The 110,322-nt window shown below is 64.6% G+C and carries 117 protein-coding genes, 1 tRNA gene and 1 pseudogene (2 of these 119 only partly in view); 71 read left to right on the forward strand and 48 right to left on the reverse strand.

The window, feature by feature from the left end; genetic code table 11:
• The 6 genes from ACP146_RS24955 to ACP146_RS24980 form a co-directional block, all read left to right on the forward strand.
• Positions 1–352 carry the final stretch of an MlaD family protein gene (locus ACP146_RS24955; RefSeq protein ID WP_422369466.1) on the forward strand. 668 nt of this gene lie to the left of the window's left edge, so the window shows 352 of its 1,020 coding nt (coding positions 669–1,020); its start codon lies off the left edge, out of view; its stop codon occupies positions 350–352.
• A complete protein-coding gene (locus tag ACP146_RS24960; RefSeq protein ID WP_422369467.1) occupies positions 352–1,008 on the forward strand; it encodes an ABC-type transport auxiliary lipoprotein family protein in 657 nt (218 codons plus the stop codon). Before ACP146_RS24955 ends, ACP146_RS24960 begins: the two co-directional genes overlap by 1 nt.
• A 91-nt stretch (positions 1,009–1,099) precedes the next feature.
• Positions 1,100–2,029, forward strand: coding sequence for an AraC family transcriptional regulator (locus ACP146_RS24965; protein ID WP_422369468.1), 930 nt, complete (start codon positions 1,100–1,102; stop codon positions 2,027–2,029).
• Positions 2,030–2,174: 145 nt separating this feature from the next.
• Positions 2,175–2,663, forward strand: a complete 489-nt coding sequence (locus ACP146_RS24970; protein ID WP_422369469.1) for a YHS domain-containing (seleno)protein — start codon at positions 2,175–2,177, stop codon at positions 2,661–2,663.
• Between the two features lie 145 nt (positions 2,664–2,808).
• On the forward strand, positions 2,809–3,414 hold the full coding sequence (locus ACP146_RS24975; RefSeq protein WP_422369470.1) for a histidine phosphatase family protein: 606 nt from the start codon (positions 2,809–2,811) through the stop codon (positions 3,412–3,414).
• A 59-nt stretch (positions 3,415–3,473) separates the two neighbouring features.
• The gene (locus ACP146_RS24980) at positions 3,474–3,869 is read left to right on the forward strand and encodes a RidA family protein (protein ID WP_422369471.1); all 396 of its coding nucleotides are present in this window, start codon (positions 3,474–3,476) and stop codon (positions 3,867–3,869) included.
• Between the two features lie 83 nt (positions 3,870–3,952).
• On the opposite strand, the gene ACP146_RS24985 is transcribed toward ACP146_RS24980, so the two are convergent.
• Complete coding sequence (locus ACP146_RS24985) at positions 3,953–4,387, reverse strand: GFA family protein (RefSeq protein ID WP_422369472.1); 435 nt, start codon at positions 4,385–4,387, stop codon at positions 3,953–3,955.
• 119 nt (positions 4,388–4,506) lie between these two features.
• Positions 4,507–5,796, reverse strand: coding sequence for an ankyrin repeat domain-containing protein (locus ACP146_RS24990; protein WP_422369473.1), 1,290 nt, complete (start codon positions 5,794–5,796; stop codon positions 4,507–4,509).
• Between the two features lie 254 nt (positions 5,797–6,050).
• On the opposite strand from ACP146_RS24990, the gene ACP146_RS24995 reads away from it, so the two are divergent.
• From ACP146_RS24995 to ACP146_RS25015, 5 genes are all read left to right on the forward strand, one after another.
• A complete protein-coding gene (locus tag ACP146_RS24995) occupies positions 6,051–6,473 on the forward strand; it encodes a hypothetical protein (RefSeq protein ID WP_422369474.1) in 423 nt (140 codons plus the stop codon).
• Positions 6,474–6,497: 24 nt separating this feature from the next.
• The gene (locus ACP146_RS25000; RefSeq protein ID WP_422369475.1) at positions 6,498–7,196 is read left to right on the forward strand and encodes an HTTM domain-containing protein; all 699 of its coding nucleotides are present in this window, start codon (positions 6,498–6,500) and stop codon (positions 7,194–7,196) included.
• A 254-nt stretch (positions 7,197–7,450) separates the two neighbouring features.
• Positions 7,451–7,816 (forward strand): HU family DNA-binding protein, encoded by a 366-nt coding sequence (locus ACP146_RS25005; RefSeq protein ID WP_422369476.1) that lies wholly within the window; start codon positions 7,451–7,453, stop codon positions 7,814–7,816.
• Positions 7,817–7,994: 178 nt separating this feature from the next.
• Positions 7,995–8,516, forward strand: a complete 522-nt coding sequence (locus ACP146_RS25010) for a hypothetical protein (RefSeq protein WP_422369477.1) — start codon at positions 7,995–7,997, stop codon at positions 8,514–8,516.
• A 202-nt stretch (positions 8,517–8,718) separates the two neighbouring features.
• Positions 8,719–9,972 (forward strand): cytochrome P450, encoded by a 1,254-nt coding sequence (locus tag ACP146_RS25015; protein WP_422369478.1) that lies wholly within the window; start codon positions 8,719–8,721, stop codon positions 9,970–9,972.
• A 121-nt stretch (positions 9,973–10,093) separates the two neighbouring features.
• Here the strand turns inward: ACP146_RS25015 and acnA are convergent, their stop codons facing one another.
• The 4 genes from acnA to ACP146_RS25035 all read right to left on the reverse strand — a co-directional run bounded on the left by acnA (position 10,094) and on the right by ACP146_RS25035 (position 15,817).
• On the reverse strand, positions 10,094–12,766 hold the full coding sequence (gene acnA, locus ACP146_RS25020) for an aconitate hydratase AcnA (RefSeq protein WP_422369479.1): 2,673 nt from the start codon (positions 12,764–12,766) through the stop codon (positions 10,094–10,096).
• 346 nt (positions 12,767–13,112) lie between these two features.
• Positions 13,113–13,838, reverse strand: coding sequence for an alpha/beta fold hydrolase (locus tag ACP146_RS25025; RefSeq protein ID WP_422369480.1), 726 nt, complete (start codon positions 13,836–13,838; stop codon positions 13,113–13,115).
• 62 nt (positions 13,839–13,900) lie between these two features.
• Positions 13,901–14,821 (reverse strand): polyphosphate kinase 2, encoded by a 921-nt coding sequence (gene ppk2 / locus ACP146_RS25030; protein ID WP_422369481.1) that lies wholly within the window; start codon positions 14,819–14,821, stop codon positions 13,901–13,903.
• Between the two features lie 114 nt (positions 14,822–14,935).
• Positions 14,936–15,817, reverse strand: a complete 882-nt coding sequence (locus ACP146_RS25035; protein ID WP_422369482.1) for a LysR family transcriptional regulator — start codon at positions 15,815–15,817, stop codon at positions 14,936–14,938.
• A 311-nt stretch (positions 15,818–16,128) separates the two neighbouring features.
• On the opposite strand from ACP146_RS25035, the gene ACP146_RS25040 reads away from it, so the two are divergent.
• From ACP146_RS25040 to ACP146_RS25090, 11 genes and pseudogenes are all read left to right on the forward strand, one after another.
• Entirely contained in the window at positions 16,129–17,628 is a 1,500-nt protein-coding gene (locus tag ACP146_RS25040) for a CoA-acylating methylmalonate-semialdehyde dehydrogenase (RefSeq protein WP_422369483.1), read from the forward strand.
• Between the two features lie 269 nt (positions 17,629–17,897).
• Entirely contained in the window at positions 17,898–19,871 is a 1,974-nt protein-coding gene (locus ACP146_RS25045) for an AMP-binding protein (protein ID WP_422369484.1), read from the forward strand.
• Complete coding sequence (locus ACP146_RS25050; protein ID WP_422369485.1) at positions 19,871–20,725, forward strand: ABC transporter ATP-binding protein; 855 nt, start codon at positions 19,871–19,873, stop codon at positions 20,723–20,725. Before ACP146_RS25045 ends, ACP146_RS25050 begins: the two co-directional genes overlap by 1 nt.
• A gap of 12 nt (positions 20,726–20,737) precedes the next feature.
• On the forward strand, positions 20,738–21,754 hold the full coding sequence (locus ACP146_RS25055) for a branched-chain amino acid ABC transporter permease (protein ID WP_422369486.1): 1,017 nt from the start codon (positions 20,738–20,740) through the stop codon (positions 21,752–21,754).
• A gap of 3 nt (positions 21,755–21,757) precedes the next feature.
• Complete coding sequence (locus ACP146_RS25060; protein WP_422369487.1) at positions 21,758–22,837, forward strand: branched-chain amino acid ABC transporter permease; 1,080 nt, start codon at positions 21,758–21,760, stop codon at positions 22,835–22,837.
• A 227-nt stretch (positions 22,838–23,064) separates the two neighbouring features.
• Positions 23,065–24,269: pseudogene (locus tag ACP146_RS25065) on the forward strand (ABC transporter substrate-binding protein).
• A 128-nt stretch (positions 24,270–24,397) separates the two neighbouring features.
• The gene (locus tag ACP146_RS25070; RefSeq protein ID WP_422369489.1) at positions 24,398–25,252 is read left to right on the forward strand and encodes an ABC transporter ATP-binding protein; all 855 of its coding nucleotides are present in this window, start codon (positions 24,398–24,400) and stop codon (positions 25,250–25,252) included.
• Between the two features lie 174 nt (positions 25,253–25,426).
• Positions 25,427–26,662 (forward strand): phenylacetate--CoA ligase family protein, encoded by a 1,236-nt coding sequence (locus ACP146_RS25075; protein WP_422369490.1) that lies wholly within the window; start codon positions 25,427–25,429, stop codon positions 26,660–26,662.
• Positions 26,663–26,821: 159 nt separating this feature from the next.
• Positions 26,822–28,177 (forward strand): IS4 family transposase, encoded by a 1,356-nt coding sequence (locus ACP146_RS25080; protein ID WP_422364713.1) that lies wholly within the window; start codon positions 26,822–26,824, stop codon positions 28,175–28,177.
• Positions 28,178–28,694: 517 nt separating this feature from the next.
• Positions 28,695–29,318 (forward strand): hypothetical protein, encoded by a 624-nt coding sequence (locus tag ACP146_RS25085; RefSeq protein WP_422369491.1) that lies wholly within the window; start codon positions 28,695–28,697, stop codon positions 29,316–29,318.
• The gene (locus tag ACP146_RS25090; RefSeq protein ID WP_422369492.1) at positions 29,315–30,775 is read left to right on the forward strand and encodes a S1 family peptidase; all 1,461 of its coding nucleotides are present in this window, start codon (positions 29,315–29,317) and stop codon (positions 30,773–30,775) included. The genes ACP146_RS25085 and ACP146_RS25090 overlap by 4 nt, the downstream gene beginning before the upstream one ends.
• Positions 30,776–30,812: 37 nt before the next feature.
• On the opposite strand, the gene ACP146_RS25095 is transcribed toward ACP146_RS25090, so the two are convergent.
• Complete coding sequence (locus tag ACP146_RS25095) at positions 30,813–31,808, reverse strand: sensor histidine kinase (protein WP_422369493.1); 996 nt, start codon at positions 31,806–31,808, stop codon at positions 30,813–30,815.
• Positions 31,805–32,644 (reverse strand): response regulator, encoded by an 840-nt coding sequence (locus tag ACP146_RS25100; protein WP_422369494.1) that lies wholly within the window; start codon positions 32,642–32,644, stop codon positions 31,805–31,807. Before ACP146_RS25100 ends, ACP146_RS25095 begins: the two co-directional genes overlap by 4 nt.
• A 194-nt stretch (positions 32,645–32,838) precedes the next feature.
• Here ACP146_RS25100 and ccmA point away from each other — a divergent pair, with 194 nt between their 5' ends.
• The 14 genes from ccmA (at position 32,839) to ACP146_RS25170 (ending at position 43,406) form a co-directional block, all read left to right on the forward strand.
• On the forward strand, positions 32,839–33,480 hold the full coding sequence (gene ccmA / locus ACP146_RS25105) for a heme ABC exporter ATP-binding protein CcmA (RefSeq protein ID WP_422369495.1): 642 nt from the start codon (positions 32,839–32,841) through the stop codon (positions 33,478–33,480).
• Positions 33,477–34,142 carry a heme exporter protein CcmB gene (gene ccmB / locus ACP146_RS25110; protein ID WP_422369496.1) on the forward strand — a complete coding sequence of 222 codons (666 nt, stop codon included), beginning with the start codon at positions 33,477–33,479 and terminating at the stop codon, positions 34,140–34,142. The genes ccmA and ccmB overlap by 4 nt, the downstream gene beginning before the upstream one ends.
• 78 nt (positions 34,143–34,220) lie before the next feature.
• Positions 34,221–34,943 (forward strand): heme ABC transporter permease, encoded by a 723-nt coding sequence (locus ACP146_RS25115; protein ID WP_422369497.1) that lies wholly within the window; start codon positions 34,221–34,223, stop codon positions 34,941–34,943.
• A gap of 188 nt (positions 34,944–35,131) precedes the next feature.
• On the forward strand, positions 35,132–35,341 hold the full coding sequence (gene ccmD, locus ACP146_RS25120; protein WP_422369498.1) for a heme exporter protein CcmD: 210 nt from the start codon (positions 35,132–35,134) through the stop codon (positions 35,339–35,341).
• Entirely contained in the window at positions 35,338–35,805 is a 468-nt protein-coding gene (gene ccmE, locus ACP146_RS25125) for a cytochrome c maturation protein CcmE (RefSeq protein ID WP_422369499.1), read from the forward strand. Before ccmD ends, ccmE begins: the two co-directional genes overlap by 4 nt.
• Positions 35,802–37,817: a heme lyase CcmF/NrfE family subunit gene (locus tag ACP146_RS25130; RefSeq protein WP_422369500.1), complete on the forward strand. Its 2,016-nt coding sequence runs from the start codon at positions 35,802–35,804 to the stop codon at positions 37,815–37,817. The genes ccmE and ACP146_RS25130 overlap by 4 nt, the downstream gene beginning before the upstream one ends.
• Before the next feature lie 10 nt (positions 37,818–37,827).
• Positions 37,828–38,370, forward strand: coding sequence for a DsbE family thiol:disulfide interchange protein (locus ACP146_RS25135; protein WP_422369501.1), 543 nt, complete (start codon positions 37,828–37,830; stop codon positions 38,368–38,370).
• Positions 38,367–38,894 carry a cytochrome c-type biogenesis protein gene (locus tag ACP146_RS25140; protein ID WP_422369502.1) on the forward strand — a complete coding sequence of 176 codons (528 nt, stop codon included), beginning with the start codon at positions 38,367–38,369 and terminating at the stop codon, positions 38,892–38,894. Before ACP146_RS25135 ends, ACP146_RS25140 begins: the two co-directional genes overlap by 4 nt.
• A complete protein-coding gene (gene ccmI, locus ACP146_RS25145; protein ID WP_422369503.1) occupies positions 38,891–40,063 on the forward strand; it encodes a c-type cytochrome biogenesis protein CcmI in 1,173 nt (390 codons plus the stop codon). The genes ACP146_RS25140 and ccmI overlap by 4 nt, the downstream gene beginning before the upstream one ends.
• 182 nt (positions 40,064–40,245) lie before the next feature.
• On the forward strand, positions 40,246–41,028 hold the full coding sequence (locus ACP146_RS25150) for an ABC transporter ATP-binding protein (protein ID WP_422369699.1): 783 nt from the start codon (positions 40,246–40,248) through the stop codon (positions 41,026–41,028).
• A 58-nt stretch (positions 41,029–41,086) separates the two neighbouring features.
• Complete coding sequence (locus ACP146_RS25155) at positions 41,087–41,866, forward strand: ABC transporter substrate-binding protein (protein WP_422369504.1); 780 nt, start codon at positions 41,087–41,089, stop codon at positions 41,864–41,866.
• Positions 41,867–41,985: 119 nt separating this feature from the next.
• A complete protein-coding gene (locus ACP146_RS25160; protein WP_422369505.1) occupies positions 41,986–42,678 on the forward strand; it encodes an ABC transporter permease in 693 nt (230 codons plus the stop codon).
• Positions 42,679–42,681: 3 nt separating this feature from the next.
• Positions 42,682–43,113: an ABC transporter permease subunit gene (locus tag ACP146_RS25165; RefSeq protein WP_425032976.1), complete on the forward strand. Its 432-nt coding sequence runs from the start codon at positions 42,682–42,684 to the stop codon at positions 43,111–43,113.
• Positions 43,110–43,406 (forward strand): hypothetical protein, encoded by a 297-nt coding sequence (locus tag ACP146_RS25170; protein ID WP_425032977.1) that lies wholly within the window; start codon positions 43,110–43,112, stop codon positions 43,404–43,406. Before ACP146_RS25165 ends, ACP146_RS25170 begins: the two co-directional genes overlap by 4 nt.
• 30 nt (positions 43,407–43,436) lie before the next feature.
• On the opposite strand, the gene ACP146_RS25175 is transcribed toward ACP146_RS25170, so the two are convergent.
• Positions 43,437–43,512 (reverse strand) — tRNA-Ala (locus ACP146_RS25175).
• A 250-nt stretch (positions 43,513–43,762) separates the two neighbouring features.
• Between ACP146_RS25175 and ACP146_RS25180 the strand changes: the two genes are divergently transcribed.
• From ACP146_RS25180 to folD, 3 genes are all read left to right on the forward strand, one after another.
• Positions 43,763–44,071 carry a YggT family protein gene (locus tag ACP146_RS25180; protein ID WP_422369507.1) on the forward strand — a complete coding sequence of 103 codons (309 nt, stop codon included), beginning with the start codon at positions 43,763–43,765 and terminating at the stop codon, positions 44,069–44,071.
• A complete protein-coding gene (locus ACP146_RS25185) occupies positions 44,061–44,396 on the forward strand; it encodes a DUF167 domain-containing protein (protein ID WP_422369508.1) in 336 nt (111 codons plus the stop codon). Before ACP146_RS25180 ends, ACP146_RS25185 begins: the two co-directional genes overlap by 11 nt.
• A 129-nt stretch (positions 44,397–44,525) precedes the next feature.
• The gene (gene folD / locus ACP146_RS25190; RefSeq protein ID WP_422369509.1) at positions 44,526–45,446 is read left to right on the forward strand and encodes a bifunctional methylenetetrahydrofolate dehydrogenase/methenyltetrahydrofolate cyclohydrolase FolD; all 921 of its coding nucleotides are present in this window, start codon (positions 44,526–44,528) and stop codon (positions 45,444–45,446) included.
• Positions 45,447–45,606: 160 nt separating this feature from the next.
• On the opposite strand, the gene ACP146_RS25195 is transcribed toward folD, so the two are convergent.
• The gene (locus ACP146_RS25195) at positions 45,607–45,972 is read right to left on the reverse strand and encodes a DUF3253 domain-containing protein (RefSeq protein WP_422369510.1); all 366 of its coding nucleotides are present in this window, start codon (positions 45,970–45,972) and stop codon (positions 45,607–45,609) included.
• Positions 45,973–46,096: 124 nt separating this feature from the next.
• Here ACP146_RS25195 and ACP146_RS25200 point away from each other — a divergent pair, with 124 nt between their 5' ends.
• From ACP146_RS25200 to ACP146_RS25210, 3 genes are all read left to right on the forward strand, one after another.
• The gene (locus tag ACP146_RS25200) at positions 46,097–46,783 is read left to right on the forward strand and encodes an NnrU family protein (protein ID WP_422369511.1); all 687 of its coding nucleotides are present in this window, start codon (positions 46,097–46,099) and stop codon (positions 46,781–46,783) included.
• 137 nt (positions 46,784–46,920) lie between these two features.
• Positions 46,921–47,580 carry an alternative oxidase gene (locus tag ACP146_RS25205; protein WP_422369512.1) on the forward strand — a complete coding sequence of 220 codons (660 nt, stop codon included), beginning with the start codon at positions 46,921–46,923 and terminating at the stop codon, positions 47,578–47,580.
• A gap of 101 nt (positions 47,581–47,681) precedes the next feature.
• Positions 47,682–48,590, forward strand: coding sequence for an AraC family transcriptional regulator (locus ACP146_RS25210; RefSeq protein ID WP_422369513.1), 909 nt, complete (start codon positions 47,682–47,684; stop codon positions 48,588–48,590).
• Here the strand turns inward: ACP146_RS25210 and ACP146_RS25215 are convergent.
• Positions 48,587–49,165 (reverse strand): PAS domain-containing protein, encoded by a 579-nt coding sequence (locus ACP146_RS25215; RefSeq protein ID WP_422369514.1) that lies wholly within the window; start codon positions 49,163–49,165, stop codon positions 48,587–48,589. The two genes, ACP146_RS25210 and ACP146_RS25215, sit on opposite strands and share 4 nt — an antisense overlap.
• 249 nt (positions 49,166–49,414) lie before the next feature.
• On the opposite strand from ACP146_RS25215, the gene ACP146_RS25220 reads away from it, so the two are divergent.
• From ACP146_RS25220 to ACP146_RS25230, 3 genes are all read left to right on the forward strand, one after another.
• Positions 49,415–50,137 carry an AzlC family ABC transporter permease gene (locus ACP146_RS25220; RefSeq protein WP_422369515.1) on the forward strand — a complete coding sequence of 241 codons (723 nt, stop codon included), beginning with the start codon at positions 49,415–49,417 and terminating at the stop codon, positions 50,135–50,137.
• On the forward strand, positions 50,127–50,444 hold the full coding sequence (locus ACP146_RS25225; RefSeq protein ID WP_422369516.1) for an AzlD family protein: 318 nt from the start codon (positions 50,127–50,129) through the stop codon (positions 50,442–50,444). The genes ACP146_RS25220 and ACP146_RS25225 overlap by 11 nt, the downstream gene beginning before the upstream one ends.
• 174 nt (positions 50,445–50,618) lie before the next feature.
• On the forward strand, positions 50,619–50,828 hold the full coding sequence (locus ACP146_RS25230) for a hypothetical protein (RefSeq protein ID WP_422369517.1): 210 nt from the start codon (positions 50,619–50,621) through the stop codon (positions 50,826–50,828).
• 116 nt (positions 50,829–50,944) lie between these two features.
• On the opposite strand, the gene ACP146_RS25235 is transcribed toward ACP146_RS25230, so the two are convergent.
• The 5 genes from ACP146_RS25235 to ACP146_RS25255 form a co-directional block, all read right to left on the reverse strand.
• Positions 50,945–52,156, reverse strand: coding sequence for an argininosuccinate synthase (locus ACP146_RS25235; RefSeq protein WP_422369518.1), 1,212 nt, complete (start codon positions 52,154–52,156; stop codon positions 50,945–50,947).
• A 210-nt stretch (positions 52,157–52,366) separates the two neighbouring features.
• Positions 52,367–52,585: a hypothetical protein gene (locus ACP146_RS25240; RefSeq protein WP_422369519.1), complete on the reverse strand. Its 219-nt coding sequence runs from the start codon at positions 52,583–52,585 to the stop codon at positions 52,367–52,369.
• Positions 52,586–52,601: 16 nt separating this feature from the next.
• The gene (locus ACP146_RS25245) at positions 52,602–52,802 is read right to left on the reverse strand and encodes a hypothetical protein (RefSeq protein WP_422369520.1); all 201 of its coding nucleotides are present in this window, start codon (positions 52,800–52,802) and stop codon (positions 52,602–52,604) included.
• Between the two features lie 99 nt (positions 52,803–52,901).
• A complete protein-coding gene (gene rlmN / locus ACP146_RS25250; RefSeq protein WP_422369521.1) occupies positions 52,902–54,053 on the reverse strand; it encodes a 23S rRNA (adenine(2503)-C(2))-methyltransferase RlmN in 1,152 nt (383 codons plus the stop codon).
• Between the two features lie 75 nt (positions 54,054–54,128).
• Positions 54,129–54,659 carry an invasion associated locus B family protein gene (locus ACP146_RS25255; protein ID WP_422369522.1) on the reverse strand — a complete coding sequence of 177 codons (531 nt, stop codon included), beginning with the start codon at positions 54,657–54,659 and terminating at the stop codon, positions 54,129–54,131.
• Positions 54,660–55,067: 408 nt separating this feature from the next.
• On the opposite strand from ACP146_RS25255, the gene ACP146_RS25260 reads away from it, so the two are divergent.
• The 4 genes from ACP146_RS25260 (at position 55,068) to ACP146_RS25275 (ending at position 57,766) form a co-directional block, all read left to right on the forward strand.
• Entirely contained in the window at positions 55,068–55,649 is a 582-nt protein-coding gene (locus ACP146_RS25260; protein WP_422369523.1) for a sigma-70 family RNA polymerase sigma factor, read from the forward strand.
• The gene (locus ACP146_RS25265; RefSeq protein WP_422369524.1) at positions 55,649–56,326 is read left to right on the forward strand and encodes a ChrR family anti-sigma-E factor; all 678 of its coding nucleotides are present in this window, start codon (positions 55,649–55,651) and stop codon (positions 56,324–56,326) included. Before ACP146_RS25260 ends, ACP146_RS25265 begins: the two co-directional genes overlap by 1 nt.
• A gap of 164 nt (positions 56,327–56,490) precedes the next feature.
• Positions 56,491–56,814 (forward strand): ArsR/SmtB family transcription factor, encoded by a 324-nt coding sequence (locus ACP146_RS25270; protein WP_422369525.1) that lies wholly within the window; start codon positions 56,491–56,493, stop codon positions 56,812–56,814.
• Complete coding sequence (locus ACP146_RS25275; protein ID WP_422369526.1) at positions 56,801–57,766, forward strand: alpha/beta fold hydrolase; 966 nt, start codon at positions 56,801–56,803, stop codon at positions 57,764–57,766. Before ACP146_RS25270 ends, ACP146_RS25275 begins: the two co-directional genes overlap by 14 nt.
• A gap of 10 nt (positions 57,767–57,776) precedes the next feature.
• On the opposite strand, the gene ACP146_RS25280 is transcribed toward ACP146_RS25275, so the two are convergent.
• Positions 57,777–58,283, reverse strand: a complete 507-nt coding sequence (locus tag ACP146_RS25280) for an RNA methyltransferase (protein ID WP_422369527.1) — start codon at positions 58,281–58,283, stop codon at positions 57,777–57,779.
• A gap of 134 nt (positions 58,284–58,417) precedes the next feature.
• Here ACP146_RS25280 and ACP146_RS25285 point away from each other — a divergent pair, with 134 nt between their 5' ends.
• From ACP146_RS25285 to ACP146_RS25295, 3 genes are all read left to right on the forward strand, one after another.
• Positions 58,418–59,494, forward strand: a complete 1,077-nt coding sequence (locus ACP146_RS25285) for an asparaginase (protein ID WP_422369528.1) — start codon at positions 58,418–58,420, stop codon at positions 59,492–59,494.
• 27 nt (positions 59,495–59,521) lie between these two features.
• Positions 59,522–60,505 carry an NADPH:quinone oxidoreductase family protein gene (locus ACP146_RS25290; protein ID WP_422369529.1) on the forward strand — a complete coding sequence of 328 codons (984 nt, stop codon included), beginning with the start codon at positions 59,522–59,524 and terminating at the stop codon, positions 60,503–60,505.
• A gap of 71 nt (positions 60,506–60,576) precedes the next feature.
• Entirely contained in the window at positions 60,577–61,809 is a 1,233-nt protein-coding gene (locus ACP146_RS25295) for a class I SAM-dependent methyltransferase (RefSeq protein WP_422369530.1), read from the forward strand.
• 238 nt (positions 61,810–62,047) lie between these two features.
• Here ACP146_RS25295 and ACP146_RS25300 read toward each other — a convergent pair whose 3' ends face one another.
• The gene (locus ACP146_RS25300) at positions 62,048–62,251 is read right to left on the reverse strand and encodes a hypothetical protein (protein WP_422369531.1); all 204 of its coding nucleotides are present in this window, start codon (positions 62,249–62,251) and stop codon (positions 62,048–62,050) included.
• A 434-nt stretch (positions 62,252–62,685) separates the two neighbouring features.
• On the opposite strand from ACP146_RS25300, the gene ACP146_RS25305 reads away from it, so the two are divergent.
• Complete coding sequence (locus tag ACP146_RS25305) at positions 62,686–63,333, forward strand: FecR family protein (RefSeq protein WP_422369532.1); 648 nt, start codon at positions 62,686–62,688, stop codon at positions 63,331–63,333.
• A gap of 26 nt (positions 63,334–63,359) precedes the next feature.
• Here the strand turns inward: ACP146_RS25305 and ACP146_RS25310 are convergent, their stop codons facing one another.
• On the reverse strand, positions 63,360–63,797 hold the full coding sequence (locus ACP146_RS25310; protein WP_422369533.1) for a YqaA family protein: 438 nt from the start codon (positions 63,795–63,797) through the stop codon (positions 63,360–63,362).
• Between the two features lie 108 nt (positions 63,798–63,905).
• Positions 63,906–64,502, reverse strand: a complete 597-nt coding sequence (locus tag ACP146_RS25315; RefSeq protein WP_422369534.1) for a TetR/AcrR family transcriptional regulator — start codon at positions 64,500–64,502, stop codon at positions 63,906–63,908.
• 191 nt (positions 64,503–64,693) lie between these two features.
• On the opposite strand from ACP146_RS25315, the gene ACP146_RS25320 reads away from it, so the two are divergent.
• Positions 64,694–65,092: a RidA family protein gene (locus ACP146_RS25320; RefSeq protein WP_422369535.1), complete on the forward strand. Its 399-nt coding sequence runs from the start codon at positions 64,694–64,696 to the stop codon at positions 65,090–65,092.
• Positions 65,093–65,105: 13 nt separating this feature from the next.
• Here ACP146_RS25320 and ACP146_RS25325 read toward each other — a convergent pair whose 3' ends face one another.
• A complete protein-coding gene (locus ACP146_RS25325) occupies positions 65,106–67,073 on the reverse strand; it encodes an acetoacetate--CoA ligase (protein ID WP_422369536.1) in 1,968 nt (655 codons plus the stop codon).
• A gap of 181 nt (positions 67,074–67,254) precedes the next feature.
• On the opposite strand from ACP146_RS25325, the gene ACP146_RS25330 reads away from it, so the two are divergent.
• On the forward strand, positions 67,255–68,199 hold the full coding sequence (locus tag ACP146_RS25330) for a DMT family transporter (protein WP_422369537.1): 945 nt from the start codon (positions 67,255–67,257) through the stop codon (positions 68,197–68,199).
• Positions 68,199–69,128, forward strand: coding sequence for a DMT family transporter (locus ACP146_RS25335; protein ID WP_422369538.1), 930 nt, complete (start codon positions 68,199–68,201; stop codon positions 69,126–69,128). The genes ACP146_RS25330 and ACP146_RS25335 overlap by 1 nt, the downstream gene beginning before the upstream one ends.
• 15 nt (positions 69,129–69,143) lie before the next feature.
• On the opposite strand, the gene ACP146_RS25340 is transcribed toward ACP146_RS25335, so the two are convergent.
• Both ACP146_RS25340 and ACP146_RS25345 read right to left on the reverse strand, forming a co-directional pair.
• Positions 69,144–69,602 (reverse strand): DUF3429 domain-containing protein, encoded by a 459-nt coding sequence (locus ACP146_RS25340; RefSeq protein ID WP_422369539.1) that lies wholly within the window; start codon positions 69,600–69,602, stop codon positions 69,144–69,146.
• 18 nt (positions 69,603–69,620) lie between these two features.
• The gene (locus ACP146_RS25345; protein ID WP_425032978.1) at positions 69,621–70,022 is read right to left on the reverse strand and encodes a YkvA family protein; all 402 of its coding nucleotides are present in this window, start codon (positions 70,020–70,022) and stop codon (positions 69,621–69,623) included.
• A gap of 116 nt (positions 70,023–70,138) precedes the next feature.
• Between ACP146_RS25345 and ACP146_RS25350 the strand changes: the two genes are divergently transcribed.
• Positions 70,139–70,468, forward strand: a complete 330-nt coding sequence (locus tag ACP146_RS25350) for a cupin domain-containing protein (RefSeq protein ID WP_422369541.1) — start codon at positions 70,139–70,141, stop codon at positions 70,466–70,468.
• Positions 70,469–70,522: 54 nt separating this feature from the next.
• Positions 70,523–71,206: a CatB-related O-acetyltransferase gene (locus ACP146_RS25355; RefSeq protein WP_422369542.1), complete on the forward strand. Its 684-nt coding sequence runs from the start codon at positions 70,523–70,525 to the stop codon at positions 71,204–71,206.
• Positions 71,207–71,215: 9 nt separating this feature from the next.
• Here the strand turns inward: ACP146_RS25355 and ACP146_RS25360 are convergent, their stop codons facing one another.
• The 10 genes from ACP146_RS25360 to ACP146_RS25405 all read right to left on the reverse strand — a co-directional run bounded on the left by ACP146_RS25360 (position 71,216) and on the right by ACP146_RS25405 (position 82,696).
• Complete coding sequence (locus ACP146_RS25360) at positions 71,216–71,920, reverse strand: 2-phosphosulfolactate phosphatase (protein ID WP_422369543.1); 705 nt, start codon at positions 71,918–71,920, stop codon at positions 71,216–71,218.
• A 63-nt stretch (positions 71,921–71,983) separates the two neighbouring features.
• A complete protein-coding gene (locus ACP146_RS25365; protein ID WP_422369544.1) occupies positions 71,984–73,906 on the reverse strand; it encodes an ATP-binding protein in 1,923 nt (640 codons plus the stop codon).
• Between the two features lie 260 nt (positions 73,907–74,166).
• Entirely contained in the window at positions 74,167–75,648 is a 1,482-nt protein-coding gene (locus ACP146_RS25370) for a hypothetical protein (protein ID WP_422369545.1), read from the reverse strand.
• A gap of 171 nt (positions 75,649–75,819) precedes the next feature.
• Positions 75,820–76,554 carry an ABC-type transport auxiliary lipoprotein family protein gene (locus ACP146_RS25375; RefSeq protein ID WP_422369546.1) on the reverse strand — a complete coding sequence of 245 codons (735 nt, stop codon included), beginning with the start codon at positions 76,552–76,554 and terminating at the stop codon, positions 75,820–75,822.
• Positions 76,541–77,569: an MlaD family protein gene (locus ACP146_RS25380; protein WP_422369547.1), complete on the reverse strand. Its 1,029-nt coding sequence runs from the start codon at positions 77,567–77,569 to the stop codon at positions 76,541–76,543. The genes ACP146_RS25375 and ACP146_RS25380 overlap by 14 nt, the downstream gene beginning before the upstream one ends.
• Before the next feature lie 28 nt (positions 77,570–77,597).
• Positions 77,598–78,467, reverse strand: coding sequence for an ABC transporter ATP-binding protein (locus ACP146_RS25385; protein WP_422369548.1), 870 nt, complete (start codon positions 78,465–78,467; stop codon positions 77,598–77,600).
• A gap of 3 nt (positions 78,468–78,470) precedes the next feature.
• The gene (locus ACP146_RS25390) at positions 78,471–79,619 is read right to left on the reverse strand and encodes an MlaE family lipid ABC transporter permease subunit (RefSeq protein WP_422369549.1); all 1,149 of its coding nucleotides are present in this window, start codon (positions 79,617–79,619) and stop codon (positions 78,471–78,473) included.
• A 211-nt stretch (positions 79,620–79,830) separates the two neighbouring features.
• Positions 79,831–80,310, reverse strand: coding sequence for an OsmC family protein (locus tag ACP146_RS25395; protein WP_422369550.1), 480 nt, complete (start codon positions 80,308–80,310; stop codon positions 79,831–79,833).
• Between the two features lie 61 nt (positions 80,311–80,371).
• Positions 80,372–81,721, reverse strand: coding sequence for a tetratricopeptide repeat protein (locus ACP146_RS25400; RefSeq protein WP_422369551.1), 1,350 nt, complete (start codon positions 81,719–81,721; stop codon positions 80,372–80,374).
• Positions 81,722–81,844: 123 nt separating this feature from the next.
• Positions 81,845–82,696: a phosphodiesterase gene (locus tag ACP146_RS25405; RefSeq protein WP_422369552.1), complete on the reverse strand. Its 852-nt coding sequence runs from the start codon at positions 82,694–82,696 to the stop codon at positions 81,845–81,847.
• A gap of 198 nt (positions 82,697–82,894) precedes the next feature.
• Between ACP146_RS25405 and ACP146_RS25410 the strand changes: the two genes are divergently transcribed.
• Entirely contained in the window at positions 82,895–83,485 is a 591-nt protein-coding gene (locus ACP146_RS25410) for a YceI family protein (RefSeq protein WP_422369553.1), read from the forward strand.
• Positions 83,486–83,522: 37 nt separating this feature from the next.
• Here ACP146_RS25410 and ACP146_RS25415 read toward each other — a convergent pair whose 3' ends face one another.
• Entirely contained in the window at positions 83,523–83,912 is a 390-nt protein-coding gene (locus tag ACP146_RS25415) for a hypothetical protein (RefSeq protein ID WP_422369554.1), read from the reverse strand.
• Positions 83,913–83,998: 86 nt separating this feature from the next.
• Between ACP146_RS25415 and ACP146_RS25420 the strand changes: the two genes are divergently transcribed.
• From ACP146_RS25420 to ACP146_RS25445, 6 genes are all read left to right on the forward strand, one after another.
• Entirely contained in the window at positions 83,999–85,177 is a 1,179-nt protein-coding gene (locus ACP146_RS25420) for an NAD(P)/FAD-dependent oxidoreductase (protein ID WP_422369555.1), read from the forward strand.
• A 178-nt stretch (positions 85,178–85,355) separates the two neighbouring features.
• Positions 85,356–85,832: a DUF427 domain-containing protein gene (locus ACP146_RS25425; protein WP_422369556.1), complete on the forward strand. Its 477-nt coding sequence runs from the start codon at positions 85,356–85,358 to the stop codon at positions 85,830–85,832.
• 163 nt (positions 85,833–85,995) lie between these two features.
• Positions 85,996–86,775, forward strand: coding sequence for a tellurite resistance TerB family protein (locus ACP146_RS25430; RefSeq protein WP_422369557.1), 780 nt, complete (start codon positions 85,996–85,998; stop codon positions 86,773–86,775).
• A gap of 108 nt (positions 86,776–86,883) precedes the next feature.
• Positions 86,884–87,642, forward strand: coding sequence for a DUF1499 domain-containing protein (locus ACP146_RS25435; RefSeq protein ID WP_422369558.1), 759 nt, complete (start codon positions 86,884–86,886; stop codon positions 87,640–87,642).
• A gap of 59 nt (positions 87,643–87,701) precedes the next feature.
• Positions 87,702–88,199 (forward strand): antibiotic biosynthesis monooxygenase family protein, encoded by a 498-nt coding sequence (locus ACP146_RS25440; protein WP_422369559.1) that lies wholly within the window; start codon positions 87,702–87,704, stop codon positions 88,197–88,199.
• A gap of 70 nt (positions 88,200–88,269) precedes the next feature.
• On the forward strand, positions 88,270–88,893 hold the full coding sequence (locus tag ACP146_RS25445) for a TetR/AcrR family transcriptional regulator (protein WP_422369560.1): 624 nt from the start codon (positions 88,270–88,272) through the stop codon (positions 88,891–88,893).
• Between the two features lie 22 nt (positions 88,894–88,915).
• Here the strand turns inward: ACP146_RS25445 and ACP146_RS25450 are convergent, their stop codons facing one another.
• The gene (locus tag ACP146_RS25450) at positions 88,916–89,500 is read right to left on the reverse strand and encodes a TetR/AcrR family transcriptional regulator (protein ID WP_422369561.1); all 585 of its coding nucleotides are present in this window, start codon (positions 89,498–89,500) and stop codon (positions 88,916–88,918) included.
• A gap of 144 nt (positions 89,501–89,644) precedes the next feature.
• Here ACP146_RS25450 and ACP146_RS25455 point away from each other — a divergent pair, with 144 nt between their 5' ends.
• Complete coding sequence (locus tag ACP146_RS25455; protein ID WP_422369700.1) at positions 89,645–90,481, forward strand: sterol desaturase family protein; 837 nt, start codon at positions 89,645–89,647, stop codon at positions 90,479–90,481.
• Positions 90,482–90,927: 446 nt separating this feature from the next.
• Positions 90,928–94,362, forward strand: coding sequence for an Ig-like domain-containing protein (locus ACP146_RS25460; RefSeq protein WP_422369562.1), 3,435 nt, complete (start codon positions 90,928–90,930; stop codon positions 94,360–94,362).
• Here the strand turns inward: ACP146_RS25460 and ACP146_RS25465 are convergent.
• The 3 genes from ACP146_RS25465 to ACP146_RS25475 are packed head-to-tail and all read right to left on the reverse strand — an operon-like array spanning position 94,359 to position 97,357.
• Complete coding sequence (locus ACP146_RS25465; RefSeq protein ID WP_422369563.1) at positions 94,359–95,102, reverse strand: ABC transporter ATP-binding protein; 744 nt, start codon at positions 95,100–95,102, stop codon at positions 94,359–94,361. The two genes, ACP146_RS25460 and ACP146_RS25465, sit on opposite strands and share 4 nt — an antisense overlap.
• Positions 95,102–96,346: an ABC transporter permease gene (locus ACP146_RS25470; protein ID WP_422369564.1), complete on the reverse strand. Its 1,245-nt coding sequence runs from the start codon at positions 96,344–96,346 to the stop codon at positions 95,102–95,104. Before ACP146_RS25470 ends, ACP146_RS25465 begins: the two co-directional genes overlap by 1 nt.
• A 3-nt stretch (positions 96,347–96,349) precedes the next feature.
• Positions 96,350–97,357, reverse strand: coding sequence for an efflux RND transporter periplasmic adaptor subunit (locus tag ACP146_RS25475; RefSeq protein WP_422369565.1), 1,008 nt, complete (start codon positions 97,355–97,357; stop codon positions 96,350–96,352).
• Positions 97,358–97,504: 147 nt separating this feature from the next.
• Here ACP146_RS25475 and ACP146_RS25480 point away from each other — a divergent pair, with 147 nt between their 5' ends.
• Positions 97,505–98,704, forward strand: a complete 1,200-nt coding sequence (locus ACP146_RS25480; protein ID WP_422369566.1) for a phosphoglycerate kinase — start codon at positions 97,505–97,507, stop codon at positions 98,702–98,704.
• 19 nt (positions 98,705–98,723) lie between these two features.
• Here the strand turns inward: ACP146_RS25480 and ACP146_RS25485 are convergent, their stop codons facing one another.
• The 6 genes from ACP146_RS25485 to ACP146_RS25510 are packed head-to-tail and all read right to left on the reverse strand — an operon-like array spanning position 98,724 to position 104,179.
• Positions 98,724–99,242 (reverse strand): DUF523 domain-containing protein, encoded by a 519-nt coding sequence (locus tag ACP146_RS25485; RefSeq protein WP_422369567.1) that lies wholly within the window; start codon positions 99,240–99,242, stop codon positions 98,724–98,726.
• A gap of 8 nt (positions 99,243–99,250) precedes the next feature.
• Positions 99,251–100,294 (reverse strand): histone deacetylase family protein, encoded by a 1,044-nt coding sequence (locus tag ACP146_RS25490; RefSeq protein WP_422369568.1) that lies wholly within the window; start codon positions 100,292–100,294, stop codon positions 99,251–99,253.
• Positions 100,295–100,353: 59 nt separating this feature from the next.
• On the reverse strand, positions 100,354–101,391 hold the full coding sequence (locus ACP146_RS25495) for an extracellular solute-binding protein (protein WP_422369569.1): 1,038 nt from the start codon (positions 101,389–101,391) through the stop codon (positions 100,354–100,356).
• A gap of 27 nt (positions 101,392–101,418) precedes the next feature.
• Positions 101,419–102,210, reverse strand: a complete 792-nt coding sequence (locus ACP146_RS25500; protein WP_422369570.1) for an ABC transporter permease — start codon at positions 102,208–102,210, stop codon at positions 101,419–101,421.
• A complete protein-coding gene (locus ACP146_RS25505; RefSeq protein ID WP_422369571.1) occupies positions 102,207–103,091 on the reverse strand; it encodes an ABC transporter permease in 885 nt (294 codons plus the stop codon). The genes ACP146_RS25500 and ACP146_RS25505 overlap by 4 nt, the downstream gene beginning before the upstream one ends.
• 5 nt (positions 103,092–103,096) lie before the next feature.
• Entirely contained in the window at positions 103,097–104,179 is a 1,083-nt protein-coding gene (locus ACP146_RS25510; RefSeq protein ID WP_422369572.1) for an ABC transporter ATP-binding protein, read from the reverse strand.
• Positions 104,180–104,334: 155 nt separating this feature from the next.
• Between ACP146_RS25510 and ACP146_RS25515 the strand changes: the two genes are divergently transcribed.
• The 3 genes from ACP146_RS25515 (at position 104,335) to ACP146_RS25525 (ending at position 107,510) form a co-directional block, all read left to right on the forward strand.
• The gene (locus tag ACP146_RS25515; protein WP_422369573.1) at positions 104,335–105,156 is read left to right on the forward strand and encodes a helix-turn-helix transcriptional regulator; all 822 of its coding nucleotides are present in this window, start codon (positions 104,335–104,337) and stop codon (positions 105,154–105,156) included.
• Between the two features lie 418 nt (positions 105,157–105,574).
• Positions 105,575–106,138 (forward strand): TetR/AcrR family transcriptional regulator, encoded by a 564-nt coding sequence (locus ACP146_RS25520; RefSeq protein ID WP_422369574.1) that lies wholly within the window; start codon positions 105,575–105,577, stop codon positions 106,136–106,138.
• A gap of 142 nt (positions 106,139–106,280) precedes the next feature.
• The gene (locus ACP146_RS25525) at positions 106,281–107,510 is read left to right on the forward strand and encodes an MFS transporter (RefSeq protein ID WP_422369575.1); all 1,230 of its coding nucleotides are present in this window, start codon (positions 106,281–106,283) and stop codon (positions 107,508–107,510) included.
• On the opposite strand, the gene ACP146_RS25530 is transcribed toward ACP146_RS25525, so the two are convergent.
• The 4 genes from ACP146_RS25530 to ACP146_RS25545 form a co-directional block, all read right to left on the reverse strand.
• Complete coding sequence (locus ACP146_RS25530) at positions 107,507–108,253, reverse strand: class I SAM-dependent methyltransferase (RefSeq protein WP_422369576.1); 747 nt, start codon at positions 108,251–108,253, stop codon at positions 107,507–107,509. The two genes, ACP146_RS25525 and ACP146_RS25530, sit on opposite strands and share 4 nt — an antisense overlap.
• Before the next feature lie 65 nt (positions 108,254–108,318).
• The gene (locus ACP146_RS25535; RefSeq protein ID WP_422369577.1) at positions 108,319–109,515 is read right to left on the reverse strand and encodes a JmjC domain-containing protein; all 1,197 of its coding nucleotides are present in this window, start codon (positions 109,513–109,515) and stop codon (positions 108,319–108,321) included.
• Between the two features lie 90 nt (positions 109,516–109,605).
• Positions 109,606–109,989: an AzlD domain-containing protein gene (locus ACP146_RS25540; protein ID WP_422369578.1), complete on the reverse strand. Its 384-nt coding sequence runs from the start codon at positions 109,987–109,989 to the stop codon at positions 109,606–109,608.
• Positions 109,982–110,322, reverse strand: the 3' end of a protein-coding gene (locus ACP146_RS25545; RefSeq protein WP_422369579.1) for an AzlC family ABC transporter permease. Its footprint extends 469 nt past the window's final position; only the last 341 of its 810 coding nucleotides appear in the window; the start codon falls outside the window, past its right edge — the gene reads right to left on this strand; it ends in the stop codon at positions 109,982–109,984. The genes ACP146_RS25540 and ACP146_RS25545 overlap by 8 nt, the downstream gene beginning before the upstream one ends.

Raw genomic sequence — 110,322 nt, forward strand, 5'->3', positions numbered from 1 at the left:
TCAGCAGACGCTGCGCAACGTCAATGCGGTGTCCGAGGATTTTGTCGCAATGAGCCAGGCGGCTCAGGGCACCCTGGGTCAGCTCGACGCCATCGTCGCCGACCTGCAGGGCATCGTCGAGGCGAACGAGGGCAACGTGAACAGCACTCTGGAAGATACCCGCTATGTTCTGCGCTCCATTGCCGAGAACATCGACAGCATCAATCACAATCTCGCCGGGACCACCCGCAACATGAACGAGTTCAGCCGCCTTATCCGGCAGAACCCGGGGCTGCTGCTGGGCGGCTCCGCTCCCGAAGAAGTCAGGGCCGAAGGCCGGTCATCGTCTGCCCCGAGTCGGGAGGACTACTGATGAAACGGAGCCCCTCTGTTTTCCTGCGCGCCTTCCTGCCCGTCCTCTTGACCGCACCGCTGCTGGCCGCCTGTCTCGGCTCGGCACCGCCGGTGCCGCGCGATCATTACTATCGCCTGCTGGTGCCGCCCCCGCCGCCGGGTCCTGAAGGGGCCGGCGCCGAAATCCTGCTGCCCGGGGTGGTGATGGTGGAGTTGCCGCAGGCCGACGGCCTTCTGCGCGAACGCCCGCTGCTCTACAGCCAGAGCGGCGAGTCCCACGAACTGCAGCAGCACAACTATCACTATTGGAACGACGTGCCGCCGCGCATGCTGCAGGACCAGATGGTCGGCTATCTGCGCCGCAGCGGGGTGACCGGCCAGGTGGTGACCCCGGACACGCGGGTGCGCTCCGACTTTCGTGTGACCGGCAAGGCAAGACGTCTGGAGCGTCTGCTCGGCGGCGGACCGCCGCGGGTCTTCGTGGAGATCGAACTGGCGTTGCTGCGCCTTTCCGACGACACCCTGCTGGTGGTCGAAAACTACACGGCGGAGGAGCCGGCCGGGGGCGACAGCGTCGAGGCCGCGGTCGTGGCGCTCAACCGCGCGACGGCCCGGATCTTCGATGCTTTTCTGACGCAGGTTCGCGCGGCAGCGGATCAGGTCGCGGTTCAATAGCTACCGTTCCACAGGCCGGTATCGGCGTAAACTGGACAAAACAGCCGCCGCTTCTTATCTAAACGTCCTGTGAAGCGGGAAAAACTGCACGATGGACGTTCTCAGCGATATTCTCGATCTGCTGCAATTGCGCGGCAGCCTCTACTTCCGCACCGCCTTTTCTCCCCCCTGGTCGGTGGCGGTGCCGCCGCTGGGCCGGGCGGCCCGTTTTCATCTCGCCGTCCAGGGCCGCTGCCTGGTGCGGGTCGGCGAGGATGATACCGTCCAGCTCAATCCCGGCGACCTCATCCTCATTCCAGGCGGCGCCGGCCATGTCCTCAGCGACGGCAGTGATGCGAAACCGGCGGCCTTGGAAGAGGTCCTGCAGCGGAGCGGTTTCAGCGGAGAGGGCACATTGGTCTTTGGCGGCGAAGCCCGCGCGGATGCCGACACCAAGCTGATCTGCGGTCACTTCACCTTTGCCGAAGGGGTCGATCATCCGCTGCTGCGCGCCTTGCCGCCCTACCTGCTGGTGACGGCGGAGTTGCGCGCCAAGGCACCCTGGCTCGATGAACTGCTGCGTCTCATTGCTCGCCAGATGTTCGCCGAGACGCCGGGCATGACCGCCTCGGTCATCCGCTTGTCGGAAGCCCTCTTCATCGAGGTGATTCGCAGCTGCGCCGACCAGGATGAAGCCCTCGGCAAAGTGCTCGCCGCAGTCGGCGACCGCCGCATCGGTCATGCCCTCGGCCTGATGCACCGGCGTCTCGACCAGGACTGGACGCTGGAGGGTATCGCGCGGGAGGTCGGGATGTCCCGCAGCCGCTTTGCCGAGCAGTTCCAGGACCTGATGAACTGCGCGCCGATGGGTTATCTGGCCGACCTGCGCCTGCAGCAGGCCAAAACCCTGCTGGCCGGTACCAGCGAGCCGATCCAGACCATCGCCCAGCGGGTCGGTTATCAGTCGCCGGCGGCCTTTTCCCGCGCCTTCACCAACCGCTACGGTCACAGCCCCAAGGCCAGCCGTCAGGCCGCTGGATAGCGTTGAATTTGCAGATCGTCCGGAAGGCGATGCAGTGAATTCGGCTTTATTGGCTATCTGTTGTCTTAAATGCCGGTTCTCCCAAGATGCGGTTTGTCCGGCGCTTCCGCCGGGTCATCGCAATTCCTGCTAGGGAGAACCAGATATGACTTTGTCCAAACTTGCCCTCGCCAGCCTGCTCGCCGCTTCGATGCTGGGTTTTACGGCGACGGCCCAGGCCGCCGATGAACTGAACGTGGTACCTGGCTATTCCATCGCCGGGGCACCGCTGGCGCTGCACGGCTACGATCCGGTGGCCTATTTCACCAAGGGAGCGCCGATGCGGGGCTCCGACAGCTTGGTTCATATCCATGAGGGCGCCGCCTATCGCTTCGCCAGCCAGGCCCATCTCGACAGCTTCAAGCAGGATCCGGATCGCTACGTGCCGCAGTACGGCGGTTTCTGCGCCTATGGCGTTTCGGTGGGCAAGAAGTTCGACGGCGACCCCAGGCTCTGGAAGATCGAGGACGGCAAGCTCTACCTGAACCTCAACGAGGAGATCTACGCCACCTTCCTGGAAGATCTCGACGACAACATCGAAAAGGCGGAGGACAATTGGCAGGACATCGAGCATGTCGCCGCGCGCGATCTGTAAGACTGTTCGAGAGGGTGGTGGGGAGGGCGCGGCTCTCCCCAAGCCGCCCTATGGCTTGGCGGCGGCCGTCTGCCCGTGAAATCGAGCGTTACGGCTGTCGCGGGCTGATCCGCAACGCTTTCCCCGGTTTTGCGGAGACCCCTTGATGCTCTATCTGCTTCGTCACGGCCAGACCCTTTGGAATTCCATCGGCCGCATGCAGGGCCAGAAAGATTCGCCGCTGACGGCAAGGGGCGTCGCCCAGGCCCAGGCGGTCGGCAGCCTGCTGGCCGAGACCCTGGCGGGCGAAACCGCGGCCAACCCGCGGATGATCTCAAGTCCTTTGGGCCGGGCCTGGCAGACGGCGGCCATTGTGGCCGACCGTCTGGGGATCGATCCCCTGGCCATGGCGTTGGAGCCGCGGATTGCGGAAATGACCTTCGGCGACTGGGAGGGTCATGGTGAGGCCGACCTGGAAACCCTGTTCCCGGAATCCTGGGCCGCGCGGCGGGCGGACAAGTGGAACTACGTCGTGCCCGGCGGCGAAAGCTACGCCATGGTTGCCGCCCGCCTGCGGAGCTGGCTGGCGGAATTGGAGGACGACGTTCCCCTGGTGGTGGTCAGCCACGGCCTTGCCGGGCGTATCCTGCGGGGGATCTATTTAAATGCCGAGCCGGAAGCGGTTTTCGCCATGGACGAACCGCAATACGGCTTCTTCCGTCTGGCGCAAGGCACCGTAACGCGCTTTGATGTGGAGACGGTGGATACCTGAGCCGGCGTAAGCGCTTTCCGGCAAGAAGACGATACCAGAAGACGATTAAGGAGCACCCGATGCCGCTGCCCACCTTTCACATGATCGACGCGGCGCCGCAGCCGGTGGCCACCTTTTCCCATGCTTCGGAAATCGACGGCTGGGTTTTCCTGACCGGCCAGATGCCGACTTGGCCGGGCGAACCCGAGCGCGCGCTGCCGGAGGGCATCCAGGCGCAGACGCGCCGCGTGATGGACAATCTGGCCATCGTGCTTGAGGGCGTCGGCCTCGGCCTGGAAAACGTCATCCAGGCCCGGGTCTACATCACCCATTTTGAGCGCGACTACGCCGCCATGAACCAGACCTATCAAAGCTATTTCGAAGAGGGCAGGCTGCCGGCGCGCACCTGTGTCGGTGTTACAGCCCTGGCGGTCGGCGCCCTGGTCGAGATCGACGTCATCGCCCGGCGGCCCTGACTCGGCGGCCCTGACTCGGCGGCCCTGACCCGGCGGCCCTGACCCGGCGGCCCTGAACAGATTGCCCGGCAGCGCGCCGCTGCCTATTTCTCTTCCGCCGGCGGCGCGAAGAGGGCGAAGACTTCGGGCCCGGTCATGTTCTGGGTTTGGTTGGCGAAGTCGTAGTAGGGCGGCTTCTCGTCGATGAAGATCTGGGTCTTCAGGGCCAGGCTGTCCTGGCCGTCCAGAATCCCGGCACAGAGGTGATGGCTGTCCGCCTCGACGATGCGGTAATAGAGATTGCTGCCGCAGATCTTGCAGAAGGCCCGCTCGGCCCAATCCGAGGAACGATAGCTGGTCACGTTCTCCTTGCCCTCGATCTCGATATCCGGGCCGACGTCGAGAGCCATGGTCGGTGCGCTTCCCCAGCGCCGGCACATGCGGCAGTGGCAGATTCCAACATCCCGATGATCCCCGGTCGCTGTGATTTTGACGGCGCCGCAAAGGCAGTGACCGGTCATCTTGCTGTCGTCGGGCATGACTTGGTTCCTCGGTGTTGTAACGCTGGGTAACGACTACCAGCTTACCGCCCCGGGCCTGTTGATCCGAATCAAAAGCCCGGGGCGAACGGCTCAGAGCCTGGCTCCAAACCGCTGTCTTAGGGTTCTTCGTTCAGGGCGGCGCCATCGCTCGGGCCGGTGGTCTCGCTGCCCAGGCGCAGGCGGTGGCCGTCCAGGTCTTCGACGTTCATCTCGCGCACGCCCCAGGGAAAGTTGGTCGGGGCCTGGCGGATGATCGCGCCGCTTTGTTTGTAGTCCGCGTAAAGCGCATCGACGTCGTGCACGAAGACGGAGAGCCACATGCCGCGGGCGCCCTGAGCATCCTGGCAGAGGAAGATCCGCACCTCGTCGCGGTGGACGCAGGCGAAGGTGGCCGGCGTCTCCCATTCCCATTCCACTTGAAAGCCCAGCTTCTCGACGTAGTAGGCGATGGCGGCCGGGACGTTCTTCACATTGAAGATCGGTATGGCCGAGGCAAAGCGGTTGGGGCTGTGCTCGACCGGGTCGGCCCCGGCGCCGATCAGATGCCTGATGATGGCCGGATCGGTTTTGGGGGAAGCGTAGTTGAGCGCGGTATAGCCGCGGTTGTCCTTCACGATCGGATCGGCGCCCAGTTCCAGAAGCAGCGCCACCGCTTCGGCCTCGTTGCGCAGCACCGCGAAGTGCAGCGGCGTGCGCTGGTGGTCGAGGCGGCTCATCTGTCGGTCGATCTGTTGCGGATCGTCTTCGACGATTTCGCGAATCAAATCGAGTTTGCCCAGGGCGATGGCTGTGAAGATGTCGGGCAGCGCGCCGCGGGAAAGCAGGAACTCGGCGACCTCTTGGTGGACATGCTGGAAGCCGGTGGCCCAGCCGATGACGCCCAGCTCGTGGGCATCGCCCGCGCCTTTTACATCGGCCCCGGCTTCGACCAGGCGTTTCACGACGTCGAGATGACCTCCCTGCGCCGCCCAGTGCAGGGCCGAGGCGCGGTCCGCGCGGTCGCGCAGATCGGCATCGATGCCGAGACGCAGCAGCAGGTTCACGCAGTCCAGATGTCCGCGGTCCGCCGCGAGATGCAGCAGCGGCCGCTGCCACTGGCCGCCGGTGACGGCGATCTTGGCCGGATGTTCGCTGAGCAGGTTTTCCAGGTCGTCCACCCTGCCTTTCAGGGTGGCGGCGATGATCTGGCCGTCGAGGCTCAAGGTGTCGACATGCGCCTTCAGCGCACGCCAACTCGTGAAGCCGTGACGTCTGGCGATGTCGAGCTGAGCCTGGTGCAGCCGGGTTGCAGGGTCGCTCTGTTGCAGTTCGCCCAGCCGCTGCTTGGCGGTTTTTCGCAGCCAGTCGATATCGGGGCGCGGCGGCAGTGCTTCGGGATGTGAATCGGTGGAATGTGTATCGGTCATGGCAACACCTTCTCTCTCGTCGCCCGGCGTCCGCAGCTCACGGGCAGAAAGAAGATGTGGAACACATCACGATGAGAGGTGGGTTCAACCCTTTACGCGGACCGTCGGCCACCTGTCCGGCCGGAATGAAATAATGGAACGTGCTCCGCCGAAGTCAAGTGGAAGGTCGGTTCGCCGGCTCTTCAACAGTGCGCGAAACGCGCCGGCGAAAACATCGTTAACAGAAACTAAACGGAACCGGCGGATGCTGCGCCATGCTGAAAAGTCTTGCTCTGATCGCCCCGGCGCTCGTTCCCTCCTGGCGCTTCTTCGACCGGATTACGGCCTCCCCGCGCATCGAAGTCGCCCGGATGGTTGAAGCGGATGACCCGGCCACCGGGTGGCGGGAGTTTCGGCCGCGTCCGCAAAGCCTTTCCTTTGCGGCCTTGCTGTGCCGCCTTTTCTGGAACCCGGCGTGGAACGAAACGCTTTTCCTGACCAGTTGCGCCGAACGCCTGCTTGAGAAGCCCACCGCCCACAGCGTCACCGAAATCGCCAGCCGTATTTGCGCCGGCCTCGATCCGCGTGCCGCCGAGCCCTTCTTCCGCTTTCGGCTGGTCCTCATCAGCCGGGAGGGCGATGCCCTGCAAAAAGAAATCGTCTATGTCTCCTCCCCTTACAGCGTGACTGCGGGGTGACCCGGGCCGGTGGCTGATGTGATCGTGAGCCTCCCTGTCCTGAGCTTCGACACCGCCCAGCGCGTGACCGAGATTCTGCTCGCCCTCGCCTTCCTGCAGCAGAGCGTCGAACACCTGAGGGCGGCGGCGAAAGAGCGAAACCTTTTCGTGTTCCGTATCGCCCTCTGCATGCTCCTGCTCACGGGCATGGCAAGCCTCTGGGCGACGGCAGGTCTGGCGCTGCTGAGCCTTCTGATCCTGTATCGCTTCCAGGGCCCCTATAACGGCGGCAGCGACCGCATGGGTCTGCTGATTCTCTTCTGCCTTTGTCTGAGTCATGCGGCACCCAGTCAGATATGGCGGGAAGTCGCTCTCGGCTATCTCGCGCTGCAACTGATGCTGTCCTATTTCATTTCCGGCTGGGTGAAGATCGTCAATCCCGACTGGCGCAGCGGCCGGGCGCTGAGAGATGTTTTCGAATTCTCCGCCTATCCGGCCTGCGAGAACTTCCGATCAATCGCGACGCATGCGAGGATCGTTTTTGCAGGGTCCTGGGCGGTGATGCTGTTTGAACTCGTTTTCCCTGCCACGCTGCTGCACCCTGTCGCGCTCATCGCGGGCCTTTCCATTGCGGCATTGTTCCATCTTGCCAATGCAATTCTCTTCGGCCTCAACCGTTTCTTTTGGATCTGGCTGGCGGCCTATCCATCGATCTTTTGGTTCCAGCAGCGGGTGTTCTTGTGACGCGGGTAGGCCGGGCCGGATGGACTCTTCTAACGCGATCCGACTCCCCGGCGGGACGGTTTGTCGGCGCAAAGATGATTCCTTTGTGCAAAAAAATGCTGGACTGACGCTTTATTCGCTTTAAAAGCAGGTCTGATGCATCACGTTAACGTTTCATTAACCACCCCTTGCGTAAGGAGGCGGTACCCGCCGCCCCCGGTTACAATTCATATCGATCCCGCAGAACTTTCGGGGCTTCACATAAGGAAAAAACGATGACAGTGACGAAGACGCAGCTTGCTGATGCCTATGCCACCGCCCTGACCAAGGCACTCGGCGACGACTGGGGAACCACCTTCAGCCGCCGCGACGCGAGCAAGCTGCTCGATGCGCTCTGGCCGGTGATGTCCGACCTTGCGCTCAAGGACACCTCCAAGACGACACCGGGCTCCGTGCCGATGGGCAACCTCGGCCGCCTCAAGATGCGCTACAAAGCGGCCACCAAGGCGCGCAAGGGCACCAACCCCTTCACCGGTGAGCCCGCCACTTTCAAGGCCAAGCCCGCGACCCTGACGCCGCGTTTCACCGCCGGCAAGGCGCTGAAGGAGCAGGCCAGCAAGTACTCCAAGAAGCTGAAGTAAGCTTCTGACGGCCCATGACGGCTTTACGGAAATGGCCCCTGCCGTCGGCGGGGGCCTTTTTCGTTGGGGCGGATGGCTTGGACGGTCCCGGCCGATAGCGCCCTCCCCATGCTCAAGGTGCTCGCCGCTGAGACGGGCATGCCCTTTTAATCAGAGGCTCGGGCAGATAGATCGAAGTATGCAGAGGCTGATCGTCACGGGGATAAACGGCGTCGGGAAAAGCCATGTCGCAGCCCGTTTGGGCCGGGCGCGGGCCGAGGTTCCCGTTACCTCCTTTGATGCGATCAAGTTGACGAACGGCTGGCAGCAAAGGCCGCGATCCGAGATCGATGCGGATCTGGCGCGTGCCATCGACGCCGACGCCTGGATACTGGAGGGTGGCCCGAGCCTTCTTCCTCTGGCGCTTGCGAAAGCGGATTCCGTTCTCTGGCTCGATCCCCCGGAACTGGTGCGGGCCTGGCGTCTTGTCGCCCGGCCCTGGCGAAATCTCGGCAGGACACGGCCGGAACTGCCGCCCGGCAATACGGACTGGCCCCTTGAGCAGTATCGCTTTGCGATGCGCAGTCTCAGAAACCGCTCAAAGCTTCGGAACCGTATCGCCGCCGCGCTTGCCGATGCCGAAATCCCGCACGTCTGGCATTGCCGCCATCAAAGGGATATCGACGCCGCAGTCGGCGCATGGTCCCGGGCCGTGGGGTAAGGCCAGAACGGAGTCTCAGGGTCGATCAGATACCAGTGCGAATCGGGCTGGTTCTCCGCGGCGTGTTTTCAAGGCCCATTTGGAGCACCGCGGGTCCCTTAATTGCGCGCCACTTTTTTGCCGCTTGTGCTATCCGTGCCCCAGGGATGGGTTCGCACAAAAATCAGACCAGCCGCCGCCACCATCGACGTTGGAGTGGGAATTGACCTTCCTTTCTGAATACGACGCGATTGCGGCGGACCAGCCGCAGTTGCGCATTGCCCATATCGTCAAACATCTGCGCGGCGATTGGCGCGGCATGTACGAGGATCTGCGGGCCAAGCGCGCCGTTTTCGAAACGCCGGTTTTCACCATGGTGACGCGCGCGACGGACGTTTTGGATGTCCTGTCTCAGCCGCGGCTGTTCTCCGTACGTGCAAACAGCGTGAGCATGGACCCCTCGGTCGGCCCGTTCATGCTGGCGCGGGATGAAACGGCGATCAACTGGCACGAAAAGGGCCTGATGCAGGCGGTCCTGCGCTGGGACGACATCCCGAAAGTGCGCGCCCTCGCGGGCGATGTGACGGCGGCGGCACTGCGGGGCGAAGCGGGCGAGGCCGATCTCGTTCCTGCGGTCGGCCGCCGCGTACCGCTGAAGATCGTACAGGATTACTTCGGATTTGCCGCGCCGGATGAAAAAGTTCTCGCTTGGTCCTTTGCCACCCAGCACGCCATGTTCCGCAACCTGACGAACGATCCGGAGGTCATAAAGCGCTGTGTCGAGGCGGGCCGGGAGATGCGCGCCTGGCTCTGGCCGTTTCTGGCCGAGAAGTGGGCGGCCGCGCCGCTCGACGACTCCGACGTGGTGAGCCGCATCATCAACCTGAGCCGCACGCCTGCCGCCGCCTTCGACCCGGAGCGGGTGGTGAGCAATGTCTGTGGACTGCTGGTCGGCACCATCGAGACCATGAGCCAGGCCATCGTTCAGGTCGTCGATCAGTTTCTCGCCGACCCCACACGCCTGGCGCAGGCGCGTGAGGCTGCCCAGGCTGAAAACAGCACGCATTTCGACGCCATCGTTTTCGAGGCGCTGCGCTTCAACCCAATCACCACGATTCAGTTTCGCGTCGCCGAAGCAGACCGCGAGATCGGTACGGGTACGCCCTATGCGCACAGCGTGAAGGCCGGTACGCTGATCGCCGCCTGCACCGGCTCAGCGATGTTCGATCCCGACCTCATGCCCAGCCCTGGGGATTTCAGGACGGACCGGCCCGCGTCATCCTATCTGCACCTTGGTTTCGGCCACCACGTCTGTCTCGGCAAACATCTCGGCCTCGTCGCCATTCCCGAAGCGGTCCGCCAGGCCGTTTTGAAGCCGGATCTGCGGCGCAAGGCGGGCGCCGGTGGCCATATAGACTTCGCTGGCGGCCCTTTCCCGGAACACTTCCAGGTCGAATGGGGCGGCGCCTCCTGTTAGAGGTCCGATGAGGGCAACGGCTTTCGCCTCACGTCTGCTTGCACGACGCCGATGGTCAAAGAAAAAGCCCCGAACCCTGGCCGGGTCCGGGGCTTCATCCCATTCGATGCTCTGATAAGGACTACGCCGCCTTCATCAGGTTGCGCAGCACGTAGTGGAGGATGCCGCCGTTGCGGTAGTACTCCACCTCGTCGGCGGTATCGATGCGGCAGAGCAGGGGGACCTGCTCGCTGCTGCCGTCCGGGCGGTGGATGGTCAGTTGCAGGTCCATGCGCGGGGTGATGCCGCCGGCGACGCCGGAAAGGTCGAAGGTTTCCTCGCCCGTCAGCTTCAGGGTCTGGCGCGTGGTGCCGTCCTTGAACTGCAGCGGCAGGACGCCCATGCCGACGAGGTTGGAGCGGTGGATGCGCTCGAAGCTCTCGACGATCACGGCCTTCACGCCCAGCAGGCGGGTGCCCTTGGCGGCCCAGTCGCGCGACGAGCCGGTGCCGTACTCCTTGCCGCCGAAGACCAGCAGCGGCACGCCGTCATCGGCGTACTTCATGGCGGCATCGTAGATCGGCATCACGGTGCCCTCGGGCATGTACTTGGTGAAGCCGCCCTCGGTGCCCGCCGCCATCTCGTTCTTGATGCGGATGTTGGCGAAGGTGCCGCGCATCATGACCTGGTGGTTGCCGCGGCGCGAGCCGTAGGAGTTGAACTCGATGGGCCGCACCTGGTGTTCGATCAGGTACTCGCCGGCCGGACTGTCCTTCTTGATGGCGCCGGCGGGGGAGATGTGGTCGGTGGTCACCGAGTCGCCGAGGATCGCCAGGGCGCGGGCCCCGGTGACGTCGCCGATGGCTTCCGGCTCGGCCTTCATCTCCTCGAAGAAGGGCGGGTACTGTACGTAGGTGCTGCCGTCGCTCCACATGTAGGTCATGCCGGAGCCGGCATCGATCTCGCGCCATTCCTCCGGGCCCTCGAAGACGTTGGCGTAACGCGCCTTGAACATCTCCGGGGTCAGGCTGTCGCCGATCACCGCCTCGATTTCCTTGTTGGTCGGCCAGATGTCCTTCAGGAAGACCGGCTCCCCGTCGCTGCCGGTGCCCAAGGGATCGTTCAGCAAATCCACTTTAAGCGAACCGGCCAGCGCATAGGCCACCACCAGCGGCGGCGAGGCGAGGTAGTTCAGCTTCACCTGGGGATGGACGCGGCCCTCGAAATTGCGGTTGCCCGAAAGCACGGCGGCGACCGAGACGTTGCCTTTGTCGATGGCGTTGGCGATCGGCTCCTGCAGCGGGCCGGAGTTGCCGATGCAGGTGGTGCAGCCGTAGCCGACGAGATCGAAGCCGAGGGCGTCGAGTTCCTTCTGCAGGCCGGCGGCCTCCAGATAGTCGGTCACCACCTGGCTGCCGGGGGCCAGCGAGGTCTTCACCCAGGGCTTGGTCATCAGGCCCTTTTCCCGCGCCTTCTTGGCCAGCAGGCCGGCGCCGATCAGCACCGAGGGGTTGGAGGTATTGGTGCAGGACGTGATGGCGGCGATCACCACGTGGGCCGGGTCGATGCTGTAGTCGGCACCCTCAACCGGCGTGGAGTCGCCGGTCCCCATGTCGGCCAGGGCCTTTTCCGCCGAGGCGGAGACGCCGGAAAGGGCGACGCGATCCTGCGGACGCTTCGGGCCGGCGAGGCTCGGTTCGACGTCGCCGAGATCGAGTTCCAGGCTGTCGGTGAAGATCGGATCCGGGGTCGAGGCGTCGCGCCACATGCCCTGGGCCTTGGCGTAGGCCTCGACCAGGGCGACCCGCTCGGGATCGCGGCTGGTGAAGGTCAAGTAGCGGATGGTTTCCTCATCCACCGGGAAGATGCCGCAGGTGGCGCCGTATTCCGGGGCCATGTTGGCGATGGTCGCCTGATCGGCCAGGGTCAGGTGGTCCAGGCCGGGGCCGTAGAACTCCACGAACTTGCCGACCACGCCCTTGGCGCGCAGCATCTGCACCACCATCAGCACCAGGTCGGTGGCGGTGGTGCCTTCCTTCATCGCGCCGGTCAGCTTGAAGCCGATGACCTCGGGGATCAGCATGGAGACCGGCTGGCCGAGCATGGCCGCCTCGGCCTCGATGCCGCCGACGCCCCAGCCCAGAACCGAGAGGCCGTTGACCATGGTGGTGTGGCTGTCGGTGCCGACCAGGGTGTCGGGATAGGCCACCGTCTTGCCGTCCTCGTCCTTGGTCCAGACCACCTGGGCCAGGTTTTCCAGGTTCACCTGATGGCAGATGCCGGTGCCCGGCGGGACGACGCGGAAGTTGTCGAAGGCGGACTGGCCCCAGCGCAGAAAGGCATAGCGCTCGCCGTTGCGGTCGAACTCCATCTCGACGTTCTTCTTGAAGGAGTCGGCATTGCCGAAGTCATCCACCATGACCGAGTGGTCGATCACCAGATCGACCGGCGACAGCGGATTGATCTTCTTGGGGTCGCCGCCCAGCTTGTCCATGGCCTCGCGCATGGCGGCCAGGTCGACCACCGCGGGCACGCCGGTGAAGTCCTGCATCAGCACCCGTGCCGGGCGATAGGCGATCTCCCGGTCGGAGCGGCGGTCCTTAATCCAGGCGCCGACCGCCTTGATGTCGTCGACGGTGACGGTGTTGCCGTCCTCGAAGCGCAGCAGGTTTTCCAGCAGCACCTTCATGGAATAGGGCAGGCGCGAAACGTCACCCAGCTCGGCGGCCACGGCCTCCAGGCTGTAGTAGCTGTAGGTCTTGCCGCCGACGATGAGGTCGCGGCGGGTTTTCAGGGTATCGTTGCTGGCTGGCATGAGACTCTCTCCTTTGCCGGTCTGTCGCGCCTGTTTCTGGGCGCTTGTTCTTGGGCCATACCCGTCGATTGCCTGGCGGTGCTGCGCGGGCCAAAAACAAATGGCCTGCGGAGGGCAGGAGCTTCGAGGGCATGCCCCGCGACCGGTTGCGACCGCTCCGCGGGAGCTCACGTAATGGGATACAGCGCTAAAATAGTCATCAGAGCCCGGTTTTCCAAGCAAATCCGGGGCTTTCCCGGTGAGATTCCGCAAGCGGGCTCTGCACTGCCGTACAGCCTAAAGCAGACCGATTGCGATCCGGTTACCGGGGCGCAGGGCTTGATGGATGAAAAGCCGAGCCCCTAAATCAACCCTGTCTGCGCAGGAAGGCTGCAGCAAGGCTCAGCGCTTCATCCGCCTGTTCCAGATGCGGGGCATGGCCGCAGTCGGGCAGTAGGTGGGTTTCCACCGGGCCGCGGACGCGCCGGGCGATTTCTTCGACCTGGGCGGGGGAGCCGTAGGCGTCTTCGGCGCCCTGGATCACCAGGGTCGGGGCGGTGATCTTCTCCAGGTCTGCGCGCATCTCGCAGCCGTCGAAGCCGGGCCGCAACCAGGTCTCGGCCCAGCCGCGCCAGAGGGCGTCGGTGTTGTCGCCATGGTACCGGGCGAGGCGCCCGCGGATGTCGGACGCGCCGGGCTCCCTGTCGGCGGCACGGATGCCCGCCAGGGTGATGTCCTCGATCATTACATGGGGCGCCAGGGCGATGACCGCGGCCGGCACATCGGGAAAGGCGGCGGCGAACATCAGGGCGATGGTGGCGCCGTCGGAATGGCCGACCAGGACCGGCCGTTCGATCCCGGCAGCGGCGATGACGGCGGGCAGGACCACCGCCGCCTCCTGGCGCAGGTAGCCGTTGTCGCGCGGCAGGGTGAGCGGCGTGGAGCCGCCGTGGCCCTGGCGTTCGTAGATCAGTCCGGGCAGGGCGCAGGCGGCGGCAAGGTCTTCGGGAAAGGCTTTCCACTGGCCGATGGAACCCAGCGCCTCGTGCAGAAAGACCAGGGTCGGCCCCCCGGCACAGCCCGCCGGGCGCAACCGCCGCGCGGCGAGGCTGAGGCCGGCGGCGTCGAGCGGGCGGTCCCGGGTGTCGCCGAAGATCAGTAGACCTCCGGCACATAGAGTTCCTTGGGCAGGACCTGGCGTTCATAGTCCGGGTTGAAGACCCGCTGCGGCAGGGTGACCGGCTCGTGGGGCACCTCATCGTAGGGAAGCTGGGTCAGCAGGTGGTTGATACAGTTCAACCGGGCCCGCTTCTTGTCGTTGCCTTCGACGATCGACCAGGGCGCTTCGGGGATGTTGGTGCGCTCCAGCATCTCCTCCTTCACCTTGGTGTAGTCCTCCCAGCGGATGCGGGACTGCAGATCCATGGGGCTCAGCTTCCACTGCTTGATGGGGTCATGGACGCGCATCATGAAGCGCAGTTGCTGTTCCTGATCGGTGATGGAGAACCAGTATTTCACCAGCTTGATGCCGGAGCGCACCAGCATGCGCTCGAACTCCGTCACGTCGTTGAAGAACTCCTCGACCTGCTCGGGCGTGGCGAAACCCATGACCCGCTCGACCCCGGCGCGGTTGTACCAGGAGCGGTCGAAGAGCACGATTTCCCCGCCGCTCGGCAGGTGCGGCACATAGCGCTGAAAGTACCACTGATTCTTTTCGCGTTCGCTGGGCGCGGGCAGGGCGACGGTGCGGCAGACCCGGGGGTTCAGGCGCTGGGTGACGCGCTTGATGACGCCGCCCTTGCCGGCGGCATCGCGGCCTTCGAAGATCACCAGCAGCTTCACGTTCTCGTGGACCACCCAGTCCTGCAGCTTCACCAGCTCGGCCTGCAGCTTCAAAAGCTCGCGGAAATAGGTGCGCCGGTTGAGGGCCGACTTCTGCTTCCAGTCGGCGATCTGGCGCAGTTCGGTGCTGATCCGCTCGTCGTCGATCTCCATCTCCAGCTCTTCGTCGAAGCTGTCCTGCAGCTCCGCTTCGACCCAGCTCTGCTCTTTGGATTCGCGCTCTTCGATGCTCATGGTGCCGTTCTGCCCTCTTGTTTTTGGCCGCTTCAGAACCGGCCGTTGTGATGAAGTCTGCAGGCTACAGGGGGAATCTGACAACTCTGCCGGCTGCGATTGCCTTATGCGGGATCAAAAGATGTCGCGGTTTTCGCGCACCTCGGCGCGGATGAAATCGATGGTCTCGCGGATGCGGCGCAGCGAGGCGGTGTTCTCGTGGCTGACGATCCAGAAGGTGCGGGTCAGGGAAAAGCTCTTGCGCAGCACCTGTTGCAGGCCGCTCTGCTCCCCCGCCAGAAAGTCCGGCAGGATGCAGACGCCGGCCCCGGCCAGGGTGGCGTTCAATTGGGCAATCAGGTTGGTGGAGGAAATCTGCGGCACCACCTTGCGGCCCAGGATGGGCATGTAGTCCAGCTTCGGATCGAAGATCAGGTCGGAGATATAGCCGATCATGGTCTGCTGCTTCAGATCCTCCAGCTGTTTGATCGGCGGATTCTCGCTCAGATAATCGCTGGAGGCATAGAGGTGCAGCTGATAGTCGGTCAGCTTGGCGATCATCAGACGACCCGACTTGGGCCGGGTGATGGCGATGGTGACGTCGGCCTCGCGCTTCGACAGGCTGAAGACCCGCGGCATGGCCACCAACTGCAGCTCCAGCTTGGGATGACGGCGCGCCAGCTTATGGATGCGCGGCGCCAGGAAGAAGCTGCCGAAGCCGTCAGGCGCGCCGAGGCGCACCACCCCGTCCAGGGACTCGTCGCGGCCCTGCACCTGGGCCTGGGCCTCCAGGGTGGAGGTCTCCATCGCCTCGGCCGAAGGCAGCAGGCGCTGGCCCACCTCGGTCAGGCTGTAGCCCTTGGGATTGCGGTCGAAGAGCCGGGCATCCAGTGCCGTCTCCAGGGCGTGGATGCGCCGGGCTACGGTGGCGTTGTCGACCTTCAGGCCCTTGGCCGCCGTGGTCAGCTGCCCGGACCGGGCCACCGCCAGAAAGAACTTCAGGTCGTCCCAACGCATGACGATTTCCCAGCGTTGTTTTCCCGGGCGTGATTCTCTTGCCGCCCAGCCTTGCCGGGCTGCTATGCTGCCGCCGCCGCGCCGTCTCGGCGGGGCCGGGAAGCATGATAAGATGCTTTCTTGCAATCAATCTTCGCCCGTCATTGCAGAAATGCAAAATGAAAATGACAATTTGGCGGTTTTGGGCGGCCGCCGTTTGTAATAACCAATACGATCAAGAATGCTGAGGGGAAACCACCCGGGTGGCGCCTGGCGCCTCGGGGAAAGAATGTTTCTCTCAAAGCACGGCTTTTTTGGGAAGGGCGTACAAGATGCAGGAGCTCACGCACTTTATCGGTGGCCAGCATGTCAAGGGCACCAGCGGGCGCACGGCTGAGGTTTTCAATCCGGCGATCGGCGAGGCCGAAAAACTGGTGCCGCTGGCAAGCGTCGAGGAACTGGGCGCTGCCGTCGCCAACGCCAAGGAGGCGCAGCCGGCCTGGGCGGCGGTGAACCCGCAGCGCCGCGCCCGCGTGCTGATGAAGTTCGTCGAGCTGTTGCACCGCGACATGGACAAGCTGGCCGAGGCGTTGTCGCGCGAGCACGGCAAGACCCTGCCCGATGCCAAGGGCGACATCATCCGCGGCCTGGAAGTGGCCGAATTCTGCTTTGCCGCGCCCCATCTGCTGAAGGGCGAATACACCGGCAGTGCCGGGCCGAGCATTGATATGTATTCGATCCACCAGCCCCTGGGTGTGGTCGCCGGCATCACACCGTTCAATTTCCCGGCGATGATTCCGATGTGGAAGTTCTGTCCGGCCATTGCGGCGGGCAACGCCTTTATCCTGAAACCTTCGGAGCGCGATCCCTCGGTGCCGCTGATGCTGGCGGAACTGATGATGGAGGCCGGGCTGCCGGCCGGTATCCTGAACGTCGTCAACGGCGACAAGGAGGCCGTTGACGCGATCCTCGATCACCCGGACATCATGGCCGTCGGCTTCGTCGGCTCCACCCCGATTGCCGAGCACGTCTATACGCGCGGCTGCGCGGCGGGTAAGCGGGTGCAGTGCTTCGGCGGTGCCAAGAACCACATGATCATCATGCCCGATGCGGATATGGACCAGGCCGTCGATGCCCTGATCGGCGCCGGCTACGGCGCGGCGGGCGAGCGCTGCATGGCGATCTCCGTTGCCGTGCCGGTGGGCGAGAAGACCGCCGATGCCCTGGTGGAACGCCTGGTGCCGCGGGTCGAGGCGCTGAAAATTGCGCCCTTTACCGCCGGTGACGACGTCGACATGGGCCCCCTGGTGACCGCGGCGGCGCGCGACCGGGTGAGGGGCCTGGTCGACAGCGGTGTCGCCCAGGGTGCCGATCTGGCGGTGGACGGCCGCGGCTTTTCCATGCAGGGCTATGAGAACGGCTTTTTCGTCGGCGGCTGTCTCTTCGACCGGGTGACCACCGATATGGACATCTACAAGGAAGAGATTTTCGGCCCGGTGCTCTCCGTTGTGCGCTCGCCGGACTACGGCGACGCGCTCGACCTGACGATGAAGAACCCCTACGGCAACGGCACGGCGATCTTCACCCGTGACGGCGATGCGGCGCGCGACTTCTGCGACCGGGTGAATGTCGGCATGGTGGGGGTGAACGTGCCGATCCCGGTGCCGCTGGCCTATTACACCTTCGGCGGCTGGAAGGCCTCCGGCTTCGGCGATCTGAACCAGCACGGGCCGGACGGGTTCCGCTTCTACACGCGGACCAAGACGGTGACCTCGCGCTGGCCCTCCGGGGTGAAGGAAGGGGCGAATTTCTCGATCCCGACAATGGGCTGACAGGGCCCGTCAAGAGGACGTGAATGGACGTTTGGGAAACTGTTAGAGTATTGATTTTTCGTTCAAAGAAAGCTTAGGTAGTGGAGTTTTCCCGGGTGGCCGAGAGCCGCATGAAGACGAACAATAAGAGCCGGGAAACATGAACGGGAGGCCCAGCGGGATGATGGCAGGTCCATCGGCGCTGTGCGCGGGAAAGACGGCCAAGGGGTTTGGCTTGTGGACTGCTGCGCGCGGCAATACCGCTCCGTCACGGAAGCGGGGTTCAGACTATGACTGAGGTTTCTCTGCCGCCGGCGGAGCTCGACACCTTTCCGAAACTTCTGGAAAGACATCGCGCCGAAAGGCCGGGCCGCCCGGCGATCCGCGAAAAGGACTTCGGCATCTGGCAGACCCATACCTGGGGCCAGGTCGCCGAAGAGGTGCGCAACCTTGCCGCCGGACTGTTTTCCCTGGGCGTAAAGCGCGGCGACAAAGTCGCCATCGTCGGCGACAACCGTCCGCGCCTTTACTGGACCATGACCGCGGCCCAGGCGATCGGCGCCGTGCCGGTGCCGCTCTATCAGGATTCCGTGGCCGAGGAGATGGCCTTTGTCGTCGAGCATGCGGAAGCGCGCTTTGCCGTGGTCGAGGACCAGGAACAGGTCGACAAGCTGCTGGAAATCCGCGAGCGCTGCCCCGGCCTGACCCAGATCGTCTACGACGAATCCCGCGGCATGCGCCACTACACCCAGCCTTTCCTGCATCACTTCGACGCCGTGCAGGCCGAAGGAAAGGATTACAACAAGGTCCATCCGGACTTCTATGAAGACGAGATCGCCAAGGGCAAGGGCAGCGACACGGCGATCATTCTCTATACCTCCGGCACCACCGGTACGCCCAAGGGCGTGATCCTCAGCTTCGACAACGTCATGAAGACGGCGGCCAACGGCGTGAAGCTGGAAGGCCTGACCGATACCGACGAGTCCCTCGCCTATCTGCCCATGGCCTGGGTCGGTGATCACATCTTCTCCTTCGCCCAGAGCTACGTCGCCGGTTTCTGCGTCGCCTGTCCGGAATCCAGCGAGACGGTGATGCATGACATGCGCGAACTGGGGCCGACCTATTTCTTCGCGCCGCCGCGCATCTTCGAGAACATCCTGACCACGGTGATGATCCGCATGGAAGATGCCGGCCGCATCAAGCGCGGCCTGTTCCGTTACTTCATGGAGGTCGCGCGCCGTTCCGGCATCAGGATCCTCGACGGCAAGCCGGTCGGTATGGGGGATCGCCTGCTCTACGCCCTCGGCCAGGTCCTGGTCTACGGGCCGCTGAAGAACACCCTCGGCTTCACCCGCATCCGTCTGGCCTATACCGCCGGCGAGGCGATCGGCCCGGATATTTTCGACTTCTACCGCTCCCTCGGTATCAACCTGAAACAGCTTTACGGCTCCACCGAGGCCAGCGTCTTCATCACCATCCAGCCCGACGGCGAGATTGAAGCGGATACGGTCGGCAAGCCGGCCCTGGATGTGGAAATCAAGATCGCCGACAACGGCGAGGTGATGTTCCGCGGCCCCGGCGTTTTCGTCGAATACTTCAAGAACCCGGAAGCGACGATTGAGACCAAGACGCCCGACGGCTGGGTGCACACCGGCGATGCCGGTTTCTTTGCCGAGAACGGGCATCTGAAGATCATCGACCGCGCCAAGGATGTCGGCCGGGTGAACGATGGCGGGCTCTTTGCGCCCAAGTACGTCGAGAACAAACTGAAATTCTTCCCCGACATTAAAGAGGCGGTGGCTTACGGCCACGAGCGCGACTTCTGCACCGCCTTCATCAACATCGATCTGGTGGCGGTGGGTAGCTGGGCGGAGCGCAACAACGTCGCCTACGGCAGCTACCAGGAACTGGCCGCCAATCCGCAGGTGATCGAGATCATCAAGGGCCACATCGAAAAGGTGAACCGCGATCTTGCCGCCGATCCGCAGCTGGCGAGCTGTCAGATCCGGCGTTTCCTCATCCTGCACAAGGAACTGGATGCCGATGACGGCGAGCTGACCCGCACCCGCAAGGTGCGGCGGCGCTTCGTCGCCGATCGCTACGACTCTCTGATCGAAGCGCTCTACAGCGGCGCCGAGACGGCCTACATCGAAACCGAAGTCACCTTTGAAGACGGCCGCAAGGGCACCATCAAGGCGGATCTGCAGGTGGTCGATGTGGCGGTCGGGACGGCCGGCGAAACGATGATGAAAAAGGCGAGCTGATGGCGGCGGAAACTCTGGCCACCCCGGACACTGACCCGGCCTCCCCGGCGCCCTCTGAAGGCACGGCCGCGCCGCAGAAGAAGATCGGCGAGACGCTGTTGCGGGCCGACAACATCACCCTGTCGTTCGGCGGGGTGAAGGCGCTGACCGACATCTCTTTCGAGATTCGCGAACACGAGATCCTGGCGATCATCGGCCCCAACGGCGCCGGCAAGACCTCCATGCTGAACGTCATCAACGGCTTCTATCATCCGCAGCAGGGCCGCATCATGTACCTCGGTGCCGAGCGCCGGGCCATGCGCCCGCATCTGGCGGCGCGCCAGGGCATTGCGCGGACCTTTCAGAACGTGGCGCTGTTCAAGGGCATGTCGACCCTGGACAACATCATGACCGGGCGTGTGCTGAAGATGAAAAGCAACATCTTCCAGCAGGCCATCTTCTGGGGCGCCAATCAGCGCGAGGAGATCGCCCACCGCGAGGTGGTGGAGCGGATCATCGACTTCCTGGAGATCGAGGCGATCCGCAAGACCCCGGTGGGGCGCCTGCCCTACGGCCTGCAAAAGCGTGTCGAGCTGGCGCGGGCGTTGGCCATGGAACCGAAACTCCTCCTCCTCGACGAGCCCATGGCCGGCATGAACGTGGAGGAGAAGGAGGATATGTGCCGCTTCATCCTCGACGTGAACGACGAGTTCGGCACCACCATCGCCCTCATCGAACACGACATGGGGGTTGTGATGGACATCTCAGACCGCGTCGTGGTGCTGGACTACGGCCGCAAGCTGGCCGACGGCACACCCGATGAAGTGCGGGCAAACCAGGATGTCATCGATGCCTATCTCGGCGTCAGTCATTAGGAGGCGGCAGCGATGAACCCGACAGCCATAAGGTTCGGCATCTGGATTCTTGTCACGCCGGTTTTGATCGCCGCCCTCGGCTTCGGCTTCAAGGGCCTGGCCGCCGTCGATTCATCGCTGTTCTTCGCCTGGGGCTATTTCATCGAGGTGCTGATCGCCGGGCTGCTGCAGGGGGTCATGTATTCCCTGGTGGCGCTGGGCTTCGTGCTGATCTTCAAAGCCTCGGGCATCTTCAATTTCGCCCAGGGGTCCATGGTGCTCTTTGCGGCGCTGACCATGGTCGGCTTCATCGAGATGGGCCTGCACTGGACGCTGTCCTTCGTCGTTACCGCCGGGGTCATGGTGCTGGTCGCTTTGGCGATCGAGCGGGTCGTGCTGCGGCCCCTGGTGAACCAACCGCACATCATCCTCTTCATGGCCACCATCGGGATCTTCTATTTCCTCGACGGCTTCGGCCAGACCCTCTGGGGCTCCGACGTGAAGGTGCTGGACATCGGCATTTCGAAAGCGCCGATCATCGTCGCCGAGGGGGTTTTCGAAAACGGCCTGCTGATCAATTCCTTCGATCTGGTGGCCGCCCTGGTCGGGGCCGTGCTGGTGGCGGTGCTGGCGATCTTTTTCCAATACACCCGGGTCGGCCGCGCCCTGCGTGCGGTGGCGGACGACCATCAGGCGGCGCTCTCCGTGGGCATTCCGCTGAAGACCATCTGGGCCATCGTCTGGTCGGTGGCCGGTATCGTCGCCCTGGTCGCCGGCATCATGTGGGGCTCCAAGGCCGGGGTGCAGTTCTCCCTGGCGCTGATCGCGCTGAAGGCCCTGCCGGTGCTGATCCTCGGCGGTTTCACGTCGATCCCCGGGGCGATCATCGGCGGCCTCATCATCGGTGCCGGCGAGCAGCTTGCCGAGGTCTTCCTGGGTCCGCTCTTCGGCGGCGCCATTCAGGACTGGTTCGCCTACATGCTGGCCCTGGTGTTCCTGCTGTTCCGGCCCCAGGGGCTGTTCGGCGAAAAAATCATCGAGCGGATATAGATCATGCTTTACCGCGAAGCCGGACAGTTCAAGACCAGCTACGGCGCCGATCAGGCGATCTTTCCGATCCGCCAGGACCAGATCGCCATCGCCCTGATGGCCGCCATTGCGGTGCTGGCGGTGCCGGCGCTGGCCAGCGAGTACTTCCTGGAAACCATCTTCGTGCCCTTCCTGGTCTTCGCCATGGCGGCGCTCGGGCTCAACATCCTGACCGGCTACTGCGGCCAGCTTTCGCTGGGTACCGGCGGCTTCATGGCCTGCGGCGCTTTCTTCTCCTACAAGCTGACCGTCGCCTTCCCGGAACTGCACATCATCATCGTCTTCCTGCTGGCCGGTCTCGGCACCGCCGGGGTGGGCGTGCTCTTCGGCCTGCCGTCCCTGCGCATCAAGGGCTTCTACCTGGCGGTGGCGACCCTGGCGGCGCAGTTCTTCCTGGTCTGGATGTTCAACAAGTTCGACTGGTGGACCAACTACTCTTCCTCCGGCGTGATCTCGGCGCCGCCGCGTGAACTCATCCCCGGTATCTTCATCACCGGCAATCAGGCCGACCCGGTCACCAAGTATCTCTTCCTGCTCGGCTTCGTCGCGATCCTGGCGCTGGTCGCCAAGAACCTGGTACGCAGCCGCATCGGCCGTACCTGGATGGCGATCCGCGACATGGACATCGCTGCGGAGATCATCGGCATCCGCCCACTCTGGGCGAAACTCTCGGCCTTTGCCGTCAGCTCGTTTTACATCGGCATTTCCGGCGCGCTCTGGGCCTTCGTCTATACCGGCTCGGTGGAGGCTCTGGCCTTTGAGATCAACCGCTCCTTCCAGGTGCTCTTCATGATCATCATCGGCGGGCTGGGGTCGATCCTCGGCTCCTTCCTCGGCGCGGCCTTCATCGTGCTGCTGCCGATCCTTTTGAACAACGGCATGCTGGCGATCGATCCGACGATCTCGACGGCGCTGGTCTCGCACATTGAGTTCATGATTTTCGGGGCGCTGATCATTTTCTTCCTGATCGTCGAGCCGCACGGCCTTGCCCGGCTCTGGCAGATCGCCAAGGAGAAACTGCGTCTCTGGCCCTTCCCTTATTAGGAACGGGCAACAGGTTTTCGGTAAGGCCGGGGCCTCGGCGGTTCCCCGGACCATTGGAAAACAATCCGCCAAGGGCGCAAAGGATGTCGCCCTTCGAACGTAACCAAGGGAGGTTTAGACGGATGAAATTCAAGGCTCTCGGACTGGCTGCGCTGGGCGCGGCCGCCATGACGACGGCGGCGGCGCTGCCCGCCGCGGCCGTCGACAAGCAGTTTGTGCCCGGACTGATGTATCGCTCGGGCCCCTATGCGCCGAACGGCATTCCTTTCGCCAACGGCTTCAGCGACTATTTCCGGATGATCAACGCCAAGGGCGGGATCAACGGCGTGGAGATCGAGTACGAGGAATGCGACACCGCCATAACAACGACCGCGGCGTCGAGTGCTACGAGCGTCTGAAGCGCCCCGGCGCGGCGGCCATCACCCCGCTGTCGACCGGCATCACCTATGCGCTGATCGACCGCGCGACGGCCGACAAGATCCCGGTGCTCTCCATGGGCTACGGCCGCACCGCCGGCTCCGACGGTACGGTCTTCCCCTACGTCTTCACCCTGCCGGCGACCTATTGGTCCGGCGCCGACGTGATCGTCAACTACATCGCCCAGAAAGAGGGCGGCTACGAAAACCTGAAGGGCAAGAAGATCGCCCTGGTCTATCACGACTCCGCCTATGGCAAGGAGCCGATCGGCACGCTTGAGGCCCTGGCCGAGAAGCACGGCTTCAGCTTCCATCCCTTCCCGGTCGCCCATCCCGGCCTGGAACAGAAGGCCACCTGGCTGCAGATCGGCCGTCAGGTGCGTCCGGACTGGACCGCCATGTGGGGCTGGGGCGTGATGAACTCCACGGCGATCAAGGAGGCCGCGGCCGTCGGCTATCCGATGGACAAGTTCATCGGTATCTGGTGGTCCGGCTCCGAGCAGGACGTTACCCCGGCGGGCGCCCAGGCGGTCGGCTACAAGTCGCTGAACTTCCACGGCACCGGCACGGACTTTCCGGCAATCCAGGACATCCTGACGCTGGTCCATGATGCCGGCAACGGCACCGGTCCGCGCGAAGAGGTCGGCACCGTGCTCTATAACCGCGGCGTGATGAACGCGGCGGTGATCACCGAGGCGATCCGCACCGCCCAGGGCATCCATGGCGAGAAGCCGCTGACCGGCGAGCAGATCCGCGACGGCTTCGAGGCCCTCAACATTACCGAGGCGCGTTTGGCGGACAAGGGCATGGCCGGCTTCATGGAGCCGATCCAGATCACCTGCGCCGATCACGAAGGCACCGGCCGTGCCTACGTCCAGCAGTGGGACGGGTCGACCTGGGAGCCGGTCTCCGAGTGGGTCGAGCCGAACCGCGAAGGTCTGCTGCGGCCGATGATCGAGGAAGCCGCCGCCGCCTATGCGGCGGAGAAGGGCATCACCCCCCGGACCTGCAACTAGGGGCGATGTCTGGAGCGTTGCGCGGGGGCAGCCGCAAATGGCTGCCCCCCAGCGCCTTTTCACGGCGCGGGGCCGGCAAGTCCGCCGCAGGGTCCGCCGCCCATTCTGAAACGAGAGTCGACGAGATCATGAGCGAAGCCCTCGACCTACAAGCTCAGACGAATCAGACCCAGCCGGATAGTGCTGCGCCGATCCTGGCGGTGAACAACATCGAGGTGATCTACGATCACGTCATCCTGGTGCTGAAGGGTGTTTCGCTGGAGGTGCCGCGCGGCGGCATCGTCGCCCTGCTGGGCGCCAACGGTGCCGGCAAGACGACGACCCTGAAGGCGATTTCGAACCTGCTGCGCGCCGAGCGCGGCGAGGTCACCAAGGGCTCCATCGAGTTCGAAGGCGCGCGGGTCGACGCCCTGACACCCAACGATCTGGTTCGGTCCGGCGTGGTGCAGGTGATGGAGGGGCGCCACTGCTTCGAGCATCTGACCATCGAAGAGAACCTGATGACCGGCGCCTATACCCGGCGCGACGGGCGCGGCGCGGTCGCCGAGGACCTGGAGATGGTCTACGACTATTTCCCGCGGCTGCGCGAGCGGCGCGGCTCCATGGCCGGTTACACCTCCGGCGGCGAACAGCAGATGTGCGCCATCGGCCGCGCGCTGATGTGCCGGCCCAAGATGATCCTGCTGGACGAACCCTCCATGGGTCTCGCCCCGCAGTTGGTCGAGGTGATCTTCGAGACGGTGAAGCGGCTGAACGAGCAGGAAGGTGTCTCCTTCCTGCTGGCCGAGCAGAACACCAACGTGGCGCTGAAGTACGCCCGCTACGGCTACATTCTGGAGAGCGGCCGGGTGGTGCTGGACGGCGATGCCCAGAAGCTGCGCGAGAACGAGGACGTGAAGGAGTTCTACCTCGGCCTCTCCTCCAGCGGGCGCAAGTCCTACCGCGACGTGAAGCACTACAAGCGCCGCAAGCGCTGGCTGTAGCGAGTGTGGCCAGAGGCAATCCACCACCCTTCGAGACGCGTTCCTGCGGACCGCTCCTCAGGGTGAGGTACGATGTTGCAGTGATTGACCTCATGCTGAGGAGCCGGCAAAGCCGGCGTCTCGAAGCGTGCGGTCAATCAAGGCGTTGATGTAAAGGCAGCCTTTTGAGGCCTTATGATGGACAACTACGACGATCTTGAAACGCGGTCTGCCGAGGCGCGCGAGGCGGCCCTGATGTCGGCGCTGCCGGGGGTGGTCGCCAGGGCCAAGCAGACCGCCGGCTTCGGTGAAATCCTGACCGAGGCCGATGCCGCCGTGGTGACCGACCGCGAGGCGCTGGCAGCATTGCCGGTAACCCGCAAGTCGGACCTGATCGAGCGGCAGTCGGCCCAGCCCCCCTTCGGCGGCCTGGCGGCGCTGGCGCCGGGCGAGACGGCGCATATCTTCGCTTCTCCCGGGCCAATCTATGAATTCGAGACCGCGCGCAAGGGCTTCTGGCGTCTGGAACGGGCGCTCTTCGCCGCCGGCTTCCGCGCCGGCGACATCGTGCACAACTGCTTCGCCTATCACCTGACCCCCGGCGGCTGGATGCTCGACGGCGCGGCGCGTGGGCTTGGCTGCGCGGTTATTCCCGGCGGGGTCGGCAACAGCGAACACCAGGTCCAGGCCATCGCCCACCTGCGTCCCTCCGCCTACACCGGCACGCCGGACTTCCTGAAGGCGCTGCTCGACAAGGGGCTGGAACTGGGCCTCGACTGCAGCTCCATCACCCGGGCGCTGGTCTCCGGCGGCGCTTTATTTCCCGAGATGCGTCAGGCCTATGCAGATCGCGGCGTGGCGGTGCTGCAGTGCTACGCCACGGCGGACCTCGGCCTCATCGCTTATGAGTCGGAAGCCCGCGAGGGCATGATCCTGGATGAGGAGATCATCGTCGAGATTCTGCGCCCCGGGACCGGCGACCCGGTGCCGGAGGGCGAAGTGGGTGAGGTGGTGGTGACCACGCTCAATCCCGACTATCCGCTGATCCGTTTCGCCACCGGCGATCTCTCGGCGATCCTGCCCGGTGCCAGCCCCTGCGGGCGTACGGCGCCGCGCATCAAGGGCTGGATGGGCCGCGCCGACCAGGCGACCAAGGTGAAGGGCATGTTCATCCAGCCGGGCCAGGTCGCTGCCGTCGTGAAACGCCACGGCGAGATCGGCCGCGCGCGCCTTGTGGTCTCCCGCGACGGCGATGCCGATGCCATGACCCTGCAGTGCGAGGTTGCGAATGCCGGCGACGCCGGCCTGATCGCCGCCATCACCGAAAGCCTGCAGGCCTGCTGCAAGGTGCGGGGCGCGGTCGAGGCCGTCACCCCCGGCAGCCTGCCCAACGACGGCAAGGTCATCGACGACCAGCGCAGTTACGGGTGACGGCGGGGAGCTGTCATTTAGTCGGCGGACTGCGGGAAGCGGGGACGCTGTTCCCCCTCACCCCTCCCTCTCCCACCAGGGGCTACGGCATTCACGGAATTGCTTCTCTTTGAGGCGATGATGTGATTCAAGCAATCCAGGTTTTTTTGGGGGATCTGGATGGCTGGGTTTGGAGACGTGCGTGTTGCGGGTCGGTCGGAATGGATGATGGACCAGTTGGTGTCGAGCGGCAGTTGCGTATTGCGCAAGGTTGGTGGTGACCGGGCTGGTGAGATGGCGTGCCACCGGTTTTTGTCTTCGCCGCATTCCAGCGTTGCGGCGATCCTGTCCGGCCTTGCGGCCCGGACGGCGGCGGTGTGCGCGGGTCGGCATGTGATCTGCATCCAGGATACGAGCGAGATCAACTTCAAGAACCGCGCGGCCAACCGCCGGGGTTTTGGATGCGGGGCGGATGGCACGAGCCCGGCCTTTTTCCTGCACCCGCTGCTTGCGGTGGACGCCGAGGACGAGGCGGTGCTTGGCCTTGTGGGGGCCGAGATCTGGACCCGGCCGCCGGTCAAGGCGGGCGATCGTCGGCGGCGTGCGCCTTCGGACAAGGAGAGCGGTCGCTGGCTGTCCGGGGCGCGCTGCGCCGGCGAGGGTTTGGCCGGCGCCGCCAGCGTAACCGTGGTGGCCGACCGGGAAAGCGACGTCTACACGCTGTTTGCCGGCAAGCCCGAGGGCGTGGAGCTTGTGGTGCGGGCGCGCCACGACCGTGGCTTGGCGGACGGGGAGAACGAAGCAGACGGGGCGGATGGCCGCCGCCTGTTCGAGGCACTGGCGGCGGAACCTGCGCAAGGCCGGTCTGTCGTGAAGGTCGGCCCGCGTGGGCCGGGCGACAAGGGCCGCGAGGCCACGGTGGAACTGCGGGCACGCCGTGTGCGGATCGTCCGCCCCTCGAGGCTGAAGAAGGCGCATGCCGCAGAGATGGTCGAGATGACCGTCGTCGAAGCGCGCGAGCCCGATCCGCCGGCGGGCAAGGCGGCGCTGCACTGGCGTCTGCTGTCGTCGGCGGACATCGCGCCGCAGCGTGCGGTTCAGCTCTACCGCCTGCGCTGGCGCATCGAGCAGCTGTTCCGAACCTGCAAGAGCGACGGCCTGCGCTTCGACGAAACCCAGATGCACGATGCCGGGCGGCTGATGAAGTTCGCCGCCATGGCGCTCGGCGCGGCGGCCCGCATCATGCAACTGGTCGATGCCCGCGACGGCTCGCGCCGACCGGCGACGGACGCCCTCGACGCCGGCTTTCTGCCCGCACTCCAGGCGATCTCCAAGACGCTCGAAGGCAACACCGAGCGCCAGAAAAATCCGCATCCAGCCGACAGCCTCGCGTTCCTCGCCTGGGTCTGCGCCCGCCTCGGCGGATGGAACTGCTACTACAAACCGCCCGGACCAAAGACCATGAAAACCGGTTGGCAAACCCTCGCAGCACAACTCACCGGATTCGCACTCGCAACAAACATCGAAAATGTGTGAATCCCATAGCCCACCAGGGGAGAGGGAGGGGCCCGCGTTAGCGGGAGGGTGAGGGGGGATGGCCTCGCCGGTTGAATGCCTGCCGCAGCCCCTCAAGACAGAAATCATAATCTCGCCCCATTTGCGGCCAGATCCAACCGCAATCGCCGCCTAGCTTTCTAGCCACGGAGACTTCCCCTCTCTGTCGAGGAGGCCAGCGATCCTCGAGATTATTGCCCCTTAAACGCTGGCAACTATGGGGGCGGCCATGTGCCCCGACCAAGCATGGCCGCCCCACACTTTTCGAAAGCTCCACTTACGGGCGGTCGCGTACCTCACGTCTGTTGAGGCCCCAAGCCAGCGGGACCGCCCGCTTCTTTCCTGCCAATCGATTGAACTTCCGCCCGCCGCTGCCTCTTCGGGGCGTATGGCTACCCCTTTTGTTCAAAATCGCGCCGAAAGCTCCATTGACGCTTTCACTAGATGGCGGCGAGAATTGGGCGAGAGCGAAGCCGCCTGTGCGGCTTTGGGGGGTAACATGGCAATGTTCGCAGCGGCCTGTGCTTTAGGCCTTCTGACCGGATTGCTGATCGGGCTGTCGACGTCGGGGGTTACCGGCTCGGTGGTCTCCGCGGTTCTCGCGATGGCCGCCGGTGTGGTCGCCCTCACCGGTGTGAAAAATCCCTTCCTGCCCAAGGGGGAGAGCGCGGCGCCGCGCAGTGCCGGCCACAACTGGGCGGTCACCGCCTTTGCGGTGATGACCATTGCCGGCCTCGGCAGCGGCCTCTGGGCGCGCACCCACGATTTGCTGTCGCCGACACCCCAGGAAATCGCCGAGCGTTGGCAGGCCATCGGTCTCGCGCCCGAGATTGCCCGGCGCGTTGCGGTTTGGCAGTTGAGCGGCCTCACCCTTTCCACCGAAGGGGAGGTGAGTGCCGAGGCGGCGGAAGGTCCCCTGAAAACCGCGAGCGTGCTGTTTTCCGGAGAGGCGGGCGCGGCCTGCCAGCGCACCGATCCATCGCGTGCGCCCGATGCGGCGGAGGCGCGCAACGCCTGGTCCCTGGCCCCGGCGCCCTGGCCGGCGCTGGCGGCCAGTCTCTCGGAGGTGCCCAAGGAAACCCTGCAGGCCGCCTGGTCCGGCCTTTGTGAGGAATCGCGATGACGAAAGCGACCGCCGCCTGCCTGCTGGGTTCGGTTCTTGTCGGGGGCCTGATGTCGGCCTGGGCGTCTTCCGCAACGGCCAAGCCGTCGGCGGATATCGTGCGGGCCGCCGCGACCTCTGTCGTGCGGGTGACGGCGGAGGGTTGCCCCGGCGGCCAGGGCTCGCGGGTCGGCTCCGGCTTTATCTGGCCCGACCCCTCGACGGTGGTGACGGCGCTGCATGTGGTGGCCGACTGCCGCAGCGTGACGGTGGATTATGTCGAGGCCGGGGTGCAGCGCCGTGCGCAGGCCTCCAAATCCCTGCGCCGTGCCGATCTGGCGTTGCTCGCCGTGGAAAACCCGCCGGCTGTGCCGGCACTGTCGGAAACGGCCGAAGCGGCCGAGCAGGAGGAACTGGCCGCCATCGGCCTGCCGCTCAACGTGCGCAATTGGCAGGAAACCTATGGGTCCCGGGCGCTCAACGTGAAGAAACTGAGCGATATTCTGAATGATGCGTCGCGCCGCCAGATCGAAAACCTCGGCGCGCCGGCCATCAATCTGGAGATCTTTCGCCTGACTGCCGTGGTGAAGCCCGGCTCCTCCGGCGGGCCGGTCATCAACGCCCGCGGCGCTGTCGTCGGCGTGGTCGACGGCGGCCTGGACGGCGGGGCTTCCTCGTTGAACTGGGCGGTTCCCGCGCACCTGTTGCAGGAGCTGGTGGCGAGCGGTGCCAGTGGTGCCGACGTCGGTCTCGGCCCGGCCGCCGAGACGGTCTTCGCCTTCTCGGTCCCGGAAACTGCGCAAGCAGCGGCGCAGGTGAATCGGGACATGACCTGCGGCGGTCGCAACTATTTCCATCTGGCGACCCGCAGCCTGAACGAGATCGTCGATTCCCTGCAGACGCCGGGCACGCTCGACGATCCCCAGGGGTTCGTCCAGGTCGTCGCCGCCCTGGCCGCGGTGGTGCCGGAGAATGATCTCGCGGCGCTCGGCTTTGATCTCTTTGTGGATTCAGAGACCGGTGCGACCGTGGCAGTGCCGGAGACCATGCCGCTCAGCGACGGCGACGGGTTTTGTGTCGCTGAATCGCAGCAAGGCGATATCGCCCTGATCTTTCAGGGGCTGGTCTTCAATCCGGCGGTCACGAATGTTGATTTCGTCTCGAACCAGTTCGTCTTCAACGTCAGCCAGGGGCTCGGCTTTGCCAACTGCCAGGCCGATCCGAGCTTTTCGCAGGTGATGCCGCATGCGCGTGTCGACGGTCTGCTGGCGCGGCGTTTCGCGGCCCTCTGCTATCACCTTCCCAGCGGCGAACAGGCCTACAATTTCGTCGCCCATCTCGGACGCTTGAACTCCTATCTCGGGATCGTGGCCGTCAACGGCGAGTTCTACGACACCGGCGTAGGCGGCGACCCGGATATTACCCGCGATTGGGCCGCGGCGGCTCTGGCGGTGATCATCTCTACCTATCAGATTTGAGCGAGCTTGGGCCGAAAGGCCGGAAGGTTTTGAAACCCTAACCGGCAGCCTGCTGCAGCGAGGCTTCCTCTGCCGCCGGTTCTGCGACGATCCGATAGGCGGGCAGGCGCAGGGTGACCGTGGTGCCTTCGCCCAGCTCGCTCTGCAGGTCCAGGGTGCCGCCGTGCAGTTCCGCCAGCGCCTTGGCCAGCGGCAGACCCAGGCCGGTGCCTTGATGCTGGGAATCGTTGTCGACCTGGCCGAAGACCGAGAGGGCGAGCGGAATGTTCTCGCGCGCGATACCGACTCCGTTGTCGATGGCCTGGAACACGATGCCGCTGCCTTCGGTGGCCCAGGACTTGAGGCAGACACGGCCGCCCTCCGGCGTGAACTTCACGGCATTGGACAGCAGGTTGACCAGAATCTGCGTCAGCCGCCGCTGGTCGGCGCGGATCGCCGGCAGGTCTTCACTATGCTCGAAGCTGAGGGTGACCCCGGCCTCGGTCGCGCGGCCTTCGACCAGAATGCGGACGCCGTCGAACAGCATGGCCGGTGCTATGTCATCTTCCTGAAGGCTCTCGCGGCCCGATTCGACTTTTGAAAGATCCAGGATGTCGTTGATGATGCCGAGCAGGTGCTGGCCCGACTGCCGGATATCGGTTGCGTAGTCGCTGTACCTGCCGATGCCGATCGGCCCCAGTGCCTGTTGTTCGATCATTTCGGCAAAGCCGATGATGGCGCTGAGCGGCGTGCGCAGCTCATGGCTCATCATCGTCAGGAAGGCCGACTTTGCCTGATTGGCGCGGTCGGCGCGGCTGGCCCTTTCGCGGGCCTGCCGCAGACTTTCTTCGAGCTGCTTGTTCTGTGTTTGCGTGAAGGCATCCACGGGGGCCTTTGCACCCAACTGCGCCTGCCGAAGCGCCAGTTCGCCGATCTGCCGGGCCTGGCGCAGGGACAGAAAGACCAGCAGCCCGACGAGAAGGATGAGCAGAACCAGCCCGCCGCCGGTTAGCACCGGCCAGAAGGATGAAACCGCAGCGCCGCCTTCGGTCATGACGGCGATGCTCCCGCGGTTGCGCTGTTTGCCTTGCGCGTCTTCTGCGGAACGCCGATGTCGGCGGCCACGTTCTGGCCGTGCTGCCAGCCTTCCTGGAACTGGTTCTGGTTTACGATGCGCTCGTAGTTTTCCAGCAGCGCATCGATCTCCTTGCGGTCGATGAAATCGGTCCGGTAGACGAGGTTGCGCACCATGCGGTGAAAGCGCCGCTCCTGGCGGCCCATCTGCTTCATGTAGGCGCCGACGAGTCCAACCAGATAGCCGAAGCGATAAAAGGTCTCTTCTTTCTCGGTGAAAGCTTCGTTGGTCTCGTTGATGAACGTGGCGATCAGATCGATGATGGCGTTTTCGCCGGAGATCCCGTCGGAAGTCTCGCCGCCGCGGTTGGGATCGTCGTCTGAAAGAGACTCCAGCTCCCTGATCGCTTTCTTGCGGCGCTCCGCGCCGTCGTCCGAGGACCCTTTTCGCGACCAGTACTGGACCCTTTCGACCACCTCGGCCATGGGCGCCGACTTTACCAGATAGTCGTCGCCCCCGGCGTTCAGGCACTCCAGGATCGTTTCCGGGCTGTCCAGGGCGGTCAGAAACAAAATGGGGCAGGGGTTCATGCCCTGCATTTTGCGAATTCGGGCGCAGGTCTGGATGCCGTCGAGCCGCGGCATCATGACATCCAGGATGATCAGTTGCGGATTGACGATCTTGTGCAGCAGGCTGATGGCCTTTTCGCCGTCGCTGGCATGCATGACCTTGAAGCCGGCGGCTTCGAGCATTTCAGAATAGAGACGGCGCAACTTGTCGTTGTCTTCAGCCAGAATAATCGGTCTTACAGGCACTTAAGGCAGTCCCGGCGATGATGACCCTTACGGCGGGTCTCAGATCGTATAAATCTGCGCAAACAGCCTTAATTTTCCGTTTCGCGTAGCGAATTTAGCTATGTTTTCCGCAACCTTCGCCCGGTGCTCTGTTGTGCGGCGGCGGCGATCTGCTATACCGGCCTCAACTCTCCTCAAGGGCCTGATTCCGAGACATGGCGCTTTTTGAAGCCCGCGACCTGGATTGCCGCCGCGGCGGCCGCGATGTCTTTGCCGGGCTGTCGTTTTCCCTGGCCGCCGGTGGCGCGCTGCTGCTGACCGGGGCCAACGGGACCGGCAAGTCCAGCCTGCTGCGGCTCATGGCCGGCCTGCTGCAGCCTGTCGGCGGCGCTATCCTCTGGGACGATGAGAGCATCGCCGAGGAACCCTCGGCCCATGCCGGGCGGCTTCACTATCTCGGTCACCTGGAGGCGGTGAAGCCGGTGCTGAGCGCCGCTGAAAACCTGCGTTTCTGGGCGGCGCTCAGGGGGCACAGCGCTGATATCGGCGCCGCTCTGGAGCACTTTTCCCTCGCGGCCCTGGCCGAGGTTCCCGGGCGGCTGCTCTCCGCCGGGCAGCGCCGCCGCCTCGCCCTGGCGCGCCTGCTGGCCAGTCCCGCCGAACTCTGGCTCCTGGACGAACCCTCCGTCGGTCTCGACCATGCCTCGGTCGGCAAGCTGGCCGCGGCTATTGCCCAACACCGGGCCGGGGGCGGCCGGGTGGTGGTGGCGACCCATACCGCGCTCGACCTGCCGGACGCCCAGCCCCTGGCGCTTGACGATCTGCCGCCCCCGCCGCTGCCGGAGCTGATCTGGTGAAGGGCTTTCTGCTCATCGTCGGGCGCGACCTGCGTCTGGCCCTGCGCCAGTCCGCCGATGCCTGGCTGGCGGTGCTGTTTTTCGTGCTCACCGGCGCGCTTTTCCCCTTCGGCATCGGGCCCGATGCCAGCCTGCTGAAGGTGATCGCCCCCGGTATCATCTGGGTGGTGGCGCTGCTGGCCGTCCTGTTGTCCCTGGAGCGGCTGTTCCTGGCGGATTATGAGGACGGCAGCCTGGAACAACTGCTGCTCTCGCCTCTGCCGCTGGAACTGGCCATCCTCGGCAAGGTCCTGGCCCACTGGCTGACCACCGGCCTGCCGCTCATCGCGGCGGCCCCGGTTCTGGCGGTGCTGTTCAACATGGATATGGCCGGCCTCGGCACCCTGCTGCTGGCCATGTTGCTCGGCACCCCGGTGCTCAGCCTGATCGGCGCCATCGGCGCGGCGCTGACCCTTGGCGCCCGGCGCGGCGGGGTGCTGATCCCCCTGCTGGTGCTGCCGCTCTATATCCCGGCGCTGATTTTCGGCGTCGGGGCGACGGATTCGGCCCTGGCCGGACTCTCGGCCCGCCCGGACCTGCTGTTGCTCGGCGCCGTATTGCTGGTCATGCTGGTGGTCACGCCCCTGGCTGGCGCCGCCGCCCTGCGCCAGGCCCTGGAATAGCCGTCAAGGCCGGCAAGCGGCGAGGCTGGAATGATCTTTATCAAGGCACTACCTATAGAGAAAGACTAGGACAGGGAAATGCACCGTTTCGCCAATCCGGCCCGCTTCACGCGCCTCGCCGACCGCGTGCTGCCCTTTGTGGCGGCCGGGGCGCTGGTTTGCCTGGGAATCGGCCTTTATCTGGCGCTTTTCGTGGCCCCGCCCGACTATCAGCAGGGCGAGAGCGTGCGGATCATGTACGTCCACGTGCCCTCAGCCTGGATGGCGATGTTCGTCTATGTCGCCATCGCCGTGGCGAGCGCCGTGGCCCTGGTCTGGCGCCACCCGCTGGCCGATCTGGCGGCCAAGGCCTCGGCCCCGATCGGGGCGGGTTTCGCCTTTCTGACTCTGGCCACCGGTTCGCTCTGGGGGCGGCCGATGTGGGGCACCTGGTGGGAATGGGACGGGCGCCTCACCTCCATGCTGATCCTGTTCTTTCTCTATCTCGGCCATATCGCGCTGATGAACGCTTTTGAGGACCAGCAGCGCGGCTACCGGGCCGCGGCTGTGCTGGCCCTCGTCGGGGTGATCAACATCCCGATCATCAAATTCTCGGTGGATTGGTGGTCGACCCTGCATCAGCCGGCTTCGGTTCTGCGCCTGGACGGCCCGACGATCCATCCGTCCATGCTCTGGCCGCTGCTGATCACCGCCCTGGGCTTCAAGCTCTACTATGTAGCGCTGGTCCTGCTGCGCATCAAAAGCGAGTTGATCGCCGCCCGCCTGCGGGCCCTGGATCTGGCGAAACTCAAGGCAACGTAAGGACTTGCCGGACGAAACGGACGTGTTGCTGCGCTCTTCGGTCGCAGTCACGCAAATGTAAATGACGCAACCCGGTGGAATCCTTAGATTTACCGGCAAATGAAGTCCGATAGGACAAGCGCCCGGCATGAAATGACCGGGTCCATAGCCAAAGACCTTCGTGAGAGAAGGATGATGGCAGCAGAAGGATGACGGAGATCGCAGCTTTTTTTGATATGGGCGGCTATGCAGCCTTCGTTTGGCCCTCGCTCGGCCTGACGCTGGTTATCATGCTGGGCCTCGTGGTCCAGACGGTGAGCCAGCTGCGCCAGCGCCAGCGCCGCCTGGCCGAACTTGAGGCCGAGGGCGCCCAGCGGGCGCGCCGCCGCCCCGTCGCGGCGGCGGGGCCGCAGACATGACCCGCAAGCACCGCCGCCTCTATATCCTGGTCGCCGCCCTGCTGGTCTTCGGCGGTGCCGCAGCCCTGGTGCTGGCGGCGCTGGACGAGAACCTCGATCACTTCCGCAGCCCCAGCCAGTTGATCGCCGAACCGCCGCCGCTGGACCGCGGTATCCGTCTCGGCGGCCTGGTCGAGGAAGGCACCGTCCAGCGGTCCGAGGACGGCCTCTCGGTGGTCTTCCGGGTCACCGATCTCAGCGAGTCGGTTGCCGTCGCCTATACCGGTATCCTGCCCGACCTGTTCCGCGAGGGGCAGGGCGTGGTGACCACCGGGAACCTGCAGTCCGACGGCACTTTTGCCGCCCGCGAGGTTCTGGCCAAGCACGACGAGAACTATATGCCGCGCGAAGTGGTCGATGCCCTGAAGGCTTCCGGCCAGTGGCACGACGGAGAAGGGGGCCACAGCGAAGGCATGACGCAATGATCGCTGAACTCGGACACTTCGCCCTCATCCTGGCGCTGCTGACGGCGGTAATCCAGGGCAGCCTCCCGATGCTTGGCGCCGCGCGCGGCCGGGCTGACTGGATGGCGGTGGCCCAGCCGGCGGCGATCCTGCAGGTGGTGCTGGTGGCGCTGTCCTTCGCCGCCCTGACCTACGTCTACGTGGTCTCCGACTTCACCGTCATCAATGTGGTGGAGAACTCCCACTCGGCCAAGCCGATGCTTTACAAGGTGACCGGCGTCTGGGGCAACCACGAGGGCTCCATGCTGTTGTGGATCCTGATCCTGGCGCTCTTCGGCTCCATGGTCGCGCTCTTCGGCGGCAACCTGCCGCCCAGCCTCAAGGCCCGGGTCCTGGGGGTGCAGGCCTGGATCGGTATCGGCTTCCTGCTCTTCACCCTTCTCACCTCCAATCCCTTCCTCAGGGTTTTCCCGGCGCCGCCTGATGGACGCGACCTCAATCCGCTGTTGCAGGACCCGGGTCTCGCCTTTCATCCGCCGCTGCTCTATGCCGGTTATGTCGGTTTCTCGATGGCTTTCTCCTTTGCCATCGCCGCCTTGATCGAGGGCAAGCTGGACGCCGCCTGGGCGCGCTGGGTGCGGCCCTGGACGTTGCTCGCCTGGGCTTTCCTCACCGCCGGTATCGCGCTCGGGTCCTGGTGGGCCTACTACGAACTGGGCTGGGGCGGCTGGTGGTTCTGGGACCCGGTGGAAAACGTTTCCTTCATGCCCTGGCTGCTCGGTACGGCGCTGTTGCATTCGGCCATCGTGGTGGAAAAGCGCGATGCCCTGAAGGTCTGGACGGTGCTTCTGGCGATCCTCACCTTCTCGCTTTCCCTGATGGGCACCTTCATCGTGCGCTCCGGTTTGCTGACCTCGGTGCATGCCTTTGCCACCGATCCGGAGCGCGGCTTTTTCATCCTCGTCCTGCTGCTCATCACCATCGGCGGTTCGCTGCTGCTGTTCGCCCTGCGCGCGCCGGTGCTGAAGCCCGGCGGCCTGTTTTCGCCTATCAGCCGCGAGGGCGGCATGGTGATCAACAACCTCTTCCTGGCCGCGGCCTGCGCCACGGTTTTCCTCGGCACGCTCTATCCGCTGTTTCTTGAAGCGGTGAACGGCAGCAAGGTTTCCGTCGGCCCGCCCTTCTTCAATGCCACCTTCGTACCGCTGATGGTGCCGCTGATCTTCCTCATGGCCCTGGGTCCGCTGATGCCCTGGAAGCGCGCCGACCTGGCCGGTGTGTTTTCGCGGCTGAAGCTGGCCGGCCTTGGCGCCGTCATCGCGGCGGGCATCACGCTCTATCTTGAACAGGGCGGACCGATCCTGGCGGTCGCTGCCATGGGCCTCGTCGGCTGGCTGTTCGTGGCGAGCCTGGTGGAGTGGTCCGACCGCATTAAGCTGTTCCGTGCGCCGCTGGGGGATTCCTGGCGCCGGGCGCGCAACCTGCCGCGCTCCGCCCACGGCATGACCCTGGCCCATGCGGGCATGGCCGTTGCCGCCGCCGGTATGATCGGCGCCTCGGTCTGGAACCTCGAGGAGGTGCGCAACCTGCAACCCGGCGAAAGCATGGAGGTTGCCGGCTACAGCTATCGCCTGGACGGCGTGGAGCAGTTGGAAGGACCCAACTATCTCGCCGACCGGGCAAGCCTCACGGTGACCCGGGACGGCGAAGAGATCGCCGTTCTGACACCGGAGAAACGCCTCTATCCCGTGCAGAACATGCCGACCACCGAAGCGGGCATTCACACCACCTGGGTGTCCGACCTCTATGCGGTGATCGGCGATTCGGACGGCCGGGGCGGCTGGACCGTGCGGATTTTCCACGAACCCCTGGTGCCCTGGATCTGGCTGGGCAGTCTCCTCATGGTGCTCGGCGGCTTTGTTTCGCTCAGTGACCGGCGGCTGCGCATCGGCGCGCCGAACCGTCAGGCGAAGGCCAAGGCGGCGCCCGAACCTGAATCCGGTCCCGGCGGCCACCCCGCGGCGGCCGAGTGAAGAGGGCAGGATGACCCAGCGCCTTCTCTTTCTTCTGCCGGTTCTGCTCTTCGTGGTGGTAGCCGGCTACTTCCTCTGGGGCCTGTCGCCCGATCGGGACCCCCAGGCTCTGCCCTCGGGGATGATCGACAACCCGACCCCCAACTTCGATCTGCCGCCGGTCCCCGGGCTTGAGCAGCCCGGTTTCGCCTCCGCCGATCTGGGGCAGGGCGAGGTGGTGATGGTGAATTTCTTTGCCTCCTGGTGCGTGCCCTGCCGGGCGGAGCATCCCTTCCTGACTGAACTGGCCGAGGAAACCGGGGTGCCGCTCTACGGTATCAATCACCGCGACAAGCCGGAAGATGCCGCCGCCTGGCTGGAGGAGTTGGGCAATCCTTACAGCCGGATCGGCGCCGACAGCGGGCGCGGCGCGGTGGAGTGGGGCGTCTCCGGCGTGCCGGAGACTTTCATCCTGGATGGTGAAGGACGCATCCGCTATCACCATCGCGGGCCGCTGCTTGCCGAGCTGATCGAGCAGGAGGTCGAACCCATGCTGCGCGCGCTCCGCCAATGAAACGTCTCGGATTCCTGCTGCTGGTCCTGCTTGCATTCCCTGTTCTGGCCCTGCCTGCGGCGGCGCTGGAGCCGGACGAGGTTCTGGCCGACAGGGTTCTGGAACAGCGCGCGCGCGATCTCTCCCAGGAAATCCGCTGCGTGGTCTGTCAGAACGAGTCCATCGACTCCTCCAACGCCGAGATCGCGAAGGAGCTTCGCCTGCTGGTGCGCGAACGCCTGACCGCCGGCGACAGTGACGCGCAGGTGCTGGACTATCTGGTGGCGCGCTACGGCGACTTCGTGCTGCTGCGCCCGCCGATGAAGTCGTCCACCTATCTGCTGTGGTTCGGTCCCGCCATCGTGCTGCTGCTCGGTCTGATCGGCGTGTTCTTCTTCTTTCGCCGCCAGACCCCTGCATCCCTGACTCCGGCGGCGCTGAGCGCGGAGGAGGAAAAGCGTCTCTCCCGCCTGCTCGAAGACAGCGAAGGCGCTGCGCCGCATCAGGGGGCTCCGCGCGGTGACGGGGAAGCAGGCCGGTCATGATTTTCTGGCTCCTGGCCGGGGCGCTGACGGCGGGCGTCGTCGCGATCCTTCTGACCCCCCTGATGCGGCGCAGCGATCCCGCGGTTGCGCGCGCAGCCTACGACCAGACGGTTTACCGCGACCAATTGCGCGAGCTTCAGGAAGACCGCCGCCGCGGCCTGCTGAAGGACAGTGAGGTAGAAGCTGCGCGGCGCGAGATCGAGCGCCGGCTGCTGCTTTCAGATGCCGAATCGTCACCGCAGGAAACGGCGGCCCAACAGGCGCCGGGCGCAGGCAGCGCCGGCCGCTGGCTGGCGGTCGCCCTGGTGGTGCTGCTGCTGCCCTTTGCCGGCATGGGGATCTACCTCTATTACGGCAGCCCTGGGTTGCCGGGACTCAGCTTCGCCGAGCGCCAGGACGGCAGCGGCAGAGAGGCCGAGATGCTGGTCGCCCAGTTGGAGCAGCGTCTGGCGGGCAATCCGGAGGACGCCGAGGGCTGGTTGGTTCTGGCCCGCGTCTACGAGCGCAGCGGCCGCTACGAGGGTGCGGCGGAGGCCTATCGGCGGATCATCGCGCTGGGGCGTGGCGGCGCCGAGGTGCAGGCCTCCCTGGGCGAGGTGCTGGTGGCGGCTGCCGACGGCCAGGTCACCCGCGATGCCCGGCTCGCCTTTGCCGCGGCGATCGAGGCCGATCCCGCCAATCCGCGGGCGCGCTTCTATGCCGGACTGGCCATGGCGCAGGATGATCGTCTCGACGACGCGCTCAGTGTCTGGCGCAGCCTGGTGGCCGATGCCCCGCCCGATGCGCCCTGGCGCGCCGTGGTCGAGCAGCAGATCGCCAATGCCATGCAAAGCCTGGGGCAGCCGGCGCCGGGCGGTGATTCCGCCACTGCGCCCCCGCGCGGACCCAGCGCCGCCGATATCGAGGCCATGGAGGCGCTCACCCCGGAGGAGCGGGCGGACTTTGTCCGTTCCATGGTCGAAGGGCTGGCGGCCCGCCTGGAAGAGCAGCCCGACAATCCCGACGGTTGGTTGCGTCTGGCGCGGTCCTACGCGGTTCTGGGTGACGGCGAGGCCGCCGGAAAGGCGCTCGCCCGTGCCGAACCGCTGATCGAGGCGCTGCCCGCCGAGGCGCCGGAGCGGGCCGGTCTTCAGCAGCGCCTGGAAGCCCTGCGGGCTGCGATTCCCTAAAGTTTCAAAGGGTTGCAGGACTCATTCCAGGTTGTATCGGGCAGCGGCTGTATCCGCTTGGGCCGGGAAGGTTTTGCTTGGCATCCCCCACCCGCCTGCCGTACCGTCGAGTGTAAAGCGTCATAAAAGAGACGCAGCAGACAGGGAGCATGAACAAGGTGGCTTTGGCGCAGACGGGGAGCATGCCCGCCGCCTCACCGGCGGCCTTGGTAGCCGAGGACATTCACAAGTCGTTCGGCGATCTTGAGGTTCTGAAGGGGGTATCGCTTACCGCCAAGGAAGGCGATGTAATCGCGATGCTGGGGTCGAGCGGCTCCGGCAAGAGCACGTTTCTGCGTTGCGTGAACATGCTTGAGCATCCCAATTCCGGCCATATTGCAGTCGGCGGCGAGACCCTGCGTCTGGTGCCGGGCAAGCAGGGTGAGGGGCTGGTCGCGGAGGACAAGGAACAGCTCCGGCGCATCCGTTCGCGCCTCGCCATGGTGTTCCAGAGCTTCAATCTCTGGTCCCACATGACGGTGCTGGAGAACGTCGTCGAGGCGCCGATCCAGGTGCTGAAGCGCCCCAAGGCCGAAGCGATCGCCTATGGCGAAGAGATTCTCCAGCGGGTCGGTCTCTACGAGCGCAAGGATTACTACCCGGCGCATCTCTCCGGTGGCCAGCAGCAGCGTGTCGCCATCGCCCGGGCGCTCGCTATGGACCCCTCGGTGATGCTGTTCGACGAGCCGACCTCGGCGCTCGATCCCGAACTGGTGGGCGAGGTGCTGCGGGTCATGCGCAGCCTGGCCGAAGAAGGTCGCACCATGATCGTGGTGACCCACGAGATGGGTTTCGCCAAGGAGGTCTCGACCGAGACCATCTTTCTGCATGAAGGCCGCATCGAAGAGGCCGGGCCGCCGCTGGAGGTTTTCAACAATCCCCGGTCGGAGCGGTTTCGTCAGTTTCTCGAAGGAACCCTGAAATGACGGGTTCTTTCGCTCATCACAAGCAGTGCAAACAAAGAAAGTTCAATGGAGGCAAGTTGTGAAAAAGTTCATCTCTGCGGTTTTCGTGGCCGCGATCGCCTTGGGCGCCGCGCAGGCCGACGCCAAGGATTGGAAGAAGGTCCGCATCGGGGTCGAGGGCGCCTACCCGCCGTTCTCCTCGGTCACCTCCGACGGCAAGCTGGTCGGCTTTGACATCGACATGGCCAACGCGCTCTGCGATCAGATGAAGGTGGAATGCGAATTGGTGACCCAGGATTGGGACGGCATCATCCCGGCGCTGCAGGCGCGCAAGTACGATGCCATCATCGCCTCCATGTCGATCACCGAAGAGCGCAAGAAAAAGGTCGACTTCACCAACAAGTACTATCAGACCCCGGCCAAGTTCGTGCGCAAGAAGGGCTCCGGCATCGAGATCACCAAGGACGGTTTGAAAGGCAAGACCGTCGGCGTTCAGCGCGCAACCATCCACGACAACTTCGTCACGGAAGTCTATGGCGATGCCGTCGAGGTGAAGCGCTACGGCACCCAGGACGAGGCGTATCTGGATATCGCCGCCGGCCGCGTCGATCTCCTGCTGGCGGACTCGGTGGCCCTGGAAGACGGCTTCCTGAAGACCGAAAGCGGCAAGGACTACGAGTTCGTCGGGCCGGACTTCACCGATCCGAAGTACTTCGGCGACGGTGCCGGTATCGCGATCCGCAAGGGTGAGGACGAGCTGGCCGAGATGTTCAATGCCGCCATCGACGCGATCCGCGCCAACGGCGTCTACAAGTCGATTCAGGACAAGTACTTCAACTTCAATGTCTATGGCAGCTAAGGCCGTCATGACCTTCTGACGGGAAAGCGCCACTGTCGCCTTCGGCAGTGGCGCTTTTCGCTTTTTACCGCTGTTTCCCGGTCGAGGGAAAACCGCCTCTAACCAGCAACAGGGCGCCCATGGACGAGCTTTTCGAACGCCTGCCGTTTATTCTCGACGGTGCCGTGATCACCGTCGCGGTGTCGCTGGTTTCGGCCGTGGTCGCTCTGGTCCTGGGGCTTTTGACCGCAACCGCGAAGCTCTCCCGCTCGCGGCTGGCGCGGGCGGTGGCCACGGTCTATACGACCGTGATCCGGGGCGTGCCCGATCTCGTTCTGATGCTGCTGATTTTCTTCGGCGGGCAACTGCTGGTGAACCACATCGCCTATGAGTGGTTCGGCTATGAAGACTACATCGACGTCAACGCCTTTATCGCCGGCACGCTGACCATCGGTTTCATCTTCGGTGCCTACATGGGGGAAACCTTCCGCGGCGCCATCCTCTCCGTGCCGGTGGGCCTGCTTGAGGCCGGCTACGCCTACGGCATGTCGAAGCGGCAGGTCTTCTTTCGCATCCTCATCCCGCAGATGATGCGTCACGCGCTGCCGGGTATCGGCAACAACTGGCTGGTGCTGATGAAGACGACCGCGCTGGTCGCCATCATCGGGCTGAACGAAATGGTGTTCCGGGCCGGGCAGTCCGGTGGGGCGACGCGCGAACCCTTTGTCTATTACCTGGTGGTCGCCGTCATCTTCCTGATCTTCACGACGGTGTCGATCCTGGGCCTGCGTCTCGCGGAAAAACACTACAGCGCCGGCGTCAGGAGGGCTTGAGTCGTGGATTTTTCGCCGATCTTCGAAAACTACCCCCTGTTCCTGGAAGGGCTGGTCAACACCACCAAACTGGTTGTCTCCGCCCTGGCGATCGGTTTGTTGATCGCCGTGCCCCTGGCCATCCTGCGGACCTCCCGCAATCCGCTGGTCAACGGTCCCGTTTGGGCCTTCACCTATTTCTTCCGCGGCACCCCGCTGCTGGTGCAGATCTTCATGATCTACTACGGCCTGGGGCAACTGCAATTCGTCATCGAACTCAGCCAGGACTGGACCTTCCTGCGCGATGCCTACTGGTATGCGCTGCTGGCCTTCACCCTGAATACCGCCGCCTATACGACGGAGATCATTCGCGGCGCCATCGAGGGGACACCCTATGGCGAAGTCGAGGCCGCGCGCGCCTGCGGCATGTCCAAGAGTCAGACCTATGCCGGGTGATCCTGCCCAGCGCCTTCCGCCGCGCGCTGCCGGCCTACTCCAACGAGGTGATCTTCATGCTGCATGGCTCCGTCCTTGCCAGCGTCATCACCATCGTCGATCTGCTGGGCGCCGCCCGCATCATCAATTCGCGCTATCTCGCGCCCTACGAGGCCTTCCTCTCGGTGGCGGCCATCTATCTCTGTTTCACCTTCCTGATCGTCGGCGGGTTCAAGCTGTTGGAGAACCGCTGGTTCGCCCATCTGCGCCCGCGCGAGCAGACCACGGGCAAGAAACAAACCCAGCCAGCCTGAAGTCTTTTGGCGAATTGGAAGCGGAGGGGTTGGTGGAGCTGAGGGGAATCGAACCCCTGACCTTCGCATTGCGAACGCGACGCTCTCCCATCTGAGCTACAGCCCCTCACCCTGGGCGCCACGGGCCGCCGGGGCGGGGTGGCATGGGATCCGCCTGGGGCAACCGGGAAAAGGCCCGAAAACTCCCGCAGGCGGGCGGATAATGTGGATAAGGCCCTTTTCTGTCAAGCGAAGCCTTGATGGCGGATTAGCTGGTTTCGCAACGCCTTGTTTCTGGCCAAACCCGGCGATAGGGTATCGCTCACTGCTTACCGAAGCCTTTCCATCATGCTGTAAGAGGTTGCAAACAGCGGCCAATGATCATTCTGAATCCCATCTTCAATATCATCCAGATCGCGCTGAACCTCTATCTCTGGGCCATCATCATCTCAGCCATCATGAGCTGGCTGGTCCACTTCGGCGTGATCAACACCCGCAACCAGTTCATCAGCATGGTCGGGGAGTTCCTCTGGCGCATCACCGAGCCGGCCTTGCGGCCGATTCGCCGCTTCATGCCGAACCTGGGCGGCATCGACATCTCGCCGATCATTCTGATCCTGGCGATTTATTTCGCGAGCGATGTGCTCGCCAATATCCAGTACAGCATCAACGCAGGTGGTCTCTGACTCCACGCCCTTCCGAGCCGCCGCCGGGGGTCTGCTGGTCAAGTTGCGTCTGCAGCCCGGCGCCAGCCGGGACCGGGTAGACGGGTCGACGGCCCTGGATGACGGCGCCGTGGTGCTGAAGGTCCGGGTCACGGCGGCGCCGGAGGGCGGCAAGGCCAACGCGGCGCTGATCAAACTGCTGGCCAAAACCTGGAAGCTGCCGAAGTCTTCGCTCAGCCTCGTCGCCGGACAGACGGCGCGGCGCAAGACGCTGCTGGTTTCCGGCGACGCCGCGGCGCTGCGGCCCCGGCTCGAGGCTTGGCTGTCGGCGCTGCCCAAGGCCTGAAGACCTGTCACCAGTGACGTCGGTTCTGTGGCTCTGGACGGCGGATTCCGACAGGTCTAGAACGTCAGGCTCGGGTCAACTGTCCGCCGGGATGTTCAGTTGCCGGCTTCAGTAGAGGGAGTGCCAGCCTTGAGTGACACAACGCTTTCCGCCGCCCGCATCGACGGCAAGGCCTTCGCCCAGGGCCTGCGCGGCCGGGTCGCGGCCGCTGTGGAATCCCTGAAGCGCGATCACGGCCTGACGCCGGGCCTGGCCGTGGTGCTGGTGGGTGAAGACCCGGCCAGCCAGGTCTACGTCCGCTCAAAGGGCAAGCAGACGCTGGAAGCGGGGATGAACTCCTTCGAGCATCGCCTGCCGGACACCGCCAGCCAGGAGGAACTGCTGGCCAAGGTGGCGGAACTGAACGCCGACCCGGCGGTTCACGGCATTCTGGTGCAACTGCCGCTGCCCGGCCAGATCGATACCCAGACGGTGATTGCCGCCATCGACCCGGACAAGGACGTCGACGGCTTTCACGTGATCAATGCCGGCCGCCTGATGACCGGCGGGTCGGGGGCCGAGGCCCCGATGGTGCCCTGTACGCCGCTCGGTTGCCTGATGCTGCTGAAGGACCGGCTGGGCGATCTCAGCGGCCTCAATGCCGTGGTGGTCGGGCGCTCCAACATCGTCGGCAAGCCCATGGGTCAGTTGCTGCTGGCGGAAAGCTGCACCGTCACCATCGCCCACAGCCGCACCAGGGATCTGCCGGCGGTTTGCCGCGGCGCCGATATCCTGGTGGCGGCGGTCGGCCGGCCGGAGATGATCAAGGGCGACTGGGTGAAGCCCGGCGCCACGGTGATCGACGTCGGCATCAACCGCATCGAGGCTGAGGGCGGGAAAACACGCCTCGTCGGCGATGTCGCCTTCGACGAGGCCGCGGCCGTGGCCGACGCCATAACGCCGGTGCCCGGCGGCGTCGGCCCCATGACCATCGCGGTACTGCTGGCCAACACCGTCACCGCCGCCTGCCGCCAGAAAGGCCTGGCGGCGCCTGACCTGAACGCTGGCTAGGTCTGATCCGACATAGGTCAGGCTGGCCAGCCTGTCCCGTGCATCATCGTCATACTCGGGCTTGTCCCGAGTATCCATGGTCCGATCAATTCGGACCCTTTCCTCGCAAGACCCGAGACGCGACGGGATGGGCCCTCGGGACAAGCCCGAGGGTGACGGATTAAGGTGTTTCTTCAGACTTTGGGTCGTCGCCGGGAAGGGCGAGGCGGATCAGGCCCTTGATGGGGGCCTGAGGGTCCTGCGGCTGACCGCGGCGCAGGATCACGATGCGCCCGGAGCGTGCCAGGAAGAGCGCCTGCTGGCGCACCGCATTCAGATATCTGCGCCAGACATCCGGCGGATCGCTTTTCTTGCGGCGGGATTCGGCGAAGGCCTTGGCGACCTGGTCGGGGCTCAGGCTGTGGTCCGGCCCGCCGGCGGCCAGGAGGTCGAGAATCAGGCGCGCGACGGGGTCCAGGGGCGCCGATTCGACGGGGTTCTCCGCTGGCGTTTCCGCGCTGCTTTGCGGTTCTGCTTTGCTGTTCATCGGCGCTGCTTAGCACGGCGTTTCGGCAAGGTCCCGCGCTTTTGCAGCACAGGCGGCCGGATTTGCGCCTCTTGGTCTGGACGATGCCCTTCGTCTCCCCCATATTCCAGCGATGCTTGGGACCATGAACGCGCTGATCGCCGCCACGGCCCTCTTTGTCGGGGGGCATTTCCTGTTGTCCAGTGCCGCGCTGCGCGGGGCCCTGATCGCCCGTCTTGGCGACAACATGTTTCGCGGGCTCTATTCACTGGTCATGCTGGGCTCCTTCACCTGGATGCTCTTCGCCTACGGTGCGGCCCCCTATGCCGCGCTTTGGGTGACCCCGATAGGCCTCTACTGGCTGCCGGTAATCGTGATGCCCTTTGCCGCCATTCTGATCGTCGCCAGCCTGACCACGCCCAACCCGACCATGGTCGGGGGCGAGCGTCTGCTGGCCGACGGCACCGGCGCGCCCGCCGTCGGTATTTTTTCGATCACCCGCCACCCCATGCTTTGGGGCACCGGCCTCTGGGCGGTCTCCCACCTTCTGGTCAACGGCGATCTGCCCTCGCTTGTTCTGATGGGCGGCATCGCGGTGCTGAGTTTCGCCGGGATGGTCCATATCGACAGCCGGCGCGAAGCCGCCCTGGGGGCCGCCTGGGGCCCGATGAAGCTGACCACCAGCCGGCTGCCTTTCGGGGCCGTGCTCGCCGGGCGGACCAAGGTCGATTGGCACGGCATCGGCTGGTGGCGTCCGCTGCTGGGTCTGGTGCTGTATCTGGGCCTGATGCACATCCACATCTACGCCTTTGGCGTTTCGCCCCTGCCTTAGACCCCTTGCCTTAGGGCCGTTGACGGCTGGCCGGCGCCGCTGCGGCGGAATGCCGCCCTTGGCAGGGCCCGGATTCTCACCACGTCTGGAGGACAGGGAGTGCAGTCTGCCCGTTCCTCTTTTATGGGAGTCCTGCCATGGCCGACCAATGCGATCTTCGGATACACCATGATCCCCGCGGCTTCTCGGATCGTTTCGCGCTTTTGACGGTAAAGCTGCTGCGCCGTCTGATGGACCTGTTTTTCCGCAAGCGCTACGGCCATCGCGCGGTGATGCTGGAAACCGTGGCCGCCGTTCCCGGTATGGTCGGCGGCGCCCTGCAGCACCTGCGCGCCCTGCGCCGGATCGAAGACGATCACGGCTGGATCCGGACCCTGCTGGACGAGGCGGAGAACGAGCGCATGCACCTGATGACCTTCATCCATGTCGCCCGGCCCTCGCGGCTCGAGCGGCTGATGATCTTCGTTGCCCAGGGCCTGTTCTATAACGCCTATTTCCTGCTCTACCTGATCTCGCCGAAGACCGCCCACCGCGTCGTCGGCTATCTGGAGGAAGAGGCGGTGGTGTCCTACACCCGCTACCTGGCGGAAATCGATGCCGGGCGCCTGCCCAACGGTCCGGCGCCGCAGATCGCCATCGATTACTGGGATCTGCCGGCGGATGCCGACCTGCGGGCGGTGGTGGAGGCGGTGCGCGCCGACGAAGCGGGGCACCGCGACGTGAACCACGATTTTGCCGACGAACTCGCGGGTTCGGCTCCGGCGAAGCCGCAGCCACGGCTGAGCGATGCCGCCTGAGGCCGTGGCTTCGGGCCCGCAGAGCAGTCTTAAGAGCAATTTTTTACAAGGGCTTCGCAGGCCGCCTGCGCGCCGGGCCCGGGTTTGCTATAAGTGCCGGGATGGGTATCGATCAGCAAACCGCTTACGCCCGCTCGGGCGGACGCCCCCAGGATCAGGTCTGTTTCTGGCGCGAACAGCGCTATGACGATCTCGAGTGTCTGAAAGCGCGGTTTTACCGCCACAGCTACGCCCCGCATACCCATGACACCTTCGCCGTGGGGGTGATCCTTTCCGGCGCGGAGGCCTTCCGCTACCGGGGAACCCGCCACATCGCCCCGGCGGGCAGCCTGGTCGCGGTGAACCCCGACGAACTGCACGATGGCGAACCCGAGGGCGATACCTACGCCTACCGCATGTTCTATCCCTCGGTTGCCTTGGTTCAGCAGATCGCCGCCGATTTGGGCGAGCGCCATACCGGCTTCACCGCCTTTCGCGATCCGGTGATCGACGATCCTGAACTGGCCGCCAGCTTCATTCAGCTCCATGCCCTGCTGGAGTACGGCGCGCCCCGCCTTGCGGTGGATGAAGCCTTTACCGAGGCGATGACCGTCATGGTGGCGCGCCATAGCTGTACCGACGCCGGGGGGCGCCGTCTGGGGCGGGAAAGCCAGGCGGTGGGCCGCGTGCGGCGCCTGCTGGACGACTGCTACATGCAAGACCTGACCCTTGAAGATCTGGCACGGGAGGCCGGGTTCAGCCGCTTTCATCTGCTGCGCCGGTTTCGCCGTGAACTGGGGATCACCCCGCACACCTACCTCACCGGGCGGCGGGTGGCCGCGGCCAAGGCACAGCTCGCCGGGCCGGCGCCTCTGAGCGAGATCGCCATCAATTGCGGCTTTTACGATCAGAGCCACTTCACCCGGGCCCTCAAGGGCTGGACGGGGCTGACCCCGGGTCAGTACCGCCGCGGCCTGCCGGGACCCGCAGGCGGGTTCGAGCCACTCTCCGCCGAACGGCCGCTATCCTAAACGATCTGGCCTTCGTGGATCGGCACGTTGCAGACCAGAAACCGCCGGACCTCGCCTTGCTGCCCCAGAGGCAGAATAAGGCGGTGCCAATGGCTGACGGTAATTGACCGCGGCGCTTCGTGCACCGTGAAGAGTGGTTGCCGCAGCGCGATGACGGCCTGATAGCAGGCGGCAAAAAAGATCCGAATCTCATCCAGGGTCGCGATGTCCGAGACGGTCTGTCCGGTCATGTCGAAACCGGAGACCGCGGCGATCTTGCTGCCGTAAAGCGCATAGCGGAACTCGCAGGACCCTTCGAGCCGGTCGACAAGCATCAGATAGCCGAGCGCCGGGCGCAGGGCTTCCGGGTCCACCTTCAGTTGATCGGGGATGCCGCCGACCCTTGGCAGGCCTTGCCAGTACCGCAGGGCGGCCCGCTGCATCTCGGTCGGCAGGTCTGCCTCGCCAGGGTCGCACAAAAGCTGGGCGCCGTTGACCTGGATGTCGAGATGGGCCGCGGGATCGCCCCGGTGACCGGGGCCTTCCAGATAGCTGACGATACGCTCCGCGGTTGCCAGTGCTGTCGGCGGCTTCATAAACAATATAACTAGATTTTGATGGTAGAAATCAAGCGCCGATTGAAAAAGGCATCAGGTCGGTAACATAGGTTCCGGGCCCTTAAGACAGTCCTACCGCTGCAGGTCGGCGCTAAAGCCAACCCTTGGGGTGGTGAGCAATTTCATGCAAGACGCCGGGCGCCGCGCCCCTGCAGATTCCGGCCCGGGCAGAATTTGGGCCCGGGCAGAATTTGGGTCCGGTTCCAATCTCAATACGAGAGCGCTTTCTTGAGCAAGGTTTCTACAGTCCGGCCGAACAGCGAGTTCAACGACGGGGTGGTCAGGATCACCCCTCTGCTGGTGGCTGTCATCGTCTACGGACTGCTGTTCGGCACCCTGGCGGCACAGAAGGGCCTTTCACCCCTGGAGACGGCCTTGATGAGCGCCATGGTCTTTGCCGGCGCCTCGCAGTTCGTTGCCGTGGAAATCTGGACTTCGCCGCCGGCCATCCTTCTCCTGGGGGCCACCGCCCTGATGGTCAATCTGCGCCATGTGCTGATGGGGGCGGCCATCGCGCCCTTCATGAGGGGCTGGTCGCGCGGCCAGGCCTATGGCGGCTTGTTCTTCATGGCCGACGAGAACTGGGCCTTTGCCCTGCAGCGCAGCGCGACGGCGCCGCTGACCCCGGGCTATTACTTCGGTCTCTGTCTGCCGCTTTACGTCGGCTGGATCGCCTGCACCACCCTGGGCGCCGTCTTCGGCGGCTTCCTGCAGGACCCGGCGCGCTACGGCCTCGATTTCGCCTTCACCGCGGTCTTCCTGACCCTGCTGACCGGGCTCTGGAAAGGCAAGCGCAGCTTCCTGCCCTGGGGCGCTGCGGCCCTGGCCGCCGTGGCCGGCCATCTGCTGCTGCCCGGGGTCTGGTACATCGCGCTCGGCGGTCTGGCCGGGGCCGCCGTCGGGGCGCTGCAGCCGCTGACCGTCGCGGAGGGTGAAACCGATGGGGCCTGACATCCTGCAGATCGACCCGCTGGTTTTCGCCGCCATCGCGGCCATGGCCGCCGCGACCTATGCGACGCGGGTCTTCGGTTACTGGCTGGTGCGGCGCACGACGGTGAGCGGCCGCCTGGCCGGCGCACTGGAGGCGGTGCCGGGCGCCGTCCTGACGGCGATCATCGCCCCCATGGCCTTTGCCACCGGCGCAGCGGAAAGCGGTGCAGCCTTGCTGACGGTGTTGCTGGCCCAGCGCCTGCCGCTGCTGCCGACGGTGGCAGGGGGCTGCCTGGCTGTGGTCGGCCTCAGGATGCTGTTGGGTTAGCGCTTTCGCGCTTTTACGGCGCCGGGAGGGGGAGCGGGCTGGAACCGCATCGACGCAAGTCTAAAACGCTGCGAGGTCGCGGAAGAAGCGAGGGACAGCGCTGGCCCGCCATGTTAGGGTCCGGCCTCTAACCCTTTCCATTCCATCGCCATCTAACTTGATTTGGGGGCAACCATGGCAACCAATGCTGAAATTGCTGCGCGCCTTCTGCGCGACGCGGCCGGCTTCTTCCGCTCTGTGGGAGAGCAGAATGCGCCCCTGAAGGAGCATATGGACAACAACGCCCAGGCCTTCGAGATCATGGCCGACCGGGTCGAGACCGATCCGACCGGCGAAGCCTCCTTCGGCGAGGGCACGCCTCCGCCGCCGCCAGCAGAAAGCTAATAGTTTTCGCTTTTATGCGGCGCCGGCCCGCTCCCCCTCCCGGCCACCCATAGGATAATCGCATTGGGTGGCCGGGAGGGGGAGCGGGCCGGAACCGTCTACATCAAAAACATTCTCTAATCCTGCTGACGTTTCAGCAGGCGCAGCCTTAGGGCATTCAGCTTGATGAAGCCGGCGGCGTCGCGCTGGTCGTAGACCGAGTCCTCCTCGAAGGTGACGTGCTCCATGGAATAGAGCGAGTCCGGTGACTGCCGGCCTTCGACGATGACGTTGCCCTTGTAGAGCTTCAGCCGCACCTGGCCGTTGACCTTTTCCTGGCTCTTGTCGATCAGCGCCTGCAGCATCTCGCGCTCCGGCGAGAACCAGAAGCCGTTGTAGAGCAGCTCCGCATAGCGCGGCATCAGCTCGTCCTTCAGATGGGCGGCGCCGCGGTCCAGGGTGATGGACTCCATGGCCCGGTGGGCGGTCAGCAGGATGGTGCCGCCGGGGGTCTCGTAGACGCCGCGGCTTTTCATGCCGACGAAGCGGTTCTCCACCAGGTCCAGCCGTCCGATGCCGTTGTCGCCGGCCAGTTTGTTGAGCCGGGTCAGCAGGGCGGCGGGGCTGAGCGCCTCGCCGTCGATGGCGACGGGATCACCCTGCTTGAAGTCGATGGTGATCACCGTCGGCTTGTCCGGTGCATCTTCCGGCGCGACCGAGCGGGAATAGATGTACTCCTCCGGTGTATCCCAGGGGTCTTCCAGCACTTTGCCCTCGGCGGAGATGTGCAGCAGGTTGGCGTCGACCGAAAAGGGCGCCTCGCCGCGCTTGTCCTTGGCGATGGGGATCTGGTGCTGTTCGGCGAAGTCGATCAGCCGGGTCCGGCTGGTCAGGTCCCACTCGCGCCAGGGCGAAATGACGTGGATGTCGGGGTTGAGCGCATAGTAGCCGAGCTCAAAGCGCACCTGGTCGTTGCCCTTGCCGGTGGCGCCGTGACAGACCGCGTCGGCCCCGGTTTCGGCGGCGATTTCGATCTGGCGCTTGGCGATCAGCGGCCGGGCGATGGAGGTGCCCAGCAGGTAGACCCCTTCGTAGACCGCATTGGCGCGGAACATCGGAAAGACGTAATCGCGCACGAAGTCCTCGCGCAGGTCCTCGATGAAGATGTTCTCCGGCTTGATGCCGAGCAGCTCGGCCTTCTTGCGCGCCGGCTCCAGCTCTTCGCCCTGGCCCAGGTCGGCGGTGAAGGTCACCACCTCACAGTTATAGGTGGTCTGCAGCCACTTCAGGATGACGGAGGTGTCGAGACCGCCGGAGTAGGCGAGCACGACTTTCTTGATCTCGGACATGGTGGTTGAGTGCCTCTGGGCTTTTTTAGGTTTATACGGCACCGGCCCGCTCCCCCTCCCGGCCAGCCAATGAAATTGTCCTAGTGGGTAGCCGGGAGGGGGAGCGGGCTGGAACCGCTGCGACGCAGATCGAAAACGCCTCTAACGGAAAATCCGCGCGAGTATAGGCAAAGCACCGCTGGGGGCAAGGCTAGCGGGCGATGCCGGCCGTCAATCGAAAATCTCTGAGATGTCCCGCGGTTTCTTCAGCGCCGGCCAGTCGGCGAAGGCGAAGACCCAGATCATGACGATGTTCACCGGCGGCAGGATCATGAGCAGCGACCAGAGCCGGGAGAAGCCCGCCTTTTTCAGAATCCTGGCGTGCAGCCAGATATAGACGGCGGCGGCGATGACGATCATCGGCCAGAAGACGAGCAGGAAAAGCGTCACGGTCGTCCCTCCGGTCTCAACGCTGCGACGGCTGCACGTTGGGCCGCACGTTGGGCCATTGGGAAAAGGCCAGGATCATCGGGGCGATGAAACCGCCGAAGGGGAGAAACACCATCAGCGAGAGCGCAGGCGGCAGGCCGGCGCGCGTGAAGACCCGCCAAAGCGGATAGATGCAAAGAACGCCAAAGATGAGGCCCGCGAGGAGGACAACCACCATAACGACCAGACTCCCGATTTCTTCAGGCTGGTGTGAATGGCGACTGCCGAAACCCTAAAGCGGTTCAGCCGGCGGGCCAAGACGGAACCGCTCGCGGTGTCAGGCCGCGGCGGCCGCCGCGCGTTCGCTTTTCTTTTTGCGTTCGGATTCCGACTTCAACTGGCCGCAGGCGGCCAGGATGTCGTCGCCGCGGGTGGCGCGCACCGGGCTGGAGATATGCGCCGCCGAAAGGATATCGGCGAAGCGTTTGATCCGGGCGGCGTCGGAGCATTCGAAGAAGGAGCCGGGCCAGGGGTTGAAGGGGATCAGGTTCACCTTGGCCGGGATGTCCTTCAACAGCCGGATCAGGCGCTTGGCGTCCTGGTCGCTGTCGTTCACGCCTTTCAGCATGACGTACTCGAAGGTGATGCGCCGGGCGTTGTGGGTGCCCGGATAGTTGCGGCAGGCGTCCAGCAGCATCTTCAGCGGATACTTGTTGTTGATCGGCATGATCTTGCTGCGGGTCTCGTCGTCGGTGGCGTGCAAGGAGACCGCCAGGTTCACGTCAAGCTCGCGCCCGCAGCGTTCCATCTCCGGCACCACGCCGGAGGTCGAAAGGGTGATCTTGCGCTTGGAGATCGACAGCCCCTCGTTGTCCATGGCGATCTTCATCGCCGTGGCGACGTTGTCGTAGTTGTAGAGCGGCTCACCCATGCCCATCAGGACGATGTTGGTGATCTTGCGTCCCTCCGCCGGTACCTCAGAATCGTCCTTGGGCCATTCGCCCAGATCGTCGCGGGCAACCATGATCTGGCCGACAATCTCCGCCGGCGAGAGGTTGCGCACCAGGCGCTGGGTGCCGGTATGGCAGAACTTGCAGGTCAGGGTGCAGCCGACCTGGCTGGAAACGCAGAGCGTGCCGCGGTCCTCTTCGGGGATGTAGACCGTCTCCACCTCCTGGCCGTCCGGCAGGCTGAGCAGCCACTTGCGGGTGCCGTCTTTTGAAATCAGGGCCTGATTGACAGCCGGCCGGCGCACCACGTGGGTTTCGGTCAGGCGGGCCCGGAAATCCTTGGAAAGGGTGGTCATGGCGGCGAAGTCGGTCTCGCCGCGGTGGTAGATCCAGTGCCAGAGCTGCTTGGCGCGGAACGGCTTTTCGCCCAGCTCGGCCATGACCGCCGCCAGTTCGGCGCGCGACAGCCCGACGAGGTTGCGGCGCTCGTCGTCGGCTTCGCGCGGCGGCGCGAAGGCTTCTGCGTGGGACTGGCTCATAACGGCTTAGATACGCCTTCGACGGCCCAGCGGCAAGGCTGGGCGGTCAAGGGGACGGCGGTTTGAGAAACCCGCCTATCCGGCGCAGGCCCTTTCGATCGCCCGGTAGGCCTTGGTAAAGCCGGAGAGCGAGTAGGTGTCGGTGGTTTGGGTGCCGCGGGACGAGACGCCGCGCACCACCATGGTGCTGCCCCTGATCATGGCATCAACCAGCTTGCGGTCGGTCGGGTTGTCCACCGCCCAGGCGGTTTCGCCCTGGGTGAAAAGCTTCACCTTCATGGCGCCGACCTGGATTTCAACCGGGGCGTTCTCCTGATAGACGTAGCCGGCCTGGATACTCACCTCGTCGATGCGATCCTCGGCCGGGCGCCGGGTCACCATGGCGTGGATTTCGCCGCGGGCAGTGTAGTTGCCCTCGGCCTTGGTGGGCTCGCTGGCGATGAAGCAGGTCACGCTGTCGCCTTCGGTGAATTTGAAGGCGCTCCAGTCTGCGAAGTCGCCGAGCCGCTCGACCCCCTGGGCGCGGGCGCCGGAAGGAACAAAGGCCGCAGCAAGTGCCGTGGTGAAGGCGAAAAACAGGATGGGGATGAGGAGGTTAAGTCGCATGGGCCCCGCGGATGGGATGTTAATCCAGGACGTGAAAGTTATTATAGGGCCGACAGGCAAGGCTGACACCCCTGCATTTGAACGCTTAATGTCTTGCCTTATAACAAATGCGCGAGCCATTCAAAGACAATAGTTTATACCCTCCCCCCAGGGCCGTTGGGGGACCAAGGGCTGCGGCGGTTGAGTTGATCGGCTGCAGCCCCCATCTGCCCGCCGGGGCCGGTTTGGGCGGAAAATGGGTGAAGCAATGGAACTGGTTAATGATTGATGCTCTTTTTTGCGGACTTTCGGCTGATCCAGCCGCCGCCAGCCGCCGTAATAGTTTTAGTAACGATACAGGCGGCAAACGTGGCGGTACGCAAAGAAGCGGCCCTGTCGGTCGGATTTTCACTCGGGGGGCCAGCTAGAGTGGCTGTTGTCCCCGGGCGCCCGAACGGCAAGCTGGACCCCGGCCATCTGGCCGATTTGCTGGTCTCGGTGGGCAGCCGGCGGGACCGCGCCGCTTTTGCCGAGTTGTTTCGCTACTTCGGTCCCAGGGTTAAGGCCTACCTGATGCGTCAGGGGGCCAGCGAAGCCCAGGCCGAGGAGTTGGTGCAGGAAGCGATGATCATGGTCTGGCGCCGGGCCGAAAGCTTCGATCGGACGAAGTCAGGCGCCAGTACGTGGATCTTCACCATCGCGCGGAACAAGCGGATCGATGCGCTGCGCCGCGAAAAGCGGCCGGAATTTGACCCGCAGGACCCGGCGCTGGTGCCGGCGCCGACGGAGAATGCAGATGACGTGGTCGAAGCCGGACAGCAGTCCTTGCGGCTTTCGATTGCGATCAAGGATTTATCGAGAGAGCAAGCGGATTTGGTAAGAATGGCCTATTTCGAGGACAAGGCGCACGGCGCGATCGCCGAGGAGACAGCGTTGCCCCTGGGCACTGTGAAGTCCCGTCTGCGCCTGGCTCTGGGCCATCTCCGAAAAGCTCTGGTGGAGGAACAGTGATGCCTGAGCATCATCTTTCTGAAGAGATCTTGATGGCCTATGCGGCCGGCAGCCTGCCGGAGGCGTTGTCGCTGGTGGTCGCCAGTCACATAACGCTCTGCCCCGTTTGCCGTTCGAAGGTCGAGACCTATGAGGCCCTGGGCGGTTCGCTGATGGAAGACATCAGCCCGGCCAGTCTGCCGGAATCGGCGCTGAGCAATATCTTCGCCGTGCTGGACAGTGACGAGGGCGCCGAGGAGAAGACCGTTCCCTGGGGCGGTACCTTCACGCCGTCACAGCAGGAGCGGGAGAGGGATCCGCTTCCCAGGCCGCTGCGCGACTACCTGGGCGAGAACCTTTCGGCCTTGCCCTGGCGTCCGGTAATCCGCGGCGTCGAAGAGGCGGAAATCACCCTGGGCAGCAACGGCGCCAGAACCCGTCTGATGCGTATTCCCGCCGGGGTCGCGATGCCGCGTCACACCCATGGCGGGGAGGAAATCACCCTGGTGCTGGAAGGCGGCTACAGCGATGCCGACGGCCATTTCGGGCGCGGCGATGTTCAGCTTGCCGATCCTTCGGTCGACCACCAGCCGGTGGCCGATGACGGGGAGGACTGCCTCTGCCTCGTGGTCAGCGACGCCCCCTTGAAGCTCACCGGGCCCATCGGCCGCTGGCTGAACCCCTTTATCTCTTACTGACAGCCGGCAGGCCCTGGCGCCTGAGCACGGATTCATCTGAACGGCCGGGCCAAGCGCTGCCTTTGGCTTTTCAGCCGCTTGGCCGTCGATCTCTCCGGACAGAGGCGGCGCCTCGCTAGCCCTTGCAATTTGCCCAGCATAATTGCATTGAATAAAAGCTATATATGCATATATTTGCCGTCATGGACGACCGTATCGAGCAGACCAAGGCGCTGGCCAGCGACGCGCGCATGGCGGTGCTGGACTGGCTGAAGGAGCCGCAGCGCCACTTCGGGCATCAGCAAACCGGCGATCCGGCGGAAATCGGCGTTTGCGTCACGCTGATCACCGAGAAGCTGGGCATGAGCCAGCCGACGGTCAGCCGCCATCTTGAGCTTCTGCGCCGGGCCGGCTTCGTCGCGGTCAACCGCATCGGCCGATGGTCGTTCTTCTCCCGCAACGAGGCGGGCCTCTCGGACTATCGGCGCTGGCTGCATGACAATCTCTGAAGACCTCGACCCCAAAGATCTGGTTCCCAAAGATCTGGTCTTGGCAGACCCCGCTGCCGTCGATGACGTTCTGCTGCCCGGCTTCGAGCGGCGCAGGGTGACGACTGAGGACGGCGCGATCCTTGCCCTGGTCGGCGGCTCGGGGCCGCCGCTGCTGATGCTGCATGGCGATCCGCAGACCCATCTCTGCTGGCACCGGATGGCGCCCCGGCTGGCCCGGCAGTTCACCGTCGTGCTGACCGACCTGCGCGGGCGGGGCGAGAGCCATAAGCCCGCCCGCTCGGACGATCACCGGGCCTACAGCAAACGGGCCATGGCGGCGGAGCAGGCGGCGGTGATGGACCGTCTCGGGTTCGACCGTTTCGCCCTGGTCGGTCACGACCGCGGTGCCCGCGTGGCCCGGCGTCTGGCCCTGGATCATCCCGACAGGGTTACCCGTCTGGCGGTCATGGACATCGTCCCCGCGCTCGATTTCTACGAGCGGGCGGACGCCGCCATTGCTCAGGATTATTTCTACTTCTTCTTTCTGACCCAGCCCTATCCCGCGCCGGAAAGGCTGATCGCCGGAGACCCGGCTCATTTCATGGGCCGGATCCTCACCGGCCTGACAGCCAAGGAAGTTTCTTACGACCCCCTTGCCCTCGACGCCTACCTGCAGGCGGCGACCCGGGAGGACGCTATCGCGGCGATGTGCGAGTGTTTTCGCGCCGGCATCTCCCTGGACCTCGAACACGACCGGCAGGACCGCGCGGCCGGCCGCAGGATCGCCTGCCCGACCCTTGTCTTCTGGGGAGAGGAGGGCGTGGTCGGCCGCCATTTCGATATCAGTGCGATCTGGCGGGGCTGGGCGGAGACCGTTGCTTTTGCGCCCCTGTCCTGCGGGCACTTCATCCCGGAAGAGGCGCCCGAAGCCGCGACCGGCCAGCTCCTCACCTTCCTGCAGGACCGCTGAGCGCGCAGTCCTAGCCGCCGCCGTCCGAACCTGTTTTCTTACGGCGAATCTTCTGGCCGCCGGAGACGTGTTCAGGCAGGGCCTGGGGCTCGCTGCGGGGGTTGGTGGCGCGGCGCGCGAAGCGGCCCAGGGAAAGCTGGCGGTCGTACATCACCAGGGCGCCGGCGAGACCGACATTGATGCAGAACTTGGTCGGGATCTTCACCAGGTGATCGCAGCGCGCCTGCATCGCGGGCGACAGGCTGCCGCGTTCCGGCCCCAATACATAGGCGGCCGCCTGGGGGTGAAAGAACGACGGCAGTTCCACCGCATCGTCGGTCAGTTCGATCCCGACCAGGGCGCAGCCCCGCGGCAGCATCAGCTCGTCGACGGAGGCGAAGGTATAGAGCGGCAGGTGCTTGGCCGCATCGGAGGTGTCGGAGTGTTTCACCTCCTTCACCTTGAAAGCCGGTTCTATGGCGAAGAAGAAGCTGGCGCCGAAGGCATGGGCCGTGCGCAGCAGGCTGCCCAGGTTCATCGGCTTGCTGATTCCCTCAGCCCCAATTGCGAAGTATCCGCGCATGGCGCGAAAACTTGCATGGCCGGGCTGCCGGAGGCAAGCTGCTTGGCGGCTGCACAAAGCGGCCTTTTCTGACCTTGGTGACCCCTTTCATGGCCCTGGAACCCCTTTCTTTCAACCGCGGTAAAGCTGTTTCCGCCGCGCCACCCGCCACCGCCCTGCAAGCCGATCCGCTGCTGGTGGAGGTAACGCGCGGCAACATGGTCGAGAGCGGGCACCGGGCCGCTGTCGCCCTGGTGGACGTGAAGGGCAACGTCGTACTCTCCGCCGGCGATATCGACCGTCCGGTCTATGCGCGCTCGGCCATCAAGTCGCTGCAGGCCATTGCCCTGGTCGAAAGCGGCGGCGCAGAAGCCTACGACGTTTCCGCCGCCGAACTGGCCATGGCCTGCGCCAGCCATTCCGGCGAGCCGCGCCACGCCGAAACCGCTGAAGCCTGGCTGCAGAGGATCGGCTGTTCCGTTGAAGACCTGGAATGCGGTCCGCAGTTGCCCAGTCACGAGCCCTCGATGATCGCCCTGCTGGCCACCGGCAAGCTGCCCACGGCGGCGCACAACAACTGTTCGGGCAAGCACTCGGGTTTCCTCACCCTCGCCCGCCATCTCGGCGTGCCGACCAAGGGTTACGTGAAGCTCGAGCACCCGGTGCAGCAGCGCATCCTCGGCGTTCTGGAGGGGATGACCGGCCTGGATCTGGGTTCGGCGCCGCGCGGCATCGACGGCTGCAGCATCCCGGTCATCGGCATGCCTCTGGGCAATATTGCGCTGGCCATGGCCCGGCTCGGCGTGCCCGACGATCAGCCGGAGCCGCGCCGGGCGGCCTGCGCGCGTATCCGCGCGGCGGTGGCGGAGGAACCTTTCATGGTCGCCGGCAGCGGGCGCTTCGATACTCTGGTGATGGAGCAGACCGGCGCCAAGGCCTTGATCAAGACCGGGGCCGAAGGCGTCTACTGCGGCAGTTTTCCCGAGCTTGGCCTGGGTGCGGCGATCAAGGTCGAAGACGGGGCGGGCCGGGCGGCGGAAATCCTGATGGGCCGTCTGCTGCGTCATCTTGACATCCTGAGCGAAGAGGCCGCGGCTGCCCTTGGCGGCGTCCTGCAAGCACCGCTGCACAACCGTGCCGGTCTGACGGTGGGCGAGGTTCGGCCTGCGGAACGGATCCCTTTCTGAAAACTTGTGAGTCGAGGTGCTGACACGATGCGCGCTGTCGTCTGCCGTGCCTGGGGCGATCCTGAAGACCTGAAGATCGAAGAACTGCCCGATCCGGTACCGGGACCCGGTGAGGTCCTTCTGGAAGTGGCCGCCGCCGGGGTGAACTTTGCCGACACCCTGATGATCGCCGGCAAGTATCAGGAACGCCCGGATTTTCCTTTTTCGCCGGGCCTGGAGGTTGCGGGGCGCATCAAGGTTCTGGGCGATGGCGTGACCGGGCTCAGTGCCGGCCAACGGGTGCTGGCCCTGACCGACCGCGGCGGCTATGCCACGGCGACGGTGGCGCGGGCCGCCGATGTCTTTCCCATCCCCGACGGCCTCGGCTGGGCGGAGGCTGCGGGCTTCCCCATTACCTATGGCACCGCCCATGGCGCGCTGCGCTGGCATGGCCGTTTGCAGGCCGGCGAGACCCTGCTGGTGCATGGGGCGGCCGGCGGCGTCGGCTTGGCGGCGGTGGAGATCGGCAAGGCCATCGGCGCCCGGGTGATCGCCACGGCGGGCGGCGCCGAGAAGCTGGCAGTCGCCGAAGCCCACGGCGCCGATGAGCTGATCGACTACCGCAGCGAGGACATTCGCGAGCGGGTGAAGGCCCTGACCGACGGCCAGGGCGCCGATGTCGTCTTCGACCCGGTCGGCGGCGACGTCTTCGATGCCTCGCTGCGCTGCATCGCCTGGTCGGGCCGCCTGCTGATCATCGGTTTCGCCGCCGGGCGGGTGCCGCAGATCCCGGCCAACATTCTGCTGGTGAAGAACGTCGCCGCCATGGGGATCTACTGGGGCTCCTACCGTCAGAAGGCGCCGGAGCTGCTGGCCGAAGAATTCCGCGAACTCTTTGCCTGGTTCGAGGAAGGCAAACTCAAGCCACACGTTTCACACAAGCACGACCTCGCGGAAGCCGCGGAAGCCATGGCTTTGCTGCTGTCCCGCCGCTCCACCGGCAAGGTGGTCCTGACCACGGGGGCGGCGTAGAGTCTCTCTGCGATGTCATGCTGCCGTCCCCCCGAACAAGCCGTCGCGAGCGCGCGTCATCAGAGCCCGTCATGAACGATAGCGTCCGCGACCAATACGAAGCCTACCCCTATCCCTCCCGCGATCCCGCCGAAGAGGTGAAACGCCTGGTTGTCGGTTCGCCCAGCAACCTGATGGAACTGAACCACTATCTCTTTGCCGGGCGGCGCGACTTCAGCCGGCCCTTCAGGGCCTTGGTGGCCGGCGGCGGCACCGGCGATGCCGCCATCATGCTGGCGCAGCAGCTCGCCGATGCGGGCGGCCCGGGCGAGGTCGTTTATCTCGATCTCTCGCAGTCGTCGCGCGCCATCGCCGAGGCGCGCTGCGTCGCCCGCGGTCTGACCAACCTGCGCTTTGTCACCGGCTCCTTGCTGACGCTGGCGGACCTCGACCTCGGGCTGTTCGATTACATCGACTGCTGCGGTGTGCTGCATCATCTGAAGGATCCTGCTGCCGGACTGACCGCGTTGGCCGGGTCCTTGAAGGACGACGGCGGCATGGGGCTGATGGTCTATGGCACCCTGGGGCGGGACGGCGTCTATCCCCTGCAGGAAATGCTCCGCCGGCTCGGCGGTGAGCGGCCGCTGGCCGATCAGGTGGCGCTGGCGCGGCGCATGCTGAGCGGCCTGCCGGCCAGCAACCTCTTCGCCCGCAACCCTGTGATCCGCGATCACGGCGGCAGCGATGCGGAGCTGGTCGACCTCCTGCTGCACAGCCAGGACCGCGCCTATCTGGTCGAAGAGGTGGCGGCTCTGGTGGAGGGCTGTGGCCTGAAGCTCGTCTCGTTCATCGAGCCGCTGCGCTATGACCCGGCGACCTATGTAAAAGATCCGGTGCTGCTCAGGGAGTTTTCCGGGCTCGCGCCCCTGGAGCGCGCGGCCTTTGCCGAGAAGCTGGCCGGCAACCTGAAAACCCATGTCTTCTATGTTTCGAAGAACATGATCGAGGATACGGTGGCGACTGCGGCGGGCCGCGATGCGATCCCCTGCCTGCGCGTGTTCCAGGGCCCACAGCTTGCCAAGGCGGTGCAGCGCGATCTCGCCTTGAAGGGGGAGTTCGATGGCCTCAGCCTGCAGTTCCCCTTACCGCGCCTCGCCCCGGCGATCCTGCCCTGGATCGACGGCGACACGCCCCTGGGCACGATCCAGGAAACCCTGCACGATCTCGACCCGCGCCACGACTGGGGCAGTTTCAAGGCCCAGTTCGACCAACTCTACGCGGTGCTGAACGGCCTCAACCACCTCTTCGTGCGCTATCCGGTATAATGGTGCCGATGCCAAGGGCAGCGACCCTTTGGTCATACTTCGAGACGACCGCTGCGCGGTCTCCTCAGTATGAGGTCATCATTCCACTGAAACCTTCCCACCTCACCCTGAGGAGCGGTCTGCAGGACCGCGTCTCGAAGGGTGCTCCAGGGCCAAAGAAAAAGGGCGGCCCCCTTTTCGGGAACCACCCACTTTTTCTTTGCCGGTCTGTCGACCGGCGGGGCCTGCAGTCCGGACCTTAGCTGGCGCCGTGGTCCAGGCCGATGTCCCGCAACAGGTGCAGGTCCAGGTCGCGGGTGGCATGGGCCAGACGCCGCTCCCGGCGTTCGGCCAGGTAGGCGTCGCGCAGGTTGGTGAAGGTTTCACGGACGGCTTCGCCGATGCCGCCCAGCAGGCCCACGGCCGACTGGCCGGGCAGGTAAGGACGGGCAGTGTGGATCACGTTGGCCATGGTCCTGTCTCCTATCTGTCTTGGTGGCCCGGCCACTATCGCCAGGGGTCCGGAGCCACCGGTTGTTCCCAATCTCTTATGCGACAGATAATGCGGATCGAGCCCTGCGACAAATGCTGGGAATTCAGAACGTCTATGCTTTGGCAGCATAGCTAGAATTCATTTTTACTTAACAAACTCAATAGGTTGTCGCGTTCAGAACAGAAATTGTCTCACCCGCTCCAGGATTGGCAAGGAAGACCCTGGCGGGTACTTCGAAAGGGGTAGCCCTCGGGTCGTTCCACTGCTTCTGCGGCATCGCGTGTTGCGATTGAAGTCGTCACACTTGCCGGGCATCGAGGCTTGAGTTGGCAGCGATTGACCCCGGTTGCGTCTCCGCTGCGACCGGCTCAGGATGAATCGGCCGCATCCATGGGAGACACAGCATGAAGTATCGTCTCAACGTCTTCGCGTGCCTATTCGTTGCTGGCCTCATGGCCGGACTGCCGGCGCAGGCGCAGCAACTGGCCGGCCAGGTCGAGCGCCAGAAGGGTGCGGCCAGCCGCAGTGCGGGTGCCGGTACCGTCGATCTGGTGCAGGGCGCCCAGGTCTATGTCGGCGACGAGATCCGCACCGGCCCGGGTGCGCGGCTGCAGATCCGTTTCGACGATCAGTCGATGATGACCCTGGGCGAGGGCGCCCGGATCACCATCGACCAACTCGTCTATAACCCGGACGGCGAGTCCAGCCAGGCGTTGGGCATCGCCAAGGGCGTGTTCCGCTTTGCCTCCGGCCAGATCGGCAAGCTGGCGCCGGGCAACGTCTCCGTCACCACGCCGGTGGCGACCATCGGCATCCGGGGCACCGTGTTTCTCGGCGGCGAGTTGACCGTGGGCATGCCGCCCGGCCAGCCGCATTACGGCTTTCAGATTACCGAAGGCGCCATCGCGGTGATCGCGCCGGGTGGATCGGTGGTGCTTGACGAGCCGGGCGAAGGCACCTTCCTGCCGCTTGGCCGCGTCGCCGCCCCGACGCCGCCGCGCCAGTGGACCGAGGAGGAAGCCGCGGAGGCCGAGCAGGCCGTCGCCTTCTAGCGGATCAAGGCCTATAGCCAGCTCACCTACATCCAGTTCAGGGTGATGGCGGTCAGGACCAGGTAGCGGCCCAGTTTCGCGGCGGTGACCAGCAGCAGAAAGCTCCAAAGCGGTTCGCGGAGCACCCCGGCCACCACGGTCAGGGGGTCGCCGATGACCGGAACCCAGCTCGCCAGCAGCGTCCAGCGCCCGTAACGGTGGTACCAGTGCGACGCGCGGTCGAGCATCGCCGGGCTGGCGGGAAACCAGGAGCGCTCGCGAAAGCGTTCGATACCGCGTCCGAGCAGCCAATTGATCACCGAGCCCATCACGTTTCCCAGGCTGGCCACGGTGACCAGAAGCGCGACGGAATAGTTCTCCGTCAGCAGCAGCCCGACGAGGGCCGCCTCCGACTGGGTCGGCAGCAGGGTTGCCGCGGCGAGCGCGGCGAGAAACAGGCCGCCATAGACCGCGAGGTCAGCCATGCCGGGTGCGCCTTCTTGCCGCCCCGACGGGCCCTTTGGGTTTTGACTTTGCGGTCATTGACGAGGCCGGGGAAGAGGCCGGGCACCGCCGGTTCGACGATCCCGCACTCAATCCTCTCCAAGCAGCAAACCGGCTGCGAGATGTTGGAAGGCTTCGACGGCTTTTTGGAAAACGCGGCGGGGGTCGTCGGCGGCGGCGATCCACAGCGCCGCGTTAAGGGCTGCGCCGTTGAGCAACCTTGCGGCGGCTTCCGCATCCACCGGCCGGACCGTGCCCTCATCGATGAGCGCCTGAATCGTCTCTGCCGTCTTCTGCAGGCAGGCATTCTGATTCGGCCATTGTGACGGATCGCCGAGGACGGCCGGTCCGTCCAGCAGCATGATGCGCTGAATCTCCGGCTCCAGGGCCATTTCGATATAGGCGATGTGTTCCGCGAGCAGGCCCCGCCAGCGGGTCTCGGCCCGCTCCTGTTCGACGCGCATCCGGGCCAGCATCTCCGCGTCGATCTGGTCGATCACGGCCTGCAGCAGGCCCTTCTTGTCGCCGAAATTGTGGTAGAGCGCGCCCCGCGTCAGGCCCGCCTCGGCGGTCAGATCGTCCATCGACGCCGCCGCATAGCCTTTCGCCGCAAAGGCTTCCCGCGCCGCCTTGATCAGCTTGGCGCGGGTTTCCGCCACCATTTCGGCACGCTTTTTCGCAACCATGGGCCTACCCAGAAATCACAAGCCGGAAATTACATATACGTCGCGTATGCTCATTGACATACGCCTCGTATGCCCATATCTGTCGACATACGCGACGTATATCAATGACCGGGGCAGGCCGTAAAGCGCAGAAGACCGTGTGTCGCGCTTGTTGAGGCCGGTTTTGCCTCGCCGGAAAAGGAGTCGAATAGATGAGCAAACGCGATGCAGTCTTCCCCGCCGGCCGCCAGGCGCTCTACGAAAAACACCGCTATTCCGCGGCGATCCGCTCCGGCGACCTTCTGTTCGTCTCCGGCCAGGTTGGCAGCCGCGAGGACGGCTCGCCCGAGCCGGACTTCGAAAAGCAGGTCCAGCGCGCCTTCGACAATCTCACGGCCGTCTTGAAGGCCGCCGGCTGCAGCTTCGATGACGTTGTCGACGTGACCACCTTCCATACCGACCCGGACGCCCAGATCGAGGCGGTTTCGGCGGTTCGCCTCAAGGCGGTCGGCGAGGCGCCCTACCCGAACTGGACTGCCGTCGGTGTGAACTGGCTGGCGGGCTTCGATTTTGAGATCAAGGTGATCGCCCGCATTCCCGAGGCCGGCTGATCGGGAGCCCCACCTAACTCCGCAGCTCCGCCAAGCCGCGGTAAAGCTCCAGGGCCTCCGGGTTGGCCAGGGCCTCCTGGTTCTTGACCTTGCGGTCGTGGACGATGTCGCGCACCGCCAGCTCGACGATCTTGCCGCTCTTGGTGCGCGGGATATCGGCTACCGGGATCACCTTGGCCGGGACATGGCGCGGGGTGGCGCCGCTGCGGATCTGGGTCTTGATGCGGGATGTCAGGTCGTCGTCCAGCGCGTGGCCCGGCCGCAGCTTGACGAAGAGTACCACGCGGACGTCGCCCTGCCAGTCCTGGCCGATGACGATGGATTCCTCCACTGCGTCCAGCTTCTCGACCTGGCGGTAGATCTCCGCCGTGCCGATGCGCACGCCGCCGGGGTTGAGGGTAGCGTCCGACCGTCCGTAGACGATGATGCCGTCGTGTTCGGTCAACTCGACGAAGTCGCCGTGGTGCCAGATGTTGGGATAGGTCTCGAAATAGGCGGCGCGGTATCTTGCGCCGTCAGGGTCATCCCAGAAGCCGATGGGCATGCAGGGGAAGGGCTTCACGCAGACCAGTTCGCCCTTCTCGCCGCGTACCGGCCGGCCCGTGTCGTCGAAGACCTCGACCGCCATGCCCAGGCAGCGGCGCTGGATCTCGCCGCGCCAGACCGGGCCGATGGGATTGCCGCCGAGGAAGCAGGAGACGATGTCGGTGCCCCCGGCGATGGAGGAAAGGCAGACGTCTTTCTTGATGTGCGCGTAGACGTAGTCGAAGCCCTCCGGCACCAGTGGTGAGCCGGTCGAGGTTATCAGGCGCAGCGCCGGGAAGCTGTGGTTGGACTGCGGGTCGAGCCCGGCCTTGCCCAGGGCGTCGATGTACTTCGCCGAGGTGCCGAAGAGCGTCGCCTTTTCGGTTTCGGCAAAGTCGAAGAGGATGTTGCCGTCCGGCGCGAAGGGCGAGCCGTCATAGAGCAGCAGCGTGGCTTCGCAGGCGAGCGCAGAGACCAGCCAGTTCCACATCATCCAGCCGCAGGTGGTAAAGTAGAAAACCCGGTCATCGGCTTTCACGTCACAGAGCAGTCGGTGTTCCTTCAGGTGCTGCAGCAGGGTGCCGCCGATGCCGTGGACGATGCACTTGGGCTTCCCCGTGGTGCCGCTGGAAAACATGATGTAGAGCGGCGCGTTGAAGGGCTGGCGGGCAAAGGCGATCTCGCCGGCTTCAAAGGGCGCGACAAAATCCGCGAGGCCGACGGCGCCTTCGATGACGCCGACATCCGGTGCCGCATCGAGATAGGGCACCACGACGACCTTCTGCAGGCTCGGCATCTGCGCCGTGAACGCCGCCACCCGCGGCCGCGAGTCCAGCGCCTTGCCGTTGTAGTAATAGCCGTCGGCGCAGAACAGCACCTTGGGCTCGATCTGGCCGAAGCGGTCGAGCACGCCCTGCACGCCGAAATCAGGCGAGCAGGACGACCAGACCGCACCCAGCGACGTGGCCGCCAGCATGGCGATCACCGTCTCCGGCATGTTGGGCAGGAAGCCGGCCACGCGGTCGCCGGCGCCGACTCCCTCGGCCGCCAGGGCCTGGGCAACGCGGGAGACCTGATCGTAGAGGTCCCGGTGGGAGAGGCGGCGCTTCACCTTGTCCTCGCCCCAGAACACCATGGCATCGTCCGCGTCTCCAGGGTCACCGGGACGGCGGCGCAGCAGGTTCTCCGCGAAGTTCACCTTCGCTTTGGGGAAAAAGGCGGCCCCGGGCATCTTGTCGCCGTCGATGAGTACGGGGCCGCGGGTGTCATCGGCAACGACGCCGCAGAAGTCCCAAACCGCGCACCAGAAGTCTTCGATCTCGCTGACCGACCAGGCATAGAGATCGTCATAGCCGGTGAGGGCGGTGCCGTGGCTCTTGTTCACATGGTCGATAAAGGCGGTCAGGTTGGCCGCGGCGACCCGCGCTTGCGAGGGCTGCCAAAGCGGTTCACTCATGCTTTCTTCCCTGTCTGGACTGTTCTTCCGCAGGCCTTGCGCCTGCCGTTTTGTGCAGTATGGCGAAGCCTCCCCCTATGATCCAGCCCGGCTTGGAGGCCCCCAGCGCCCGGTCGTCGCATGGCTGCCTTGCGGCGGCATGGGTGGCGGCGGTGCCCGCTTGGGTTTAGTATCGCCGGGCATGTCTCCCCCTTCGTCTCTTCTCGCGCGCGGAAAGGCTCTGCCCGCTCCGCTGCAGGGCGCCTTATTGATGATCGCCGCCGCGTTTCTCTTCGCGGTGATGAACGCGGCGATCAAGCTGGCGGCGGCGGAGGGGCTGCATCCCTTCCAGATCGCCTTTTTCCGCAACGCCTTCGCGCTGAGCCTGATGCTGCCCTGGCTCGCCCGCATGGGTTTTGGGGTTCTGCACACGGACCGTCTGAAGGTGCATCTCTGGCGCGCCGGCATCGGCCTTATCGCCATGCTCTGCTGGTTCACCGCGGTGGTGCGCATGCCGATGGCCGAGGCGGTGGCGCTGAACTTCACGGTGCCGCTCTTCGCCACCGCCGGTGCCGCCATCTTCCTGGGGGAAACCGTGCGCGCCCGGCGCTGGACCGCCACCATCGTCGGTTTCCTCGGCGTCCTGATCATCCTGCGCCCCGGCTTTGCCGAGCTGACGCCGGTCACGAGCCTGCCGATCATCGCCGCCTGTTTCATGGCGATCACGGTGCTCATCGTAAAGTCGCTGTCGCGCACCGAAGAGCCCATGGCGGTGGTGCTCTATATGAACTTGCTGCTGACCCCGCTGTCGCTGGTCCCGGCGCTCTTCGTCTGGCAGACGCCCAGCCTGCGCGCCCTCCTGCTGATGGCATTCGTCGGGGCCTGTGCGGTGCTGGCGCATATCGCTTTCACCCGTTCCTTCGCCAGGGCCGACGCCTCTGCGGTTCTGCCCTTCGACTATGCCCGCCTGCCCTTCGTCGCCGCCATCGGCTTCTTTCTTTTTGGCGACGTACCGGACCTCTGGACCTGGGTCGGCGCCGCCGTCATCGCCGCCTCGGCGGTTTACATCGCCCACCGTGAGAGCCGGGTTGCCAAGGTGCGCCAGACCCACCGGCCGGGCAGCGAAGCGGTGAAGGCCAAGACCTGATGGCGGACTTGCCACGCAGCAACATTGTCGCTGCCTGGCAGCGGCTTTCGCCCAACCATCGCGGCGCCCTCTGGATGATCGGCGCCAGCCTGGGCTTCACCGTCAACTCCGCTTTCGTGAAAACCCTCAGGGCCGAGGATGTGGACACCTTCCAGATCGCCTTTGCCCGGGCCCTCTTCTCCCTGGCCGCCTTGGCGCCGTTTTGCTACCGCGCGGGGGCCGGGGTGTGGCGCAGCAAGGCGCCGGGCCTGCAACTGGGGCGTTCGCTCTGCGCGGCTGTGGCGATGATCTGCGGCTTCTATGCCGTCGGTCAGCTGCCCCTGGCCGAGTTTACGGCTCTTACCTTCACCCTGCCGCTCTTCGTGGTGGTGCTGGCGGTGGCGATGCTGAAGGAGGAGGTGCGCTGGCGGCGTTGGCTGGCCACCATTGTGGGTTTTCTCGGCGTGCTCATTATGGTGCGCCCTGGTGCCGCCGCCTTCGACCCGGCGGCGCTGGTGGCCCTGGCCTCGGTACTGGGGATCGCCCTTGCGGTGGTCATTCTCAAGAAGCTGCCGGCCGGCGAAAGCCACGTCACCATGTTGATCTATTTCTGCTTCACCTCCATCGCACTCAGCATCGGCCCGGCGCTTTACTTCTGGCAGTGGCCGACGGCCTGGCAGTGGCTGCTGCTGGCGGCGGTCGGGGTTCTGGGGGTCGGCTCCCAGGCCATGATCATCCGCGCCTACCGTGTGGGCGAGGCCAGCTTTGTCGCGCCCTTCGACTATCTGAAGCTGATTCTGGCCGGTCTCATCGGCTTTCTGATCTTTGCCGAGGTGCCGGATGCCTGGACCGCCCTCGGCGCCCTGGTCATCGTCGGCTCGACCTTCTACATCGCCCGGCGCGAGGCGGCCCAGCGCAAGGTCACGGCAGCGCCTGGGGCGGCGGAATAAGCTGTTAAGGGAACGCTATACCTTTATCGCCAGGGCGCCGTAGGAACTGGCGAGGCTGGCAATGACGATGAGGGTCAGCGGGCGGCGCAGGGCCCGGTACCAAGCCGGTGCATTACCGGCGGCGATGGCGCGGAGGTCGCCGAAGTAGACCCCGGCGAAACCCAGGACCATGAGCAGCAGGCCGTAGACCGGGTTCAGCAGCAGCGCCAGCCAGCCCAGCAGCGCCGGGACCACCGACCAGCCGAGGCGGCGATAGCTGATCTCACCATCCCCCAGGGCCAGGCCCCAGTGCACCGCCCCCATAAAGGAGAGGATGACGGCGCCATAGGCCAACTGAATATCCAGCGCGGCGAGGGAGTCGGGATAGTCGGCGAGCCAGAGACCCAGGCTGGCGGCGAGGAACGGCAGCAGGCCCGCAAAGCCCAGCACCAGGGCCGGACGCGGCACGGCGGCCAGATTGCTTTTATCAGCCATAGGTCAGGCGGCCATGAATCACGCTGCGGTTTTCTTCAGCCCGAGGCGCAGCAGGGCTTTCTTGGCGCGCAGGCGGTGCCGTCCCCTGACATGGTTGGATACCAGGCCGAGGGTGGCGAAGAGCACCGTGGCGTCGTCGGTGAAGCCGAGACCGGCGATGAAGTCGGGGATCATATCGCTGGGCAGCACGAAGTAGGCGAGGGCGGCCATCAGGGTGGCTTTCACCGGCAGCGGGGTCTCCGGATCGCGGGCGCAGTAATAGGCCGCCGTCGCGTCTTCCAGGAACGGCGCCTTGCCGAGGGTGAGGCGCAGCTTGGCCCAAAACCCCTTGGAAACCGTTGTTTCGTCACGCTGAAGCTGTGCCGGATCATAGGGCACAAGGGCGCCCGCGGACGTCGTTTCCTTCTCCGTCATGGCCATAATATGGTCCCGCCGCGGCTGCTTCGCAATGCCTGCCCCCCAGTCCCTTTCCCCTATCCGGCCGCCGTTGTATTTTCGCCGCCGCCGCCTTACTCCCCCTTTCAGGAGGTTGATCCGTGACCGACGAAAATGCATTCCGGCAACAGGGCTTTCCCGATGCCATCAAACAGCTTGAACCCTACAGCGGCCGCTTTGAGGCCTTTCGGCTGTCCGGGCGGGGCTGCGATGTCTACTTCGCGTCCTATCCCGCCGGGACCGAGATCGAGCCGCATAGCCATGATACGGAAAACCACGGCCTGATTACGCTGGGGGCGTTGATCCTGATCGTCGACGGCAAGGAAACCCGCGTACCGGCGGGGTCCTGGTATCACATCCCCGCGGGCCAGATCCACGCCGCCCGCTTCGAGGAAGACACCGAAGAAATCGAACTCTGGTTCGCCTCTTAGATCGGCAAGCCGGTCGGCCAAGGTCACATCAAAAAACGGAAGGGAACAGCCCTCTTGCTCGACACCGCAAAGAAACATCCCATGGTGATGCCGGACGGCACCGTCATCGAGCAGGTCGTTCACTTGAAGGCGGTCATCGACCATCCGCGCATCGTCGCCGGCGACTACAGCTACTATCACGACTTTCAACTGCGTGATGACTACGCCGCCGTCATCGCGCCCTACCTCTTTCCCCTGAGCCCGGAGAAATTGGTGATCGGCCGCTTTGCGCAGATCGCCCATGGGGTGCGCTTCATCACCAGCTCGGCCAACCACGACATGAGCGGTTTCTCCACCTACCCCTTCGGCAACTTCATGATGACAGAGGAGATGACCGAGGCCGAGGTGAAGGATCTCTTCGCGGTGACGGCGAACAAGGGCGATACCGTCGTCGGCAACGATGTCTGGATCGGCATGGAGGCTGTGGTCATGCCCGGCGTAACCATCGGCGACGGCGCCATTGTCGCCGCGCGTTCCGTGGTGGTGAACGATGTTGCGCCTTACACAATCGTCGGCGGTAATCCCGCGAAGTCTCTGAAGGCGCGTTTTCCCGACGCGGTGATTGCAGCCCTGCTGGACATAAAGTGGTGGCTCTGGCCCATCGCCGTGATCGAGGAGAACCTCGACGTCATAACCGGGAGCGATATCGATGCCCTGCGCAGCCTTGCTTCGGCAATCGGCGGTCAAGACGAAGGCTAGCGATCCGATCTAGAGGCAGGCCCCGTCCCTGTAGGCGCCATCGATAAGGCGGGGGATCGCGACGCTACAGCCCTCATCCGCGGCCCAGGTAACATCGTCGGGGTAGCCTGCCGCGATCAGTTCCTGGCCCGAAGGACACTGGGTCAGGGCGCCGGCAAGATCGTCGCATAGTTCCCGATAAGCCCCCGCGGCGGCGGCGGCATCGGAGCTCAAGCGCCCGTTCAGCCGCGCCAGCACCGCTCCTGCGCCCAGCAGGTCCTCCAGGGCCGGGCGCAAGCTGCCGTCGGGCCAGTGTTCTCCGGCGGCGATCACCAAGACTCTTGCGTCCGCGGGAACGGCCGCAGCCACGGCGGCCGCGTTGCGCAGGCAGGCAGCAAAGGCGGTTTTGTTTCCGACCAGGGTGGAGAGGGTCGAGCCGTTGGGGGAGGGCAGGACCAGTCGCGCGCCGGCGTCGAGCGCTGCCAGGCTTGGTGGCGACAGGCTGGGCCCGCCGTCCCGGCGAGATCCGGCAAGCACCGCCTGCTGCTCCGCCGCAAAGGCCGCTGCGGTTGCGTCGCGGTAGCGGTAGGGCAGAACCGCGGCGCCCCGTGACACCGCGACATCGACGGCGGTCGAGAACGACAGTACGTCGACGATGACGACAACATCGCTGGCCGGCAGGCGGTCGTTCAGCCCGGCCTTGCCCCAGGCGAAATCCACTTGGATATCAGACATGCTTGGCCCTTGTTTACCGCTCCGCCAGCAGAAGCAATGCTTGGATGCAGGCCCGGAAAGATGTCAGCGGTTGGCGGTCTGCGTCTGCGGGTCGTCGTCTTCGCTGAGGTCTTCCGGCAGGGTCACGATGACCCTTGTGCCGCTGCCCAGCTTGCTTTCGATTTCCAGGTTGCCGCCATGCAGTTCGACCAGTGCCTTGGTCAGCGGCAAGCCGAGGCCGGCGCCCTGATAGTTGGCGCTGTGGGCCGGGCTGAGGCGGCGAAAGGGCTCCAGGACGGCGGGTATGTCCTCCTGGCGCATGCCGATACCGTTGTCCACGACCTCGATGCGAAAGGGCCCGCCTCTGGCGCTCCGCAGGTCCATGGCCACGGCGCCGCCGGCCGGTGTGAACTTTATCGCGTTGGAGAGCAGGTTGAGCACGATCTGGCGCAGCTTTGTACCGTCGGCACAGAGCTTCGGCCATTCTTCCGGGTTGCCGGTGACCGAGAGCGTCACCTGGGCGCGTTCGGCCTGGCTGCACACCAGTTGGCTGCAGAGCTTGACGATTTCGTTGATGTCCACGGTCTCGCGCAGGAGCTGGAGTTCGCCGGCCTCGATGATCGAAAGGTCGAGGAGGTCGTTGATCAGGTTAAGCAGATGCTCGCCGCTGTCGTGAATGTGCTTCACGTAGCTTTCGTAGCGCTCGCTGCCCAGCGGGCCGAAGGCTTCGCGGCCGATCAGGTCGGAAAAGCCGATCACGGCGTTCAGGGGCGTGCGCAGTTCGTGACTCATGTTGGCCAGGAACTCGGTCTTGGCGCGACTTGCTTCCATGGCCGAATCCCGCGCGCGGCGCAGCTCCTGCGTGGTTTCCTCGATCTTGCGGTGCTGCAGGCCCAGTTGATCATAGGCGCGCTGGACTTCGCGCGACTGAAGCCTCAGCTCCTCCTGGGTCGCCAAGAGCTCTTCTTCGTGCTTCTTCAGCGCGGTGATGTCGACGTGGACGGTGGCCGTGTGGCCGCGGTCGGTCCGGCGGGCGATGGAACTCAGCCAGCGCCCGTTGGAAAGCTGCTCGACCTGCGGCTCATGCCCGTTGCGGCCGAGGGCAAGCTGGCGTTCGATCCATTGTTCCAGATCCTCTTCGCCGCTGACGACGGAAACCGGTGTCGCGCAGCTGCGCAGCAGGGTGCGGCGGTCTGCCCCCCTGAAAAGCTGATCTTTGGCGAGGGAAAGAATGCGGCGATAGTTCTCGTTCCAGAGCAGCAACTGGTCCTTGGCGTCGAAGAGGGCAAAGGCCTCCGAGGTGTCGGAGATCGCCAGCCACTCGCTGCGCTCGTCGCGGATCTGTTCTACCAAAAGGCTGTTCTGGCGCCGGGCGCGCAGCGCCTCCATGAAAGAGCGGTGGACGATACTGGTGGAGATCAGCATCGCCAGGGTCATGATCAGCGCAAAGCAGGCCAGTCCGATATGGGTGCGGTCGCCGATCCAGGCGAAGTAAAGCGCCCAGGGCAGGATGGATGCGCCGACGAAAGCGGCGGCGGCGAGCGGCACGGCACCCAGGGTTGTCGTGGCGCCGGCTGCCATGGCGGCGATCACGATGGCCATCAGAAGGCGCTGATCGGGGGCGAGGTAGGGGTCGAAACCGACGCTGGCCCCCCAGAGCAGCCCGGTGATGCCGGCCCAGATGGCGGCCTTGTGCAGCGTCGCCCGGCGCACCGGTTTCGGCTCGGGTCTTTCAGCGGCCCGCTGTGCCGACCAGGTCCGCCAATGCTGCCAGCGATGCAGGCGCAGCAGGGAAAAGGCCCAGATCAGGCCGAGCCAGGTCAGCAGGGCGGGTTTCGGCACCGCCTCCCAGAGCATCACAACGGTGATGAAGGAGTTGACCAGGCTGACGGTGGAGTTGATCGGCGTGTAGCGGGCGAAGCCTTCGAGCTGTTGACGGCGCAGTTGTCCGTCTTCCGCCGTGAAGCGGCTTAACAAACCCTTGCCCATAACATCACGCGACGACATGCAAAGCTCTTAAAGTAATAAGTCCAATAACGGATGCAGCGGTGAAATTGATTGTTTTATTGCTTCAGCTTAACCGAAAACCATCCGGAACTTTAAAGTGAATGTTGCTGCGTGGCGCAATTATTTCGCGCTGCGCGTATTCAGTGTTGTCCGCCTTCGGTATTGGCCGACTTTGAGACGCGTCTTGCCCGGCCCGATAAACCAACAGCCCCGAAGCGTTAATGCTCCGGGGCTGCGGCTGGAATAGCGGCACTTGTCGGTCAGGCCGAGGCAGCGGCCTCCATCGGCGGCTCGTCCTCCGCCGCGGCTTGTGCACTCTCGGCCGCTTCGGGCTCTTCCGCGCCCTCGCCCAGGTTCGCCTTGCGCTGTGCTTCGGCGCGTTCCAGCTCGCGGGCCAGATCGCCGACCCGGCGAATGATCTCCTTTACCGAAGGTGTTTCGCCGCCCGATTCCGCAGAGGACTCCGCAGGGGCGGACTCGGCCTCGGCCGCCGTCTCGGTGGTGGCTTCCTCGGCTGCCGCGGTCTCCGATACCGGTTCCTCGGCGCCCCCGGCCTCGGGGATGTCTTCCTCGGCGCTTGCGGCCTCGGTCAAATCTTCCTCGGCGCTTGCGGCCTCGGTCATGTCTTCCTCGGCGCTTGCGGCCTCGGTCATGTCTTCCTCGGCGCTTGCGGCCTCCGGTGTATCGGTTTCCGGATCTTCAGCCGTCTCAGGCGCCGCTTCCGCCTCCGCCACAAGCTCTTCCTCGCCTGCAGCCTCGGGCTGTTCTTCAACTGCTGCCTCGACAGCGTCCTCGGCCGTCTCTTCCCCAGTGGCTTCTTCCCCAGTGGCTTCTTCCGCTGGGCTTTCGTCGACCGGGGTTTCTTCCCCAGGCGCTTCATCCACCGGGGCTTCATCCACCGGGGCTTCATCCACCGGGGCTTCATCCACCGGGGCTTCTTCGACGGCTGCCGCTTCCTCGGCGGCGTCGCCGTTCACGTCGGCTGCCTCCGCTTCGGCGCTCTCCGCTTCAGGCGACGCCTCTGTGGCCATCTCTTCGGCAGCCGCTTCTTCGACAGCCGCCTCTGCAGCTTCCTCGCCATCCGCATCAACGGCGGCGGGCGTCTCGGCCTGGATCTCCTCGGCCGGGTCGTCTTCAGCCTGGATGTCCTCTGCAGCTTCTTCCTCTAGCGGCGCTTCATCCGACGCGATGTCTTCAGTGATCGCCTCGGGCTCGGCGATATCCTCTGCCGGCATCTCGCTATCGGCGGCCTCAGGATCTTCCATCGCCGCTGCCTCGGCCTCGTCCGCTTCCGGTCCGGCCTCGGCTTCCATCGCATCAGGCTCGGCAGCCGCGTCCTCGGTTGCTTCTTCTGCAGCCGGCGCGTCGCTTTCCATCTCCGCTTCCGGCGCGGGCTCGGCGATCACTTCGGGGGCCGTTTCGGGGGCCGGTGCGGCGGTGCCGCCCTGAACCAGCGCGGTCACGCGGGATTCGATGTCCTGCAGGGTCTTGGTGAAGGTTTTGGCTTCGATCGACAGCAGAACCGAGTGCAGCATGGAGCGCAGCTCTTCGTTTTCCTGGGCGATCCGCGCGCCCTCTTCTTCCTGCTTTTCGATCTCGGCGCGGGCGCTGACCAACTGACCCTCAAAGGTCTCGAGAAGGCCGATCAGGCGCTCGCTGTAATGCTGCTGCTGTTCATCGATCAGGCCAAAGCGTTGCTCGGCGGCTTCCACCCGTTGGCGCAGGTCGTTGATTTCGGTCATAGGAGAAAAGTCCTTTAACTGCTGACCGGTGCAGTATGGCGGGCAAAGGCTTGTCTTTTCCTTAATGGAAAGACTTCGTTTACCACGCTGGTTAAGGCCCGCGCGGCACAACTGCCGGTTTTGTCTAGATCGTTTCCGACTTGGGCCGGTTCCGTTTAAACATGAATGACTCTAGCTCTCGGGCCGCAGACGCGGACGTCCCTGGCTGACCGCGACATCGCCCTCGATCAGGGTCCACTCGACGATCTGCCGCATCACCTTGCCCAGTGCCTCGTCGAAGGCGACGATGACGGCGCCCAACTGGTCGGCTTCCGACTCGACAAAGTACTGAAACGACTGGGAAGCGACGATGGAGCGCCGCGGCATCTGCACCAGCTTGGCATTCAAGCCGACCCAGGCCTGGGGCTTGCCGTTGTTGTAGTAGATCGCCTGGAACTCGCGCAGCTCGGTCTTGAGGATGAAGTCGGCCCGCAAACCCACGGATTCCCGCCCGATGGAGACGATCTTGCCCGAGTTTTCAAAGGATTCGATCATCAGGGTCTGGACCATCAGCGGGGCCCGGTCGGCCCAGCCGGAGCGCGCATAGTATTCCAACTGGGTCGGATTGCGCTGCAGGGCAATGCGCGTGGTGTTCAGGCCGGCGTTGGCGATGGGGGCCTCCAGGATCAACTGCCACCTGGCCTCCGGCAGGTCGTCGCGGAAGGAGCTCTTTGGCGTCAGGCGGAACAGATCCGGCGGCGGGCCCTGTCCGGGAACCGCCAGATTGCAGCCCGGGGCCAGCGCCACGACGGGCAGGGCCGCCATGGCGCGCAGCAGGCGGCGGCGGCCTTCGGCGGCGCCGGATGCGGGGGGCGTGCCGGGCTCAACAGAAAGCCCGGCCGGCAGGTTCTTATTACTGTGCTTCATAGCCTTGCTGTTGGTCTCCGAAAATGAAACGGGCGGGGTCCCTCTGGACCTCGGTGGTGACACGGTTGAGCACCACCACAAGGTCGCGGGCCTCGGTCAGCAGAGTGGTCAACTCATAGAGCCCGGAATTGGCGAAATCGCGGATCGGCTCCCGGTTCTCCGCGATCATGATTTCCAACTGGTTGGAGGCCGCGGTCAGGTTCTCTGCCGTGACCTGCAGGCTGGCGATCAGTTCGCGCGCGTCCTCGCTGGTCAGGGTAACCTCGCGGTCGATGGAGCCGGCCATGGATTCAAAGCTGGAGAGGGTGGTATCGGCGCGCTCGGTCAGCGTGCCGATGTTGGTTTCCAGCGAGCCGGCCATGGTCTCCAGGCTGCCGGTGGCCTCGCGCAGGTTCTCCATGGTCAGGGCGGCATCGGCGATCAAGGCGTCGATGTTGTCGCTGTTCTTGGCGACCGCCCCGGTGACGGCGGAAAGGCTGGCGATCAGGTCCTCGATGTTCTTGAGGTTGCGGTCACTGAGCAAAGCCTGGGCGCGCAGCAACAGAACATTCACGTTGTCGAGGACTTCCGGCGCGCCCTCCAGAACCTGTTCGAAGGAAGATGTGCCCGGCGGAATCTCCGCATAGCGCTGACCCGGCGGTGGCTCCAGCGGCGGCGCCCCGGGTGAGCCGCCGGTCAGCAGCACGTAGCGCCCGCCGGTCAGGCCTTCCAGTTCCAGGGTCGCCTGGCTGTCGCTGCGCACCGGGGTGCGCTTTTCCACCTCGATGCGCACGCGGATCGCGGTGGGACGGTCCGGGTCCAGATCGACGGAGATGACCTCGCCGACCCGCACGCCGTTATAGCGCACCGGGCTGCCTTCCTTGACGCCGGTAACCGCGCTCTCGAAGATCACGTCGTAACGGGCGAATTCGGTGTCGAACTGAAACTTGGCGAGCCAAAGCACGAAACCGAGCAGACCAAAGGCCAGCGCCAGCACGAAGAGGCCGACCATGATGTAGTTGGCACGTGTCTCCATGAAGCCTCTTAAGTCCCCTGTTTCGGTCTCATTGTGCAGGCCCGGTTTCCGTTGCGCCGGCCTGCTCTGCACTGCCTGCAGCAGCACGCCCGCGCGGACCGCCGAAATACTCTTGAATCCAGGGGTCCGGCTCTCGCATGAGCTCTTCTATGGTTCCCACCTTAACACGTTTGTTTACCAGCACGGAAACCCGGTCGCAGATCGCATAGAGCGAGTCGAGGTCGTGGGTGACCATCACAACCGTCAGGCCCAGCGCCTTCTGCAGGTCGCCGATCAGCAGATCGAAATTGGCGGCGCCGATGGGATCGAGCCCCGCCGTCGGCTCGTCCAGGAACAGGATATCCGCATCCAGCGCCAGGGCGCGGGCAAGGCCGGCGCGTTTGCGCATGCCGCCGGAAAGCTCCGCCGGATACTTGTGGGCGGCGTCGGGCGGCAGGCCGACCATGGAGACTTTCACGTCGATCAGCTCGCGGCGCAGCGCCGGTGAGAGATCGCTGTGCTCCTTCATCGGCACCTCGATGTTCTGGGCGACCGTCAAGGAGGAAAATAGGGCGCCGTCCTGAAACAACACCCCCCAGCGCGCCTGCATGGCCATGGTCTCCGCCGCGGAGAGGCCGGCCAGGTCGCGGCCGAAGACGGTGATGCGGCCGGCGGCCTGCTTGTTCAGGCCGATGATGGTGCGGATCAGCACCGACTTGCCGGTGCCCGAGCCGCCGACCACCCCCATGACCTCGCCGGGCTGGACGGAGAATTCCAGGTTGTCGTGGATCACCGTGGGGCCGAACTGGGTGCGCAGGCCCTCGATGGAAAGGACCGGCGATGCCGTGCGGCTCTCTCCGTTGGCGGTGGTGCCCTGTCCCGGGTTTTGCCCGGTATTGGTGCCTTCGATCACCGCCATGACCTAGAACCCGATCACGGAGAAGAAGATCGAGAGCAGCGCGTCCAGCACGATCACCAGGAAGATCGACTCGACCACCGCGCGGGTGGTCTGCTGTCCTACGGATTCGGCGCTGCGCGAGACCTGGAGTCCTTCATAGCAACCGACCATGCCGATGATGAAGGCGAAGAACGGCGCTTTCACGATGCCCACCGCCAGGGTGCCCACCGTCACCGCGTCGTTCAGTTGCCGGGCAAATTGGAAGAAGGAGATGTCCAGCACGATCGTCGCCATGACCGCGCCGCCGAGCAGGCCCATGATATCGGCGTAGAAGGTCAGCAGCGGCAGCACCAGCACCAGCGCAATCACCCGCGGCATGACCAGGACCTCCATAGGGTCCAGGCCCAGGGTGCGCATGGCATCGATTTCCTCGTTCACCTTCATGGTGCCGATCTGGGCGGTGAAGGCGCTGCCGGAGCGGCCGGCGACGATGATGGCGGTGAGCAGGATGCCCATTTCCCGCAGGATACCCACAGCGACCAGGTTCACGGTGAAGATCTGGGCCCCGAACTGAGCCAGCTGATCGGCGCCCTGGTAGGCCAGCACGACGCCGACCAGAAAGGAAATCAGACCGACGATGGGCAGGGCATTAAGGCCGGTTTGTTCCATCTGGCTGATCAGGGCAGTGAAGCGAATGCGCCAGGGCATGGCCAGAGAGCGCGCCAATACGATGATGGTGAGCCCGAGAAACGACAGCAGATCGGTTGCCTCGCGGCTGATCCTGACTGTTTCCCGCCCCAGGCGCAGGGCCACGGCAACCAGCGGATTGTCGGCCTTCGGGGCCGGCGGACACTCTATATGCCGGGCGGCGACGGTATCCATCAGCCGCTCCACCGCCGGCGGTACGCCAACGAGCGTAACCTCCAGGCCCTTGTCTTTCAGGTTTCCCAGGGTGCGGTCCAGTATCCAGGCGCCGGCACTGTCGACGGCGCCGCAGTGCGAAAGATCCAGAGCGCCGGTGCGGGCGCCCGCCGGATCGAGGCCGCGCAGGGCGGCGTCGTGGCGCGCCAGTTCGCGGGTCGTCCAGTCACCGACGAACTGCAGAGTCAGGTGGTCGCCGTCCCGCGCTACCTCCAGGGAGGAGGCGGCCAGAAGCTCTTCTGCGGCGCTCACGCGGCTGCTCCCACCGTTATGACCCCTTTGTTCAGCCCCCGTCGCTCAGCCCTTGTCGGGCCCGATTTCGCTCAGGCTCCGTTTCTGGCGGCCCTTTGCCCTAAGCCGCTGCCATATAATAACTATTTTACCCGGCTTGTCTCCTAGCCTTATCTCCGGGCCTTATCTCCGGGCCTTATCTCCCTACCTCAGGGGCCGGCCCTTGTGAGGTTTAGCCGGGCAGGCAGGTGATCTCCGCCTCGTGGCGGACGGGGAAATTGACGGAATTGGCGATAAAGCAGGTTTTATTCGCTTCCCCGTGCAGTTTTTCGCCCACTTCCAGGTCGCTGCCGGCCGCGAGGACCACCTTGGGGCGCAGCACCACCTCGGTGAAGCGCCCGCTGTAGCCCTCCTGATGCATGATGCCGCTGGCGTTGTCTTCATAAGCAACCACTGTCACGCCCTGCAGGGCGGCGAGGGCGAGATAGGACAACATGTGGCAGGAGGAGAGCGCGAGCAGCAACATCTCTTCCGGGTTATGGATTTCCGGATCTCCCATAAACGCCGTATCGGCGGTCATGGCGAGAGAGGCCTTGCCCTCGAAGTCGGCCCGATGGGCGCGCGAGAAGGTCTTGTAGTCTTCTGCCGGGCCGTCCTCTGCGCCGGTCCAGGTGAGTTGCAAACGATAGTGATGGTCTTTGCCACGGGGCATCGGGAACTCCTTTCGCAGTCGGACAGCGCTCTTCTATGTCGGGCTGGTGACGAGAGAGCATCTATGAGAGCGATTGGGCGGCGTCGGTCATGCAGTGGTTCCAGGGATTGCCGGGGCGCTGCAGGCCGCGCTCCGACAGCAGCGCGCGGGCGAGGCCCTTGCGTCCGGCTTTCAAGGCCGCGTCGATGAGCAACAGTTCGAAAAGATCGCGCTGCGCCCGGCTGCCGCCGATCTGATAAAGCGCCGAGCGATGCGGCAGCAGACCGTCGACGGCTTCGGCGAAGCGACCCTGGCGATGGGCCGCGGCAGCGCGCGCCAGGGGCAGGGCGATGTTGCGGGCGACGCCGGCCTCGGTACCCTTACCTTCGGCGAAGCGTTCCAGGCTGCTCAGCGCCGTCGCCACCGCATCGTCCTCTTTGTCACCGCCGCCGTTTGCGCGGGCGGCGGCCAAGGCCATGACGTAGTGAGGATCGCCGAAGACCATACAGTGGTCCTCACTCATGGCGCGGCACTTCTCGCCCAGCTCCGCCCAGCGCGCGCCCACCGCGATCCCGCGCTGTTCCAGGCGCCAAAGCAGGGCGATAGCATTGATGACATCGAGAAACTCTTCGGACTGATCGGCCCGCACCTTCTTGTCATAGTCGTTCAGCACCGCGTCGTGGTCTCCCAGTTCAAGCCGGAACAGGCAGCGGTGCCAATGCACGTGGTAGATAAAGTTGTGGCAGGCGGCCCAATGCGATTCCAGGCCGCCGATCCAATCGATGCCTTCGCGCGGGCGGTCCTGCATTTCCATTACGTGGGCGACGGCATGGGCCGCCCAGATGTCCGCCGGGTTGCGGTCGATGGCAGCGCGGCCGGTGTTCTCGGCGGCGCTGTAGTCACCGCATTCCTCCAGCGCGAAAGCCTTGATTCCCAGCACGTATCCGTAGCCGGGAACGTCGTCGTTCCAGGCATAGAGGGGACGGGCAACACCGTTGCGCATCGCCGCGGCCTCGCCGAGATAGAAGTGCAGATACTGCGCCAGCCTGAGAGCGACAAGGTCGTGGGGATGGTCCAGCAGGATCGCCTCCCAGGCCGCTGCCGCCTTGCGCAGGTCGCCGTCGAGCCAAAGTTGGAGAGCGTCCAGATGCCGCAATTCACGTTCGTTGGCGCCACGCTCCCGTGCCGCGTCGCGGGCGGCAGCCAGGGCCTTGGCGGCGGGCGCGACCAGCGCGCGCTTGCAGAACAACAGCAGGAAACAACCCTTCAGGCAGAGCGCCATCGGCATGGTCGGATCCAGAGCGAGGGTTTCCTTCAGGCGGTCGCCGGTTTGTCGTTCGAAGGCCATGTAGGCCTCGACGGTTGCGTCGAACGCCTGCATCGCTTCGGCGGAAGCGGCGGTCTGCGACAAACCTCTGATATCTTCGTGCATCGTTCTCGATCGTCTCCCGCGTCTTGCGGTCGCGCGGCGGCGATACGATAGACTCGTCCGGCAGACTTTCCAAAGACTGAAAAGGATAAAGAGGAGCCCTGGAAGGTTCTCTTGCGTGACACGTCACTCGGCGGCGGCGTCGAACCCGAGAGCGTAAGCGCGTTCCTTTTCCGCAGAGGCGCCGATGCGCGCTGCATAGGTGCCGCGGTCGTAGAGATAGTCGTGGCTATGAATAACCACCCGTGTTTCGTCGACGAGGACAACGGCGTAGGCCGGCTCCTCATAACTGAACGACAAGCTTTCGTCGCCCGCAGCGAAGTCCAGCCAGACCTGATGGTTGGTGCCGCGAAGGGTGGAGGTCGGGATGCCGAGCCAGGAGCCGCAGATCGGCCGATGCACATGGCCGTAGAAGAGATGACGGATCTTGCCGGCATGGGGTTCGATCGCAGCGCGGAAGGCGGCAGCCTGGGTCAGTCCGATGCGGTCCATCTCTGCGATGCCGACATCGAAAGGCGGATGATGCATGAAGATGAAGGCCGGGGAGGGGAGTGCCGCGAGTTCGCGCTCCAGCCAGGCGAGGCGTTCCTCGCAGTACCAGCCGGCCGCGGTGCCCGGCTGGTTTGTGTCGAGGAACAACAGAGTTCCGGCGGCCGTTTCGCGCCGGCCCTGAACGAAACCGCCGGCATCCTCCAGCGCACCTGGAAAGGCGATCTGAAAAGCCGCGCGATCGTCGTGGTTGCCAAGCAAAGGGATCACCGGCGGATGCAGGGGCGCCAGGGAGTCCACGAGGCTTGCGTAAGCTTCCGGCTCGCCCCAGTGGGTTAGATCGCCGGTAATCACCACGACCTCGGCATCGCCGTGATGACGGTTGATGTCGGCCACCGCCGCATCCAGCCGTGCCCGCGGATCGAGGCCGTAGAGATTCAGACCTTCGGCGACGAGATGGGTGTCGGTCAGATGGACGATCTTCATCATGGTTCGCTCCCTTCGTGCTGCGATCCGGAAGGCGCCCGGCTTTGGCGAAGCGGACGGGTGCTTTCGGCGACCGGACTATAAAATCCGATTGCTACAGTTTGAGGTCGCCGCCGCCTGTATCACGCGTTTAAGGAGAGAGTTCGTGACATACTCTCCTTAACGGATATGCTATCATTATGAACCAAATGGAGGCTGCCTGTGACTAGGAAACTGTTCGCTCTCGCCACGACCCTCTCCCTGTCTTTGTTGACCGCCCCGGCTCTGGCCGACTGGCAACTGGTGGCGCAGGAATCCCATCTGAGTTTTGCTTCCATCAAGGCCGGTGATGTCGGTGAAGTGCATCACTTCAAAGGGCTCGACGGCGCGGTGAAGGACGACGGCTCCGTGAGTGTGGAAATCGATCTCGCATCCGTCGAAACCCTGATCGATATCCGTAACGAGCGTATGCAGAAGATGCTGTTCAACGTTGCGGACTTTCCCTTGGCGACAATCGCCGGCAAGGTCGATCTTCAGCAGCTTGAGGCTCTTGCGCCGGGTGAATCGGCCCAGACGGATGTCTCGATGAACCTGAAACTGGTTGGTGAGAGCAACGAAATCGATGCGCCGCTGATGATCACCCGCCTCAGCGGAAAACGGGTCATGGTGCAGCCTGTCGCCTTGGTTATGCTCGATGCCGCCGACTATGATTTGTTGGCGGGTGTCGAAAAGCTGCGCGAAATCGCCGGGCTGGACAGCATCAGCACCGCGGTGCCGGTCAGCTTCACCTTTGTTTTCGAAGACGGCAGCTAGTCTCCTCGGGCCTTGGCCGGCGCGCGCCTCTGCTTTATCAGACTTCGTTCCTTGACCAGAAGGCGAAGGCGGCTTCTGCCTCGCGCAGGTGGCAGGCCGCGGCCTCCGGCCCTTGGTCCGGACCCGTATAGCGCCCGAGTTCGTTCAGCAGTTGGAAGAAGCCGCGCCCGGGCATGCCCTGCCCCGCATGGCTTTGTTGCGCCCGGCTGACGGCGAGCGCGGCCAGCAGCGGCCGCTGCGCCGCATGATCTTCCCGGATCATCTCTTCCAGCAACAGGGTCAGGCGGTGAATGCTGTGGGGGCCTGGAAAGGCGATGCGCTGGGCAAGCTCGCGGTAAGTCACGGTTGCGCCGGCTGCGGCGCAGACGCGGAGGGCCTGGCGCAAGGCGGCCATCTGTTTTTGATCATCGCTGTCGGAAGGGCTCATAGGCAAAACACCCTTTCACGCTTTTCCTTCTGTGGCAAAGCTGCCAGTTATGCACAAGTCCTCCTCTTTGCTTCGAGTGTCATTTCTTGCGCCATTTCGATGTGATCATCCTGGGTGCCGGGGCCGCGGGCCTGATGGCGGCAATTGCCGCCGGCCGCCGGGGGCGTTCGGTACTGGTGCTGGAACAGGCGCACAAACCGGCGCAGAAGATCCGTATTTCCGGCGGCGGGCGCTGCAACTTCACCAATCTGCACTGCGGCCCGCAGAACTTTCTCTCCGAGAATCCGCGCTTCTGTGTTTCGGCCCTGAAGCGCTACACGCAGCGCGATTTCATCGCCTTGGTCGAGGCGCACAACATCGCCTATCACGAGAAGACCCTGGGCCAGTTGTTCTGCGACGGGTCTTCGCAGCAGATTATCGAGATGCTGCTGGGCGAAGGCGGCGCAGCCGGGGTGGTTTTGCAGACCGGAACTGCAACCACAGCCATCGAAAAGCGGGATGAGGGTTTCCGGCTTGCAACCGGGCAGGGCGATGTCACCTGCAGCTCCCTGGTGATCGCCACCGGCGGGCCGTCGATCCCCAAGATGGGGGCCAGCGGCTTTGCCTATGACATCGCCCGGCAGTTCGGCCTGAAGGTGGTGACGCCGCGCCCGGCCCTGGTGCCGCTGACTTTCGATCCGGCGACGCTTGAAAAGCTGAAGCATCTGACCGGGGTTGCGGCGGAGGCGGTGGTCGCCTGCGGCAAGACGCGTTTTCGCGAAGCCTTGCTGTTCACCCACCGCGGCCTCAGCGGCCCGGCCATCCTGCAGATCTCCTCCTACTGGTCGCCGGGTCAGGAGATCGCTGTGGATCTGCTGCCCGAAGAGACGGCCTTCGATCTGCTGCGCGCCGCCAGGGCCGAAAAGGCCAGGCAGGAACTGCACAACCTTCTGGCCGACCTGCTGCCGCGGCGCCTCGCGCTGTCGCTTTGCGAGGCCGCCGGTATCGACGGCCGGCTTGCCGATCTCTCGGACAAGAAACTGCGCGCGGTCGCCGGCCTGGTGAACGACTGGCGCTTTCGGCCCCAGGGCACCGAAGGCTTTCGCACCGCGGAGGTGACCGCCGGCGGCATCGATACGGGCGAGGTCTCCTCAAAGACTTTCGAAGCGAAGAAAGTGCCCGGCCTCTATTTCATCGGCGAGTGCCTCGACGTCACCGGCCATCTCGGCGGCCATAACTTCCAATGGGCCTGGTCCTCCGGCCACGCCGCCGGGCAGTTCGTGTGAGGCTGTCGACATCTTTGGACGTCTTTTTTTGGCGCACCGGCCCGCTCCCCCTCCCGGCCACCCATAGGATAATCGCATTGGGTGACCGGGAGGGGGAGCGGGCTGGCACCGCTTCGACTTCCACAAAAAACGCCCTATTTCTTTCTGCATGTTCGATCCGCATCCCGAAAAACGCGCAGTGCCCGGTCCCGGGCAGGAATCGGTCTGGGACTATCCGCGCCCGCCGCGCCTGGAGCCGACAGACCGGCACCTGAAAGTGGTCTTTGCCGATATGGTGATCGCCGAGACGCGGCAGGCCCTGCGCATCCTCGAGACCAGCCATCCGCCGAGTTACTACATCCCGCCGGCGGATCTGCGCCGGGAGTTTCTTGAGCGCGCCGCAGGCCGTTCGATCTGCGAGTTCAAGGGACAGGCAGCCTATTGGTCGATCCGCGTCGGGGAGCGGCTGAGCCCGGCGGCGGCCTGGAGCTATGCCGCCCCCTGGGCGCCCTACGAAGCCCTGAAGGATCACCTTTGCTTCTATGCCGGGCGGGCCGACGCCTGTTTCGTCGACGGCGAGCAGGTCATTCCCCAGGAGGGCGACTTCTACGGCGGCTGGCGCACGGCCGATATCGTCGGGCCTTTCAAAGGCGGCCCCGGAACCCGGGGCTGGTAGGAGGGCGCCAGGGCTTGATCGACGGCTCGATCGGAGGCTTGGTCACAGGCCTGACCGGGAGCCCGGAGCCGGTCATCGGCATTTCTTATCAAAGCGGCCGATAACAATTGGCAATCGCCTTCCTAATTCCCATCTATGAGCGGGACAATCGGAGAGGTAGAGCATGAATCCGCAGTCTTTGCTTGAGCAGTTTCTCGGCCCCAATGCGGGTCAGGCCGCCGGTGGTGCGGTGCAAAACGCCAAGGGAAAGCTGGCAAACAGCGGCCTGGGCGGCGTTGCCGGCGGGTTGGCTGCCGGCGGCCTTCTGGGCGTTCTGGTCGGCAACAAAAAAGCACGCAAAACGGTGGGTAAATTGGCCGGTGGGGCGGTGGCCTACGGCGGCGCTGCGGCGCTGGGCGCCCTGGCGTTCAAGGCTTATCAGAACTGGCAAACCGGCAAGCAGGCGCCCCAGCAAGTGCCCCAGGCGGGTGGTGCCGGTCAGGTTGCCTATCAGCCGGCTCCGCAGCCTGCCCCACAATCGGCTGAGGCGCTGCCGCCGCCGCCCGCGGATTCGAAATTCGTGCCGGCGGCTGCGCCGGCCACCAACGGCCGGCCGTTTGAGCTGGCGCTGGTGCTGGCGATGATCGCCGCTGCCAATGCCGACGGTCACATCGATTCGGAAGAACAGCGCATGGTCTTCGACAAGGTCGGCGAACTGCCGCTGGATGCCGAGGACAAGGCCTTTGTCTTCGATGCGCTCAGCAAGCCGCCGAGCCTGCAGGACATCGCCGATCTCGCCCAGGGTCCGGAGCAGGCGACCGAGCTCTATCTCGCCTCGCGTCTGGCCATCGACCCGGATCACCCGATGGAACAGGCTTATCTGGAGGCGCTGGCCAGCCGCCTCTCCCTGCCTGCGGATCTCGTTGCGCATCTGGAAGGGCAGGTCGCCGCCGTCATGGCGTAGTCCGGTCGCACAGCATCACGGGAACAGGGCGTCGCAGCCGGACCGTCATCGGACAGCGGTGCCGCGCAGGCACGGCATCGGTAAGCTCTATGAGCGATGGAGGCTGTGATGTCCAAAGCGACCGTTGCATTGGCTGTTCTGGCCGCCCTCAGCATAGTGGCGGTTGCTGCTCTTTCCCTCGCCCCGGGGCCCCTCTACGCCGCCGGATTGTTGGACCTGGGCGCTGCCTTCGCGGTGTTGTTCGACATCGTGCCCGGCGCCGGGATCGCGGCTATTGTTGTCGGCCTGCTGTGTCTGGCCGCGGCGGTCGTGAAACGGCTTTGGGCGGCGGCGAGCCTGGGTGCCCTGGCGTGTCTCGTCGGCGCCGGGGCGGCGATTTCGATCGCCGATCTCAAGCGCAGCGCAGCTCTGCATCCCTTGCACGATGTGACAACAGACCTCGACACGCCACCGGTCTTCGAGAAGCTGACGCCGCGCCGCTACTCGGCGGTCGGGGCGGACTCGCGGGCCGCTTATCCCCATCCCGACTGGCGCTCCACCCATGGCGATATCTATCCGGATTTGAAGCGTATCACGCTGAACGTTCCGCTGGAGGAAGCCCTCCAACGGGCGCAGGCGGTGGCGGCGGCCATGGGCTGGACCATCGAAGCCAGCGGGAAGACGGCGGTCTTTGCCCGCATCGAAGCGGTCGATGACACCGGCTGGTTCGGTTTTCGCGATGACATCGCGGTCGAGATGGTGCAAGGGCCGGGTGGCGTGACGATGGTCGATGCGCGCTCGGTCAGCCGGATCGGGATCAGTGATCTGGGCGAAAACGCCAGGCGCCTGCGCGAATTCCTTGACCGCATGGAGTCCGAGCTTCGTTAGTTGACGCTGTCTACTTTTCAAGTTACTGTAGTAGACAGTGTCAACCAATGGAGTCTGTTATGCCGGGTTTCACTGGCCGCCTTGGTCTTCGCATGTTGACCCTCGTGTCGCTGGTCGCCCTCGGCGGCTGTGCGTTCGCCACGCCCTTTCGCGGTCCCGGCTTTGATTCGCGGACAGGCGTTACGATCGGCACTGAGGATAAGGTCGTCGTTGCCCTGACAAAGGCGGTGCTGCGCGGCGACCGTGGCAAGCGCTCGGAGTTCTGGACCAGTGTCTCACGGGTTGAGGCCTCTTTGGCCGAACAGGAAGGTTTCATTGGGTACTCTCTGCGCCGGGAGTTCTTTGGGCCGACGGCCTGGACCATGACTGCCTGGCTGAGCGAAGCCGATCTCGACGCCTTTGTGCAGAGTCCGGTTCATCAGGCCGCAATCGAAGAGTCTTCACCGGCTTTACAGGCAACCGGCTTCGCGCGCTTCGCTTTGGATCGCGACGACCTGCCCCTGGCCTGGGACCGTGCCCTCGAGATTCTTGAACGCGATGGCCGGCATTATCGTTAGAGCCGCTAGCGGTCGAAGGCAATTACGCCGGCGATTTCATCCGCCCGGCATCTGCTCTAGTCTGCGATCCATGGTCGGAAGGAAAGACAAGCCAAAGGATCTGCGCGAAGCCTGTCTTCGCGAAGCGCTGGCGATCATCGACGCCGAAGGTGTCGAAAAACTAAGTCTGCGGGAAGTGGCGCGCCGCGTCGGTGTTTCGCATCAGGCGCCCTACAAGCATTTTCCCAGCCGCGATCACATCTTGGCGGAGATCGTCGCCCGGGCGTTCGAGTCTTTCGCGCAGTACCTCGACCAACGGCCGCGCGCCGGAAATGCCCATGAGGACCTCATGGGGATGGCGCGCGACTACCTGAGTTACGCCGCCGCGCATCCCCTGCAGTACCGCTTGATGTTCGGCACCCCTCTGCCGGATACCGAGGCGCATCCGCGGATGATGGAACAGGCGCGGCATGCCTTTTCGTTGCTGAGTGACGGGCTGCGGCGGCTTACACCGGAGCCTGAGGGCGCGGGCGCCGAGGACGGTGTTCTGCTGGACGCAGTCTTCATCTGGTCGGCCCTGCATGGCTTCTCCGGCATCTCCGGCGGCGGCGCGATGAAAGGCCTGAGGATTCCGCAGGCGGTTGCAGACAAAGCCGCACCTTATCTGTTGGCACAGCTCAGCGACGCTCTTGAGCGCCGGGGCGGCGACAGGTAGCCGAAGTGCTTCTGAAGGTGTTTCAGTTTTCCAGCGTGGCCGCAACACGCAGGGCGGCGCGACCGGAACGCCGGAAGATGTCGTCAACCTTGCCGAGCGGGGTGAGCGAATCGACGGAGAAAGCCATGCCGACGATGGCGGTGGCGACCTCGGCCACGGCGGCGGGCTTGGCCGCGGGATAGGCGGTTCGCAGTTCCTCTGCGACCAGGTCTTCGAATCCGTCGTACCAGCGGCGCAGCATTTTCTTCAGGATCGGACGGCTGGCGGCGGCGTTCACCAGGGCGCCGGCGACCTGCAGTTCCTGATTGGAGCTTGCATAGGCGGCGGTGAAGAGCACCGCGATCAGCTTTTCCAAACGTTTCTTCTTTGGCAGAAGGGCGATCAGCTCGTCCATTTCCTCCAGGCTTTGGCGGCAGAAACGCTCGGCCAGGGCCAGGATCATGTCCTCGCGGTTGCCGAGGTGATGGCGCAGCAGGGCACGGGCCAGACCCGCCGCATCCGCCACCTGCTGCAGCGAAGCCCCCTCCACGCCGTCGCGCGCCACGCAGTGGGCAAAGGCATCGAGAATCTCCTCCCGCCGCTCGGCGGTTACGCTGGGTCGCGCCACAAAAGGCCTCCGAAGTAAATTATCAACCTTGACAATAAAGTCCGCATCGCCAATTGATTGTCAGATTAGATAATTAATTGGCGGCTGCCAAGCATGGGGCGGCCATGATTTTTTTCTGACTGGGGAGAGCGCGTTGTGTTGGAGATGATCGAAGCCTGGATCCTGCGGATGGACAGCCTGTCGCTGCTGGTCGCCGTCGCGCTGCTGAGCGTTGAGACGGTGAAGGATCTGATCCTGCGGCATCAGCCCGGAAAGCGGTTTCTCGAAACCCTGGCCTCGCTCTCCACCCAGATCCCCTACATCCTCGGCGAGTTGTTTTTCACCACCGCCACGGTGATCGTCTACTTCACCGTCTACGAATTCGTCACGCCGCTGGCCATCCCGGTGACGGTCGGCACCCTGGTGCTGGCGCTGATCGCCGCTGACTTCGTCTACTACTGGGAACATCGTCTGGCCCACCAGATACGGCTGCTTTGGATTTCCCATGCCGTGCACCATTCCGCCCGGGTCATGAACACGGCGGTGGCCTTCCGCTTCGGCTTTTTCGAGAGCCCCTGGGCGGCGCTGATCCATCTGCCGCTGATCCTCATCGGATTTCACCCGCTGGTCGTTTTCGCCGCGCAGGTGGCGGTGCTGGTTTATCAGACTTGGATCCATACCGAACTGATCGGCAAGTTGGGGGTCTTCGACAAGGTCTTCAACTCGCCGGCCAACCACCGGGTGCATCACGGCTGCGATGCCAAGTATCTCGACAGGAACTACGGCGGTATCCTGATGCTCTGGGACCGGCTGTTCGGGACCTATCAGGCGGAAGAGGAAACGCCGCGCTATGGCCTCGCCCGCGACTTCGACTCGGTCAACCCGTTGAAGGTCTGGTTTTCGGAATACCCGGCCCTGTTGCGCGACCTCGCCGCCGCCCGTTCTGTCGCCGAGGTCCGCGGCTATCTCTTCAAACGGCCCGGTTGGCGGCCCTCCAGCTAGGGGCGCGTGATACGCGCCGTTGCCTTGCCGCGACAACCTCGGGCCTTGCAACGCCTTGGCTTCGCCTTAATCGCTACAGCGACCGGGCCCGGTTTCAAGGCTTGCCGAGTCAGATATCATATTGCAAATGACTCTCATTCTCATTACTGTTCGATCTGCAGGCGGTGGCGCTGAAAGGGAGAGCAGCAAGATGACCCGAGCAGTCCGAATACAGTCTCTGGGCCTGTCCGTCCGGGCAGGAAGCCAAGCCGGCTCCGGTTCTCCTTCAAGCCCACCGCCGCCCTAGCCCAGTCTCTTCGCCGCCTTTCGTCGGCCGGCGCAAACACAAACGTTCAAAAGCAAGGCTGCCCGCCGAGTTGGGGCGGCAAGCATCTCTGCGCTCCGGTCAAGCCGGCCGTTGCGCCCGACACCGTTATGGCCATCAACCCTAGATCCGGAACCGAACCATGCAGAAAGTGAAGTCAGGCATTCTCCTTGGCGATCAGCGCGCCGATGCCCTGTTCCTCTTGACCGACAAGAACGGCGATGGCGATGCGATCGACGCCGGCGAACGCCAGGTGTTCTTTGACAACAGCAATGCATCCGGTTTGGAGAGCCCGAGCAGGAACATTTTTTCCGTCACCCAGGCGAGCGACAAATCGGTCTATGTCGGTGACGGCAGCGCTGATGCCGTCTACCGCCTGCAGGATCTGAACCGGGACGGCGATGCCAACGACGCCGGCGAAGCGGTCGCCTGGTTCGATGCGGAGAATGCCGAGGGCCTCGCGCTCGTCACCCCGAACGGCATCGCCGAGGGCGCGGACGGCGCCATCTACATCACCAATGCCGGGGTTTCCTCCAGCCCGGCGGACGCCGTCTATCGCACCGAGGATCTGAACGGTGACGGCGATGCCAACGACGCCGGCGAATCCGCCGTCTGGCTCGACCTGCAGACCATAGAGCTCGCCGGCGGCGGCACGCTGGGCGCGGCCTCGGTTCCTTTCGATATCGTCTTCAACGGCGACGTCGCCTATGTGAACGACCTCACCGGTGCCGACGTAGTGGACATCATTCACCGTGTCGAGGATCTCGACGGCAACGGCAGTATCTCGGTGGACGAGGTGACGCCCTTTATCACCGACGCCGCCAACTTCGGCGCGCCGGTCGATCTGACCTCGGCAGTGCAGGGCGACAGCCTGCTGACACTGACCTGGTTTCCCGACAGTTCGGTCCCCGGCGCTCAGCCCGTTGTGTATCGCCTGACCGACCTGGACGGCTCGAAGGACATCAACAGCCCCGACGAGGCGGTGGAGGTCTGGAACGCCGCGGCCTTGCCGGAAGGCTATGACATGTTCGTCGGCTTCAACATCGAAACCGACGAGGACGGCAAAGCCTACCTGACCGCCGATGAGCATGTGGTGACGCTGACCGATCTGAATGGCGACGGCGACTATCTGGACGACGGCGAGACGCAGATCCTGACCTCCGGCCAGGACGATCCCGATGTCATTCGCCCCCGCGCGCTCTCGACCTACGAGGAAACGGTGCCCCAGACGGCGACGACGGTGGGCGGCGGCAATCACTTCTCGCTGTTCCTCGACAAGGCGGAGAACAAGCTCTTCGCCAGCGGCGAGAACGTGCTGGGCCAGCTCGGCATCGGCGTCAAAGGCTACGACATCAAGACGCCTGTGGAGGTGACGCTGCCTGAAGGCTTTGAAGGCACCATCGCTTCGGTCTCCGCGGGCCTGATCCATGGTTCCTTCCTGACCGAGGCGGGCGACGTCTACACATGGGGCTTCGGCAATCTCGGCCGTCTCGGCCACGGCGACAATGAAGACCAACTGATCCCGAAAAAAGTCGAGGCCCTGGACGACGCGAACATCGTGCAGATCGAGAACGGCAACGGGGTTTCCTATGCCGTCGACGAGGAAGGCAACCTCTACGCCTGGGGGCAGAACTCCAACGGCCAACTCGGCCAGGGCGACGAGGTTCACCGAAGCCTGCCGACCAAGGTGGCGGCGCTGGAAGACGAAACCGTCGTCGACGTTTCCTCCGGCACTTCCCATACCCTGGTGCTGACCGCCGACGGCGACGTCTATGCCTTCGGCTCCAACATAGACGGGCAGATCGGTTCACCGGATGGGCTCGATGAAGACGGCCAGCCGATCCGCGAGGTCCTCTCGCCGCTGCGGGTCGAAGGCTTGCCGGATAACGTGGTCTCGATCACCGCCGATACCAAGACGTCCTTTGCGGTCACCGCCGACGGCAAGGTCTATGGCTGGGGCGAGAACAAGTTCGGCCAGACCGGCGTCGGCACCGACAACGGCGACGGCACCTTCACGCCCAACGCCGACGACATCCTGACCCCGACCCTGATCGAAGGCCTGCCGGACAACGTGGTCGATGTGCAGGGCGGCGCCCGCTGGGTCATCGCCCTCACCGAGGATGGTGATGTCTACGCCTGGGGTCCCAACGATGTCGGGCCGACGGGCGGCCTGGACGGGGACCCGGCGGCTGAAAGCGATGGAACCTTCTTCCCCACCAAGATCGCCGGCCTCGACAATGTGAACGTGGTCGAGATCGCCAGCGGGCCGAACTCGATCATCGCGGTGGCGGACGACGGCAGGGTCTTCACCTTCGGGTCAAACTCCGACGGACGCCTGGGCTACAGTTCCGACGGCAGCGTTTACCAGCCGCAGGCAGTCGACTTCACCAGCGATCCGGCGCCCTTCCTGGTGAGCACCACACCCGCCGACAACGCCCGCGACGTGCCGATTGAGTCGGCTCTCACCTTTACCTTTACCGAGGCCGTCTTCGCCGGAGGCGGTTCCATTCGTCTCGTCAACCGGGACGATCCCCTGGATTGGCGGGAGATCGGGGTCGACGATCAACGCTTCGTGTCCTTCAATGGAAAGAGCGTGACGGTCACGCCATCCGCCTTCCTGATGCCCGGCGCACGCTACGCCGTGGAGTTCGACACAGGGGCCTTCGTCGATGCCGACGGCAACCCGGTGGTGGGTTTTGAAAGCGGTGATACCGCGTCCTACAACTTCCGGGTCGACGACGTGCCGAACGATCTGCCGATCTCTGAGCGTGGCGGCAGCGGCGACGATTTTCTACGCGGTGCAGAGGGTGACGATGATCTGCGCGGCCTGCTGGGCGATGATCTGCTGTTCGGCAACGGCGGGGACGATAGCCTTTGGGGCGACCGGGGCGATGACGAGATGGACGGTGGTGCCGGTGACGACCGCCTTGTCGGTGACCGCGGTGACGACACGCTGCGGGGTGGTGCCGGCAACGACGAGATCGATGGCGGCCGCGACGACGACCTGGTCGATGGCGGTCTCGGCGACGACGGCATCCTGGGTGGCCGGGGCGATGACACCTTGCTCGGCGGCGCCGGCAACGACGATATCGACGGTGGCCGCAATGACGATCTGATCGAAGGTGGCGACGGCGACGACAGCCTGATGGGTGGCCGCGGCGAGGATCAGATCTTCGGTGACGACGGCGATGACCATCTGCGCGGCGACCGCGGCGACGACATCCTTATGGGCGGTGCAGGCGATGACAAGATCCGCGGCGATCGCGGCGACGATTTCCTCGACGGCGGCGCCGGAAACGATACGCTGCGCGGTGGCAGCGGCGAAGACACTTTCTTCTTCGATGCGTTGAGCGGCCATGACGTGATCACGGACTTCGAGACGACCTGGTTTTCCTTCTTTGGCGAGGAGGATACCTTGCGGCTCGACATCGAAGGTGTCGACAGCAAATGGGATCTCGTCGAACATCTGGACCGGGACGGCCGCGATCTGGTGTTGAACTTCGCCGAGGACACCAGCCTGACTTTCAAGGACACCTCGATCCTCGATTTCGTCAAGATGGAGATCGAATTCGTTTAGCGGCCGGAACTGCTCTCGGCTTCGACGATGCGTCCGTCGACGATGCGGATCTGCATCTCGGCGCGGGCGGCGAGGTCCGGGTCGTGGGTGACGGTGACGACGGAGCGGCCCTCGACATCGACCAGCCGTTCAAAAATGTCGAAGACGATGCGGGCGTTCCTGGTGTCGAGATTGCCGGTCGGCTCGTCGGCGAAGACCACATGAGGATCGTTGGCCAGGGCCCGGGCGATGGCGACGCGCTGGCGCTGGCCGCCGGAAAGCTGGCCCGGCAGCTTGCGCGCCGAGTCGTCCAGGTCCAATTGATGGAGTAAATCTTCGGCGCGCGCCCGCATCGCCTTGGGCTCCAGCAGGCGGGCCTTGCGCATCGGCAGCATGACGTTGTCGAGGGCGGAGAATTCCGGCAGCAGGAAGTGGAACTGGAAAACGAAGCCCAGTTTCTTCAGGCGGATATCGGCACGGGCCGCGTCGCTGAGGCCGTCGATCGGGCGGCCTTCCAGAAAAACCTCGCCCGACGTCGGCCTGTCCAGCAGGCTCAGAAGATAGAGCAGAGACGACTTGCCGGAGCCGGAGGGCCCGGTGATGGCGGCGAAGGTGGCGCGGGGAATCTTCAGGTCGATGTCGCGGACCAGGGTCACCGGCACCGGGCCGGGCAATACCCGGGTCACGCCGCGCAGTTCCAGCACGGTCTCGACCGCCGCCGCATCCTGGGTTGCTGGCCCCCGTATCGCAGTCTTGGCCATCAGGCCGCAGACCGGATGATGTCGACAGGATAGACCCGGGCCGCCTTGCGTGCTGGCAGGTAGGCGGCGAAGGTCGCCGCGCCGATCGCCATGAGGGCGGAGATGATGTAGTGCCAGGGGCTGTAGTGCAGGATGAAACCCTCGGCCTTGATGAAGCCTTCGGTTTCCAGGTCGATTGTGCCCAGCCCCTCGGTCATGGCATAGCCCAGCAGCCAGCCGAGGACGGCGCCCGCCACCCCGACCAGCAGGCCCTCGGCGATGAAGATCAGTTCGACATCGCCGGAGGTGAAGCCGAGGGATTTCAGGATGGCGATGTCGCGGGTTTTCTCCAGCACCACGGTGGAGATGATGTTGAAGATGCCGAAGGCGGCGACCACCAAGATGGCCCCGGTGGTCGAATACATGATGCCGTTCTGGATGATGAAGATGCCGAGGACGTTCTGGTTGGCCTCCTGCCAGGATTCGGTGCGGTAGCCGTAACGCCGCTCGATGCGCCGGGCCAGCGGTTCGGCCTCGTTCACGTCGTCCAGGCGCAGGCGGATGCGGTTCACCACGTTGGGCCGGTCCTGCAGGACCTGGGCTTTTTTCAGCAGGGTGTAGACGCGGAAGTTGTCGAGATCGACAATGCCGGTGTTGAAGACGCCGACGATTTTCATTTTCAAGATGACGCCGGCGGAGGACAGCGCCGTGATGGTGTCGCCCATGCGCGCGCCCAGTTTCTGTGCCACGCCCGCGCCGACCAGAAGGCCGTTGGCGGTGGTGTAGAGGTTGTCCAGGGCGCCGGCGACCAGATCGTCTTCCAGCTTGCTGACCTGGCGCTCGCGCTCCGGCTCGATGCCGACCACCGTGCCGGAAACGTCCTTGGCGCCGTAGCGCAGAATGATTTCACCGGAAAGATAGCCCGAGGCCTTCACCCCCGGCAGTTGCTCCAGCTCGGCGACCTTGGCGCGGCCCTGTTTGATGCCGCGCGGCTCGTCCTTGGGCTTTACACCGGTGAGACCGACGGCACCGCCGGCAAAGAGCCGCTCGACCGGCTGCAGGGGCGGCCTGCGGTACTCGTCCTTCATTTCGATGTGCGGTGAGACGTCGATGATCTTGTCGATGAAATAGTTCTGGAACCCCTGCATCATGGCGGCGATGGCGATGAAAAAGCCGACGCCCAGGCTCACCCCCAGCAGGGAAACGATGGTCTGGCGCTTGCGGTTGCGCAGATGGCCGAGGGCGATGTCGAGCAGCAGGCGCATGGCCTAGCGCTTTCTTATCCGGACGGCCTGGCCGTCCTGCAGGTCCTGCGGCGGATCGACGATCAACTGATCTTTGTCGGTCAGCCCGCTGCGCACCTCCACCAGCCCCCTGCCATAGATGCCGAGTTCGACATGGTGCCGTTTTGCCGTGCCGTCGTCGTAGAGCCACACAAAGCTGTTTCCGGCCGCGGCGTTCTCGGGAATCAGCAGGGCGTTGTCTTCGGTGCGGACGATGATGTTCAGTTCGGTGGTCATGCCGATCAGCAGCGGCGACTCGGCGGGCAACATGACGCGCACCCGGTACTGCTTGTTGATCGCATCGCCCATCGGGGTGATTTCGCTGACCTCGCCTTCCAGTGCCTGGTCGGGAAAGGCATCGGCCTTGATGAGGCTGCGCTGGCCGGGTTCGACCCAGGGGATATCCTCTTCGTCGACATCGGCGGTGATCCAGTAAGGCCGGTCCTGGCCGATCCACAGCAGCACGTCGCCGGCCTGCACCACTTCGCCGACCTCGCCGTCCTTGCGCAGCACGATGCCGTCCAGCGGGGCGTCGATTGTAAGATCGGCGAGCCGCTGGCGCGCCGCCGCGGTGGCGGCCAGGGCCTGGTCGAGATCGCTCTGCACCCGCTCATAGGCCTGGCGGCTGACGGTGCTGCGCTCCACCAGGGCGGCATAGCGTTCCAGGTCGCCGCGCAGAAAGGCGACACGGGCCTCCAGTTCGCGCAGATCGGCCTTCGCTTCGGCGTCGTCGAGGTGGACCAGCAGGTCGCCCTTGGCAACCGCCCGGCGTTCGACCGCGGGATAATCCAGAATGCGTCCGGTTTCGGTGGAGGCGATCTTGGCCCAGCGCACCGGTTCCACCGTACCGGTGGCATAGATGGCATCGACCGCCGGGCCACGCTGCGGCTGGGTCAGGCGCACCGAGGATGGGGCCGAGACGAACCACCAGGCGGCCAGGGCAACGGCGAGGAGAAGGAGGGCGCTCAGCCCCAGAATTGCCTTTCTTTTCATTCCGTGTAGCCCGTCTGTCATCTCTGGGGTTTTCCGCAAAAGGCGCGGAAAGCCGGTTGCCGCCATGAGGCTTGCTTGTGCGGCAGGCTTCTCGTAACACTCCGGCGGGTGACCCGGCCTTGCGCCACCTCAATTCGCGAGATTACGATGCCGAAATTCAAGACCCTCGACGACCTCGACCTTGCCGGCAAAACGGTACTGCTGCGGGTCGACTTTAACGTGCCCATGGCCGACGGCAAGGTATCGGATCTGACGCGGATAGAACGCGCCGCCCCCAGCATCCGCGATCTGACGGCAGCGGGTGCCAAGGTTCTGCTGCTCACCCATTTCGGGCGCCCGAAGGGCAAGCCGAATCCGGAGATGTCGCTCCGCCCCCTGGTCCCGGTCGCCAGTGTGATTCTGGGGGCCGAGGTCGTTTTTGCCGAAGACTGCATCGGCGAGAAGGCGCAGGCGGTTGCCGACGGTCTGGCAGACGGTGGCGTCGCCTTGTTGGAGAACCTGCGGTTTCATGCGGGGGAGGAGGCCAACGATCCGGCTTTCGCCGATGCCCTCGCCGCCCTCGGCGATCTCTATGTGAATGATGCCTTTTCCGCCGCTCATCGCGCCCATGCCTCGACCGAGGGTGTGGCGCGGCGCCTGCCTTCGGCGGCAGGGCGCCTGATGCAGGCGGAGCTGGAACATCTGGCGGCCGCTCTCGACCAGCCCAAGCGTCCCCTGGCGGCGGTGGTCGGCGGCGCCAAGATTTCGACCAAGCTCGATCTGCTCGGCAATCTGGTCTCCCGCGTCGATATGCTGGTCATCGGCGGCGGTATGGCCAACACCTTCCTCAATGCCGTCGGAGTCGATATCGGGCGTTCGCTCTGTGAGCATGACATGGCCGACACCGCAAAAGAGATTCTCGCCAAGGCCAAGGAGGCTGGCTGCGACGTCGTGCTGCCGACCGACGCGGTGGTTGCGGGCAGTCTTGCGGCCGGGGTCGCTTTCGAGACCGTTTCGGTGAAGGCGGTGCCGGCCAAGCAGATGATCCTCGATCTCGGTCCGGCGACGGCGGAGCATCTCGCGCGGCGGCTCGGCGAATGCGCCAGCCTGGTGTGGAACGGCCCGCTCGGCTGCTTTGAGGTGCCGCCCTTCGACTCTTCGACCAATACCGTCGCCCAGGCTGCAGCGGCCCTGACCCGCGAGGGCAAACTGCTGTCGGTGGCCGGCGGCGGCGATACCGTGGCGGCGCTGGCCCATGCCGGCGCACTGAAAGACTTCTCCTACGTCTCCACCGCCGGCGGCGCTTTCCTGGAATGGCTGGAAGGCAAGACGCTGCCCGGCGTGAAAGCCCTGGAAGAGGCAGCCTGAGGCGGGACCGCTTCTTCGCTTATCGACCTTCCGTCGCTGTTGCCAAGGCTGCCGCCAGCGCGTCGATCTGATCTTCCGCGAAGACCGCAATGCCGTCGTTTGACAGCAGCGCCGCGACCACGCCTTGCCCTGTTCTGGCCGTACCGTCGAAGGCGCCACTGTAGATGAAGGTCGATCCGCAGGACGGGCTGCCGTCGGTCAGCAGTGCGAAGCGGCAGCCGTTGTTTCGGGCGGTAGGCAAAGCGATCTCGGCACCGCGCCGGAAGCCGGCCGTCACATCGTCTCCGCCGTCCTCCAGGACCCGCGCGTTTCCGGTCAGGATGTCAGGGCCGCTCTTGCCGGCTTCGATTTCAGCAGGGGCCCGGGGCGTCGCAAAGCCGGCCGCGACCTCGGGACAGAGCGGCACCACGCGGCCTTCCTCCTGCCAGGACTTCAGCAACCGATGATGCAAGGTCTTCGCGCGGCCGTCGTAACGCACGGGCCGCCCCAGCAGACAGGCGCTGACGAGTATCTTGTCCATTGCACGGAGACTATACATCAAAGGCTCTAGGCCCGTTGCAAAGCCTCATCGTGGGCGCTCAACATGTTCACCGTGTTGATGCCGATGTCGTCGACTGCGTAACCGCCCTCCATAACATAGACCGTGGGGATCTTCATGGCGCCGAGGCAAAGGCCGCAGTCGCTGTAGTCGTCCCGCGTCAGCTTGAAGAAACTGATCGGATCGTTCTCGAAGGTATCCACCCCCAGGGAGACGACCAGCAGGTCCGGCCTATAAGCCTGGATCTTCATAATCGCGTCGAGCAGCGCCGCCTTCCAGCGCGCATAGTCGGCCAGCGGCGGCAGCGGATAGTTGGCGGTGTAGCCTGCGCCCCGGCCCTTCCCGGTCTCGTCGGCATGGCCCAGAAAGTGCGGGAAGGCCTGCATGGGGTCGCCGTGGATCGACAGGAACAGCACATCGTCGCGCTCGTAGAAGATGCTCTGGGTGCCGTTTCCGTGATGAAAGTCCACGTCCAGAACGGCAACGCGGCGGGCGCCCTTGTCCAGGGCATGCTGCGCGGCAATGGCGGCGTTGTTGAGGAAGCAGTAGCCGCCGAACTGGTCGGCGGCGGCATGATGGCCCGGCGGTCGGCAAAGGCCGAAGGCGGTGCGGTTGCCGTCGAGCACATGGTCGGTCGCGGTCAGGGCGACGTCCTTGCTGGCCAGCGCCGCTTCCCAGGTGCCTTCGGAAATCGTGGTCTCGGCGGCCAGCGCGTAGTAGCCCAGTCTGCCCTCTATGTGGTCGGGAATGTGCGGCGAGTTCATCGTGCGCGTCGGCCAGCACATGGCGATCGCCTCGCCCTTGTGGCCGCCGGCAACCCAGTCCGCATAACAGCTTTCCAGAAAACCGACATAGCCTGCATCGTGGACCGCCAGGACCGGTTCCAGGCCGTAGTCGCGCGGTGCCGTTATCTCGCCCAAGCCTGTGGCCTTGACGCGATCCAGAATCACCTCGGCGCGTCTCGGACACTCAAAGGGCGCCACGAACTCGCCGCCGAAGATTTCGGTCTGCGCGTTGCGGAGTTTATGCTTTTCGGAATAGACGGTCAGCATGGCTGTTTCCCGGAGGCTTCGCAGGCAGGGCCGCCGGGCCCTGCCTGCATGAGGCAACGTTACTGAAGGAGCGATGTCCAAACACGGTTCTGAAGGTCGATGGCCTTTTCGGAACAGGTCTGGGAGAAGACAAGCGGCGTGCCCTCGGGCGGCGACAGCTCATGGGCGGCCTTCAGCTCTTCGCTCATGAAGTCGGTGCTGCCGTCGACGCCGTTCGAATAACCGGCGAAGTTGGATTGCACGGCGATGTTTTCGGGTTGCATCATGAACTCGATGAATTTGATGGCATTGTCATAGTTTCTTGCCCCGGTCGGTACCGCCAGATTATCGGCCCAGGTAATCACGCCCTCTGCGGGAAAGGCATAGCGCATGGCGGGATTCTCGTTTCTTGCCCGGATCGAATAGCCGTTCCAGTTCTGGTGTATTGCCGTGTCGCCCGATACCAGCCGCTCCAGAATACCGTCGGAATTGTAGGTTTTGACGAAGGGCTTCTGGGTTTCAAGCAGATCCAGAACCTGCCGCATCTCCTCCGGATTTTCACTGCACAGCGGCAGACCCAGGGAGATCTGCGCCATGGAGATCACCTCGTCGGCGGACTTGAACATACCGATCTGGCCTTGCAGTTCCGCCGGCGGCTTGAACAGCACCTCATAGGTGTTGATGTCGCCTTCGTAAACGCTGGTGTTGACCGTGAAGGATGTCGTGCCCCACTGCCAGGGCACCGTGTAGACGTTGCCCGGGTCCCAGGGCGCGTTCTTGAAGTCGGCGGCAAGGTTGTCGTGACCGGCCAGCGCCGAGGCATTGATTGGCTGCAGCAGTCCTTCGGCGATGAAGATTTCGACAAAGTTATGGCTGGGGACCACGATGTCGTATCCGGTTGCGCCGGACTGCAGCTTGGCCAGCAGTGTTTCGTTCGAATCGTAAGTGTCCAGCGTCACCGAAATGCCGGTCTCGGCCTCGAACTTCTCGATCAGCTCCGGCGCGGTGTAGTCGGTCCAGTTGTAGATGAAGAGGTTGCCTTCGGCGGCGGCGGGAACCGCGCCGAGGCTGAGGATCAATGCCGTCGCTCCCAGAAGCGGGATGATATCTTTCTTCATTGTGCTTCCTTCCTGTTGCTCGATGTTTTAGCGCTTTTTTCCAATCCTGTACGACAGGCCCACAAAGAGAATCGAAATGATGAGCAGTACGGTCGAGACCGCGTTGATCTCCGGCGTGATGCCCAGGCGGACCAGACTGTAGATGTAGATCGGCAGGGTGGTTGAGCCCGCCTCGGCCACCATCAGCGTGATGATGAAGTCGTCGATGGAAATGATGAAGGCCAGCATGGCGCCCGAAAGAATGCCGGGGGCCAACAGCGGCAGGGTGATCAGCCGCAGGGTGTCCCACCTGCCGGCATAAAGATCCTGTGCGGCGGTCTCCAGGCTTTCGTCCATGCCCTGAAGCCGCGCCCGGATCGGCAGATAGGCAAAGGGGATGCAAAACACGGTGTGCGCGATGATGATGTTGCCCAGCCCCAGCGACAGTCCGATCGCTGCAAAGAAGGTCAGGGTGGCGACCGCGGTCACGATCTCCGGGATCATCAGGGGCAGCATGATGAGCCCGGAGAAAATCGGCTTGCGCCGGATCCGCCGACTGCGCGCCAGGGCCAGCGCCGCCATAGTGGCGATGCAGGTGGACGCCACCATGGAAACGGTGGCGATGATCAGGCTGTTGGCGGCGGCGCGGCGGATGTCGTCATTGGCAAAGGCCTTGAAGTACCAATCCACGCTGAAGCCTTCCCAGACCGTCGCCGAGCGCGACGCGTTGAAGGAAAACACCACCAGGATGATCAGGGGCAGGTAGAGGTAGAGAAAGAACGCCAGGGTGACCCAGTTGAAACCCGGCAGGATGCGGATATCGCGCATAGCCTGTTTCAATGCTGCAACCCTCCGCCGTTCCTGCGTGCGTTGCGGGCGTAGAGCATCAGCGTCAGCATAACCACCGCCATGATGACGACCGCAAGCGCCGACCCGAAGGGCCAGTTGCGGGCCGAGGAGAACTGAAGCTGCACCAGGCTGCCCAGCATCAGGTTCTTGCCGCCGCCCAGCAGTTCCGGGGCGATGAAGGCGCCCAGGCCGGGAATGAAAACCAGGATCGAGCCGGCAATGATGCCCGGCGCGGCCAACGGCAGGACGATCTGCCGCAAGGTGCCCCATTTCGTTGCATAGAGGTCGCGGCTGGCCTCGATCAGGCGCAGGTCGAGCCGTTCCAGCGAGGCGTAGATCGGCAGCACCATGAAGGGGATGTAGGTGTAGATCAGGCCCAGCACGATCGCCCCCTCGGTATAGAGCATGGTGAAGGGGCGGTCGATGAGCCCGGCGGATATCAGGGCGTTGTTGATCAGGCCGGTGTCGCGCAGCACCAGAATCCAGCAGTAGGTGCGGATCAGCAGATTGGTCCAGAACGGAATGGTGATCAGCAGGATCAGCAGGTTGCGCCGCTCGGGCGGTTGCATGGCGATGTAGTAAGCCACCGGAAAGCCGATCAGCAGGCAGGCGGCGGCCGAAGCCGCGGCAATCCAGAGCGAGCGGAAGGTGATCTTCAGATAGGTCGCGTTGAAGACCATCTCGTCGAAAAGATCACGTTCGTAAAACAGCTTCGTGTAAGCGCCGGTGGAAAAGGCCGGACGCACGCCGCCGTAGGGGTTCGGCTCAAGGAAGGAGTAGGCGAAGATGATCATCAGCGGCGCGATCATGAAGACGCCGATGACCAGCGTGGCCGGCGCCACGCCCGCGTAAGCCTTCAGTCTGTCCAGCACCGCCGTCATTCTCTCAGGACCCGCAAGGCCGAGGGATCAAGTTCTACGAAGACATCGTCGCCCGGGTTTGCCAGCGGACGTCCATCCTTGTGATTTTCGGCCCGGACGGTGATGTCGCCGCCCTGCTCCAGGGTGATCCGATAGTCGGTGGTGTCGCCCAGGTAGATGACATCGCGCACTCTGCCGGGCAGGTTGCCCTCATTCGCGGTCGCGGTCAGCGTCACCTTTTCCGGCCGCACAAAAACGGTGACGCTGCGGCCCGGTTCGGCCCCCTCGACAAGCGGGCCGGCAAGCCGCGTGCCGAAGGGCGTGAGATAGGTGGCGCCGTCATCCCGGACCTGCTCGACCCTGGCCTGGTAGAAATTGGCGTCGCCGATGAACTCGGCCACGAAGCGGTTGGCCGGGTACTCGTAAATCTCGCCGGGCGTCGCGATCTGCTGGATTTCACCCGCCGACATGACCGCGATGCGGTCGCTCATCGCCAGCGCCTCGTCCTGGTCGTGGGTGACGAAGACAAAGGTGATGCCGGTTTCGCGCTGCAGGCGTTTCAGTTCCAGCCGCATCGATTGGCGCAGCTTCAGATCCAGTGCCGAGAGCGGTTCGTCCAGCAACAGGACGCGGGGCCGGGGGGCCAGTGCGCGGGCCAGCGCGACACGCTGCTGCTGGCCGCCGGACAATTGATTGGGCAGGCGCGCGCCGTAGTCGCGCAACTGCACCAGGTCGAGCATCTCCTGCGCCTTGCCGGCCGCCTCCTGGCGGCACTTTCCCAGGCGCCGCAGGCCGAAGGCGACGTTATCCAGGATGGTCATGTGCGGAAACAGCGAGTAGTGCTGAAACACCGTGTTCACCGGCCGCTTTTCCGGCGGCAGATGGGCGATGTCCTCGCCGAACAGATGCAGCGTTCCGCCGGTGATGCTCTCGAAGCCGGCGACCAGCCGCAGCAGGGTGGTCTTACCGCAGCCCGACGGCCCAAGCAGCGTGAAGAACTCGTTGTCGGCGATTTCAAGGCTTGCTGATTTCAGGGCCGCGACCGGCGGAGAGCCCGGATAGACCTTGCGCAGCCGTTCGGCCCGTATCGCTGCTGACACTATGCCCCTCTCCCCCTGCAAGCCGCCTGGCCGCTCTCTTTGCGGAGCGGGTGCCCTGAGGCCGCATCTCGATCCTCCTGCGGGACCGGCGATTGACATATACCCCCAAAGGGGTACTCAATTGCCTAATTTAGCCGATATCGGGGGTTAGGAGAATGGGTGAGACCATAGGTCCCGGCGAGGCGCGTGCAATTGCCATGCTTATGCGTCTCGCTGGCCGGCCGGCCTTTCCCTCGGCTCTCAGGCGGGTGTTGCGGACCAAGATGGCGTTCCGGACCTTCCTCATTCTGAATTACCCGGCAAACCGGCCGCCGACCTCCGAGTATCACTGGATTCCCGACGTCGCGCTGCGCCAGGACTACACCACCCACTACCTGGGGGGCGCCTACCAGCTCGATCCTTTTTTTCAGTATTCCCTGCAGCCCTTCAGGCCTGGAATCTATCGGCTGCGCGATATCGCGCCCGACCGGTTTTTCGCCAGCGAGTACTATCAGCAGTATTATCAGAGAACCAATCTGAGCGACGAGGTCGGCGCCCTGGTTCCCCTCTCGGACGGATCGGTCGCCGGCCTCTCGATGAGCCGCGGCAGAGCGGACCCGCCCTACAGCAAGGCCGAATTAAAGGGGCTGAGGCTGATCGAACCCGTTCTGGTCGAGCTGCTGCGCCAACACGGCGAGGGGATCTTGACGGGCGCGGGGCTGCGGCAGGTGGCTACGCTTCCCTATGTGCTCGATGAAGCCATCTATCACTATGCGGCCAAGGCTCACGCGCCGGGACTGACGCGCCGGGAAGCGGAGATCGCGGCGCTGGTGCTGCAGGGGCACTCCAGCCTCTCGGCCAGCCTGATCCTCGGCATCTCCGATCAGACCGTCAAAGTACATCGCAAGAACATTTACAAGAAGATGCAGATCTCTTCCCAGGCCCAACTCTTCCTCACTCTCCAGAAGGCGCTGCTGGTGGAGACCGTGGGTTCCTGATCGGCGCAAGCGGGCGGAGACGCTTTGGCTGTTTGGTGAGGACTGGACGATTGTCCGGTCTAGGCAATCACCCGCATGGCTTTCATGTTCTGGAGCAACTCGGCCACGGCGGTCTCGCGCGGGGGCGCAAGGCCGGCGGCGACTTCCGGGCCGCGCGGGCACCAGGCGGCCCTCATCCTGCCAAGACCTCAGCAAGGCATGAAGCAGAGCCTTCGCCCAACCGCCCTAACGCAGGGGCAGGCCCAGAAGACAGGCGCCGACGAGGATTTTGTCCATTGCGCATAAACTATGAATGGCCGGGCGGAAACCGACAAGCGGCGGCAGACGGGCGGCAGGATTCCGCTTTGACAATACCAAGGCTTTGGACGGCGCTGATTTTGGGGTAGGCTCAATTCCAGCTATACCAGTGAGTATACCGATGGCTGAAGCTTCTCAAACGACCAGGGACGGTATTGTCGCAGCGGCGGGTGAGCTTTTCTATGCCGGCAGCATTCGTGACATCAGTGTCGATCGGATCGCCGCGCAGGCCGGGGTGACGAAGAAGACCGTCTACTATCACTTCCGGTCCAAGGATGAGCTTGTCGCGGCGTACCTGGACGCGCGCAACCGGCCCACCCTGGAGCGCTACCGCCGCTGGGCCGGCAAGGGCGGCAGCATGGCTGACCGCATCGAGCGGATGTTCCGGTCGCTGCAAAAGGCCGCCAAATCCCATGAATGGAACGGTTGCGGCTTCACGCGGGTCGCCGTTGAGCTAGCGGATCTGCCGGGGCACCCGGCCCTGGATGTGGCCCGAAACCATAAGCGCGGCTTCGAGGGCTGGTTGCGCCAGGACCTTGCCGACAGCGGTTATGAAGACGCTGGGGAGCTATCCGAGATGCTGATGATCATCCTGGATGGCGCCATAACTCGGATGCTGGTGCATCGCGATCCGCACTATGCCGCCGTGGCGGCGCGGGCCGCCCGCCGCCTGCTTTCCCGCTGACAGGCGAGGCCCGGATCGCTGGCGCTGGTCATCAGACCATACCTTGAATCTCGCATAGTATACTGACTAGTGAGTTTACTTTGGGTCCCGGTTGCCGCCTCGTGAGAAGCATTGGACCGACCAATCGAGCCCGGGGGCCAGCATGCGCCATTCGCTTTCCGACAAAGCATCGCCGTGGACGCCGGCGCTTCTGATCATTCTGACCGTTGCTTCGATCATCCTCTCGACCTCAATGGGCATCCGCCAGAGCCTGGGTCTGTTTCTCGACCCCATGGCAAGGGGGGCGGGTATTTCAGTCGCCACCTTCGGCCTGGCCCTGGCGGTGCAGAACCTGGCCTGGGGGATCGGGCAGCCCGCCATGGGCGCCCTGGCGGACAAGTACGGCGGTCGGCTGGTAGTCGCCGTCGCGGCAGCTTGCTTTGCCGCCGGCCTGGTGATGATGAGTTGGGGGAACACGTTGGGCCTGTTCCTCGGCGGCGGCCTGCTTGTCGGCCTTGCGGTCGCCGGCACCTCCCATGGCGTTCTGGTCGGCATCCTGTCAAGAATTGCCGCTCCCTCGGTGCGTGCGGTCGCGATTTCAATTCTGGCTGCCGCCGGCTCGATAGGCACTTTCATCCTGGCGCCGGCCACCCAGCAGATGCTGAACTGGATCGACTGGGAGACCACGCTCTGGGTCCTGGCCTTGCTTGCCGCGGCGATGGCGTTTCTGGCTTTCGCCTTCCGGCGGAACAGCGACAAGGCTTCGGCGCCCGGCGCCGAGCGGCCGAACGCCGTTGCCGCCATTCGCCAGGCTCTGCGCCATCCCGGCTATGTCGCCATGACCCTGGCCTTCTTCGCCTGCGGATTCCAGCTCATCTTCATCGCGACGCATCTGCCGAAGTATCTGAGCATCTGCGGCTTGGCCCCCACGGTGAGTGCGAATGCTCTGGCCCTCATCGGCGTGTTCAACGCGGTGGGAACCCTGGTGGTCGGTCGGCTTGGGGAGCGCTTCGGAAACAAGCTGATCCTTGCCCTGATCTATGTCTTCCGGACAGTCTCAATCGTCGTCTTCGTGTCGCTGCCGGTCTCGGTCGAAAGCGCCCTGATTTTCGGTGCGTCGATGGGATTCCTCTGGCTCAGCGTCATTCCACCTGTCAGCGGCCTGCTGAACGCGATGTTCGGGCCGACCAACTTCGGTGCCCTCTTTGGTGTCATGTTTCTCAGTCATCAGGTGGGCGCGTTCCTCGGCGCCTATCTGGGCGGGCTGTCTTATCAGGTCAGCGGCAGCTATCTGACGGCCTGGATTTCACTGATCGTCGTCGGCGTGCTCGCCGCCCTGGTCCAGCTCTCCATGGATGACCGGCCGCGGACGCCTGCCGCTGTCTCGGGTTAGGAGTGGATGCTCTTGCGTTGCGGTTTTCGTCCGATGACCCCGGTGGCGCAGCCAAAGAAGTAGCGTTTGAACTCGACCTCCAGGCCTTCGGCTTGCAGCAGCCTTGCGAAGGCCGAAGCATCTCCGAAGTTGGTGCTGTAGGTGCCGATCATGGCGAAATCCTGGGCGCCGCGCAGCAGGAGGCGCTCGACCAGGGGCAGCACGGTTTTCAGGTGGAAGAGATATAGCGGCCGCAACCACCAGCCACGGGGATCGGAGGCCTCGATCATCGAGAAGACGCCGCCGGGTTTCAGGACCCGGGCGGTCAAACGGGCGAGCTGGGCATGCTGCACGGTATTGAAGGTCTTCAGTCCGAAGGTCGAGACCACGAAGCTGGCGCTGTCGTCCGGCAGGCCGCTGGCGAAGACATCGTCTTCGATGAAGGCGATCTTGTGGGCCCGATGGCGATGCAGACGTTCCATGGCAAGGCGATGCATGCCGGCGGAGATGTCGACCGCTGTGATGGCGCGGATGTCGGGCAGGCGCTTCAGCAGGTGCGGCCAGACTTCGCCGGTTCCGGCCATCAGGTCATAGCCGACCGGGGCGTCACCATCAGGCAGCGGCAAAGCCTTCACGCATTGCCGCCGCCAGCGCTCGGTAAAGCCGAGAGAACAGAAGTAGCTGAAGGCGATGTAGCGTTTCGAGCAGCGGTCGAAAACCTCCTTCACGAAGCCGGGGTCGTAAATGTCAGGCTGCTCGGTCATTGCCGTTCTGGGTGCCGGAGAGGTTCAGCGGCCGCTGGGACTGGTGATGGCCGCCCGACACTTCACTAGGCAATTACCCGCATGGCCTTCATGTTCTGGAACAGCTCGGCGACGGCGGCTTCGCTCATCTCCGGGAATTCGGCATGGAGGACCGCCTCGGTGACGCTGCTGCGCCCCATGATGAAGTCGACCTGTGAGGCGACCTCGCCGGGAACCTCGACCTGCTGCTTGCCGTCCGAGAGATAGGGTTTTCCTTTGTGCCGGACGATCTTCACCTGCCTGCTGACGGTGTAGCTCGCGTTGCGCGGCGCGTCGCTTTGGCCTTCGGCGGCCACCAGTCCGTCGAGGTCGTAGCCCTTGAAGGCATAGGGCCAGTTTTTGATCGCCGCCGCGGCGACCTTGCCGGCGCCTTCGGAGTTTAAGGCCTCTGCGATGGCGCCGCCCATCCTTGCCAGGGTGTCCTTGATCTCGGCCGGGCCCATGTCGCGGGGCAGGTCGGCGCGCATCCAGGGGTTCTGGATCGCCGCATCCCAGATGATCGGCAGCAGGTCGAGCGCCTTGGGCAGGGTGACGCCGAAGGCGATATGAACGGCGCCGTTGGCCGAGGCCAGGGCGTCGTGATAGACGCCGCGGGGAATGTAAAGCAGGTCGCCCGGCTTCATGTGGATCTGCTCCACGACCTTGCCGGCGCGCCTGGCGCGCTCGGCGTCCGAGGGTTTGAAGTCCGGATGGTTCACCGGCGCTTCGTCGCGGCCTTCGTAGATGTTCCAGGTCTTCTCACCGGCGCAGTGGACGGCGAAGACCTCGTGCACGTCGCAGTGCGGACCGAAGGCCTTGTGTTGATGCATGGAGAAATAGAGATTCGCCTGGCTGCGGCCGCCGGTCGCCTGCTGCAGGTCATTGGCCAAGGCGCGTACGCCGGGGGCAAGGGCATCGATGTCGTTCAGGATCACCGAGGCGCCCTTGGCAATCCAGTCCTGCACCCGGTCCGGGTCTGGCCGCAGGGCCCCGCCGCCCTGCAGCGCGGGCACGCGCGCGCAATAGTCGGCGGTCGCGACCGGCTGCAGGTCGAGATAAAGCATCATCGTCTCCGGCGTCCAGACCGAGGTCATGGACATCAGCTCGTTCAGCCGCTGCAGCGTCATGATGCCGGCTGTGCGCGCGGCCTCGCCCGGGAAGTGGCGGTGGCTCTTGCCGAAGTGCCCGGCAAAGAAAGCCCCCCGGTCCAGCGGGGCGAGCAGGCTGTCAAGACTATCGCTCATTCGATCCTCAGTTTGGGCGCAGCAAACGCGCCTCATGATCCATGCCCCTCTTAATACATGAGGCCGGCGTCCGGCACAAAAGAGGCGGCATCACACCAGCCAGCTGCGTCCCAGGGTGATCAGCACCAGGGCGCCGGCGCCCGCACCGACCCCCAGGCCGATGTTGCGCCGGGCCAGGAAAAAGATCGCCAGGGCGATGACGGCGGCGGCGATGCGGTCGGCGGCGGCGGTGTCGGCGAGCGGGCCGTTGGGCAGGACGATCATGCGGGCGATCAGCCCGGCCAGCAGGGCGTAGGCGACACAGGCAACCCACTCGAAGAGTGGGCTGCCGGCGTCGATCCGTCCGGAGAGGGCAACGCCCAGGCCGCGCCAGAAATAGGTGACCAGCGCGCCGACGATCATCAGCGCGTAGGGCCAGAAGGCCGTGTCCTTCATGCCCTCAAGGGTGCCATTGAGGTTGAGGACTTCAAGCACGGCCCTTGCTCCACAGGCGGTGACCGAAGAAGGCGAGGGAGCCGGCCAGCAGCCCGGTGAGCGGCAGCCCCCAGTCGCTGGAGACGAGATGCAGCAGCGGGCCGCAGAGAGCCCCGATCATCAGGGCCAGAATGCGCGCCGGGTGCTTGGCGTCGGCCACGAAGACGAGCATGAAGTAGATCGGGTTGAGGAACACCAGGCCGAGGGTGATGTAGCTTGGCAGCAGGTCGGCCAGATAGAAGCCGACGGCGGTGGTCACCAGGGTCGTCGACCACAGGGTGACGGCAAAAGCGGCGAAGTAGGGCAGGCGCTCCGGCTCCGGCAGGCCCGGAC

It is taken from the genome of Pelagibius sp. (genome assembly GCF_965249265.1).
GTDB lineage: Bacteria > Pseudomonadota > Alphaproteobacteria > Kiloniellales > Kiloniellaceae > Pelagibius.

Excerpts from the sequence above, each read along its gene's own strand:
- ACP146_RS24960 (WP_422369467.1), top strand. The coding sequence starts at position 352 with ATGAAACGGAGCCCCTCTGTTTTCCTGCGCGCCTTCCTGCCCGTCCTC.
- ACP146_RS24965 (WP_422369468.1), top strand. The coding sequence starts at position 1,100 with ATGGACGTTCTCAGCGATATTCTCGATCTGCTGCAATTGCGCGGCAGC.
- ACP146_RS24970 (WP_422369469.1), top strand. The coding sequence starts at position 2,175 with ATGACTTTGTCCAAACTTGCCCTCGCCAGCCTGCTCGCCGCTTCGATG.
- ACP146_RS24975 (WP_422369470.1), top strand. The coding sequence starts at position 2,809 with ATGCTCTATCTGCTTCGTCACGGCCAGACCCTTTGGAATTCCATCGGC.
- ACP146_RS24980 (WP_422369471.1), top strand. The coding sequence starts at position 3,474 with ATGCCGCTGCCCACCTTTCACATGATCGACGCGGCGCCGCAGCCGGTG.
- ACP146_RS24985 (WP_422369472.1), bottom strand. The coding sequence starts at position 4,387 with ATGCCCGACGACAGCAAGATGACCGGTCACTGCCTTTGCGGCGCCGTC.
- ACP146_RS24990 (WP_422369473.1), bottom strand. The coding sequence starts at position 5,796 with ATGACCGATACACATTCCACCGATTCACATCCCGAAGCACTGCCGCCG.
- ACP146_RS24995 (WP_422369474.1), top strand. The coding sequence starts at position 6,051 with ATGCTGAAAAGTCTTGCTCTGATCGCCCCGGCGCTCGTTCCCTCCTGG.
- ACP146_RS25005 (WP_422369476.1), top strand. The coding sequence starts at position 7,451 with ATGACAGTGACGAAGACGCAGCTTGCTGATGCCTATGCCACCGCCCTG.
- ACP146_RS25010 (WP_422369477.1), top strand. The coding sequence starts at position 7,995 with ATGCAGAGGCTGATCGTCACGGGGATAAACGGCGTCGGGAAAAGCCAT.
- acnA (WP_422369479.1), bottom strand. The coding sequence starts at position 12,766 with ATGCCAGCCAGCAACGATACCCTGAAAACCCGCCGCGACCTCATCGTC.
- ppk2 (WP_422369481.1), bottom strand. The coding sequence starts at position 14,821 with ATGAGCATCGAAGAGCGCGAATCCAAAGAGCAGAGCTGGGTCGAAGCG.
- ACP146_RS25035 (WP_422369482.1), bottom strand. The coding sequence starts at position 15,817 with ATGCGTTGGGACGACCTGAAGTTCTTTCTGGCGGTGGCCCGGTCCGGG.
- ACP146_RS25040 (WP_422369483.1), top strand. The coding sequence starts at position 16,129 with ATGCAGGAGCTCACGCACTTTATCGGTGGCCAGCATGTCAAGGGCACC.
- ACP146_RS25045 (WP_422369484.1), top strand. The coding sequence starts at position 17,898 with ATGACTGAGGTTTCTCTGCCGCCGGCGGAGCTCGACACCTTTCCGAAA.
- ACP146_RS25050 (WP_422369485.1), top strand. The coding sequence starts at position 19,871 with ATGGCGGCGGAAACTCTGGCCACCCCGGACACTGACCCGGCCTCCCCG.
- ACP146_RS25055 (WP_422369486.1), top strand. The coding sequence starts at position 20,738 with ATGAACCCGACAGCCATAAGGTTCGGCATCTGGATTCTTGTCACGCCG.
- ACP146_RS25060 (WP_422369487.1), top strand. The coding sequence starts at position 21,758 with ATGCTTTACCGCGAAGCCGGACAGTTCAAGACCAGCTACGGCGCCGAT.
- ACP146_RS25070 (WP_422369489.1), top strand. The coding sequence starts at position 24,398 with ATGAGCGAAGCCCTCGACCTACAAGCTCAGACGAATCAGACCCAGCCG.
- ACP146_RS25075 (WP_422369490.1), top strand. The coding sequence starts at position 25,427 with ATGATGGACAACTACGACGATCTTGAAACGCGGTCTGCCGAGGCGCGC.
- ACP146_RS25080 (WP_422364713.1), top strand. The coding sequence starts at position 26,822 with ATGGCTGGGTTTGGAGACGTGCGTGTTGCGGGTCGGTCGGAATGGATG.
- ACP146_RS25085 (WP_422369491.1), top strand. The coding sequence starts at position 28,695 with ATGGCAATGTTCGCAGCGGCCTGTGCTTTAGGCCTTCTGACCGGATTG.
- ACP146_RS25090 (WP_422369492.1), top strand. The coding sequence starts at position 29,315 with ATGACGAAAGCGACCGCCGCCTGCCTGCTGGGTTCGGTTCTTGTCGGG.
- ACP146_RS25095 (WP_422369493.1), bottom strand. The coding sequence starts at position 31,808 with ATGACCGAAGGCGGCGCTGCGGTTTCATCCTTCTGGCCGGTGCTAACC.
- ccmA (WP_422369495.1), top strand. The coding sequence starts at position 32,839 with ATGGCGCTTTTTGAAGCCCGCGACCTGGATTGCCGCCGCGGCGGCCGC.
- ACP146_RS25115 (WP_422369497.1), top strand. The coding sequence starts at position 34,221 with ATGCACCGTTTCGCCAATCCGGCCCGCTTCACGCGCCTCGCCGACCGC.
- ccmD (WP_422369498.1), top strand. The coding sequence starts at position 35,132 with ATGACGGAGATCGCAGCTTTTTTTGATATGGGCGGCTATGCAGCCTTC.
- ccmE (WP_422369499.1), top strand. The coding sequence starts at position 35,338 with ATGACCCGCAAGCACCGCCGCCTCTATATCCTGGTCGCCGCCCTGCTG.
- ACP146_RS25130 (WP_422369500.1), top strand. The coding sequence starts at position 35,802 with ATGATCGCTGAACTCGGACACTTCGCCCTCATCCTGGCGCTGCTGACG.
- ACP146_RS25135 (WP_422369501.1), top strand. The coding sequence starts at position 37,828 with ATGACCCAGCGCCTTCTCTTTCTTCTGCCGGTTCTGCTCTTCGTGGTG.
- ACP146_RS25140 (WP_422369502.1), top strand. The coding sequence starts at position 38,367 with ATGAAACGTCTCGGATTCCTGCTGCTGGTCCTGCTTGCATTCCCTGTT.
- ccmI (WP_422369503.1), top strand. The coding sequence starts at position 38,891 with ATGATTTTCTGGCTCCTGGCCGGGGCGCTGACGGCGGGCGTCGTCGCG.
- ACP146_RS25150 (WP_422369699.1), top strand. The coding sequence starts at position 40,246 with ATGCCCGCCGCCTCACCGGCGGCCTTGGTAGCCGAGGACATTCACAAG.
- ACP146_RS25160 (WP_422369505.1), top strand. The coding sequence starts at position 41,986 with ATGGACGAGCTTTTCGAACGCCTGCCGTTTATTCTCGACGGTGCCGTG.
- ACP146_RS25180 (WP_422369507.1), top strand. The coding sequence starts at position 43,763 with ATGATCATTCTGAATCCCATCTTCAATATCATCCAGATCGCGCTGAAC.
- ACP146_RS25195 (WP_422369510.1), bottom strand. The coding sequence starts at position 45,972 with ATGAACAGCAAAGCAGAACCGCAAAGCAGCGCGGAAACGCCAGCGGAG.
- ACP146_RS25200 (WP_422369511.1), top strand. The coding sequence starts at position 46,097 with ATGAACGCGCTGATCGCCGCCACGGCCCTCTTTGTCGGGGGGCATTTC.
- ACP146_RS25205 (WP_422369512.1), top strand. The coding sequence starts at position 46,921 with ATGGCCGACCAATGCGATCTTCGGATACACCATGATCCCCGCGGCTTC.
- ACP146_RS25210 (WP_422369513.1), top strand. The coding sequence starts at position 47,682 with ATGGGTATCGATCAGCAAACCGCTTACGCCCGCTCGGGCGGACGCCCC.
- ACP146_RS25215 (WP_422369514.1), bottom strand. The coding sequence starts at position 49,165 with ATGAAGCCGCCGACAGCACTGGCAACCGCGGAGCGTATCGTCAGCTAT.
- ACP146_RS25225 (WP_422369516.1), top strand. The coding sequence starts at position 50,127 with ATGGGGCCTGACATCCTGCAGATCGACCCGCTGGTTTTCGCCGCCATC.
- ACP146_RS25230 (WP_422369517.1), top strand. The coding sequence starts at position 50,619 with ATGGCAACCAATGCTGAAATTGCTGCGCGCCTTCTGCGCGACGCGGCC.
- ACP146_RS25235 (WP_422369518.1), bottom strand. The coding sequence starts at position 52,156 with ATGTCCGAGATCAAGAAAGTCGTGCTCGCCTACTCCGGCGGTCTCGAC.
- ACP146_RS25245 (WP_422369520.1), bottom strand. The coding sequence starts at position 52,802 with ATGGTGGTTGTCCTCCTCGCGGGCCTCATCTTTGGCGTTCTTTGCATC.
- rlmN (WP_422369521.1), bottom strand. The coding sequence starts at position 54,053 with ATGAGCCAGTCCCACGCAGAAGCCTTCGCGCCGCCGCGCGAAGCCGAC.
- ACP146_RS25255 (WP_422369522.1), bottom strand. The coding sequence starts at position 54,659 with ATGCGACTTAACCTCCTCATCCCCATCCTGTTTTTCGCCTTCACCACG.
- ACP146_RS25265 (WP_422369524.1), top strand. The coding sequence starts at position 55,649 with ATGCCTGAGCATCATCTTTCTGAAGAGATCTTGATGGCCTATGCGGCC.
- ACP146_RS25270 (WP_422369525.1), top strand. The coding sequence starts at position 56,491 with ATGCATATATTTGCCGTCATGGACGACCGTATCGAGCAGACCAAGGCG.
- ACP146_RS25275 (WP_422369526.1), top strand. The coding sequence starts at position 56,801 with ATGACAATCTCTGAAGACCTCGACCCCAAAGATCTGGTTCCCAAAGAT.
- ACP146_RS25280 (WP_422369527.1), bottom strand. The coding sequence starts at position 58,283 with ATGAACCTGGGCAGCCTGCTGCGCACGGCCCATGCCTTCGGCGCCAGC.
- ACP146_RS25285 (WP_422369528.1), top strand. The coding sequence starts at position 58,418 with ATGGCCCTGGAACCCCTTTCTTTCAACCGCGGTAAAGCTGTTTCCGCC.
- ACP146_RS25290 (WP_422369529.1), top strand. The coding sequence starts at position 59,522 with ATGCGCGCTGTCGTCTGCCGTGCCTGGGGCGATCCTGAAGACCTGAAG.
- ACP146_RS25295 (WP_422369530.1), top strand. The coding sequence starts at position 60,577 with ATGAACGATAGCGTCCGCGACCAATACGAAGCCTACCCCTATCCCTCC.
- ACP146_RS25305 (WP_422369532.1), top strand. The coding sequence starts at position 62,686 with ATGAAGTATCGTCTCAACGTCTTCGCGTGCCTATTCGTTGCTGGCCTC.
- ACP146_RS25310 (WP_422369533.1), bottom strand. The coding sequence starts at position 63,797 with ATGGCTGACCTCGCGGTCTATGGCGGCCTGTTTCTCGCCGCGCTCGCC.
- ACP146_RS25315 (WP_422369534.1), bottom strand. The coding sequence starts at position 64,502 with ATGGTTGCGAAAAAGCGTGCCGAAATGGTGGCGGAAACCCGCGCCAAG.
- ACP146_RS25320 (WP_422369535.1), top strand. The coding sequence starts at position 64,694 with ATGAGCAAACGCGATGCAGTCTTCCCCGCCGGCCGCCAGGCGCTCTAC.
- ACP146_RS25325 (WP_422369536.1), bottom strand. The coding sequence starts at position 67,073 with ATGAGTGAACCGCTTTGGCAGCCCTCGCAAGCGCGGGTCGCCGCGGCC.
- ACP146_RS25330 (WP_422369537.1), top strand. The coding sequence starts at position 67,255 with ATGTCTCCCCCTTCGTCTCTTCTCGCGCGCGGAAAGGCTCTGCCCGCT.
- ACP146_RS25335 (WP_422369538.1), top strand. The coding sequence starts at position 68,199 with ATGGCGGACTTGCCACGCAGCAACATTGTCGCTGCCTGGCAGCGGCTT.
- ACP146_RS25340 (WP_422369539.1), bottom strand. The coding sequence starts at position 69,602 with ATGGCTGATAAAAGCAATCTGGCCGCCGTGCCGCGTCCGGCCCTGGTG.
- ACP146_RS25345 (WP_425032978.1), bottom strand. The coding sequence starts at position 70,022 with ATGGCCATGACGGAGAAGGAAACGACGTCCGCGGGCGCCCTTGTGCCC.
- ACP146_RS25360 (WP_422369543.1), bottom strand. The coding sequence starts at position 71,920 with ATGTCTGATATCCAAGTGGATTTCGCCTGGGGCAAGGCCGGGCTGAAC.
- ACP146_RS25365 (WP_422369544.1), bottom strand. The coding sequence starts at position 73,906 with ATGTCGTCGCGTGATGTTATGGGCAAGGGTTTGTTAAGCCGCTTCACG.
- ACP146_RS25370 (WP_422369545.1), bottom strand. The coding sequence starts at position 75,648 with ATGACCGAAATCAACGACCTGCGCCAACGGGTGGAAGCCGCCGAGCAA.
- ACP146_RS25375 (WP_422369546.1), bottom strand. The coding sequence starts at position 76,554 with ATGAAGCACAGTAATAAGAACCTGCCGGCCGGGCTTTCTGTTGAGCCC.
- ACP146_RS25380 (WP_422369547.1), bottom strand. The coding sequence starts at position 77,569 with ATGGAGACACGTGCCAACTACATCATGGTCGGCCTCTTCGTGCTGGCG.
- ACP146_RS25385 (WP_422369548.1), bottom strand. The coding sequence starts at position 78,467 with ATGGCGGTGATCGAAGGCACCAATACCGGGCAAAACCCGGGACAGGGC.
- ACP146_RS25395 (WP_422369550.1), bottom strand. The coding sequence starts at position 80,310 with ATGCCCCGTGGCAAAGACCATCACTATCGTTTGCAACTCACCTGGACC.
- ACP146_RS25400 (WP_422369551.1), bottom strand. The coding sequence starts at position 81,721 with ATGCACGAAGATATCAGAGGTTTGTCGCAGACCGCCGCTTCCGCCGAA.
- ACP146_RS25405 (WP_422369552.1), bottom strand. The coding sequence starts at position 82,696 with ATGATGAAGATCGTCCATCTGACCGACACCCATCTCGTCGCCGAAGGT.
- ACP146_RS25415 (WP_422369554.1), bottom strand. The coding sequence starts at position 83,912 with ATGAGCCCTTCCGACAGCGATGATCAAAAACAGATGGCCGCCTTGCGC.
- ACP146_RS25430 (WP_422369557.1), top strand. The coding sequence starts at position 85,996 with ATGAATCCGCAGTCTTTGCTTGAGCAGTTTCTCGGCCCCAATGCGGGT.
- ACP146_RS25435 (WP_422369558.1), top strand. The coding sequence starts at position 86,884 with ATGTCCAAAGCGACCGTTGCATTGGCTGTTCTGGCCGCCCTCAGCATA.
- ACP146_RS25440 (WP_422369559.1), top strand. The coding sequence starts at position 87,702 with ATGCCGGGTTTCACTGGCCGCCTTGGTCTTCGCATGTTGACCCTCGTG.
- ACP146_RS25445 (WP_422369560.1), top strand. The coding sequence starts at position 88,270 with ATGGTCGGAAGGAAAGACAAGCCAAAGGATCTGCGCGAAGCCTGTCTT.
- ACP146_RS25455 (WP_422369700.1), top strand. The coding sequence starts at position 89,645 with ATGATCGAAGCCTGGATCCTGCGGATGGACAGCCTGTCGCTGCTGGTC.
- ACP146_RS25460 (WP_422369562.1), top strand. The coding sequence starts at position 90,928 with ATGCAGAAAGTGAAGTCAGGCATTCTCCTTGGCGATCAGCGCGCCGAT.
- ACP146_RS25465 (WP_422369563.1), bottom strand. The coding sequence starts at position 95,102 with ATGGCCAAGACTGCGATACGGGGGCCAGCAACCCAGGATGCGGCGGCG.
- ACP146_RS25470 (WP_422369564.1), bottom strand. The coding sequence starts at position 96,346 with ATGCGCCTGCTGCTCGACATCGCCCTCGGCCATCTGCGCAACCGCAAG.
- ACP146_RS25475 (WP_422369565.1), bottom strand. The coding sequence starts at position 97,357 with ATGAAAAGAAAGGCAATTCTGGGGCTGAGCGCCCTCCTTCTCCTCGCC.
- ACP146_RS25480 (WP_422369566.1), top strand. The coding sequence starts at position 97,505 with ATGCCGAAATTCAAGACCCTCGACGACCTCGACCTTGCCGGCAAAACG.
- ACP146_RS25485 (WP_422369567.1), bottom strand. The coding sequence starts at position 99,242 with ATGTATAGTCTCCGTGCAATGGACAAGATACTCGTCAGCGCCTGTCTG.
- ACP146_RS25490 (WP_422369568.1), bottom strand. The coding sequence starts at position 100,294 with ATGCTGACCGTCTATTCCGAAAAGCATAAACTCCGCAACGCGCAGACC.
- ACP146_RS25495 (WP_422369569.1), bottom strand. The coding sequence starts at position 101,391 with ATGAAGAAAGATATCATCCCGCTTCTGGGAGCGACGGCATTGATCCTC.
- ACP146_RS25515 (WP_422369573.1), top strand. The coding sequence starts at position 104,335 with ATGGGTGAGACCATAGGTCCCGGCGAGGCGCGTGCAATTGCCATGCTT.
- ACP146_RS25520 (WP_422369574.1), top strand. The coding sequence starts at position 105,575 with ATGGCTGAAGCTTCTCAAACGACCAGGGACGGTATTGTCGCAGCGGCG.
- ACP146_RS25525 (WP_422369575.1), top strand. The coding sequence starts at position 106,281 with ATGCGCCATTCGCTTTCCGACAAAGCATCGCCGTGGACGCCGGCGCTT.
- ACP146_RS25530 (WP_422369576.1), bottom strand. The coding sequence starts at position 108,253 with ATGACCGAGCAGCCTGACATTTACGACCCCGGCTTCGTGAAGGAGGTT.
- ACP146_RS25535 (WP_422369577.1), bottom strand. The coding sequence starts at position 109,515 with ATGAGCGATAGTCTTGACAGCCTGCTCGCCCCGCTGGACCGGGGGGCT.